At 55.9% G+C, this 83,943-nt stretch carries 101 protein-coding genes and 1 pseudogene; 17 read left to right on the top strand and 85 right to left on the bottom strand.

What is annotated here, in order from left to right; genetic code table 11:
• Positions 1–131: 131 nt before the first annotated feature.
• The 8 genes from ACN0VI_RS13660 to ACN0VI_RS13625 all read right to left on the bottom strand — a co-directional run bounded on the left by ACN0VI_RS13660 (position 132) and on the right by ACN0VI_RS13625 (position 2,716).
• Entirely contained in the window at positions 132–443 is a 312-nt protein-coding gene (locus ACN0VI_RS13660; protein ID WP_417447136.1) for a hypothetical protein, read from the bottom strand.
• A gap of 343 nt (positions 444–786) precedes the next feature.
• Complete coding sequence (locus ACN0VI_RS13655) at positions 787–963, bottom strand: hypothetical protein (RefSeq protein WP_417447135.1); 177 nt, start codon at positions 961–963, stop codon at positions 787–789.
• An 8-nt stretch (positions 964–971) separates the two neighbouring features.
• Entirely contained in the window at positions 972–1,169 is a 198-nt protein-coding gene (locus ACN0VI_RS13650) for a hypothetical protein (protein ID WP_417447134.1), read from the bottom strand.
• Between the two features lie 9 nt (positions 1,170–1,178).
• The gene (locus ACN0VI_RS13645; protein WP_417447133.1) at positions 1,179–1,349 is read right to left on the bottom strand and encodes a hypothetical protein; all 171 of its coding nucleotides are present in this window, start codon (positions 1,347–1,349) and stop codon (positions 1,179–1,181) included.
• Positions 1,350–1,359: 10 nt separating this feature from the next.
• The gene (locus ACN0VI_RS13640) at positions 1,360–1,578 is read right to left on the bottom strand and encodes a hypothetical protein (protein ID WP_417447132.1); all 219 of its coding nucleotides are present in this window, start codon (positions 1,576–1,578) and stop codon (positions 1,360–1,362) included.
• Positions 1,579–1,681: 103 nt separating this feature from the next.
• On the bottom strand, positions 1,682–2,029 hold the full coding sequence (locus tag ACN0VI_RS13635) for a type II toxin-antitoxin system ChpB family toxin (RefSeq protein WP_417447131.1): 348 nt from the start codon (positions 2,027–2,029) through the stop codon (positions 1,682–1,684).
• Complete coding sequence (locus ACN0VI_RS13630) at positions 2,026–2,280, bottom strand: AbrB/MazE/SpoVT family DNA-binding domain-containing protein (protein WP_417447130.1); 255 nt, start codon at positions 2,278–2,280, stop codon at positions 2,026–2,028. Before ACN0VI_RS13630 ends, ACN0VI_RS13635 begins: the two co-directional genes overlap by 4 nt.
• A 166-nt stretch (positions 2,281–2,446) precedes the next feature.
• On the bottom strand, positions 2,447–2,716 hold the full coding sequence (locus tag ACN0VI_RS13625) for a hypothetical protein (RefSeq protein ID WP_417447129.1): 270 nt from the start codon (positions 2,714–2,716) through the stop codon (positions 2,447–2,449).
• A 460-nt stretch (positions 2,717–3,176) separates the two neighbouring features.
• Here ACN0VI_RS13625 and ACN0VI_RS13620 point away from each other — a divergent pair, with 460 nt between their 5' ends.
• From ACN0VI_RS13620 to yejK, 5 genes are all read left to right on the top strand, one after another.
• Positions 3,177–4,979, top strand: coding sequence for a phosphoadenosine phosphosulfate reductase family protein (locus tag ACN0VI_RS13620; RefSeq protein ID WP_279648824.1), 1,803 nt, complete (start codon positions 3,177–3,179; stop codon positions 4,977–4,979).
• A 73-nt stretch (positions 4,980–5,052) separates the two neighbouring features.
• Complete coding sequence (locus ACN0VI_RS13615; protein WP_417447128.1) at positions 5,053–5,757, top strand: hypothetical protein; 705 nt, start codon at positions 5,053–5,055, stop codon at positions 5,755–5,757.
• Positions 5,754–6,266, top strand: coding sequence for a Lar family restriction alleviation protein (locus tag ACN0VI_RS13610; protein WP_155268735.1), 513 nt, complete (start codon positions 5,754–5,756; stop codon positions 6,264–6,266). Before ACN0VI_RS13615 ends, ACN0VI_RS13610 begins: the two co-directional genes overlap by 4 nt.
• Complete coding sequence (locus ACN0VI_RS13605; RefSeq protein ID WP_019407024.1) at positions 6,263–6,646, top strand: hypothetical protein; 384 nt, start codon at positions 6,263–6,265, stop codon at positions 6,644–6,646. The genes ACN0VI_RS13610 and ACN0VI_RS13605 overlap by 4 nt, the downstream gene beginning before the upstream one ends.
• 60 nt (positions 6,647–6,706) lie before the next feature.
• Positions 6,707–7,711 carry a nucleoid-associated protein YejK gene (yejK, locus tag ACN0VI_RS13600; protein ID WP_044316229.1) on the top strand — a complete coding sequence of 335 codons (1,005 nt, stop codon included), beginning with the start codon at positions 6,707–6,709 and terminating at the stop codon, positions 7,709–7,711.
• Positions 7,712–7,779: 68 nt separating this feature from the next.
• Here yejK and ACN0VI_RS13595 read toward each other — a convergent pair whose 3' ends face one another.
• From ACN0VI_RS13595 to ACN0VI_RS13520, 16 genes are all read right to left on the bottom strand, one after another.
• Positions 7,780–8,715 (bottom strand): S49 family peptidase, encoded by a 936-nt coding sequence (locus ACN0VI_RS13595; protein WP_417447127.1) that lies wholly within the window; start codon positions 8,713–8,715, stop codon positions 7,780–7,782.
• A gap of 201 nt (positions 8,716–8,916) precedes the next feature.
• Entirely contained in the window at positions 8,917–9,276 is a 360-nt protein-coding gene (locus tag ACN0VI_RS13590; RefSeq protein ID WP_044316227.1) for a hypothetical protein, read from the bottom strand.
• Positions 9,277–9,286: 10 nt separating this feature from the next.
• Positions 9,287–9,907 (bottom strand): hypothetical protein, encoded by a 621-nt coding sequence (locus ACN0VI_RS13585; protein ID WP_181087001.1) that lies wholly within the window; start codon positions 9,905–9,907, stop codon positions 9,287–9,289.
• A 190-nt stretch (positions 9,908–10,097) separates the two neighbouring features.
• Positions 10,098–10,277, bottom strand: a complete 180-nt coding sequence (locus tag ACN0VI_RS13580) for a hypothetical protein (protein WP_019407019.1) — start codon at positions 10,275–10,277, stop codon at positions 10,098–10,100.
• Positions 10,278–10,298: 21 nt separating this feature from the next.
• Positions 10,299–10,625: a hypothetical protein gene (locus ACN0VI_RS13575; protein WP_019407018.1), complete on the bottom strand. Its 327-nt coding sequence runs from the start codon at positions 10,623–10,625 to the stop codon at positions 10,299–10,301.
• Positions 10,626–10,660: 35 nt separating this feature from the next.
• On the bottom strand, positions 10,661–11,263 hold the full coding sequence (locus ACN0VI_RS13570) for a hypothetical protein (RefSeq protein WP_417447126.1): 603 nt from the start codon (positions 11,261–11,263) through the stop codon (positions 10,661–10,663).
• The gene (locus ACN0VI_RS13565) at positions 11,260–11,700 is read right to left on the bottom strand and encodes a phage protein NinX family protein (protein ID WP_417447125.1); all 441 of its coding nucleotides are present in this window, start codon (positions 11,698–11,700) and stop codon (positions 11,260–11,262) included. The genes ACN0VI_RS13570 and ACN0VI_RS13565 overlap by 4 nt, the downstream gene beginning before the upstream one ends.
• Positions 11,701–11,934: 234 nt before the next feature.
• Complete coding sequence (locus tag ACN0VI_RS13560) at positions 11,935–12,222, bottom strand: hypothetical protein (protein WP_417447124.1); 288 nt, start codon at positions 12,220–12,222, stop codon at positions 11,935–11,937.
• A gap of 267 nt (positions 12,223–12,489) precedes the next feature.
• Positions 12,490–12,846, bottom strand: coding sequence for a hypothetical protein (locus ACN0VI_RS13555; RefSeq protein ID WP_417447123.1), 357 nt, complete (start codon positions 12,844–12,846; stop codon positions 12,490–12,492).
• A gap of 58 nt (positions 12,847–12,904) precedes the next feature.
• Positions 12,905–13,285: a hypothetical protein gene (locus tag ACN0VI_RS13550; protein ID WP_019406857.1), complete on the bottom strand. Its 381-nt coding sequence runs from the start codon at positions 13,283–13,285 to the stop codon at positions 12,905–12,907.
• On the bottom strand, positions 13,278–13,511 hold the full coding sequence (locus ACN0VI_RS13545) for a hypothetical protein (protein ID WP_019406856.1): 234 nt from the start codon (positions 13,509–13,511) through the stop codon (positions 13,278–13,280). Before ACN0VI_RS13545 ends, ACN0VI_RS13550 begins: the two co-directional genes overlap by 8 nt.
• Positions 13,504–13,833 carry a hypothetical protein gene (locus tag ACN0VI_RS13540; protein ID WP_417447122.1) on the bottom strand — a complete coding sequence of 110 codons (330 nt, stop codon included), beginning with the start codon at positions 13,831–13,833 and terminating at the stop codon, positions 13,504–13,506. The genes ACN0VI_RS13545 and ACN0VI_RS13540 overlap by 8 nt, the downstream gene beginning before the upstream one ends.
• Positions 13,830–14,057, bottom strand: a complete 228-nt coding sequence (locus ACN0VI_RS13535) for a hypothetical protein (protein ID WP_019406854.1) — start codon at positions 14,055–14,057, stop codon at positions 13,830–13,832. The genes ACN0VI_RS13540 and ACN0VI_RS13535 overlap by 4 nt, the downstream gene beginning before the upstream one ends.
• Before the next feature lie 61 nt (positions 14,058–14,118).
• Positions 14,119–14,319, bottom strand: a complete 201-nt coding sequence (locus tag ACN0VI_RS13530) for a hypothetical protein (protein ID WP_230486015.1) — start codon at positions 14,317–14,319, stop codon at positions 14,119–14,121.
• On the bottom strand, positions 14,316–14,561 hold the full coding sequence (locus ACN0VI_RS13525) for a hypothetical protein (RefSeq protein WP_417447121.1): 246 nt from the start codon (positions 14,559–14,561) through the stop codon (positions 14,316–14,318). The genes ACN0VI_RS13530 and ACN0VI_RS13525 overlap by 4 nt, the downstream gene beginning before the upstream one ends.
• 83 nt (positions 14,562–14,644) lie before the next feature.
• A complete protein-coding gene (locus ACN0VI_RS13520) occupies positions 14,645–14,806 on the bottom strand; it encodes a hypothetical protein (RefSeq protein ID WP_181087009.1) in 162 nt (53 codons plus the stop codon).
• Between the two features lie 303 nt (positions 14,807–15,109).
• Here ACN0VI_RS13520 and ACN0VI_RS13515 point away from each other — a divergent pair, with 303 nt between their 5' ends.
• The gene (locus ACN0VI_RS13515) at positions 15,110–15,472 is read left to right on the top strand and encodes a hypothetical protein (RefSeq protein WP_417447120.1); all 363 of its coding nucleotides are present in this window, start codon (positions 15,110–15,112) and stop codon (positions 15,470–15,472) included.
• A 43-nt stretch (positions 15,473–15,515) separates the two neighbouring features.
• Here the strand turns inward: ACN0VI_RS13515 and ACN0VI_RS13510 are convergent, their stop codons facing one another.
• From ACN0VI_RS13510 to mobI, 11 genes are all read right to left on the bottom strand, one after another.
• Positions 15,516–16,046, bottom strand: coding sequence for a hypothetical protein (locus tag ACN0VI_RS13510; RefSeq protein WP_413970824.1), 531 nt, complete (start codon positions 16,044–16,046; stop codon positions 15,516–15,518).
• A complete protein-coding gene (gene xseA / locus ACN0VI_RS13505) occupies positions 16,043–17,449 on the bottom strand; it encodes an exodeoxyribonuclease VII large subunit (protein WP_417447138.1) in 1,407 nt (468 codons plus the stop codon). The genes ACN0VI_RS13510 and xseA overlap by 4 nt, the downstream gene beginning before the upstream one ends.
• Positions 17,442–17,654 (bottom strand): exodeoxyribonuclease VII small subunit, encoded by a 213-nt coding sequence (locus ACN0VI_RS13500; protein WP_230486012.1) that lies wholly within the window; start codon positions 17,652–17,654, stop codon positions 17,442–17,444. The genes xseA and ACN0VI_RS13500 overlap by 8 nt, the downstream gene beginning before the upstream one ends.
• A 172-nt stretch (positions 17,655–17,826) precedes the next feature.
• Positions 17,827–18,309, bottom strand: coding sequence for a hypothetical protein (locus ACN0VI_RS13495; RefSeq protein WP_230486011.1), 483 nt, complete (start codon positions 18,307–18,309; stop codon positions 17,827–17,829).
• A 242-nt stretch (positions 18,310–18,551) separates the two neighbouring features.
• Positions 18,552–19,049 carry a hypothetical protein gene (locus ACN0VI_RS13490; protein ID WP_417447119.1) on the bottom strand — a complete coding sequence of 166 codons (498 nt, stop codon included), beginning with the start codon at positions 19,047–19,049 and terminating at the stop codon, positions 18,552–18,554.
• A gap of 1 nt (position 19,050) precedes the next feature.
• A complete protein-coding gene (locus tag ACN0VI_RS13485; protein WP_019406845.1) occupies positions 19,051–19,764 on the bottom strand; it encodes a DUF2786 domain-containing protein in 714 nt (237 codons plus the stop codon).
• An 87-nt stretch (positions 19,765–19,851) separates the two neighbouring features.
• Positions 19,852–20,316 carry a hypothetical protein gene (locus tag ACN0VI_RS13480; protein WP_181087014.1) on the bottom strand — a complete coding sequence of 155 codons (465 nt, stop codon included), beginning with the start codon at positions 20,314–20,316 and terminating at the stop codon, positions 19,852–19,854.
• Entirely contained in the window at positions 20,316–20,864 is a 549-nt protein-coding gene (locus tag ACN0VI_RS13475) for a hypothetical protein (protein ID WP_417447118.1), read from the bottom strand. Before ACN0VI_RS13475 ends, ACN0VI_RS13480 begins: the two co-directional genes overlap by 1 nt.
• 77 nt (positions 20,865–20,941) lie before the next feature.
• Positions 20,942–21,292 carry a hypothetical protein gene (locus ACN0VI_RS13470; protein ID WP_019406843.1) on the bottom strand — a complete coding sequence of 117 codons (351 nt, stop codon included), beginning with the start codon at positions 21,290–21,292 and terminating at the stop codon, positions 20,942–20,944.
• A gap of 10 nt (positions 21,293–21,302) precedes the next feature.
• Positions 21,303–21,470: a hypothetical protein gene (locus ACN0VI_RS13465; RefSeq protein ID WP_417447117.1), complete on the bottom strand. Its 168-nt coding sequence runs from the start codon at positions 21,468–21,470 to the stop codon at positions 21,303–21,305.
• Positions 21,471–22,288: 818 nt separating this feature from the next.
• On the bottom strand, positions 22,289–22,855 hold the full coding sequence (mobI, locus tag ACN0VI_RS13460; protein ID WP_044316134.1) for a conjugative transfer protein MobI(A/C): 567 nt from the start codon (positions 22,853–22,855) through the stop codon (positions 22,289–22,291).
• A 278-nt stretch (positions 22,856–23,133) separates the two neighbouring features.
• On the opposite strand from mobI, the gene ACN0VI_RS13455 reads away from it, so the two are divergent.
• The gene (locus ACN0VI_RS13455) at positions 23,134–24,114 is read left to right on the top strand and encodes a ParM/StbA family protein (protein WP_181086894.1); all 981 of its coding nucleotides are present in this window, start codon (positions 23,134–23,136) and stop codon (positions 24,112–24,114) included.
• A 177-nt stretch (positions 24,115–24,291) separates the two neighbouring features.
• Here the strand turns inward: ACN0VI_RS13455 and ACN0VI_RS13450 are convergent, their stop codons facing one another.
• On the bottom strand, positions 24,292–24,450 hold the full coding sequence (locus ACN0VI_RS13450) for a hypothetical protein (RefSeq protein ID WP_417447116.1): 159 nt from the start codon (positions 24,448–24,450) through the stop codon (positions 24,292–24,294).
• Between the two features lie 29 nt (positions 24,451–24,479).
• Here ACN0VI_RS13450 and ACN0VI_RS13445 point away from each other — a divergent pair, with 29 nt between their 5' ends.
• Both ACN0VI_RS13445 and ACN0VI_RS13440 read left to right on the top strand, forming a co-directional pair.
• Positions 24,480–24,971, top strand: a complete 492-nt coding sequence (locus tag ACN0VI_RS13445; RefSeq protein WP_417447115.1) for a transglycosylase SLT domain-containing protein — start codon at positions 24,480–24,482, stop codon at positions 24,969–24,971.
• Between the two features lie 3 nt (positions 24,972–24,974).
• Complete coding sequence (locus tag ACN0VI_RS13440; RefSeq protein ID WP_417447114.1) at positions 24,975–26,012, top strand: hypothetical protein; 1,038 nt, start codon at positions 24,975–24,977, stop codon at positions 26,010–26,012.
• Positions 26,013–26,405: 393 nt separating this feature from the next.
• Here ACN0VI_RS13440 and ACN0VI_RS13435 read toward each other — a convergent pair whose 3' ends face one another.
• The 7 genes from ACN0VI_RS13435 to ACN0VI_RS13405 all read right to left on the bottom strand — a co-directional run bounded on the left by ACN0VI_RS13435 (position 26,406) and on the right by ACN0VI_RS13405 (position 34,050).
• On the bottom strand, positions 26,406–26,561 hold the full coding sequence (locus ACN0VI_RS13435) for a hypothetical protein (protein WP_417447113.1): 156 nt from the start codon (positions 26,559–26,561) through the stop codon (positions 26,406–26,408).
• A 46-nt stretch (positions 26,562–26,607) separates the two neighbouring features.
• Positions 26,608–29,433, bottom strand: a complete 2,826-nt coding sequence (locus ACN0VI_RS13430; protein ID WP_417447112.1) for a conjugal transfer protein TraG N-terminal domain-containing protein — start codon at positions 29,431–29,433, stop codon at positions 26,608–26,610.
• Positions 29,434–29,436: 3 nt separating this feature from the next.
• The gene (locus tag ACN0VI_RS13425) at positions 29,437–30,756 is read right to left on the bottom strand and encodes a conjugal transfer protein TraH (protein ID WP_268993846.1); all 1,320 of its coding nucleotides are present in this window, start codon (positions 30,754–30,756) and stop codon (positions 29,437–29,439) included.
• 86 nt (positions 30,757–30,842) lie between these two features.
• Positions 30,843–31,895 carry a conjugal transfer protein TraF gene (gene traF, locus ACN0VI_RS13420; protein ID WP_181086889.1) on the bottom strand — a complete coding sequence of 351 codons (1,053 nt, stop codon included), beginning with the start codon at positions 31,893–31,895 and terminating at the stop codon, positions 30,843–30,845.
• A gap of 72 nt (positions 31,896–31,967) precedes the next feature.
• Complete coding sequence (locus ACN0VI_RS13415; protein ID WP_181086888.1) at positions 31,968–33,086, bottom strand: DUF7146 domain-containing protein; 1,119 nt, start codon at positions 33,084–33,086, stop codon at positions 31,968–31,970.
• Positions 33,087–33,136: 50 nt separating this feature from the next.
• Positions 33,137–33,733 (bottom strand): DNA primase, encoded by a 597-nt coding sequence (locus tag ACN0VI_RS13410; RefSeq protein WP_230486006.1) that lies wholly within the window; start codon positions 33,731–33,733, stop codon positions 33,137–33,139.
• On the bottom strand, positions 33,730–34,050 hold the full coding sequence (locus ACN0VI_RS13405) for a hypothetical protein (protein ID WP_019406563.1): 321 nt from the start codon (positions 34,048–34,050) through the stop codon (positions 33,730–33,732). Before ACN0VI_RS13405 ends, ACN0VI_RS13410 begins: the two co-directional genes overlap by 4 nt.
• A gap of 455 nt (positions 34,051–34,505) precedes the next feature.
• On the opposite strand from ACN0VI_RS13405, the gene ACN0VI_RS13400 reads away from it, so the two are divergent.
• Together ACN0VI_RS13400 and ACN0VI_RS13395 are read left to right on the top strand one after the other, a co-directional pair.
• On the top strand, positions 34,506–35,180 hold the full coding sequence (locus ACN0VI_RS13400; RefSeq protein WP_125878296.1) for a DUF1845 domain-containing protein: 675 nt from the start codon (positions 34,506–34,508) through the stop codon (positions 35,178–35,180).
• Between the two features lie 71 nt (positions 35,181–35,251).
• Positions 35,252–35,539: a hypothetical protein gene (locus tag ACN0VI_RS13395; protein ID WP_213919173.1), complete on the top strand. Its 288-nt coding sequence runs from the start codon at positions 35,252–35,254 to the stop codon at positions 35,537–35,539.
• Here the strand turns inward: ACN0VI_RS13395 and ACN0VI_RS13390 are convergent.
• The 25 genes and pseudogenes from ACN0VI_RS13390 to ACN0VI_RS13270 all read right to left on the bottom strand — a co-directional run bounded on the left by ACN0VI_RS13390 (position 35,527) and on the right by ACN0VI_RS13270 (position 64,156).
• The gene (locus tag ACN0VI_RS13390; RefSeq protein ID WP_044314987.1) at positions 35,527–36,201 is read right to left on the bottom strand and encodes a nuclease-related domain-containing protein; all 675 of its coding nucleotides are present in this window, start codon (positions 36,199–36,201) and stop codon (positions 35,527–35,529) included. The two genes, ACN0VI_RS13395 and ACN0VI_RS13390, sit on opposite strands and share 13 nt — an antisense overlap.
• A 14-nt stretch (positions 36,202–36,215) precedes the next feature.
• Positions 36,216–37,214, bottom strand: a complete 999-nt coding sequence (locus tag ACN0VI_RS13385; protein WP_417447111.1) for a TraU family protein — start codon at positions 37,212–37,214, stop codon at positions 36,216–36,218.
• Between the two features lie 44 nt (positions 37,215–37,258).
• Entirely contained in the window at positions 37,259–38,464 is a 1,206-nt protein-coding gene (locus ACN0VI_RS13380; RefSeq protein WP_230486002.1) for a TrbC family F-type conjugative pilus assembly protein, read from the bottom strand.
• Positions 38,458–39,036 carry a S26 family signal peptidase gene (locus tag ACN0VI_RS13375; RefSeq protein ID WP_052816817.1) on the bottom strand — a complete coding sequence of 193 codons (579 nt, stop codon included), beginning with the start codon at positions 39,034–39,036 and terminating at the stop codon, positions 38,458–38,460. Before ACN0VI_RS13375 ends, ACN0VI_RS13380 begins: the two co-directional genes overlap by 7 nt.
• Entirely contained in the window at positions 39,036–41,540 is a 2,505-nt protein-coding gene (gene traC / locus ACN0VI_RS13370) for a type IV secretion system protein TraC (RefSeq protein ID WP_417447110.1), read from the bottom strand. The genes ACN0VI_RS13375 and traC overlap by 1 nt, the downstream gene beginning before the upstream one ends.
• On the bottom strand, positions 41,521–42,222 hold the full coding sequence (locus ACN0VI_RS13365; protein ID WP_417447109.1) for a DsbC family protein: 702 nt from the start codon (positions 42,220–42,222) through the stop codon (positions 41,521–41,523). Before ACN0VI_RS13365 ends, traC begins: the two co-directional genes overlap by 20 nt.
• A 131-nt stretch (positions 42,223–42,353) precedes the next feature.
• A complete protein-coding gene (gene traA, locus ACN0VI_RS13360; RefSeq protein WP_026012508.1) occupies positions 42,354–42,698 on the bottom strand; it encodes a TraA family conjugative transfer protein in 345 nt (114 codons plus the stop codon).
• 146 nt (positions 42,699–42,844) lie between these two features.
• Positions 42,845–47,905, bottom strand: a pseudogene (locus ACN0VI_RS13355) (tandem-95 repeat protein); the annotation flags it as partial.
• A 640-nt stretch (positions 47,906–48,545) separates the two neighbouring features.
• Positions 48,546–49,019, bottom strand: a complete 474-nt coding sequence (gene traV, locus ACN0VI_RS13350) for a type IV conjugative transfer system lipoprotein TraV (RefSeq protein WP_417447108.1) — start codon at positions 49,017–49,019, stop codon at positions 48,546–48,548.
• A gap of 10 nt (positions 49,020–49,029) precedes the next feature.
• Entirely contained in the window at positions 49,030–50,343 is a 1,314-nt protein-coding gene (locus ACN0VI_RS13345; RefSeq protein ID WP_417447107.1) for a TrbI/VirB10 family protein, read from the bottom strand.
• Between the two features lie 14 nt (positions 50,344–50,357).
• Positions 50,358–51,425, bottom strand: a complete 1,068-nt coding sequence (locus ACN0VI_RS13340) for a TraK domain-containing protein (RefSeq protein ID WP_417447106.1) — start codon at positions 51,423–51,425, stop codon at positions 50,358–50,360.
• A 130-nt stretch (positions 51,426–51,555) separates the two neighbouring features.
• A complete protein-coding gene (locus ACN0VI_RS13335; protein WP_417447105.1) occupies positions 51,556–52,191 on the bottom strand; it encodes a TraE/TraK family type IV conjugative transfer system protein in 636 nt (211 codons plus the stop codon).
• Positions 52,191–52,481 carry a type IV conjugative transfer system protein TraL gene (gene traL, locus ACN0VI_RS13330; protein WP_019406471.1) on the bottom strand — a complete coding sequence of 97 codons (291 nt, stop codon included), beginning with the start codon at positions 52,479–52,481 and terminating at the stop codon, positions 52,191–52,193. The genes ACN0VI_RS13335 and traL overlap by 1 nt, the downstream gene beginning before the upstream one ends.
• Positions 52,478–53,251 (bottom strand): DsbA family protein, encoded by a 774-nt coding sequence (locus tag ACN0VI_RS13325; protein WP_417447104.1) that lies wholly within the window; start codon positions 53,249–53,251, stop codon positions 52,478–52,480. Before ACN0VI_RS13325 ends, traL begins: the two co-directional genes overlap by 4 nt.
• 85 nt (positions 53,252–53,336) lie before the next feature.
• The gene (locus ACN0VI_RS13320) at positions 53,337–53,987 is read right to left on the bottom strand and encodes a DUF4400 domain-containing protein (RefSeq protein WP_417447103.1); all 651 of its coding nucleotides are present in this window, start codon (positions 53,985–53,987) and stop codon (positions 53,337–53,339) included.
• Positions 53,980–54,336, bottom strand: coding sequence for a hypothetical protein (locus ACN0VI_RS13315; RefSeq protein ID WP_417447102.1), 357 nt, complete (start codon positions 54,334–54,336; stop codon positions 53,980–53,982). The genes ACN0VI_RS13320 and ACN0VI_RS13315 overlap by 8 nt, the downstream gene beginning before the upstream one ends.
• 10 nt (positions 54,337–54,346) lie before the next feature.
• Positions 54,347–56,182 (bottom strand): conjugative transfer system coupling protein TraD, encoded by a 1,836-nt coding sequence (traD, locus tag ACN0VI_RS13310; RefSeq protein ID WP_044315598.1) that lies wholly within the window; start codon positions 56,180–56,182, stop codon positions 54,347–54,349.
• On the bottom strand, positions 56,182–58,581 hold the full coding sequence (gene mobH, locus ACN0VI_RS13305) for a MobH family relaxase (RefSeq protein WP_230486083.1): 2,400 nt from the start codon (positions 58,579–58,581) through the stop codon (positions 56,182–56,184). Before mobH ends, traD begins: the two co-directional genes overlap by 1 nt.
• A gap of 115 nt (positions 58,582–58,696) precedes the next feature.
• Positions 58,697–59,731: a lambda-exonuclease family protein gene (locus ACN0VI_RS13300; protein ID WP_417447101.1), complete on the bottom strand. Its 1,035-nt coding sequence runs from the start codon at positions 59,729–59,731 to the stop codon at positions 58,697–58,699.
• A 5-nt stretch (positions 59,732–59,736) separates the two neighbouring features.
• Positions 59,737–60,327: a hypothetical protein gene (locus ACN0VI_RS13295; RefSeq protein ID WP_044315601.1), complete on the bottom strand. Its 591-nt coding sequence runs from the start codon at positions 60,325–60,327 to the stop codon at positions 59,737–59,739.
• 119 nt (positions 60,328–60,446) lie between these two features.
• Positions 60,447–60,707: a hypothetical protein gene (locus ACN0VI_RS13290; RefSeq protein ID WP_125873126.1), complete on the bottom strand. Its 261-nt coding sequence runs from the start codon at positions 60,705–60,707 to the stop codon at positions 60,447–60,449.
• Positions 60,704–61,288, bottom strand: coding sequence for a hypothetical protein (locus ACN0VI_RS13285; RefSeq protein ID WP_181121887.1), 585 nt, complete (start codon positions 61,286–61,288; stop codon positions 60,704–60,706). Before ACN0VI_RS13285 ends, ACN0VI_RS13290 begins: the two co-directional genes overlap by 4 nt.
• A 189-nt stretch (positions 61,289–61,477) precedes the next feature.
• On the bottom strand, positions 61,478–62,107 hold the full coding sequence (locus ACN0VI_RS13280; RefSeq protein ID WP_019406481.1) for a hypothetical protein: 630 nt from the start codon (positions 62,105–62,107) through the stop codon (positions 61,478–61,480).
• Between the two features lie 378 nt (positions 62,108–62,485).
• Positions 62,486–63,571 (bottom strand): RecT family recombinase, encoded by a 1,086-nt coding sequence (locus tag ACN0VI_RS13275; RefSeq protein WP_125873128.1) that lies wholly within the window; start codon positions 63,569–63,571, stop codon positions 62,486–62,488.
• A 63-nt stretch (positions 63,572–63,634) separates the two neighbouring features.
• Positions 63,635–64,156, bottom strand: a complete 522-nt coding sequence (locus ACN0VI_RS13270) for a single-stranded DNA-binding protein (protein ID WP_125873130.1) — start codon at positions 64,154–64,156, stop codon at positions 63,635–63,637.
• A gap of 404 nt (positions 64,157–64,560) precedes the next feature.
• Between ACN0VI_RS13270 and ACN0VI_RS13265 the strand changes: the two genes are divergently transcribed.
• The 3 genes from ACN0VI_RS13265 to ACN0VI_RS13255 all read left to right on the top strand — a co-directional run bounded on the left by ACN0VI_RS13265 (position 64,561) and on the right by ACN0VI_RS13255 (position 66,961).
• The gene (locus ACN0VI_RS13265) at positions 64,561–65,145 is read left to right on the top strand and encodes a hypothetical protein (RefSeq protein WP_125873132.1); all 585 of its coding nucleotides are present in this window, start codon (positions 64,561–64,563) and stop codon (positions 65,143–65,145) included.
• A 5-nt stretch (positions 65,146–65,150) separates the two neighbouring features.
• Positions 65,151–65,957 (top strand): DsbA family protein, encoded by an 807-nt coding sequence (locus ACN0VI_RS13260; protein WP_044315034.1) that lies wholly within the window; start codon positions 65,151–65,153, stop codon positions 65,955–65,957.
• A gap of 146 nt (positions 65,958–66,103) precedes the next feature.
• The gene (locus ACN0VI_RS13255; RefSeq protein WP_125873133.1) at positions 66,104–66,961 is read left to right on the top strand and encodes a hypothetical protein; all 858 of its coding nucleotides are present in this window, start codon (positions 66,104–66,106) and stop codon (positions 66,959–66,961) included.
• A 28-nt stretch (positions 66,962–66,989) separates the two neighbouring features.
• Here ACN0VI_RS13255 and traN read toward each other — a convergent pair whose 3' ends face one another.
• The 11 genes from traN to ACN0VI_RS13200 form a co-directional block, all read right to left on the bottom strand.
• Entirely contained in the window at positions 66,990–70,277 is a 3,288-nt protein-coding gene (traN, locus tag ACN0VI_RS13250; protein ID WP_417447100.1) for a conjugal transfer mating pair stabilization protein TraN, read from the bottom strand.
• A gap of 137 nt (positions 70,278–70,414) precedes the next feature.
• On the bottom strand, positions 70,415–70,636 hold the full coding sequence (locus tag ACN0VI_RS13245; protein WP_114249802.1) for a hypothetical protein: 222 nt from the start codon (positions 70,634–70,636) through the stop codon (positions 70,415–70,417).
• A 151-nt stretch (positions 70,637–70,787) separates the two neighbouring features.
• Positions 70,788–70,922, bottom strand: coding sequence for a hypothetical protein (locus ACN0VI_RS13240; protein WP_019406489.1), 135 nt, complete (start codon positions 70,920–70,922; stop codon positions 70,788–70,790).
• 1 nt (position 70,923) lies between these two features.
• Positions 70,924–71,124, bottom strand: a complete 201-nt coding sequence (locus tag ACN0VI_RS13235) for a hypothetical protein (protein WP_026012503.1) — start codon at positions 71,122–71,124, stop codon at positions 70,924–70,926.
• A 267-nt stretch (positions 71,125–71,391) separates the two neighbouring features.
• Positions 71,392–71,526 (bottom strand): hypothetical protein, encoded by a 135-nt coding sequence (locus ACN0VI_RS13230; protein ID WP_019406491.1) that lies wholly within the window; start codon positions 71,524–71,526, stop codon positions 71,392–71,394.
• A gap of 354 nt (positions 71,527–71,880) precedes the next feature.
• On the bottom strand, positions 71,881–72,126 hold the full coding sequence (locus ACN0VI_RS13225) for a hypothetical protein (RefSeq protein WP_114249801.1): 246 nt from the start codon (positions 72,124–72,126) through the stop codon (positions 71,881–71,883).
• A gap of 65 nt (positions 72,127–72,191) precedes the next feature.
• The gene (locus ACN0VI_RS13220; protein ID WP_125873135.1) at positions 72,192–73,745 is read right to left on the bottom strand and encodes a DNA cytosine methyltransferase; all 1,554 of its coding nucleotides are present in this window, start codon (positions 73,743–73,745) and stop codon (positions 72,192–72,194) included.
• Between the two features lie 90 nt (positions 73,746–73,835).
• Positions 73,836–74,717 (bottom strand): DNA adenine modification methylase, encoded by an 882-nt coding sequence (locus ACN0VI_RS13215; protein ID WP_417447099.1) that lies wholly within the window; start codon positions 74,715–74,717, stop codon positions 73,836–73,838.
• Positions 74,718–74,816: 99 nt separating this feature from the next.
• The gene (locus ACN0VI_RS13210; RefSeq protein ID WP_125869341.1) at positions 74,817–75,035 is read right to left on the bottom strand and encodes a hypothetical protein; all 219 of its coding nucleotides are present in this window, start codon (positions 75,033–75,035) and stop codon (positions 74,817–74,819) included.
• Between the two features lie 69 nt (positions 75,036–75,104).
• Positions 75,105–75,530: a hypothetical protein gene (locus tag ACN0VI_RS13205; protein WP_417447098.1), complete on the bottom strand. Its 426-nt coding sequence runs from the start codon at positions 75,528–75,530 to the stop codon at positions 75,105–75,107.
• Between the two features lie 54 nt (positions 75,531–75,584).
• Entirely contained in the window at positions 75,585–77,003 is a 1,419-nt protein-coding gene (locus ACN0VI_RS13200) for a VWA domain-containing protein (RefSeq protein ID WP_417447097.1), read from the bottom strand.
• Between the two features lie 51 nt (positions 77,004–77,054).
• Here ACN0VI_RS13200 and ACN0VI_RS13195 point away from each other — a divergent pair, with 51 nt between their 5' ends.
• Positions 77,055–77,312, top strand: coding sequence for a hypothetical protein (locus ACN0VI_RS13195; protein ID WP_417447096.1), 258 nt, complete (start codon positions 77,055–77,057; stop codon positions 77,310–77,312).
• Between the two features lie 219 nt (positions 77,313–77,531).
• Here ACN0VI_RS13195 and ACN0VI_RS13190 read toward each other — a convergent pair whose 3' ends face one another.
• The 3 genes from ACN0VI_RS13190 to ACN0VI_RS13180 form a co-directional block, all read right to left on the bottom strand.
• The gene (locus ACN0VI_RS13190; protein WP_019406497.1) at positions 77,532–78,695 is read right to left on the bottom strand and encodes a DUF3150 domain-containing protein; all 1,164 of its coding nucleotides are present in this window, start codon (positions 78,693–78,695) and stop codon (positions 77,532–77,534) included.
• An 83-nt stretch (positions 78,696–78,778) separates the two neighbouring features.
• Positions 78,779–79,759, bottom strand: coding sequence for an AAA family ATPase (locus tag ACN0VI_RS13185; protein ID WP_417447095.1), 981 nt, complete (start codon positions 79,757–79,759; stop codon positions 78,779–78,781).
• A gap of 95 nt (positions 79,760–79,854) precedes the next feature.
• Positions 79,855–80,211, bottom strand: coding sequence for a hypothetical protein (locus ACN0VI_RS13180; RefSeq protein ID WP_019406499.1), 357 nt, complete (start codon positions 80,209–80,211; stop codon positions 79,855–79,857).
• Positions 80,212–80,714: 503 nt separating this feature from the next.
• On the opposite strand from ACN0VI_RS13180, the gene ACN0VI_RS13175 reads away from it, so the two are divergent.
• The gene (locus ACN0VI_RS13175) at positions 80,715–80,999 is read left to right on the top strand and encodes a DUF6283 family protein (protein WP_417447094.1); all 285 of its coding nucleotides are present in this window, start codon (positions 80,715–80,717) and stop codon (positions 80,997–80,999) included.
• A gap of 11 nt (positions 81,000–81,010) precedes the next feature.
• Entirely contained in the window at positions 81,011–81,181 is a 171-nt protein-coding gene (locus ACN0VI_RS13170; RefSeq protein ID WP_417447093.1) for a hypothetical protein, read from the top strand.
• Positions 81,182–81,206: 25 nt separating this feature from the next.
• Here the strand turns inward: ACN0VI_RS13170 and ACN0VI_RS13165 are convergent, their stop codons facing one another.
• From ACN0VI_RS13165 to ACN0VI_RS13155, 3 genes are read right to left on the bottom strand one after another with little or no spacing between them, the layout of a single operon-like run.
• Entirely contained in the window at positions 81,207–82,007 is an 801-nt protein-coding gene (locus ACN0VI_RS13165; protein ID WP_417447092.1) for a hypothetical protein, read from the bottom strand.
• Complete coding sequence (locus ACN0VI_RS13160; RefSeq protein ID WP_417447091.1) at positions 82,000–83,466, bottom strand: 3'-5' exonuclease; 1,467 nt, start codon at positions 83,464–83,466, stop codon at positions 82,000–82,002. Before ACN0VI_RS13160 ends, ACN0VI_RS13165 begins: the two co-directional genes overlap by 8 nt.
• 20 nt (positions 83,467–83,486) lie before the next feature.
• The gene (locus ACN0VI_RS13155) at positions 83,487–83,933 is read right to left on the bottom strand and encodes a hypothetical protein (RefSeq protein WP_417447090.1); all 447 of its coding nucleotides are present in this window, start codon (positions 83,931–83,933) and stop codon (positions 83,487–83,489) included.
• Between the last annotated feature and the right edge of the window lie 10 nt (positions 83,934–83,943).

Raw genomic sequence — 83,943 nt, 5'->3', positions numbered from 1 at the left:
AAAATGAGAATTCCCGCCAAGTGTTTTGTCTGATCGCTCATACCTAATCTCGATTTCGCGGACGCGAAAAACGCGCCCTGGTACTGCCAAAGCCCGCACGCAGCGGGCTGATGATCGGCGGTAGTTTTCCATTAACTGGCCGGCTGGTTGAGATAGGTAAGGATTGTCATCGCAACCGAAGCGGAAATTAGGATCGCCTTCACAATCACGACCAGTAAAGACTCTTTGTATCGTATGAAAGTGGATCTTGATTCCACGGTCATTTGCTCGCCGTCAGCACCAATAACATTATTTCTGCTAGTGCTGTGAATAACCCGAGGTGGAACAACCAGCCGCAAGACAAGCCAACCAAGCAGCACAAAAGAACCTATGGTCAAGATGGTTATGCTCCCGAGCAGAAACCCTTGAATCAGCATTGATATTCCTACAATCACCAATGTCATATGTTTTCCTCAATATTCGACTTTCGGCAGCCTGCTTTAACAAACAGGCTCTCGGGAGGCCCCGTCTAACCAGGGCTCTGAACTACCGCACCGTGATCGTGCCAACCGTGTAGCCCATGCTCTCGAAGTAAGTTCGGATTGCTTGGTAGTCGATAAGTCCTCGACTATCTTCTGCCTTCGGGCAGCGCTTAGAGCACTATCGGTATCCAATTGATCCTTGAAACAGTGCCCTGCGTACAAGAAACGAGGTGTCAGACGAACAAAATTAAGCTCGACTCCCTCATCGAAATTGGCATCGAAAATGGTCTTGTCTGTGTTAGCCATGATGTTTTGGATTGATTTCTTAGATACCGTCGGAAATCAGTTGAAGGTTGAGTAGTGTTGCTGCCGAAAGCAGGAACAAACACCCACCCCACTTTAATGCCGGCTTCCAACCGGTAGGCCCGAACAAAAATAGGGCGAGATAGCAAAGCAGCAACAACATTGAAGCCCCAAACAGCATTAATTTCTGAATAGACATAGTTTTCCTCAAACTTCGTTGTGCCCGGTGAGGGCCTGGAGCAAAGCCCGCAATTCAGGCGAAAGCTGCTTGGCAGCAACGGCATCATCGCCTTCGTCGCACGGATGCACCTCGATGCAATCCAGCGCCTCGCTCAGCACTTGCTTGGCAGCTTTCTCCAGGGGACTGGCATTCGCGCCTACAGAGGCAAGCAAGTCACGTTTCATCGGGTTTTCCTAGTTGCCGGTGTTGTTCTGGCGGGCCTGCTGTGCGAGCCACTGCTTGCGCTTGGCCAGGGCGTCACCGCCGACCACTACAGCTTCCCAGCGATAGCCTGCACGCTGCGCCCAGGCGGCGGTGCAGGAGCCTTCACAGATCATCTGCTCGATGGTGACTCGTTCGCTCATGGCGGATTTCCTATAGCACAATGCACTTTGTACGAACCCGATCGGGGAGCGAGCGCTTGCTGGCTTCAACTCCGGCCTCTGATACGAAAGGCTCAGCCAGAAGCTGACGGGTGACGGATGCTTGCGATGCTTTGCATTCTTCCAGGCTCGCATACCCAGGGATGGTGTAGGTCTTTTCGCCACCGCCGCCGTACATGACGGCGACGAACATAACCGCTGCTTTCAGCATGGGAATCTTTCTCCGAATTCGTTATTGGTTCAGCGTTCACGGGACACTTGAAACGCAAGGCCTTCTTCGACCCTGCCTGCTCGCGCCAGTACCCGTTTCCTCGCTACTCAAACAGTGCCTGGACACGGGCCAGGGCGTCTTCGATTACTACCTCAGGCGCGCCCTCGATGCGCCTAGCGCCACGGGCCTCCAGATCAACCGAGCGAATCTGGTTGCACAAGATCACGCCCTGCGTGTCAGTGCCCGCGCCGCTCAGCGCCACGGCAAAACCGGCGTAGCGGGCAAAATCACCTCCTTGCGTAATCGGAGCGATAACAGCCAGGCCGGTAGCGTTATACGCTGCCGGCGTGAGCACCAAGGCCGGGCGGAAATCGCCCTGCTGCTCACGGCCTGCCGTGGGATTCAGATTCAGGCGCACAATATCGCCACGACCGTACTTCGCTCGCTTCACGCTTCACGCCCCACCGGCTGCATTGCATTCCACTCGGCAAGCTCTGCCGGCTCCGGGGCACTCAGATCACACTGGGCCATCAGGTCAGCCAGCTTGTAGTGCGGCTTGGCCTTCGCCGGTTTCAGCGTCATCGCTTCACCCGTGAAATCGAGGCTCAGCACGTTGCCCACGTCGATGCTCATTTGCTTGAGCACGGCGGCAGGCAGGCGAATCGCCGCGCTGTTGCCCCACTGTTGAACTTTGACTTCCATAAGCACCTCGCTATGTAGATACATTGTAGATACATGCCAAGAGAAGCGCAAGGTTGATGTAGATACAATGTATCTACAATGCCAGCTCGGATTACACACGCAGAGCCAAACTGATGAATGGATCAGCACGCGCTTTGGGCCGCAAACCTCTTCCCACCTTGCCCTTCTACTTCTCTACCTTTCGGTTCGAATGGCCTCTCAGGAAGTTCGCTATCTCTTGAGTGAGCAGGTCGGATACCAGCGCCGTTTCGCCGGTTTCGTCGTTCAGTACCTGCAGTTCGGTCAACGCTTTCTCGGGATGGCCTACAACGGCTGCGGTGGCCGCCTGATGCTCACTGCTCCACTCGTGATAGTGATGCTTGCACGATCTACCCTGCAGTGCGCCGAGCACGGGCTTCCAGCGTCCGTCGAGCGTGCGCGCGTTGATGGTGAACATCAGTGGTTCCTTTCGTTGCTTGACTGTTGAAGCATCTCACCTGCAGCAACAAACCCAAGCACCGTCTCATTGTGCTTGCCTCCCCTCCTCTGCCAGGCAATGGGCTAATGGCAGTCGTCATGTTCTTCCCTTCCAGAGAAAGCGGACTGGATCACCGCCCAGCTGTTTCCCTGCGCGAACATCGAAATCGTAAGTGTCTGATTTTCCCTGTGATCTTGATCGAGGGCCTGTATCCCAGAGGTCTTTCTTATGCGGCTGCGGAGTTCAATTTCCGGCGCTGTGGTCGGGGCCTGTAGGTGCCCGGTTCGATTCGAGCGGAGAATTTCCGCGTGGGTTTCCAGCGTTGGTGGGCTTTGCGTGGCTCTTGGGCGCTCGCCGGAAGTCGCGAGCTTGGGTATTTGGCGACCGGCCGTAGTGTGGGGTTATCGCTTAACGCAGCCCCAGGCATACGGAATCCCTCATGCAGCTGATCGACGCCACTCTTTTCCAAGACCCCATCCCGGTAGCAAGCCCTATCGTTGAGCGCACCTTCGACGAGAAAGTGGCGGATGCGGTAGCTGTCATCGAGGCCAACATTCGCGCCGGCAAGCGCCTGATCGGGGCATGTTCGTTCGGGAAGGACAGTAGCGTCATGGTCGCCCTGACCCTGATGGCGATGGAGCGGCTGCAGAACGCGGGCTACGAAGTTCCCGAATTCCATGTCATGACCAGTGACACCCTGGTCGAAAACCCTGCGGTGCTGGCCTACAGCAAAGGCGAGATCCGCTCGCTCAAGGATTATGCCGCGAGCAAGAACCTTCCCGTGAGGATCTGGGTGTGCAAGCCCAACCTGACCGAAAACTGGCTTGTGTCGATCATCGGCGGACGCACCGTGGCGTCTATGCCGGGCAATAGCGCTAAGTGCCAGCAACAGATGAAGAAATCCCCACTGGACCGTACCAAGCGACAGATCAAAGCCGTGCTGAAACACCAGATGGGTAGCGCCTACCGTGATGATGATGTCGTCGTGCTGATCGGCACGCGGCGGGACGAATCCGCGGTGCGCGAGCGCAATATGGAAGCCCGAGGCGAGAGCGCCATCGTGCCGGTCAATACTGCCGGCCCAAACAAGAAGCCTGAGTGGGTGCTGAGCCCCGTGGCCGACTTCACGACCCTGGACATCTTCACCTTCCTGGGCAAGGTCACCAGCGGCCAGCTCGTCACCTACAGCGACTTCCAGGCTCTGACCGAGGTCTACCGCGATGCGGGTGGGGACTGCATGGTCAACGTCTTCATCCGTGACAGCGGCGTCGAGCGCAAGACCGGCTGCGGCGCACGTCATGGCTGCTGGATCTGCCTGCGTGTCGGTACTGACCGCAGCATGGAAAACATGCTCGCCGAGGAAACCGGCAAGCACAGCTGGATGAAGCCGCTGAGCGATTTCCGCAACTACCTGCAGGCGCGCCACTACGACCCACGGGGCCGCAACTGGCTGGCCCGGTCGATCAATGACGAAACCGGGACGATAAAAATCGCTGCGAATGCCTACTCACCCGAGCTATGCCTTGAGCTGCTGCGCTATGCGCTGAGTATCGATGCCGATGAGGCTGACCGCGCGTGGGCAGCCGGTGAGCCGCCGCGTTTCCAGCTGCTGGGCATGAAGGAAATTCTCACTATCGACCTCTACTGGGGGCGCTACGCCTACCAGCGGCCATTCACCGCGCTGAGCGAGTACCGCCAGATTTTCGAGAACGGCAAGCGCTACCGCATCCCGCATGAATACAAGGTTTACGAGCGAAAGGATCTGGATGTCACCCGTGAAGTCGAGGTGCCATTCGTGGACGAGCAATTCCACGGGATCTACCAGGGTCTGCGGTCGGCCATTGCAAGCGTGGCCAACGCTGAGTCGGTCGTGAAGAAAGGCGGGATCTACTACACCCATGTGACCGAAACCAACGAGTTCGACATCGATGCCGAGGGAGCGGAAATGTTCTTCGACTTCGAGCTGGATCACGCCCTGGAATACTACGGCCCGCACGCCGATGTTTACCCCTCGGATGTTGTGCACTACCTGGCCCGCTTCGGCACCGTGTCGTTCAAGAAGGGCGGGCATTCGTCCTGGGACCGGATGTTGCGGATCGGCAATCAGCTCCACCGCCACGGGCTGCGCGACATCCTCAACGATCCTGATGCGCTGATCGCCAAGCTCACCGGGCAAGCTGCTCAGGTGCCGTGTGCGGCCATGTCTGCGCCAGAAAGTGGGCAGCTCTCGCTGGGGTTCTAGTCTCGCTGCCGGCACCGAGCTTGGGATCTGCCGGCTTGTCGATAGCCTGAAATCAAATTCACAGGAGGTTGTCATGAGTGATTCGAGCAAAGGCGGCGCACCAGCACCAGCGAAATACAGCGACATCGTTGCCGATGGCGGCATGGACCCGCGCTCGGGGCCTGTCGAGCAGCAGCGGCGCTCTACTTCGCCGGCCGGCTGGCAGTCTGTTCCGGTAAACCCGACGATTGAGATGATCGCCGCGCTCGGCTTCAACGGCGATGTGGCCCTTGCGACGGGGCATGCGGCTGCCTGCGAAGAACTCACGGCACAGTACCGAGCCATGCTTGCCTGCGCTCCGGCCGCGCCGCTCGCCAAAACCCCGATTGCATATCTGCGAGCCTCCGATCTTGAGCGGCTGGCACCGAACAATGTTGCCGGCTGCGCAGCCTCGCTCAGCAAAGAACCCGGCAACGGACTGGTTGCGATTTACACCGAGGCCTTCTCTACGTCCGCGCTGGCGGAGGCGCTTGCTGCGTTCGTAGCGCTGGCCGAAGAGCGCGAGCGCGAGTTGGGCGATCTCTCTTCCGAGATGCGCGAGTGCCTGCAGAAGGGCCGCGCTGCCCTTTCCGTAATTCAGCCTCAGCAGCTCGGGCTGGTCGAGACGCTGCAGAACGCATTTGCCATCTCCTCTAATTCCGGTAGCGGAAAATTCGCCCTCACGCTGAGCTTCGAAAATCTGGCTGCTATGCAGGCCTGCCGCCGCGCGGTTGAGTGCGCTCTAGGCGGTGCCAAATGAGAGGCCGTAATGCATTGAAGCCACTCAAGCCCTGCCCTTTCTGCGGGAGCCCCGCCAAGGAAACTGACCGGATCAACTCCAATGTCGTGGCATGCACCGGCTGCGCGGCGCGAGTGACGCAATCAGAACCTGGCATGGGCGATGCCGATATCCGCTGGAATCAGCGCCAACAGTGCTTCAGCCCGGCGCCGGCCTGGCAGGCGTTCGACTACAACGCGCCGCCCGAATCGGGCCTGTACTGGGTCGCAGGCACCCGGCCGGTATGGGATGTGTGTGCCAGCGATGACGGGAGCCCGGTTGGCGTCCACACAGGTGAGCATGAGCAATTCGTCGCCCTAGTCTGGTTCCAGATCTGGACGGACGATGACGGTTCCCTGGTGTTGGATTTCGCCGCTGTTGACCCTTACAACCTCGGCAAATTTGCAGACGAGGATACCGTCTCGCATTTCATGCCTCACGCGATCCCGGCACATCCGGCCGTGGCTACGCCGACCAAGGAACTGACATGAGCCAACGCCTCCCGCTGCGCCCGCGCGACATCGAGCTGATCGAAATGCCCACTATCGCCAGCCAGATGCCGGTCGAGTTCGAGAACGGCCAAACGTGGCAGGACTTCGAAGGCCGCTGCGCGGGGTGCGGTGAGGACATCCCGAGCGGGTTCATGCGCGGTGCCGTCATCCGCCAGGCCCTCCGCTGCTACACCGTTGAGGCTGTCGGAGTTTGTGCCAGCTGCCGTTCCGGCACCTCATTTCTGGTGCGCCTGCATGATGACGGCAGCTTAACCACTCAGGTCGATGGAGTCTGGTGCCGAATGGCGCGCGTTCAGCTGGGCCTCTTTTCCTGGTTGGGAAGCCTTTTGCGGTCGATGTTCGGCACCAGGCAGCGCTGACCGACGCAGGCCAACCCGCCAGCACCAGAAGAAAAACACCACCACGACAAGGGATCATCCATGCCAATCAATCACATCATCGTCCACCAGATCGACAAGAAACCGGACGGAACGCCGGCAGTTCTTCATCCCCGTGACACGGAATTGCCCGTTTCCCAGGCAACGGAGAATCTGCTGGCGGATCTCAACCACGGGTACAACGCCAAGGCCGGCAAGGGCTGGGGTCTGTTCCATGAGCCATCCGGCGCCTACCCGTTCAGCGGCTGGCTGAGTCAGTACCTGGACGGCACTACCGACTTCACCGCTTTCAGCCACCAGGCCGTCGAGCATCTGCAGAAGCTGATGGAAGAATCCAACCTGTCCACCGGGGGGCATGTGCTGTTTGCCCACTACCAGCAGGGCATGACCGATTACCTGGCCATCGCGCTGCTGCACCACAGCGAGGGTTTGACCGTGACCGATGCGCTGGACGTGGCGCCTGCCCGGCATCTGGACCTTGGCCAACTGCACCTGGCTGCACGTATCAACCTCTCCGAGTGGCAGAACAACAAGCAGTCCCGGCAGTACATCTCCTTCATCAAGGGTAAGAACGGCCGGAAGGTTTCGGACTACTTCCGCGACTTCATTGGATGTCAGGAGGGAATTGACGGCCCCAGCGAAACCCGCACGCTGCTCAAGGCGTTCAGCGAATACGTGGAGAGCGAGGACTTGTCCGAGGAGCAGGCTCGCGAGAAGGTGACCACGCTGATTGGCTATGCCAGCGCCCAGAGCAACCTGGGTGAGCCGGTGTCGCTTGAAGAACTCTCTGGCCATCTCGACGAAGATCGACCGAAAGCGTTCTACGAGCACATCCGCAACAAGGACTATGGACTGTCACCCGAGATCCCAGCGGATAAGCGAACCATCAACCAGTTCCGTCGCTTTACCGGCCGCGCCGAAGGTTTGTCGATCAGCTTCGAATCGCACCTGCTGGGCTCGAAGATCGAGTACGACGAGAGTGCGGATACGCTTACGATCCGCAACGTGCCATCCCAGCTCAGGGACCAGCTCAAGCGATCCGCGTAAGGAATCGCAGAAACGAAAAGGCCCGCATGTAAGCGGGCCTTTTTTTTGAAGGTGTAGCGTCCGTCAGGCTACCGAAGGACCATGCCGCCAAAGCCCAGGTTCAGCGACAGCTGGTTGGCCACTGCCGTGCCGAGCTTGTTGGCGAACCTGTCCACCACGTTCTGTTTGCTGCTGAAGTCAACGATCCGCTCTACGCCTACCACTTCGCGGGCCACGTAATCGGAGTCACCCAGCCGGTCGATTAGGCCAAGGCCCACGGCCTGCTCTCCTGTCCACACCAAGCCGCTGAACAGCTCGGCATCAGCACTATCCTTCAGTCGCTCGCCGCGACCGGCTTCGACCGCCGCTATGAACTGCTTGTGCGTTGCCTGCAGCACGCCTTCCCAGAACTTGGTTTCCTTTTCATTCTGCGGCTGGAACTGGTCCAGAAATGCTTTGTGCTCGCCGGAGGTGTAGACACGCCGCTCGACGCCCAGCTTCTGCATCAGCTCGACATAGCCGAAGCTGGCGGCCGTCACACCGATGGAGCCGACTAGACTGGCTTTGTCGGCGAACACCTGATCGGCAGCGCTCGCGATGTAGTAGCCGCCTGAGGCGCCCAGGTCAGTGATCACCGCGTAGACCTTGATGTCCGGGTGCAGTGCACGCAGCCGCACAATCTCATCGTAGACCTGGCCGGCTTGCACCGGGCTGCCGCCAGGGCTGTTGATCTCCAGGATTACGCCCTTCGTATTCTCGTGCTCGAACGCTCGCGTCAGCCCGCGCTTGATGTTATCCGCGCTGGCTTCCTGGCCATCAGCGATGACGCCACGCACCTTCACCTTGGCCGTGAGTGGTGTATCCCCGTCGATGCCTTCCAGATCCGTGTTCCCGCCGACAGCAACGGCTGTCACCACGATGACGAGCGTGGTCAGCCGGAAGAAGTTTTTCCAGCGGCGTGCGGCGCGTTGTTCCTTGATGCTCGCCTGCAGCGTGCGCTCTATCACTTCGAGGCTTTGGTCCATGTGTGTTCCTTGTCTGTATATGTCGGGGGCATTAAACACCGTGATGGCCTTTTGCTAAACAGGCCCGGTACGAACGGTAGGAGTCCGCGCAGAATGCGTGAAGAGGATCTGGCCACGCTCAGTGAGCAGGTGCGTAGCGACAGCCGCTAGGCACCGTGAGCCCATCCAGGGAAAGCGGTGGTTCTTTGCCGAGGTGGCAGGTCAGTGGCTCGGGGTGCCACGTTCGATGACGCCCTGGCCAGCGAGCCAGTCGATGATCTTCTGAACACTCTCAGGCACACCAGAGGGCACCGCGTAGACCATTCCGCTCTGCAGGACGGCCAGAATGCTGCGATCCGAGAACGAGAAAATGGCCATGTCTGCGGCCGGCTCGATGTGCACATAGCTGGCTCTGTCCAGGGCGGTCTGGAGCAGCCATTCAAGGTCGCGGCTTGGGTTCGGCTCGGGGGTGAGCTGAAGCGCCAGTTTGAGCGCAAGTCGCTCGCGGGGAGGGATCGAGCTATCGGCTGATTTCAGGAGGAGATTGTCTCTCTCGATCAGCAATGCCTGAAGTTTGCTCACGCCATCATCCTCAATCCGGCAGTGGGTCGGCAGGGGTAACCACCCCGGCTCGGTCAATCGTCGTCGAATAGAACGCATCGACGGTTGTGCTCATTCCCGGCATCTCTATCGCGCCTATCGTGTGATAGGTGATGAGCCCGTAGAGATTGGGCTTGTCCTGGCGGGCGGTGATGCAGAAGAAGCCGCTTGGCCCTTGCGTGATCATGTCCGGCCCAGCCTCGGGCAAGAATCTCAACGCGGCGTCGCGGAAACCCTCGGCACGCTCGCGGGTGGGGAATGCAAACACCTCCAGCCAGCATTTGTCATCATCGGATAGCACCTGGAACGCCTCAATCTTCGCCTGCGGCACTCCCGGCCATGACCCGTTCGCGTACTGCTCAGCTGGCGTCAGCTGGTATTGCAGGAAAAAACTTCCATCGTGAACCGGCTCTGACCTGCCCTCGTACAGATCGAGTACCGGATAATGTGCCCGGTACAGTTTCGGGAAAACAATTCCGGTGCGGTTGCACTTGAATCCTTCGCTGAAACTCTCCAGTGGCTCCGGCTTACCACCACCCTGCTTGGCCATGCGCTTCTGCGTGAAATCTGCCATGTTGGCCACGTTCGCGGCGCCGGCCTGCAACTCGTCCATCGGGTGCTCCTGTAGCGGGGGGATCATCTAGCCTTACGTGGGCGATCAGACGACACAGATTTTTCCTTCTCGAACTGATTTGCCGCCTCAACGTGCCGCTTGTACTCAGCGTCAGTCATCAGCCCGGCGCGGCGCAACTCGCTCAACCTACCGGATCGGTAGTATGCCGCGATCATTCGAGTGCTGGGCTTCACGCGGATGCCCTGGTCATGTACTCGACGAAGAATTCCAGCCAGAGGCCGGCGTTATCGTCTCCCAGCACCAGCGGATAACGCTCCGGGTCCTTGGCGTGTTGCGCCTGATACTCGGCAACAAAGCCTTCGAGGTCCGAGCGCACCTCGGCGACGAATTCATCCAGCGTCTGGCTCATGTACTGCTACCCCTCGGCAGGTTATTCGTTGACGGCATCCCGTAGGGCGGCATTCCAACCGATCTTCGACCGGATGGCCGTGCACACCACGTCGCCCAGGGCGCCCCAGAGAGTGCCGACAATCGCGAGGCAAAGGCTCCAGACATCCAGAATCACCAGCCATACGCTCGTTGCGGGCGCATCGAGCTTGATTAGCAGGGCAAGGAGGGACAGGACAACGATGACGTTGCCCCAGCGTTGCGACCACTTCGGTGCAAGTTTGCCTCTCAGGCTTGCCAGAATGATCAGCGCGGCAAGCACGTTGCCGACCCCGAGCAGGGCGATGGAAGCGAGGGTATGTAGAGTCATGCGGGTTCCTTTGGGTAGTGTGTGCGTTTCACCGCTCAGGCCAAGAGCGCCTGCGGTAATCGGATTACTTTGCCGAGCTTGGCGGCGACCAGACAGCGCATGGCTGCGATGGCCGCTGTGTTGCCATATAGCGCGTCCGATGCGTCTATCTGGTACATGGCATCGTGTGATTGGTGTTCCGTCGAGGTGCAGATGCTGTGCTGCCCTATGACGGCGCACCAGACGGGTATCCCCACGTTGTTGCAGTATCCCTGGGCGTCTTTGCCCCAATCGTCGTCGCAACGAACGGTGCTGATGCCAAAATGCTCGACCAGTAGGCCACTCAGGTCCCGGCTGGTTGAGAAGGATGGCAGGTCGGGGTGCGCGACTCCCAAGGACACTGGCTCGCCCCCGGCCGGAAGCATCCACCCATACTCGTTGGGTTTCGTTGCATTGAGCCCGGCCTGCTGGTATTCGCTGATCAGACACAACGAGCCGATGGCCCACCGCTGAGTTGAGTTGCCCCGGTACTGAGCAAGATCATCGTCACGTTCGCGGTCGATGCAGTTCTTCGCCCAGACCCAGCCTTGCGTTAGTGCCACAGCACAATCAAGAGCGCGCCCCGACAGTTCGCCTGCTCGTACTTTGTCAAAGCTCATTGCAGCAGCTCCTTTGGAATGCTTACGCGGGCGCCCAGCTTGCTTGCCACGTAGCAGCGCATGGCGGCGATCAAGTGAGTTGGCCCTTCACCGCTGAAAACGCTGTTGCGGCTGGTGTAGTTCTGGAATTGATGAATGGGTCGGCAGGTGGCGAGCCATGACGTGACATTGCGGCCGTCCTTCTCCCGGCTGCAAACCTCGCTGAAGGAGATAAGCTCCCTGCCGATCAATGGCCCGCCGTAGTTCCAGTCAGTAGACGGACAGTAGTTCTGCGCCGCTGACCAGCCGCTGCTCAGTACCCGATCCACGCCATTGAGGGTAAACCACCAGCACGCCACCGTATCGAAGCGCAGGTTGGTGGCGCCTTCGGACATAGCCACCGCCAAGTCCAGTGCTCGCCCGGTCAGGTCGCAGGCATTCACTTCGATGCAATTCATCAGTTCCGCCCCCCATTGGTGATCTGACCTGCGGCCTCGGGCGCTTCGATGCTGCCGATCTGATCCAGGATTTCCTGGTGGGTATGGGGAAGGGTCGCGTTCATTGGTTGGGCCTCGTGCTGGACTGATTTCGAGGTTATTGCAAGGCGGAGGAAACCCAAGCGCATAGCCGCAAGGTAGTGAGAGGTGGACGAGGAGAAGCAAGGCAGATCAGGCACCGCACCGCGCCAGCACTCAGACCGGCGCCAATAAACCGAGCAGCACTTGGATGAGGACGAAGGTGATAGCCGAGACGATCAGCAGCAAAATGCACGCGCGCCAGCCATTGCTTGGATTCAGGCCGAATGAAGCCGCAATGGCGCCGATTGCTACAGGCACCAGCCCAGGAAGGTTCCGGCCAGCGTCGTCGCCCCCGGATTCCGGGACGATCAGGCAGAAGAGCGCATAGGCAAGGATCATCGCCGTGGCGATGGCGAGGTCCTTCGGTGATGGATGCTTGATGTCTACGCCCCAGATTTGCATTGCGATTACCTCAGCGAAACGATTGGCTAGAACAGGGGTTGCTGCGGGTGATTTGGATCTGGCTTTGGCGGTCTAAGTGGGTGGCCAAGCTGGCGGCGACACTCGGCAAGCCAGACCCTGTAGGGCCAGCCCTTTCGCTTGCCGAATGGATAGGCCTCGGCGAGCGCCAAGCGCAACGCCTTCAGGTCGCTGCGCCCGACTTCACGGATGGTCTGAGCAACGACAGGCGCTGCCCGATCAGCCCAGGACAACTTTCCCATCTCGGCCTTATGTCAGGGCCGGAATGCCGATGGCGTCCCAATCGGCGGGTTGTGGTTGAAAGCCGTCAGCCCATGGCCACGGGACATCGAACTGATGTTCTTCCGAGGCGAAAACAGCCGTCTCAGTGTCGAGGTAGTCAAGGAACCAATCGTGCGATTTTCCCGGCACACCAACTACCGGCGCAAGGATGGCCACCAGATTGCGGTAGCCGGCAGGCGGTGTCGGTGGCGTCCAGCCATGCAGCAGCTTGGCATGCTGAGGAGGATTGGTGGTGTTCACGCCTTTGTACAACTCGGCGTCCTTGGCTGTGAGGGCCGTGCCGTGGGTGGCGTTCTCGGGCTGCTTGTTGTCGTCGTTCATCATTCCCTTCCAGGGTTGAGGGTGGTCAGGCCGCGCACCGGCATAGCGCCAGTGCGGCGGGTCACTCTGCGGGGCCAGCTCGGTCGAGATGTGCCCTACCGGCGACCGCGTTTTTCTCTTCTCGATAACCGCCAAGCCACGCAATGCCGTGGAACGCGAAGACAGCGGCCCCCACAGCAAGCACAGCACCGCCACCGAACTGGATACTCGCAATGAACCCGAGAGCAGTGAGCTTCAACGCTCGCCCGGCGTAGTTATCCGGCCAACGCGTGGCGGCGGTCATGTCTGGGCCATAAACTTCCAGCTGCAAGCACCAATAGCCGACCACATTGAGCGCGAACAGGATCAGAGCTGCGACCGACAGCCACTTAGCCAGGCGAAAAACTCCTCTCCAGAAATACGGAAGTTCGAGGCGAAAAGCCGTGAGCCGGCGTTTACTCATTGCGGTGCACCTTGCTCAGGGTGGTCAGGTATTCGGCTACCTGATCGGCGTCAACCACGGCCAGCGTTTCTGAGCAGCCGTCGCAGCCCAGGACGAACTGGCACTGGACCTCATTGCTGCGCAGCCGTCCGTCCGGTGCACCGGAGGTGACCCTGTTGTGAGTGGCCCAGCTCAGATCGTTCCCGCCACAGGCCTTGCACGTCCGAGCAGAGAGCAAACTAGCCATGAGACGGCGCCTCCTGAGTTTTCGCAGCGGGGGTGGGCGTGACGGCATTCCAGGCGCGGCGATAGACGTGCTCAACACGAGCATCCTGCAGGTGCTGACTGGCAGTAATCACCGCCAGCAGCTCATTGCGGCTGAATTCGGCCCTGGTATCGGTGGGGTGACTGTCGAACAGCATCGTGATGGCCACGGCGGTAGTGTCGCGCAGCAACTGCTCCAACTCGCCGACACGGGCATGCAGAGCCTCGTGTTCGGAGGCCAGCACAACGTCGCGACCTTCGATGTGCGGATGGTTCGGGTGGTAGCGCGTAGCCTGATCCATCACTCCAGCTCCTCGCGCATGTAGTTGATCAGTACGCCCGCGACCGCGACGCAGCGTTCTGCGCGGGGCTCGCCTTTGCGCGCCATCGCACGCAGCGTGGTTTGCTCGTTCGCCTCTTCGGTCAGCTCGCGCCCGTAGAACTCGCTCATGAGCGTGCGGGCAATGGCTTCGACCCGGCGACCATCCTCAGCCTCGTAGGCGCTCGTTACGTTGTGCATCAGGCTCACAGGGCACCTCCCTTGATGTGCAGGACGGCTATTTCAGGAGAATTTTTTCTGCTCACAACCGTCAGCTCCTTTCTTCGATGAACGCCCATGCCTGGGCGCAATTGCGGATCTCAGCCAGCCGCCAGCCCGTGGTGACCAGCCGGGGCGAACCGACAACCACCTGCTTAATCGGATCATGGACGTTGACGACATCGCCGATGCGCTCGGTCTTGTAGCCGGCCGCGTGCAGCCGGTCTTCGATGGTGATGTTCTCGCGGCTCATTGCGCACCTCCCTGCGTGGTGGCGTGTGCGCGCAGCGCGTTGCTTAGCGATTTGAAGCTGCGGCGGCTGACCTTCCACTGCCGGTCGCTCACGCGGGTGTAGTTCGCCGTGTACTTGCGGTGCCGAATAGCCGGATTGCTGCCCGATTCGACATACGTGACAGGCCAGCCATCAACGACAGCGGTCGTACCGATCAGCTGGCTGCGCGGTGCCTCTACGGGAACGTGGTTTTCGGTATTCATCATGTCGCCTCGAACTTGCTTGACTGCGATTCCAGCCTCTCACGCCGCTGGTGAATCCCAAGGGCGCCAGGGGCATGCAGCGATCACAACCCAGGATTGAGCCCGTAGACGGCCAGACGCGCAGCCTTGTAATCAGCGAACGCAACGCCAGCTGCCTTGCAGGCGTTGTTGGCGCTCAGGTGTTCGGCCTGTGCGTGAGCGGCTTCGACGGCGCTGATGATCTGTTCGGCGGTATTGCGTTCCATGGCGGTTTGCTCGGTATCGGCTGGTGATGGATACAGGCTCGCATGGGGCTGGGGTATCCCAAGCCCTCGCCGGAGCAGCCGTTGCACCAGCTGACCGACAGGATTTCCCAGCGGATGTTTTTCTCTGGGATTTCGAGCGGGCATAGGCTATCGCGGCCGGCGTACCGGCAGGCATGCCAATGTTGCAAGGATCTGGCAGGTTTAGACGGCGAGCCGATAGAGCCGCACGGCCTTGCGCTGGGGATTTCGGGAGGGCGTGGAAGTATGGGTGCGACCTAACCGAACCTCTCAAGCAGGCCACCCATGATTCTTTCCGAAAAGTACCTCACCACGCAGGCAAAGCTTCGCGCCAGCCTCTCCCCCCTCGGCTGGCAAGTCACAGACGTAGGCCCTATTGCTCTTGGCACCAAGACCTACCAAACGGCTGTTGGCGAAAAGCAGGCCATCGCCTACCTGCCGCCGTCTGGCGATAAGGCGGCGTTCTTCCAAGCTTCATACTGGAGCGAGGGCCGCAACGTGCTGGCGACGCTGCGGGCCGGCTGGAAGCCCATCACCCACGGTGAGTCGGACGAGGAGCTTCACGAGATGGCGGTAGCGTTCAATGCCGAGGTGGATACCGAGGTGGCCAAGACCTATGCCATGCGGCTTGCTGCGCCGGAGCAGTAAGGCATCGCCTGGCTGGCACCCTGCAGACTCATGCGGGGTGCTTCTACCCGTTGGCGCCGCAGAGCGCCATGTCTGCAGGCTCAGCCGACACCGCGCCGCGCGACGCCCGAACCGTTGGCTCGACAAACTCGGCATTCAGCAGATCGGCTAGCGCGTCTGCCTCGATTTCGCTCAGGAGAAGTGGCTGAGGCAGGACAAGCACATCCGCCGATGGCCTCAGTTGAATCCAACTGCGCTGACGGTTGATCAGGTGGTCAACGACTTCGTTGACCACCAGCTGCATGCTCTCCCGGTTCTTGAAGAGATGTGCGTCGCCGGAGAACGGGATGTGCAGCTCTACCCCATCGACTGCCAGCAAGTTGGGGCGGATCTCGACGCGGACAGGCTTTGCTTTCACCTTGCGGGTCAGCCATTCGTTTAGCGCGCTCAGCCCGGCAAGCGAGAAACCCGTCACCCCAACGCCGACGAAAAATTCCAGCAAGTAGGGCGGTACCTCGGGTAGGTTCACCAATCCGACAATAGGCAAGAGGGGCATCAGGCCGGCACTGAGAAAGAGCTTGGTCTGAGGGTTCATGTCGTCTGTGCTCCATTGGTTGATTCAGTGACTGTTGCGCTCAGGTGGCCATCTGCAAAGGCCAGATCCAGCCGGCCGGCTGCCCGTGCCTGCTGTGCACTGGTAACGATTTCCCCACCAGGGGAACGGATCAGGGCAAAGCCCCGGCTCAGCAGTGCGAGCGGGTTGGTCTTGTCGTAGAGGGTGCCCGCCAGCGCCAAACGAGCATTTTCCCGTGCGATCAGGGAGAGCGACTGAGCGGAGGCCCTGGAAGCGCCCAGAAGGGCCTTCTGTCGCTCACTGGCGATCAGACCAAGGGTCAAGCGTGAAAAACGATCCTGCGCAGCCTGCTGCTCGGCCTGCTGCTGGGTAATGAGCCGGGCTCGGCCGCTGTCAAACCGCGACTGACGGTCCAGCAGGTTTCGGTGCTCGGCATGAAGCCGCTCAACCACACGCCGGCTGAAGTAGCCCCATGCACGATCCAGGTACGGCCCCTGCCCGGCCACCAGCCGCTGAATCAGGGCGCTCGCCTGCTCTGCCCGCGCCCGCGCCGCCGATGCCTCGGACATGAGCGCCGTCTTGATGAACCCGATCACCTTGGACGGTGTGTCGAAACGCCGGTGCGCAACCAGATCGAGCACACATTCGTCCACCTCGTGACCGATGCCGGTGAACACGGGCACCGGCAGCCGACATACCCACGCCGCGAGGTTCGCATCGTTGAGCCAGGCCAGATCGCTCTTCGCGCCGCCTCCGCGAATGATTGCGACCGCATCGAAGCCCTGAGCCTGGTGACGCTCATGAACCTGCCGCAGCGCATCGCGAATGCTCTCGGAGCAATCCTTGCCCTGGAAGGTCGCTGCGAAATATTCAAACTGACACACGCCGGCGCCGGCCAACTGCTCGGCGTCGCGCTTGAAGTCGGCCAGCCCCGCAGCCTCGTGCGGCGCTACAACCGCCACGCGCCAATATCCACTCGGCGCCGGCAGCCCGCGCTGCAGATCCAGCCAGCCCCGCTCACGTAGAGAGGAAATTATCTTCTGCAGTTTTGCCTGCATGTCGCCCAGGGTGTAGCTGGGGTCAATGCCGGTCACCATGAGGCTGAAGCCAAACTGAGGGGAGAAATCCGCCCTGACTTTGAGCAGTACGTTCATGCCCGCCTGCGGCAAGCCCCCGGTCGCCTCTTGCCATTGCTGCAGCACCTTGCCGGCGACATTGGCGAACATCGTGCACCGTGCCTTGGCCACCTCGGTACCGTCTCGCGATTCGAGGATATCCATGTAGCAATGCCCATTGGGGCGACGCTTGAAGTCGCTCAGCTCGGCGACAACCCAGCAGCTGTCGGGCATCGCAGCGCGAAACGCCTTCTGGATCTGGGTCAGGTAGGCACTCAGGCTCAGGTGGCCCTCGCCCTCATCAGCCACGCTCAATGCCCCGCTCCCCTTCGGTACCCAGTGTTGCCTGCACAACCTGCTCGATGCGCGACAGCCGGTCTGCGCAGAATGCACGGGCCTTAGCGAACTCCTGAGCTAGTGACTCCAGCTCGTCAATGCTGACCTCGTTGCGCTCCAGGCGCTTTACGGTCTGCTCGATGAACTGAATGTTGGATTCGTAGGTGTCTCGGGCCATGGGGGATTCCTGTGACTGTGCCGGGCTTTGTTTGAGCATTATCGCAGCGGACACGAATCTCCCAAGTTCGGTGCGACAAGTCACCTACGGCGTTGCAGGGTTCTAGTAGCTTTTCTCTGGCTATCGTTCAGGCATCCCTCTTTGGCTCGGCCTCACGAAAGCCCCGCAGCGCTTAAATTATTTCAGGAAACTCAGGCATCGCCTCTGGGGCAGCGTGAATAGCGATCCAGCCTTTGCCCGCCTGCTTTCTCAAGGACGCTGTGCACCCCACAACTTGTTCAGGTGCCAGTCGATCCAAATCCTTGGAACGGATGTAGGCCAGCGGCTTAGGCTCGACTGATAGCGCCTCATAGGCCATGCGCATTTGATGATGAAAGACTGAACCTGAGGCAATGGTGCAATCTTCGTTGTTGTCGAGATAGCTGACAATTTGCCTCAAATCCCACAGCCACCGAGTCCGCTTGTGGGCTTCAGTTTCCATTGGAGAGTCGCTGCCTTGAATGCATTCGTCGGCCTGCTGGGACAGAGCCTGCTTGATGGCTAGAAAGGTGTCTGCAAACTTCTCGCCGCGAGACTGCAGCCAGGCGCTGGCAACTGCCGGCATCGCATCCTGGAGCAACTGGCGTAGCTGCTGGTTTTGTTCTTCGTGGGTCATGCTCTTTGCCATATCTTGTCGTGCTGGCCGAGATACCTTACGGCACTGACACAGAGGTATTCACCAGTCTATCGGTGAGGTGGACGAACCCAAGCTCGGTGCGCTGGCTAATTTTTGTTCATGACTTTCAGGGCTGATTGCTCAAGCGGTACCGGAAGTTGTCCACAGGGTTGCCCACGGATTCAGGGGATAAATTGCAGGCAGATAAAATCCCGCTCAGGGCGGGCCTGTTTCTTGGATCATCAGCGCACGGGGCGAATCGCTCCAGATGTCAGAGGGCCGGTACCCGAAAATTCATAGCCAGGCTTGTGTCCGAAGAAGTCTTCGTACTCGGCGCCCTGCAAGTCCCGCGTCTCGCCCTTCAGCACGCTCACCCAGAGGGAATGATCGTCGTCGATGTGGATGAAGCTCGCCGGGCCGTAGCCGTTCTGCTCCAGCCAGTCTGTCAGCTGCACGAACCGAGCCGGCGCGTAGTTCACCTGCCCTGCTCCCTTGCTGCTCGCCTCGCACACTGGCTCGGGCTGCAGGGTGTTGTGGAAGCGGATCTGGCCTTCGCACACGATGATGTTTGCCAGTACCGGCGTGGGAGCCGCTGCCCATTGCCGGTGACCGATCCTGATATCCAGGTAGTCATCATCGGCAGCGTATGCATCCGGCAGCGTCGCCCTGCTGCATCCGCTCAAAGCGCCCGCAAGTATCAGAGGCACGACGAGCGCGTTCGTAAATCTCAGCCGTTTCATTTCAACCTCCGTTGGCCTGTTGTGCGATCTGGGCCACCTGGTCATGACCCATCGGGGTGTGCAGCGAAACCCCGGCTCCGTCCTCAAGTCCCTGCTGGTAGGCCCCGTATTCCTGCGGGCTCACTTTGCGGCGCTTCATCTTGCCCACCGGAACATCCGGGTGGTGTTTGCTCATGTAGGCACTGATCGCCCGCTCCACCTCTTCGGACACTCCGGCGAACTCCTCTACCCGGCGTGCTACCGAGGTGATCCACGACTCGGCGTACAGGTCACCGGCGCGGCGCTTGTTCGATGGGCTCGCGAACTGCAATCCAGAAAGATAATTCCTGCGTGAATCGGTCAGCTGTCGAGCCAGCACTTCGTAGGCGTAAGCCGCCATCTCGGCCGTGCCGGTATCACCGATGAAGGTCAGTGTCTGCCCGGATCGACCGTAACCGTACAGATTGATGCAGCCAAAGGCCTTCGCCACTGTCGCCGCGAGCATTCGCACCCAGCGCGCCGGCATGCTCTTGCCCTTGCCCACTTTCAGGGTGAATTCTTCTGCCCGAGATGCATGTACATCGCCAAGCTCAAACTTGAACTTGTCCATCAGCTTTTGCGCTTGGCGCATTGCCGCATCAGCTTCGTGCGCATTGCTCGACTTGGCCAGCGCAAAACACTTCTTGATCTTGTCCAGGGCGCGTTTGCGCTTCTCTGGATCGAGTTCGCTCGACATCTCTACAGCCTCCGCTTCGCGACACATGTTCGCAATCTAAGTACGCGCGTTCAGTGAAGCGCGGCTGTGAGATATCCCAAGCCCGCATCAGCCATGCCGATTACGAAGTTCCTCAAGGCCAAAAACCATATCTGCCAGCTCTGCAGGACCTGCGCTACGTGTCGAGCGGAAATATTCAGCACGGATTCCGGGCCGTCCTTCGAGCAGAAGTAAAACCGTCTCGCGCTCTACATCGCTCGCAATTCGCAATTGCTCGATCATGCTCACATACGCTTCGCGACACGCAAGCAGGAACTCGCCGCATCGGTCCTTGCGAGTTAGGCCCATGCATCCTGAATGAACTGCAAGCACTGTGTTGATTGAGCGAACAACGAGCGGAATCAGCTTGGAGCAGCGCTGAAAGCAGAACATAGCTTCGACCAGGTTCGCACCAGCCGGGTAATCGCCCTCCAGTTGAGACAGTTGCTGCCAGAAGCGGTCACTATTTGCAGGTAGCTCAAAACTTGAGAGATTCATTTTCTTTTGGTTTCTGCTGCCCTCGATCATCTTCATCAGGCCTTCGAATCGAATAGCTGGACTTCAGAAATGGCATTACGAGCATCATTTACTTGCGCTGCTATTACCGCCGCTTGCTCTTGGTCCAACCACTTCCTGATGCGTCCTGCGGAGAGACGGCCATTATTGCTGTCAGCTCTTAGTGCTTCGTGATCTTCACGATTCAGCGGTTGATAGCGATTAAAGGCATTGCGCAGAAGGTCGCCCCATGTTGGGCCTTGGAACCATCCCTTACTGTTGCATGTTTTAACGCACCAGTTTTCTATAGGCGCAGTGAAATTCGATAAATAGATCCCAGCCAATATATAACAGAACAATATCAATAGTTTAATGCCGTTCACCCATGAGGGGAGTCCCCATTGCTCGACGTTCAGAGTGATCACAAGGAAAAGCACTAGGATATAAATTCCACCGACGACGATTGATGCTTTGGAACGTATGGCCTCTTCGCGTGGACCGTTCGTGGTGGAATCATTAATCTCCCACAGATACTTTCGCATCTCGGATAGCTGCTTGCTCCGCTCGTTGGTGCTCACTTCATTCATCACCGCATCCCCAAGAAAATATGTACTGTCCTTCCATGTCCCGCATACAGCGTGCATATCCGCTACGCGACACAGTGTTAAAGCCGCTGCTGCTCGAACGTCACTCGATTCATCAGGCAATACTCGACCGGGTAGCCGTTGACGTACTGCTGAGGCGATAACCCGCTGCCAATGTAATGGCAGGTTCCAACCATGAACTTCAAACCGCCAGAGGGGTATTTCTGGCTGAGCAGCACTGCCTGATCTCCTTGGATTGCGAAGCCGGTAATGTCCCCCCAGTTAAAGCTCACACCCCCACACTCCAGCCCGGTGTCAGTTACCTCCAGGATCTGCTGTACCACCCCTGACTCAGGCGCCTGAGCGAAGAACCTCCCGTTCGGAAGGATCGGTGGCCAGAACTCGCCAGCCCTTATCTCTTTGAATTCCAATCGGCCTCCCTCACTTTCCTAGCAGCCACACCAAAGCCGTCAGCGCATACCGATACACGCGGGCCAACACGACCACACCCGTGAGCGGCGTCAGCACCATGCCAGCTGCCAGCACAAACCCATGGAGCGAATCGGTCCAAGGTCCGAAGCTCGGCAGCAGCGAAATCTCAACTCCCATCGTTGCCCCCTGGATGATCACCAAGCAGGCGGGCATGCAGCGCTCGCACCTTGGCGATGTCGCCTCTCAGTTCGGCCAGCAGATCGCACCAGATCTTCCTGGTACCGACCGCTACCCCGACACCTGCCCCCAGAGCGAAAACGCTCCCTACCAATAGCTCCAGCACCATCAAAAAACACCCGCCTCAGTCACTCCCGGTGGTACCATCTTCACACCCCTCGCGGCAGTCCCAACTGCCCACTGCCTCCCTGGCATCGGCTACATCCGCTACGCGACACAGAACCCCAACTTTTTTCAAAAATCTCATCTCGTATTAGATTTATACGGAACGAGGTCCCTTTTTTTTTCGTTGTTTAGAACGGGCGAATGTTAGAACGCGAAGCTTAGAACGGGGCTCAAACCCGCATGGTTGCTGGGTTTCGCCCGTTCTAAGCTTCGTGAAAACCGCGTCGCGTTCTAAGCTTCGCGTCGCAGCGTTCTAAACAACCCGTTCTAACACTCGCCGGGAACCTTAGAACGGGGCTCAAACCCGCATGGTTGCTGGGTTTAGCCCGTTCTAAGCTTCGTGAAAATCCCGTCGCGTTCTAAGCTTCGCGCCGCAGCGTTCTAATCAACCCGTTCTAACACTCGGCTTGAAGCTTAGAACGGGGCTCAAACCCGCATGGTTGCTGGGTTCGGCCCGTTCTAAGGTTCGTAAAAACCGTGCCGCGTTCTAAGCTTCGTGTCGCAGCGTTCTAAACAACCCGTTCTAACACTCGCCGGGAAGCTTAGAACGGGGCTCAAACCCGCATGGTTACTGGGTTCGGCCCGTTCTAAGGCTACTCAGGTAGGCTCTGAGGCGGTGCATCGGAATAAATCGCATTGCGTAGCAACCTGGATGCATCGAGGGAGGCATTGCACTGGCCGAGTATCTTGTTTGTCCTGGCGGCGTGATAGTCCAAAGACCGCCGCAGGGATCTGTTCTCCTGACCGGCTTTGCGCAGATCCGCCAGCAACCTTTCGTAAAGCAGAGCGACCTCGCGAAGCTCCCGTGGCAGCGAATTGAAGGTGCTCGCCTTATAGGAAAAACCTTCCCCCTTGGGCAGATCTACCGTTAGGACCTCTCCGGCCACTGCCTTCGACTTTGCTCGCAGTTTCTGAACAGCGACACCTGACATCTTTGTGTCCTTGACCATCACCTTCTTGGCCCAGGTTGCGGTCCAGCAGCCGGGAGTCTTGATGCGAACGGAGATGAGCATGTGGGTATGCAGCTTGCGGTCGTGGATCTGCTCAATCAGTGAGTTGGCGTGGGCCAGATAGGCTTCGGCGACGCTCAAAGCCATGTCGTATAGGGCCTGATATTGCTCATCCAGCGGGTGATCGATGCGCAGCTTCTTGGGACTCATGCCAGGTACCGTAAAATTTTCGGAAGCATGGCAGACCACTGAGCGGTTAGGCGGGCTAAACCTACAAGATTCTTGTACCTTTAGCCCGCACAGGCGGGTTTTTAGTCTCGATAATCTCTCTCCGTGGCCAATCGGCAGCCATGCCGGCAACGCTCTGTCGCTTCGACCCTTCGCAAGCGACAAATTAGTGACCTTGTTGCCATTAAGGCTCCGCTACGGCATCGCCAAGCACATAACTTCGCCCCAACGCATAGCGGGCACTACCTCTGGAGAGAGTCATGAGTACCTTCTTGGGCCTGGATATCGGTTACAGCAACACAATTGGCACCTTCGGTGACGGCGTAGGGCAACCGGAATCCTTCGTAAGGCCGTCCCAGGCTGCACCGCTGGCCTCTATCCCCGGCGATTCAGGTCTGCGAGCCGGCGAGGTACTGGTTGATGTTAATGGCGAGCCATGGGTTGCATTCGCTGCCCCTGGAAGGGTCCAGGAAGGTCGGGAGCTGCACGAGGATTACACCAGCTCGGAGGCCTATCAGGCCCTATTTAAAGCATCTCTGCTACATGCAGCAGGTAGTGGAGATGTAATCGACGTGCTTGTAACTGGATTGCCGGTCACTCAAGCACGAGATGAGAGCTATGTTAAAGCGCTCGTTGAAACAATGACTGGTACTCACCGCATCAGTTCAAAACGCGAAGTCACAGTCAAATCCGTCGTAGTTGTTGCACAGCCAATCGGCACCCTTACCGATATTTATTGCACATCAGATAGTGCGGATGTTGTAGAGGAGTCTGTTTCGCTCGTTCTTGATCCCGGATTCTTCAGTGTGGATTGGGTTCTGTTCGATCACCGTGAACTGGTTGCGCAGTCAAGCTCTAGTAGCGTTAAAGCAATGAGCGTTCTACTTCAGGCTTGCAACGAAGAGATTGGCTTGGAACAGGGTGGCATTCCGGGTGTTGAAAAGATCGAGCATGCGCTACAGTCCGGCCGGTCTTACATCCTGATGTTCGGCCGCAAGGTTGAGTTGGACGTTTATTTAAAGCGCGCAGCTGATCGTGTTATTCCTGCGGTATTAGGTGAAATCAAACAATCTCTTCGTTTTCTTCGTGGTCGCGCAATCGACTGCGTGATTTTGGGAGGCGGTGGCGCCTCGATTTACGAAGAATATGCTCGCTCTGAGTTTCCCGAATCTCTGGTAATTAAGCCTGCCAATAGTGTCAAAAGCAACGCGAACGGCTTCTACATTATCGCCATGTCTTGAGACGCCTTTCAGAAGATAAATGAGGTCTGCTATGCGTTTTCAGGTGAGGGTTGGCGAGCAATATTCGGAACTGCTCGCGCATTTGGAGTCGTTAAAACCAGAGTTGCGAGGGAAACGGCTTCTCGCTTTGGCCGCAATGCAATTAGCTCGAAGTGAAGCATCCGCTCCGTTTAAAGGTCACATTTCCGAGCCGTCCATTGCAGCTGAAACGTGTGCGGAAGTAACTGATGGCGTAGCCCCCGTTGCGCCAGCTAAACGAGCACCAGATTGGATCACGAGAACAGCAAATGGCTCCGCATAGAATTTTGCTAATGCCACTTCTTCTGATTGTGGCACTCGCAAGCCCTACAGTATGGGCGTTCACTTTGAAGGGAACTGTCTGGGAACGGGTTTCCAATGCGAGTTCTTGCAAAGCACCACCACTACTCTTGTACTCGCTCGCGATTCAGGAGTCACGGCATCCGGCAGGGAGGGGGTTAATTACTCCCCATCCGTTCGCATTACGCAATGCAATCAGCGGTTCAAAATATCCAGATAGTCAGGCCGAAGCCGCACAGCTTCTACAGCGCTACATTCAGGAAGATCCGCTTACAGATGTCGGCATGATGCAGATTAATCTTCGGTGGAACGGTGCGCGCGTAAAGTCGCCTGAGATGCTGCTTGATCCAGAAACGAATATCGCGGTGGCTGCCCAGATCCTTTGCGAGTCTCTTTCTGTTAAGCGAAACGACATCGAGCTAGGCATCGGTGGGTACCACACAATGAATCCAGAACGTGAAGCAGACGCTCGTGCATACGCCAGGAATGTCCTGATGATCTGGCGCTCACTTCAAGCTTTAGAGAAATCGGGGAGCTAAGGAATGTACTCACTCAACAGTGCGCTGATTCAGATGACAATGCGCCGCATGATCCTGGCAGGTCCACAGGGCTTCCCGGATGTACTCCAGGAACAGCGGATCAGTTCAAGGGATGTGATGTGGCTGCACCTGCTCAACCGGAGAAAACTGGAGGCTTTGGACCGGCTTCCGATCTCTCTCTTTAGGATCTCCTATGACAGGTTGGATGTTGGGCGTGGAGGGCTGGATGATGACCTTTTTGAGCGCACATGCATCCGGTTGACCATGGTCACTGAAACCATCAATTTCGCGATCACTAACAAGACGAACCCACTGATCAGCATCGGGTTCGACAATGAAGGCTTCGACCGTTTCCGGCATGAACCTTTTCTGCGACGGCTCATGATGATTCAGAAAGGAGGCTTCAAGGTTGGCCTTCGGTGCGACCTCGCCTCCCTGGAGTTGAAGCCTGACAACCCTGAGGCGCAGTTGAGTGATTGCCTGCGCATTATCCTCGGCGAGCTGAAGCACCAGCGCGCTAATGGAGGTAAGCGTATGGGCCGCGTGCGGGATTGGAACGCGGAGCTAACCAGTGGTGATGTCGTCGCAGAAAGGCTGCTGAAGGATGGTGTGACCCCCAAACTCGTTACCGCCCACGTTGGCTTGCCTGAGCGCGTTAACAGCCTTCATCGTAAGTTGCGCCGTGAGAATCGTGTTGGCCCGAAGGGAGGCGGTCGAATCGGCAGTCATTCGAGCAGTATCGAGAGAATGCCTCGCCACGCTCTGCTCTTCATGAGCATCTACCTGCTGCTGGCCAAGAACCCCGAGACTCGTATCAATGCGCTGGCCTTTTCGCTCGCGCTCAATGAGTACCGCCTGATCTGGTCGTACCTGAATTTCTCTGAGGCCGATACTCTCGACGCATCTGAATGCTGGCTTCTTGCGTCGGGTTATCGCTCTCAGGAGGTTGCCGTTGTCGAATGCTCTTCCTGCCGTCAGATCAAAATCCAAGATAGGCGAAAGGCGAGCACCTGCCATTGGTGCAACACGATAAAGGCTTGATTACTCACAGTCAGGCTGCATGTAGCTATCCGACCAGGCAATGCCTGGCGTTTTCGTTGGGCTCCCTACCAGGGAGAGCTATGGCCATTATTGACGCGATTTCCGATCAGCATTTGGGTTCCTGAGATACCGAGCGATGATGTAGTCATGACAAGGTTGAAGTGGAGAGAGGTGGCTATGCCGAGCCATGATTCAGTGAAATGCCAGTGCTGCGGAAAGATGATGGTGCCGAAGACAATCTTTAGTCGCGGCTTCTACGGCGGCTGGGGATGGTGGTTTGGTGGTGGTCGCCCCGTATCGAGCTGCTGCCCGTTCTGCCTGTCCGAAAGGTGGGATGGGAGTACGCCTGACGTCCGGGAAGCGGTCTGGTATCAGGCTTTAGGGGTCGTTCTCTCATTCTTGTTTACCTTTATGGTTCTCGTTTGCCTCATCTTTGGCATCGGACTGTTTGAAGCGGTTTTTGGTGTCAGGTCCTCGTGGCTTCCTGACCTGATCGCGGTTGTCTGTGCTATATATGCCGGACGTTGCTTCTATAAATGGTTCACACATATTCCTGCACAGAGGTAAACAAAAAGCCCGCATCGCGGGCTTTTTTTTAGTCTATGCTCGTTGGGCTTCGTGGCTTACTTGATTCCCGATATTTCTCGCCAGCTTCTTGTAGCTCTCTGTAAGTTGTCTGAGCCGCATTTTTTATGCCCTGCCCCGCATTTGAGAAATTCTGAGGCATCTCGCTGAGTTGACGTGTAAGCGGCTCAGGATTGCTCATGAACGTATCCACAACGGGAGGCTGATCCGTTGGCTGATTATTCAGACCTGTTTGATAGTGCTCCTGAACAACTGCTGCATTTGCGTCATCCTTAACGTCAATGACATCTCTACCATCGGCTTTCGTAGAATGATAGCCACTGGTATTCATGTCATTCATTTCCAGGAATGAGCCAGCTGCTCCTCTACGAGCATTCTCGAAGCGATCACCCATACCAGTGGTATCAGGCGCTGTACCTTTCAGGCCTGCCAGTTCGTTTGCATTCCCAGAGTCAACCTTGAAGTCGAACGGAGAATACTGCGAGTTTACAAGCTCGCCCAACCTTCCTGTTTGCTGCATATGAAGCATAGAGGCCGCTATGATTCTTTCATCATTATCCGTTGTAGCTTGTTGCACGCTAGCAGAATTCATCAAATTGCGAATACTTGCGTAGTCCTGTTCATTCTGTCCTGCAAGTTCTCGTATGCCCAGTGCGGCCGCGTGTTTTGTAAGGCCGCTATTTGCAATTGCCTTACCCGCAGCCTGGCCTATGTCGAGGTCTTGCTGGCTTCTCCAGCCTTGGCTAGACGCCTTGGTATCTGTATATGTAGCTTGTGCCGATTTCGCCTCCGTGAGCGTTTTGCCGATAGTATCGCTATTAGATACCTGCTCCATGGCTTGGTTGTTTTGAGTAAATGCCTCAGCTGCGGCAAAGGTAGCTGTGTCGCTCCGATTGGAGTCTACAACCTGCTGAAGCTGAAGAACGCCCTCTTTCGTTAATTGCTGCTGCTCAGAACTCATTTGCTGAAACTTTGCAGACTGTTCCAGCTTTCCGCCAGCCAGACCCATTGGAAGGGAAGCGCCCAGATGGCCAGATGCTGAGCCAGCTTTAATTTCGTCTTGGCTCCATCCCGCTGAGGAAAGTTTCCTTACAGCATCATTGTAATTTGTGCTTTCACCGAGCTTTAGATTCGTTTGCAGCTGATCGCCAATTTGCGCAAGCTGTTGTCTTCCCGCAGATGTTGAAGAGAGCTGCGATGCTCCACTTTGAAGAGTCTCTTGAAGGGTGGATATTTTTTGTTGCGCGTTTGCGTGGCTGCTTTGAACAGTTGCATCAGCTCCTGCAGCCACAGACAACTTAGGTGCTGTTGCTCGCGCGCCCGTGACGCTTGCACCTGTAGTCATCTGATCAGACGTGTAGCTGGCCGATGTGTCCATAATCGGGGCCTGATCCTTAGTACGAGGCATTACATCTTCCGTGCGGAACTTATCGCCCTGAGTCATCTGTCCCATGATGCTATTTGCAACCATGGCTGAACCGGAGACGATGAAGAGCGCGAGCGGCGGTACCGATGCTGCGAGCATGCCTCCGACGCCTAGAGCTTTAGAAATGGCATGATCTATATCGAGCAACTGAAGCATTGCAAAGCTTTGCGAGGTTGCATCGTACCCGTCAAAGATTGCTTGCATCTCCGCGCCGGCATACCAGAGGGTAAAGGCGTTAACGATGCTCAGTAAGGGCATCCAGAGGGCGACTGCCAAGGGGAGCACCATGTACTTGCCAAGTATGGACATACCCTTGTCGCCGAGTACCAGGGCGAATGCCATGAATGGGGTCATCGCATACAGTAGACCTTCAAAGAAGGCGATCATGGGACGCATATAGTGCTTGAAGGTGTCGCCCTTCCCGGCCCACTGGATCTCTTGATGGTTAAGCGATTCCCGTAGTGCCAGGGCGGCATTCTGTTCCTGCCAGTGGTTCAACGCATTGACACGGGCGTCACCGAAGATTGGTTGGATCAGCGACATCTCGGTGTAGCCCTGGGCGCTCTTGGCGCTCATGGCAAAGCTCTGGATGGACTGGTCAATTTGAGCCTGCAGTTCAAATTGCGTAGTAACCTTGCCTGCTGCTTTCTCAGCTGCAAACCCTTTATCCAGAATTTCACCCATCACATCCATCATCGCCTCTCGAATGGCAGCATTGAGGCGAGGCTGGATATTTGTGCATGAGTCCAGACGCCCATTAGGCTGTCCGTCATATATGTACGCTGACTGAGATATAAGCGGCGCAGCAAGAACGGATTCAAGTCCGGCACCACGATAAAGCTCGTCGATAGTTGTATAGTTCCTAAGGTTGATCGGGTTAAGCGTACAGAACGTCAGATATTCGTTTACGCTTTTCGGAAGATCCCATCCACCGTTTCTGCGGTAGTTAACAAATGAGTCAAGTGCTAGTGGATTTCTAAGCACGTCGCGCACTTTGGCCAGTGTATTCAAACTGCTAAACAAACCATAGTTTGTCATAGATGGAGTTGAAAAAGCCTGCTCTGAGGTCTTTGTAATATTGTAGGCCACAGTCGAAATAACGGAGCCAATGAAGGTTGGTCCGATAGGAAGGTTGTCTACGATGCGCACTTGGTTCGTCGTTGTATCTTCAATAACGGCTGTAGTTGTTGGGCCATATAGCAGCAGGTACACCACGAACAGCATACCCGCCTTATGGAATGAAATGCCTTGGCCGTTCCATATTGCTTGGAAACTGAGCAGCACCAAACCAATTAGAAAGCCGATGCGCGCCAGATCCTCACTGAATCCAGAGCCTGTAATCATGGCACTTGCGTTCAGGATTATCTCAAGGAACTCGCCGCTGCCAGTCGTATAAATGTTCATGGACATAAATTAGCTCCCTGCCCCCTGGTTCTGACGACCTTGAACTGTTTTGCCATTATCATTGTTCTCAGCCAATTGCAGAATCTCAGAAGCTCGCTTATCTGCATCACGGAAATTGGTTCCGTTCATGAGTTCTTTTGTCCACTCGCTTGTGACTCGTTGCCGAGCGGCACGCAAATCCTCTTTTATTTTTTCCGCTTCAGCGAAGTCAACGCCAGTTAGTCCCGCGTGCGCAGCGTCAATCAGCTCCATAATTGCTGCATATGCAGCGTTGATGGCGATTACATGTGCAAATTCTTCAAAGTAGATATAGCCCTCAGCTGCTCCAGCTTTCTGAATAACACGCATAAGATTGTGGCCAACAGCGCTGGACATGAAATACTGAACTTTTGCGCCATCAGCCTCAGACGCAGTACCGTTCGCCAGCCTGTCGAAAACGCCTGAGGTTCTAACGTCATCGATGATGCGTTGCTTCAAACCTTTGAATGAGCCGAGCGTTCGAACAGATGGGTTCAAACATTGCTCTTTGTCATCGGAATCACAGCTGAGTACCTTTTCGTCCGATCCCTTACTCCCATCCACAAAAAGGGAGATTGATCGGTCTGTGATAGTCGGCTGAATTGGGGACGCAGTTATCTCTTTTCCACCCTTATCATTATCTTTTAGGGTAAGGATATGTGTACCGACAATCGACATGATCAACTCGGCAAACTCGTCGTTGCCGCTAGTGAGGTGTGAAGCGATCCCCATTTTGCGCAAGCCGCACCACATGACGTTGCCAGTGTTGTAACACGGCTTCATCTTCCCTGCGCTTGCAAGCCGCTCTGACGGTGATGTAGCAGTCGCAGTTTTGGATGAAAAGAAGTCAGACGTTACGTTCTCAAGCATTCCAGTGGCAGCCGATTTCAGATCGTTATGTTCGGCAAATGCTTTCCTTCCGGCATCTATGACTCCAGTAGCCAATTGGCATGAATTCGAGAACATCTCGTTTAGGCGCTGGATGTTGTTGCGCAGCCCTCGAATGATGCTTGCAGTTGACGCATCCATATAATCCAGCGCGGCTTCAAATGCATAGCCACTCACGACTCCAGCCGCGTTTGAGGCGATGTTTCTCATCAGCCCGACAAACTCCTCGCCATTGATGAATGAGAAAGAGCCTGTGTAAAGGTTGATGCCGCCGCAGCCGCCTTTTGCAGAGGGCGGCGTGATGCTTATCAGGTTGGAAGTGGTGATGCGATTTCGCAGCACAATACCGCCACCCGATACGACACCCCGCGAAGCGGTCTTGTATGAGCCAGGACCTGTCACGTTAATGAGCTGGCCAAACATGCTGTTGACCTGCTGCTCGATGGTGGCAGAGGCCGTTAGGGGAATGGCGATTCCTACAGCAACGGCAAATGCGAGAGCGTTAATCCTCACTGGTCTTCTCCATTCTGGAAATCGAAAGCACGAACTGCGGCATCGCGCATTGCGTTCACAAAGTCTTCGGGTGATTTGGTCGGATCAGCCGGCGCATCGACGATCTGCTCTGGTGCGATCAAGCCGATCTGCGCCAGCCGAGAGGTGGCGTTCATCTCTTCCTTGGAGATCAACCCAACATCGCTTGCCGCTTGCAGGATGCGATTACTGGCAGCCTCCAGCGAAATCGTGCTGTAGCTGATGATGCGAACATCGTTTGGCGGAACCGCCATTGCGATAGCCGGTGTGGTAATGATCCCCAGGTGTTTCGCCAGGCCTGCGTCATACTGCAGATTCTGATACTCCCCCCCTGGTAGGGGCTCCCCGTCCATGGACACAGGGATGATGGTGAAGCCATATGCGTGCTCCAATCCCTGCAGTGCTGATATAGCCTGTCCGCACAGTGCACAGTCGCGGCCCTTGAAGAAGATCATCAGCGCTGCATCGTTTGCGATGATTTTCAGCAGCTCTTTCTTCTGTACTTCGGCAGCCGAGGCCAGTGCGCTCGATGCGGCGTTCGATGTCGGATATCGAAGATCCTCATCCAGCAATGGCTCGTTTTTGATCGTCTGCATCGACGCCCTGGAGAACCGCTCAGCCTTGTCCATCATCAGGCGCTGGGCGTAGTAGAAGGCCTTGACGTTCACCTCTGATGGATCGTCGATGGCGGCTTCTTTGAGCTTGGGGATCATGATCTGGAGCCAGGCGACGCTACCGACAGGGGGTAACTCCTCAGCTTTCTCGGTCGGCTGCGGAGGCGGTGTTGGAGCAGGCGGCTCCTCTTTCGGTTGCTCAGGTTCGGGCTCGGGCTCGGGCTCTTCATACCAGAACCACCCTCGTTCCTTATCGGCGTAGAACGACGAGCCGGCGATTGCAGGAGTTGACTCGGCTTTCTGCACATCCTTCGCGGAGGTGGCCGCATGGGCACTCGAAAGCATGGTGGCAATGAGCAGAACTGGGAGTTTTGAATAGGCCATCGTGAATGCCGGCAACTGAACAGTGCGGCTCATTATCCTGATGGCAATAGCGGAGAGGTGGTCTAAACCAACCACATTCTGGTCAGTTTGAAAAAGGCACGAGGCCTACCGCATAGCGCGGTGGGCCTCGTGAGTCATGAAGCCGAGCGGTCCGTGTGCAATGAGCACATCGTTCCAATCGACCGATTTTTTACCGTCTGGAATCTCCATGGGTGGCATCTTGATCTGAGCACGGATGCCCATCTCCCACAGCCGAACCTTGAGTGCTTCGGCGGCTTTCCTACCACCCCCACTCCGATCCTTGTCTGCCCAGATGCGGACAGCCTTGGTACCGGCCGGAGGAACGAACTGCTCCATCAGGTATGTGTTGACCATTGGCCAAACCGGGAGTCCCAGTGCTGTTTCAATGGCCAGAGATGTTTCCAACCCTTCAGCAACATCAATCACCTCGCTGGCTCGCGACGTGATGACTGCAGCACCTGGAAGTGTGCGGTCGCTCGGGATAGGGAACATCATTTTGCAGTCGCGCAGTGGTGCCTTCTCGCCTTTCGGTGTTAGGTACAGTCGATTGACGGTTACCCCTTCACCTGCCGGTGATATCAGCAACGTGACGATTGCCGGGTGCTGCTGCAGCTTTCCCTTTTCATCCTTGTAGGTCAGTGCCGGGTGGAAACGAACGGATCGCTCCATTCCTGCACGATCCCAACAAAGAATTGCTCGTGAGCGCAGATACAACCGAGCCGGCTCTGCTGCAGGATCTGTGAGGGGTACAGTGCCCTTCCATATCTTGCGCAGTGACTCTCGAATCCACGCATCACTCGGCCCTTTGTGGACTTTCGCTTGAACAGCAGGCTTAGGGGGAAGCGGCTCGCGGTCACCATCGGCATACCGCCCGTATGGATCTTTTACCCGCAACCGCGCACCCACCTCAGCCAGCGCCTCGCTGAAGGTCCATTTGTTTACCCACATCAGCAGCGCAATGCCATCGGCTTTGACACCACAGGTCTGGCACATGCCTCCACTGTGAGTATCAGCGGTTTTTTTGAACACTCGAAAACCATCTTCCCCGCCATGGACAGGACACGGACCATGCCAGCCCGGCCGTTTCTGGAACGGAAGAAGCTCTGCAGCGAGTGACTGAAAGATGTCGTCCCAGCGCCCTTTTGCGGCGTCGAGCACATCTTGCTTTTCCGGGGCGTAGTTGCCCGAGGATACGTTTGACATGACGACCTCCAATCGTAAGGAACCCGGCGTGTTACGGCCGGGCGCTGGGTTCAAGACAGTTTCCTGACCTCCCAAAGGTTCTTATGGGTGTTTACCCACTCGTCTTCAGGTTGTCCGTTTTTGACGTTCGCCTTCTTGAGCACCGTTACCGGCTGTTTACCCATGAAGGTGACGCTGATGGTGCTAACCCCCTTTTCCGCGCCGGAGCGACGAATTTCAGGGGCCAGCTCTACGCCCCAGATCAGGTGTTCACCGACTCGCAAGAAGAATGAGGGTCCATTTTTCTTGTTGAAGCGGTAAGGGGCATGACCGCTACCGCCATACAGGCCGGTAACTGACTTGCCCGCGATGCCACCGAAGCTCAACTCAACGCCCTTCTCAGATGACTGGATTTCCTGATCATCGGAGTCGTCGGGCTTGAAGGGGATCAACTCCCCTCGAATTTCAGATTGAGCATCGGTTTGAGCATCGGTGTTGACCTGTGCTCTTCCGTTGAAAAGACGGTTGATGACAACAGGTTCCAAGGTTGGCTCCGCAACCTCGTCATCAGCTCCCGGAAGGAGATGCTGAGAACGGGGTGACAGTATTGCGAGGCCCAGACTGGCCCGCAGGTAGGTTGGCTTATCGAAATCGACGCGAATCATCATTTCACCTCCTGGCAGCGCAGATAGGTGGGAATGATGTAGTTGTCGTAATCGATACTTGGGATGGCTGTTACGCGTGCAGGCACTGGGGTGGTGCACTTAACGCGAAACGTCTTGCTCGCCATGGTGTAGCTTCGGCGGGACTTGAGGTTGGTGGTGACGGCTCGAATTATGTCTGGTGCGTACATCGCGAACGCTGCAAGCACGACACAAAGCGCGAGAGGCATCAGCGCACGTACCACTTCCGGCTGATAGATCATTCCCAGAAAGGTAGCGAGGACGCTATATCCCAGGATGACTTTGACCTTCAGATTTTCCATTTCATTTCTCCGTTTGCTTGCTGCAGACGGAGAAACCCCCGCAGGGAGTTTTCCCCGCTGCGGGTTGTTATGGCACGCAAAAAAAGCCCCTAGTGGGACGCTCTTTCTGTTTGCCGTTGGTTAGATCGGATGAAGCCCCGATTTGGCTGTACCCAGCTCACATGATGATGCTGGGCTGCCTGGCCGAAGATCGGTTCAGGCTCTTGTCGAGTGCAACATGCACCTGACGAAGATTCATTGCGCTGAGGCGCGGGGATGAGGCTGATGTTTCGCAAGCACTACGGAGAACATGAGTGCTTGGCTGAATTTTGAAGCTGTCGGGCGCGTTTCGTCAACCAGATGCGTGCGGTATCCGACGAATCCTTTTGCTTACCACATTGTTGTCAGATTGGACGTTTTTTGTGCTGCGCGGTTTGGTGAAATGGTGTTGCCACCAACATCACGGAGTTATCCCAATGGCCCTTACCCCTATAGCCAAGCGCGCACCGTACTCGACTGCAATCATGCGGCAGACGATTACCTTCAAGACCCAGGAAGCCAAGAACTACATCGGCACCTGGCTCAACAACGTCTCCCTTGCCCTGTTCACCCTTGACGTGATTTCGCGCAAGCGTCTCGCGCGGCTGAACATGAGCACCAAGCAGCACAAGGCCGCTACCAAGGCGCTGAATAAGCTGTTTGCCGACTTCGAGAAAGAAATTAAGGACGACTCGGCCCGCCTCGAAGCAGTGCTCAAAGCCCAGCGGATCACTGATCGCGCTGAGCACAACAATCCGCGCTCGACGCAGGTCGAGATCACTACGCCTGAACTCAAGCGTGCCGTGGATCTGCTGCTGGCGTTCGACAACCTCATCATCCTGGTAGATACCGTCTGGCTGATGGGCATCATGGAAACGGACGAGGCGAATCAGTTCCGCCAGCTCAAGTCTCGCCAGCTCAAGGGCCTGTTCGTCAACATCTACAAGCTCAGCCAGGCAGCGAAAAAGAGCGCCTACGATCAGGAAGACCAGGAAGTGCTCGCTGAGATCGCCGTGGAAGAGCAGAAACACGAGATCACAGACGCACCCAGCGAACTGCCCGACACGGCGGTTGAAGAAGCGGTTGAAACCAAGGCGGAAGCCGTTGCGTAGTGCAACGCTGATTCACGCGTACCGACATCGCCCTGCTTTATGCAGGGCGAATCATTTGAGGGCTCCTAAACATGTCATCTGATGCTGGTAATTCGGTCCCGGTGAGGCGGGGGAGGACTCGGCGGGAGCGGAACGACGATCCCACCAACCCGGCAAATGAGGGGAAAGCTCTTGCGGCCCTTGGGCCGCAAGAGGTTGATGCGCTGGAGGACTTCGAGCTGGACGTGGTTGATATGGGTAACCATGCGGTACGAGTACCGCTCTGGGACAGTCAGCTCTTCGCTGCGATAGGCATTGGCATGCTGCTGGGCTCTATTGCAGGCATTCCCATCGGAATCTACCTCTACTACAACCCCTGATCCGCATCCTTCCTGCCTCCCTTCGTCTGGGCCTGTAGCCGTTCAACATGACGTTTGCCGGCCCAATACCCCCCTCTGATGCGCCTACGGCGCAATGACGCGCAGATATCGTCCGTGTGCCGCCTGGAGAAGATAGGTGTTTTGTAGCTCTGGATCTTGCGCACCGCTTCCCAGATGCCATAGACGCGCTCGGGCTTGCCATTTGGAAAGTCAGCACTTCCCGCCATGACCGCGTAGCTGTGGATCTTTTGACTGTGGACTCCTGCAACCTGCTGAACAGCTTTGACGTGGGCATAGTTCTGTAGCAAAGGGCTTTGCATCCTGTATTTGCGCCGCCCAACGATCTGCAGCCACTGGTCTGGCTGCAGAGGGTCGTAGACGATCTTGCCCTTGTAGGCCTTGGTTTCCAGAACGAAAATCCCGTAGCGGGAAACCACCACATGGTCGATCTGGGTACTTTCACCCTTAGTTTTTCCCCGGTAGATGCCGTTAGCAAACACGGTGTACTCACCGCTCAAGCACAGCCGCAGCATCAGGTTCACCTTGTATTCGCCCCACCAGCCCCGGTATGCGGGCGTCTCCATGAGACGAACGTGAAGAAAGCCTGCCAGGATGGCCATCGCGATGGTCGGCGGGAGATAGAGAGAGAGAAATTCAGTCATTTGTTAGCGCTTCACTACAGTTTTGAGCAGCAATCAGTCCATCGCCAGATCATGTACATGCTGTCATTGAGGGTGCCGGGAACGTGTCGATTCGTGCCGCCGTCCCAGTGATAGGGGTGTTCACCGATCCACATTCCCTCCTGCGTCATTGCCTTGGGCCAGAACTGTGCGAACTTGTACTGGGATTTCGGAATGGTTGGGTAAATGCCAGCCGTGCAGACGTTTTCGTCACCCATCGTTCTTCTCGCCAGTCCGCGACGGTGCTGCTGGCTCAGCAAGCGGGCACTGATCAATGCAGAGGTGCGATTGAAGTCCTGCGCTGATACATGGCCCGTCAGCGGATATATTCCGCCCCAGGTGCCGGAGCACCACCACATCGACTCCAGGGGCTCCTGGCCAGCGGCTAAGGCGCCAGACTCGACGGCGCATGCCGCGCGTGCCACCGGGTTGGCCACCGCTGCCGATTCAGGATGCTGGAAGAAAGCTAGCGTTGCGTTCCCCCAAGTTGGGTCAATTTCGGTGAAGGAAATGATGTCCACGTCCAGATAGCCATCAGGATTGCACTTGGTCGGCGTGTACAGGTCGAGGATCTGCAGCAAGGGGAAGGCGTAGTAGTGAGTCTGGTAGAAAGACCCGTCTTCCATGTCATCGCGCTTTGCATGGTCCTGTACCAGTCGGCCATAGGAACGCTTGGAGCCAAGTGGCAGGGTGACTCCACCGAGAGTGGGCGAGCAGCCGGGCTTGCGGACATTCTCAACGATGCGCGCTGGCTCCCACATTGCTGTGATGATGCCCGGCTTGTAGATGCCCGAGGTGCCTTCTTGGCAGACGCAGAACACCTGCTTCGAGGCTTTCGCCGGAGCTGTGCCGGGGGTGATCTGCACACCGGAAACCTTGATGGGAAACAGGCACGCCCAGCAAATATCAGTGAACAGCTTTGGCCCGAAAATGCCAGAGTCCTCACACATCGCATCAGCGGCTGATGCTGTCCCTGGTAGGGAGAAGATCGCCAACAAGCACGCCGCTATTGCCGGCAGGAACCGTTTGATCCGCCTCATCACTTTTCTGCTCCTTCAAGCTCATCTCGGGTGTACTCGCGCACCGCGAACATAAGTCCCTCGGCCGTCACGACCGATGGTGCTCGCAGGATTTGGAAGCGCTGCGCCATGTCACCCGGCAGCAGGTACAAGGGGCCATTGATCGCGTCCTCTACAGACTGGAAAAGATCCCAGCCAGAGGAAGGCGGTATTTGTGTCGCCATCACCGTCACAAACAGCTCATCGCCATGCGCCTCGTATTCCCGCTGGGCAAGCCGAACCTGCCAAGGTTGCGTGGGATCGATCACAACGAGTTTCTGATTGAACGGCATCATTTCCAGCGGATTTATTCGCCCCGCTTTCTGCACCACGTTGCCGTTTGCGTCCTTGAGGTCAGCAGGAATGATGACGCTGGGGTCAACGAACCGTGTTGCGGGCGCAGTAACGGGCGGGAGTGGTGTGCCGGTCTGGGTATGCCAGAAACGATCGATAGCGCGCTTCTTCATGGCCTCCATGTCCATCGCTTCGATGCGTGCCTTGGCCACCTGCAGGAAATCAGGCTCAATGATTTCGCTGGTTGGTCCATACACACCGAGGTCGCGCCCCTTCTCGCCCGATTCCGACAGCGCCTGATCGACCAGGCGAGTCGAAGATATCCCTGAGGCCTTCACCAGCAGCTCGTCGCTCTCATCTTCCAGGACGATAGCCGGCACGGTTTCGATGCCATGTCGCTGGAACGCGAGCGGGTCCAGCAGCACGCTAACCTGGCTCTGCGTTTCCTGCGTGAGCATGTGCATCTTGGTGACTGCATCGACCATCTTCATGCCTTCAGGGATACCCCGGAAGACGATGCCTGTTGCAGGGCGTCCATCGTAGCTGGTCAAGATGTCTTTGATGGCCGTGGCGCCTAGCGACCAGGAAACAAAGATCAGCGTGCGCACGCCATCACCCAGCGGATGTTTTTTGCTGGGCTGCTCGGAGTTACCGGCCCCCTGCAGCTGCTCTGGCTGCACTGGGCTTTGCGACGCAAGCCGCTCAATCCATCGCGTTTCCGTCTCGGGGATCTGCTGGCGAGCACTCTCCCCATCGCGGACAGCCTGCCGGGCCTGTTCCAGAATTTGCGGGTCCATCGTGCTGATATCGATTGGCTTGATGTCAAGTTCACCGGCCACCGCTGAGGTAGAGAGCGCAAGCGCGATGGCCACGCCAACGAGATGCTTCACCATATCGGGTATGCCCTTCCCACAATCTGTTCACCCTTGACCGATCCCCAATAGCGAGAGTCGAAAGAGTCATTGGTCTTGCCGAAGAACCAGTAACGGTCCTGGGCGATTACCCCCTCGCGCACGTATCGCTGCGGATCGATCCCCTTCTCGGTGGCTACGGCAAGGCCCTCCCCGACCACCTGGTCATTGATCGTGGTCTGCTCAAGTTCCACCTTCACGGTGTCACCGGGCATACCTTCGAGCACCTTCACGATCTTCGTTCCATCTTGAAAGATCGGACCGAGGCCTACCGAATGAAAGGCGTAAATGCCGCCCCTCACAGGCTCGCGGTCGCCTTTGTCGATGATCCAGATCCGGTATGGCGGTAGGCACAGGTATTCCTGAGGTGCGATGGCGATGCTGTAACGATGTGCGAGGCCAACGATCATTCCGGCCACAACCAAGGACAGTAAGCTTCCCTTGACCAAGAATCGTGCGCTGGGCATCGGACGTGCACCGCGAAGTTTTTTCGCCGCTGCGCGGGCCTCGGCTCGCACAACCGCCTGTTCCGGGTCAAACCGTAGAAGGCCCATCAGACCTCCTCGTAAGCGCTGGACTTGAAGGCCACACCGCGATCTCGCAGCACACGAAGAATCGCCTCGTGCTGAGGCACATTGGCCATCGTGTAGTTGCGGATCGCCTGAACATCCTCGGGAGCCGTCGAGTACAACAGCTTCGAATATTCATCCACCGTCAACCGCGCGATACCCGCTCCTCGCGGTGTGAGCATGAAAATTTCGGAGTAGTGGCCCTTGTAGGACTTCACGGTCTTGAGGATGCGGAAACCACCGTCTCCAAGCGGCAGTCGCTTGTTTTCCTGGATGGCGTCAATGGCCTCGGCTTTCTGGCCCAGCAGCAGAGTGAATGCCGAGTTTTCGGCGATAGCCTGGCCGACCTTGTTCTGATAAAGGTCGTTGACACCCTGCGTGATCACGATGGCACTGCCACCATATTTACGAAAGCGGCGATAGCCATGCTCGATGAACTCACCCACGTTGCCCTGGCTCAGCAATGACCATGCCTCATCGATGATTACCAGCTTCGGCCGGTCGCGCTCACCGAGGTACATGTCCTGCTGGATCTGGTAGATGAGCTGCAGCAGCACTACCTGCTGCAAGTGGGTGCGCCCTTTCAGTTCCTCCAGCTCAAGAACGGTGAAAGGGTTGCGGAAGTCGAGGTTGTTCTTGCCGTTGAAGAAGCGCCCGTATTGACCCTTGGAGGTAAAGGCGAAGAGTTGGTGTCCGATGTCGTTAATTCGTGGATCTTCGTCCTGCAGCAGAGCCTCGGCGATGTCATCGACGATCATCGCTTTGCCTTTGATCTCCCATACCTGAGTCAGATATTTCTTCAGGCCAGCCGTCTGCCGGTCGATCAGCGGCACGGTGGGTGCTGCCATAGCGGCGAGGAGCCCAACAAGCACGTCTTCTTCTTCGGAATAATCTTCGATCAGCTCGAAAGGATTGAGGCACAGCTTCGAATCCTGGCCGAACTCTGCAAAGTCGCCGTTATAGGCCTCGCAGGTTTTCAGGTAGGAACGGCCCACGTCGATACACCAGACCTTCGCTCCAATCGACAGGTAGGACGTGATCAGATAGTTCGTCAGGAACGATTTGCCCGAGCCTGACTGAGCAGCGATGGTTCCGTTGTAGTTGGTGTCCGAGTCAAACAGGTGGAACGATATGGGCTGCCCGTTGCGCGAGATGAATGGCGCCACGGCCGTGCCGGTACCCTTCCAGTCACCGTAAATAGGCAGTAGCGGCAGTGCCTGAGCCAGACTCATTGTCTTGTAGCGGAACATGTCCCGGATCGCGTCAGGGTCCGCACACATCGGCAGCGCGTTAATGAACACCGGCAGGACGACATAACGGTCCTCCATGAAGGTGAAGCTCTGCGTAGAGAAATGACTTTTTGCGTTGGAGGTAGCCTGCGTCAGCTCTTCCTTGTCTCGACCGAACACCACCAGTGTCATTGCGGCCTGTACGTTGGGCAGGCCCTTGTCGAGATCAGTGAAGAGTGTTTCGTATGCGTTTCGCTTCTGGACGATCTTCGGAACGAAGGTGGCCATCGGGCCTTGGGTCTGGTTGATGGCCCAGCTTCGACCGCGTGACAGCTTGTCTTTCGTTTCAAGCTGAGGGGGGAAGAAGAGCGTCATGGTAATCACGCAATTGCCGCGAATACCGCCGCGCTGGGACATGATGTCGGCCAGATATTGCGATGCCTCACCTTGCCACATGATGTCGGGAAACTTCTTGATGCTCAGCGTTTTGAGCATGCAATCGTCGCCGATCAGAATTCGGTCTGGGCGGACCTGAACCGCGCGATTGAAGTCTAGGATCTGCTCGTTGAGTGGCTTGTCTTCGTCTGCGGTGATCTGTGGATCTTCCCGCCAGCTGGCATGCTGTCCCTGGTTGAGAATTGAGGTGAAGATTTCCTTGTACAGATCGTTGGTCAGCGGCACTGGGGCCAAGCCGCAACTATCCAACGAGGTGCCCAGGCCGTCCGACAGGTCCTTTGCTCGCGTCGCTTCGGTCATAGAAGGCGTGGCATTGGATATCGGCATGGTCACCGAGATGACCAAGCTCTGCTCACGAACACGCACCCCGGAGATCTTGTCCACCGGCTCCAAGGTGCGCTCGGCAAGATAGTCAGCACGGGCATGGGTAACACGCTGCAGCAAGTCCAGAGTCTCTTTGCTCATATCGAACTTGCCGGCTTCCATGAATGCTTGACGCATGCGCGTGAAGCTCGTTTTGATGCGGTTGATGTTTTCAGTGCAGATCAGCGAAAACTGAATCGTGGTTCCTTCAGGCCAGTCCACGGTTAAGCCGGCTTTAAGGCGCGCCCCCTCGTCACCGGAGGAGCCGGCCAGCGGCTGGCAGAGGAACGCGAAACCGAGACGATTGCCTGCCAATTGAAACAGGTGCAGGTTCGGGTCATAGGCTAGACCGTTGATCAGCTTTGACAGCCGGGGGGTCTGGTTGATGAGCGCGGAGAACGACGACAGCATTTGCGATTCCTCAGATTCGGTTGTTTTCAATCCAGGCACGAAGCCCTTCAGTCGGCTTGCCCTCGCGGGTAAGGCCGTCATCACGAATCAGGAAGGGCACGTTGCGTGCCCCAAGGAACTGGGCGGTAATTCGCCGCTTGCCAATCACATCGATATCACAGGCCCCCTCCGGCTTCTGCGCCAGAGGTGTCGTCAGGTCACCCTGCACGCCAGCTTTCCAGGCAGCCGCCTTGTCTTCAGCACAATGCAACTCTTTCGTGCGGGAGGCGCTGCGGTCGCTTAGCAGGGGGAGCATCAGAACATCGAGCCGATAGCCTTCAGGTAGTGAACTGCGCGCCTCGGCGATCACTTCCTTGCAATAGCCGCAGGCCGGATCTGAGAACATCGTAATGGCCTTGTCGCCGGTACCGACAGTCATCGGAGCCAGATCTTCAAAGCCCACATTGGCCTTATCGATAGGGATGTAGTTGGCGGCGACCTTGACCTCTTGCAGGGTCTTCAGCTCCTTCTGGGTCCAGGTGTCGTACAGCACGCCCTGAATGAGGAAGCGGCCGTTGTCGCTGATCACGGCGAACTTGCCATCCTTCTCGATGGCAACCATGCCCGCCGCAGGCAGAATTACCATGTTGTCTTTTTTCGATTGCGCGAACGCGGTAGTCGTAGCTGTGGCAAGTGCCAAGGCACAAATGGAGGAGATCAGAACGCGGGGCATGAGCATTTCTCTTCGGGGAGGATGCTCACAGGATAGGGAGAGGGGAAAGAAAAAGGCCGTCTAAACTTACCAGATTCTGGTTGGTTTAGACGGCCTTTGGCGGAAGGCTCAGGAAGGGGAATATCCCGGATTCAGAGCCCTACCGGCAGGGTGTTCAGCGCTTCGATTACATCCAGGGTAGCTGGTACGGTTGCGGTCATGATCGACTCGATTACGTCCGGTGCAGCGTAGAGGCCAACGCCACCGCCGACGCCTGTGATAAACGGCATCAGAGACTGGCGCAGCGCGCCGGCACCGATACCACCCAGCACCATCAGGCCAATGATGATGCGGCCAAGGGTGCCTTGCATCCAGTCAGTGAGCTGAATCCACACACTGTCGAAGTCATCCCCGCCGGTACCGCCGAACGCAGCGGTGGCCGCGATCATTGCCCCTGCCAGGATAAGGGTTTGCATTGCCGGTTTACTCAGTTGCATCGCATGTCGCTCCTTCAAATATGCGCAGGGCCTGCGCTCGGCAACCATTGTCCATAGTCAAAACGCCTATTTGTGCCGGTATTCGACCAGATCGTTGTAAGTTTTAGGCACAAAAAAAGGGGCCATCGCGTGGCCCCTTGTTTCCATCAGTAGTTCGCGACGGTTGGTGACTCCGCGCCCGAGTCGTCGATGCCGATCAGCGTGACTATCGGCTCCCCATTTGGGTAGCGCCACATCGGTATCGAGATAGAACTGGACGATAGCGACTGCTGTACGCCGTCGATATACCAGAGATGCCGAACGATACGCCCATCTTCATCGGCACAACTCGCGCGGGCGATCCAGCTTGACCGGCCTTCGACCACTTCGATGCTGCAGCTCGGCGGGATGTTGGACTCGACCTTGATCTGCGTCTCGCCAGATGCGGTGTGGCCCATCATCGATCCAATCTCCAGCCGTACCGTATGATCGCCCTTGTCCAAGACGGCACGGCCATAGTCACCGGAGCCCTCCAGAGGATCACCATTGAGCGTGTACGTGCGTGTCTCAATTCGGTCCTTTGGGTGGCCTCCTGTAATGCTGGGTCGAATCAGAACACCCAACGGAGCACGGTTGGCCGGGTTATCGCCACTCCACGACAGGGTTACCTCGTAGGGCAGTGGTTCGCTGAACTCCAGCTCAGTTTCAGCGTAGGTATAGTTGCCGCGTGCATCACTTACGTGCACACCAAAGGTGTAAATGCCTGGCTCGGTGATCCGCAGTGAGCGGCTTGTCTGCGACGTATCCTTGATGATTTCAAGCCCTGGATATGGAGGGATATCCCAGTCCATTTCTAGACCCTCGAACTCTCTGAACAGACCGAGCGAACGCACCTGCAGGTCAAGATCGGCAGGAGCGTAAACCGCTGACATTCCGGCTTTGATCGCCCAGGTGGGCCAGTCATAAGACCAGAAAATCAACCGCTGCTGAGTTAGACCCTTACCGCCCATGTCCTCGTAACCGTTAATCCAGCCCATGAAGCCCAGAAAGCTCTGCTCCTTGTTGAAGTCATCCATGGTCGGGGTATAGGACACCTCACGTTCATGCACTTCTTCGCCTGTCGGCAAAATGAAGTACCCATCCATGGTCAGATCCATCTTCGGATAGGGCATCATCATATTGGCTCGCCAAGTCGCCTCTTTTCCGACTTCAGGTCGCCCAGGACCGATGATTTGAACTCGCGGCGGTCGGACTGCTCGGAACGCAACACCTACCCGCAGCCTCTTGTAGACGCGACTGTCATCAGGCGAATCCGCAAATTTCACCCGGCTCATCAGGTAAACCCGCTCAGCCTGGTCGCGCGTCAGCTCGTACTCGCCTGTGCCCTGAACCCATGTCTCTCCTCGATCCTCTGACCACTCGACGACCATCCCTGAAGTGTCTAGTTTTTCACCGTTAAGGTCAGTCAGCACAAACCTTCCAACGTCGCCGATGAAGACGTTGCTCGGTCCTTTTAGCCGCGCTGTCGGGATTTCGTAGGCTATGACCTCGATCTGGGGGGTCATCGACTTGGCTCCCGAGTTCCGGTTTGTCATCTCAGCGCGAAGCAGGTAAGTGCCCTTCTCAAACGTCATCGAGAGACGCTGCGGAATCTTGCCGGTGTTCTCGACTGTCTCCCAGGTGACGCCGCCGTCCGTGCTCATCTCCCAGCGAACATCACCTACGTCCTTTGCCTCGAAGCGATCCACCGTCATGGCATAAAAGGTGTTTCGCAGCGGGGCCACCCCAATAACGCGCAGAGCCTGGATCACGCCATCCAGCGGTTCGCCGTTCAATACGGTCAGAAACATCGGGTAGTTCGACTGTCGAATTGACTCATAGCCCGGCAGCGGCGAGCGCACACGCGCCTCAGCAATGACCCGAACCGCCTTGTTCGTCAGCATTGCAAGATCCAGCTCAAAGCTGGCAATCCCCTCCTCGTTTATCGGTTCCCAGTCAGTCACCGGCTCATAGTTGATGCCAGCAGTGGTCATCAGCAGGCGAATATCCCAATCCCCCATCGTCGCCAGGTTGTAACCATCCTGCGGGTACTGGGTATCGAGCATCTGCACATTGACGGGCAGCGCTACGCTATCCAGAACGCTCCGCTCGTCGTTAAGGATTACTGGCAGAATCTGCTCGTGCGGAACAGCGTAAAGCTGTACTTCCTTGACCGTCTCGACCGCTGGCAGCTTGGTAAAGCGCGCGTCTATGTTGAACGGCGTTAGGCTCCACAGAGGCTTTTCCGTGCCTTCGAGACTGCGCATCAGCCGCTGGTTACGGCCATAGCTCGGGAAAGTCCCCTTTTCAATAACGGTACTGTCACGGCTGAGCTTGAGGTCGATGCTCGCAGGCAGCGCCATTATGGAAAGGCTGCCGACATAGCCTCCTCGCTGCGACACCCAGTAGGTGTTCTCATCGATCTTCTTCTCCTGCGGCAGCTCGATCTCGATGGCAGGCGGCTCGATGACTTCTACCTCATGGGCGCCATGTGTCAGATCAACCTCCTGACCGCTAGGCGTGAATACCGATGCTTTCCATGCGATTGAATGCTGCCCCACTACCGACGCCGCCCCGACCAACTGAGGTGCATGCCAAGTGGTGCTCTGTAACAGGCCTTCCGGCAGCGCGGTCCACCGTATAAAGCACATGGAACGATTCCAGTTCTTCGCCGCGTTGCGCGCAATCGTTTCGTTTGTCGTCAGTTCGCAAACATCGTTGTTCTGGGCGCGCAGCAACAGCGATAGGTCCTGCACGGCCTGGTAGGTCTGCTCTGGCGCCGGCTTGAGTCCGAGCTGCAGCAGGCCCGTGGGCGACACCACTTTCAGGTCATGCGAAAAGTCAGCGATCCAGTGTTTGCCTCCCTTCGGATCGAACACATAGGCCTTAGCTCTGACCGGGAACTGCCCGACCTCGCCGCCAATAGCCACCATAGAAAGCAGGTTGGCATGTCCGGTGTCGCGCCATTCCTCAGGGGTGATTTCCCACTCGATCAAGCAGGTAGGCTCCTGCAGGACATTCTTCGGCTTGACCAGCTGCTCGGATGTCAGAACCGCACATGCGGAACCCTCGGATGCGAAGCTTATCTGAGCAGTTTCGAGCCCCTGTTTTACCTCCCAGCGGTCAGCCTGCAGCGAGCCTTTCGGAGTCCAGACATTCACAGGGATGGCATAGATCGGCCCGCTCATGTCAGCGCGCGAAAGGTATAGATTCGCCGTTCCATCGACACCCGCTTTGAGGCCCGCCAGCTTCGCCTCAAGATAACTGGGCTGCAGTTTAGTAGGCGTCAGCCGCATGCCTAGATCCGGCTCAAGGTCGCGATGCTCAAGCTTCACGCCCACCGCAGAATCCGGCGATACAGCCGCCACAATATCGGTACCCAGTGCAGCCAGCAGCTCGGGACTGCTCACCTGTAGGCCATAGCTACCGTTGCGATAGGTCATGAAAGTGGTGACGGCCGGCACCGTAGGTGCAGAACCACTCTGCTCGACTTCCCGGCCCTCGAACATCGCCCATGCCGACTGGAACCTGATCTTGATGTCTTTCTCGAAGATCATGCCGTCCTGGTCGGTCGTCTTCACCCGAATGACGGTCGGTTTGTCGTCATCCGTGCGCAGTGTCAGCGTGTTCCCTTCTATGCTCGCAGTGCCGGCCTCGGGTTGGCCCACAACCGAGAACGTGTGCGATCCCCAGTTATTAGGATCGGTCGCCTGAAGTTGCGTGGTGCCACCGATGCCTGCGTACAGCACCACTTCACCTGGAACGATGTCGGTCGGTGCATAGTTGAACTTCTCAACCACCACATTGGCCACGCCGTCCACGCTGGCCCCAGCCTTATCTGTCGCCCGGATTGTGAAACTATCTTCTCCGAAGAATTGCGGGTTGGGCGTGTACTCAAGCATGCCGAAAACCAACTTGGCCGAGCCATTCGCCGGTTGTGTAAGGATCTCGAACGAATGCTCGTCGCCGTAGGGCAGATCCACATCGGTTACCGATGGGCGCACATGGTCACTGGCCATCCCTTCCTTGGCAGGGATAAAGGCTTCAGTCGCTGTCGGTGCATCGTTCACATAAGTGACCTCGACCGTGATGGGTTTAGGCTCTGAGTACAGACCATGGCTGTCCCGAGCGCGGTAGCTCAGACTCAGTGTGCCGTTCCAGTCCTGTGCCGGCGCGATGGTGATGTCGGAGCCAGCAAAGCTGAACGAACCCTCTGCGGGGTTGAGCGTTCCGATGATCTCGAAAGTGTGCGAATCGCCTTCGATTCCCAGGTCTACATCGCTGACCGTCAAACGAATCGTCGTGCTCGTGTCCTCAGGAATGCTTGCCGTTTTCTCGTGCACCACGGGCTTGTCGTTCACCGGCCGCACGATGATGGTGATGGTTGCGGTGTTGGATGTGGCTGATTTGGAGTCGGTGGCTCGGTATGTCAGGGTCGTCGTGCCGTTCCAGTCTTTCACGGGCGTAAAGGTCAGCTTGTTACCCGAAATGCTGGCTGTTCCGTGCGCTATGTTTGGCGCGGTAACGATGCTCCAAGTGTGGCTGTCGCCCTCATACTGCAGATCAACATCTGCAACTTCCAACGTGAGCGTGCCAACAGTATCTTCGTCGAGAGCCAGTGTGGTGTTACTCACCGTTGGTTTGTCGTTGACGGGAGTTACCGTTACTGCAACTGTGGCCGTATTCGAATAGGCACCAGAATTATCCCGTGCTCGGTATGTGAAGCTAGTTGCTCCATTCCAATCTGCCTTTGGGGTAAAAGTGACCTTATTGCCACTGATAGTTACTATGCCATGCGAGGAACTTGGAGCCGTCACTATATGGAATGTGTGCGTATCCCCTGGGTCTACGTCAGCAACAGGCAGCGTGATACTAGCTGTAGTGTCCTCTTGCAATGTCATAGATTGATTTTGAACCATAGGAGCATCATTTACAGGAAGAACAGTGATACTAACTGTAGCCGTATTTGAGATTGCTCCCGCAGGATCTATTGCTCGATATGTTAATGATGTCGTACCAAACCAGTCTTTTGACGGAGTGAAAGTTAGGATATTGCCGCTAATAGAGGCTGTGGCATTTGCTGGCTGACCAGTCAGTTCATAGGTAATTTGTCCATGGTCGTCTGATGCTGTCAGTGAAAGCGTACCAGTTGTATCCTCATTAACACTCAGCGTTTTATTTGCTACTGCGGGAGTTTTGTTATAACAAACAGAAGTGTCAGTCCAGGCACTATGGTTCTTTTTAGAACCGTCCGACCAAGTATCGAAAGTGCGCGTCTGGCTCCATGTGCCAGATGGTGTTAGAGCCGGGCATGTAAGTGTTTGGCTTTCTGATGACGTTCCAGTTTTAACTGCAACACAGTTTCGACCTGTTTCATACCAACTTGAATAGTTACGATACGATCCATCAGACCATACTTCAAAGTCGCGACGCATGCTCACCGTCCCGCTCGGATGGGTGACAGGGCACGCATCATTCCTTGTTTCGAAGCTGTTGTGGCTAAAGGTTACAGATACAACACAGGTGTCTGACTTAAGTGTGTAGCCACTTGGGAATTTTTTCAGGTATGTAAGGCAACTTGATCCGTTAGGAATCTTCCTACCCCAGTGCTGTACTCCGGTCTGGCCAGCAGGGCAAGCTGTGGTGTGAGAACAATTTATATATTTCACACCCCCGTCAGCATACGCAGTGGCGGAATAGAGAGACAACATCGTCGAAATGATTACCAGAGTACGGAATATATGTCTGAGAAGCTTCCACTCACATATTGTATTCATTAATAAAGCCCCCAATAACCAGAAGGCCGCAAGTGAGCGGCCTGTTATAGTCTTAATTCAAAGGTCGTAGCGTATGTGATTGGCTGCTCTGCCTCGACCCTATCTCCCAGCGCCTTGGTTCAATTTCCGTGTAGATAAAGCCAGGCACATACAGATCGCCGTTCTCATCTTCCCAAGGATCTACTGCAATTCGCATAACAACAGCCTGGGTGCGAATCGGAAGCGGGTTTCGAGCGCGCATAGGGATGGGAGCGTTGTCTGCCCCTTCGGCATATAGGACGCGAGTAGATGGCTCTCCATCTACCTTATTGCTTTTATCTGAGCCATCTTTCGCAGCTTGCTGCTCTGCCTGAAGCATGGTTTTGTAGTTCTCGTTTTCCGTAGCGCTATAAACGTCCTTGGCTGACATACAAGACACCCCTTCCGGCATGCCCTTACAGCCATATTCAGTTGAGCCGATACTGAGCATGTTCGAGCATCCAGAAACAACGAAAGCTGCAGTACATATTGCGATTAGTTTATACATGTCCAATTCCTTAATTTACATCTGCAACTTTCAGGGTTGTTGAGTTGAACTTTACAGTCATCCCTTTGTTTACGATGAAATCAACATTCCGCATTGCGTCGATTTCAATAACGGGGAAGATGTTTTCAGCCATTTCGAGGTAATAATCAGCAATGCGCTCCAAAGCTGAACCAGCTCCACGGGCGCCAGCGGCTTGCAGCGCATTCGAATCAAAGGCTTGCTCGTAAACAGGCGCCTGCGTTTCCCCGCCGTCCTGGAATCCACGGGTGATGTTTATCGACGGCACCTGGCGTACATCGAATGCTGAAGCGGCCCCTTCCATGAGGCCTGCCATCAGGCTGCGTGCGATGAGCTGGCCTTGCTTGCTGACCAGTCGCCCACGAAGTCCTGTCTTCCCGTCCTCGCCAGTCGCGTAAGCTTCGATGGGGGCCTCAAGAACAGTGCCGTCATTACGCACGCAGGAAATACGCTCGGCACGCATGTACGCGCGTTCGGAGCTGAGGTCGCCCCAGCCTCCTGCGATCAGCATGCACTCTCGAAAGTCGGCCCGAAAACGGTTGGGCAGAATGGCCTCGCTCTTGATTCGAAGCAGCGATGGGAATGGGTCACGCTGAGCCTGTTTGCCGGTAGGTGCATCCATGCCGGTAACCAGTACGCCAGAAAGGATCGAGCCGGCCGGGATGGTCACCGACAACTCCTTGTCCTCCTCGTCTTCAGCCTTGGCCTTCTCGTTGCGGATGACTCGGATCTTCGGTGCCTCGACCTTCTCACTGCTGCGAGCGCGCGGATCGACTGGCGGTGGGGGTGGAAGATTCGAGTAAACGTCTCCCAGGGCATCAGCTGAGTTTGTCGCCTGTTGCACGAAGTGAGGATTGCGCTCAGGGATCAGCGCCGTCGCGGCTTCTTTCACTGCACCAGCATCATTACTGCTGCTTTCAGAGCCCTTTTCTACATTGCGCCCAACGCGTCCAATCTCTTGATGTAGCAGCTTGATCTGCTCTTCGAGGCTGGTGACCTTTTCCTGTGTTTCAACCAGCTTGCGATCCTTCTCGGCGGCGCCAAGGGTGCGCTGCAGGCGCTGTTGCTCTACCTGCATCTGCCGAAGCTGTGCAGCCATTGCATCGATACCGAGAGCACGCGGATCTTCGTCGGTAAGCACAGCTGCAACTGCTGGCCTCACGGCCTCTCTGGAGCGCGCCTCAGGCGTTGCGAGATTCATCGCGTATCCCACCAGCGTACCGACTACCAACACGGTTCCGCCGATTGCGGTGTACATCTTCGTTTTTGGCGACAAGCCTGCAATCGCGTTGCGAATGGATTCCATGGACTGTGTTCTCCTTAATCCAATAGGCTCGGGCGCACGGAAGTGTCGGCGGTGATGGCCGGGACTCGCGTTACTACAAACACTTCGGTTTTCTGGCCTGGCTCAAGCATTTCATGAGGCCAACTGCTTACAGCTGCGCGATTCGGGTGCGAGCACGCGCCATGATCGAACTCGACGGTTTTGCCAGAGATGTTTTCCGCTACAGCCACGTAAACCCGAAAGTCGTGGCCCTGGATCAGCTGAGACTTTGAGAAATCAAAGCTCAGTGCTGGCTGAGCACAGGCCGGGATGCTGTCCCCCGATCTGAGTGCTCCGAAGCTGTATCCGCGAGGCAGCTTGCCCACGGCCATTTCGCGCATGAGCGAACGCAGTGTGTCCATATAGGGTTGGCTGCGCTCCCATTTACGAGCGGTTCCGCTGTAGGCAGTCGAGCCCATCGCCGGCATACCGACAGCCCCGCCCTGGATGCTGCGCGCAAAGATGAGGTTTGCTTGGATCGGAGGAATGCTTTGCGGCAAAAGCGTGAGGGAGATGGCCACAGACTCATCATCCTCAGGTGTTACGAACATCGTGACCGGCTGATCATCCTGCGTGGTGACATAGATGACATTGCCGCTGGTAGAGATCTCGGCCTGGCTTACGGTCTGGATGTTAGGGCTGTCGAAGGGCGTAACCAGCCGATTAATCTGGGAACGGCTGATTGGGATCAGCGTGTTGGTGCCTGATGCAACGACAACATCCTGCCGAGTTTCCACCGGCTTGTGCGGGGCCTGCCGCTGCGGCACGACACTGGCTGGAACAGGGGGTAGGTCTTTGGCGCTGTTCTCAACCAGGACAAGACGTTTGGGCGCCTCTGCGGCCTCAGCGGGAGCTGCGGTTTGCCCAGGGTTTACTTGGCCCTCATGCTTGTTCTGTTTGGCCTCAGGCGCGGTCTGCGGCTCAACAGGTTGAACACTGGCAGCCACGGGCATGTTCAGCCCAGGGATCTTGATTTCTTCACTAGCGTGCACCAGCGGCGCGATGGTCATCGCTGCGACGAGCGTGCCCAGTGCGAATGGATTGTTTTGCGGTCGGGTTTTCATCGAAAGGCCTCAGATCACTGATGACCCATTTTCCCGAGTTGAGAGCGCGCTATGGGCTCTAATTCGACAACATTCTGGTAAGCAAAAAAAAACCCGGCTTCAGCCGGGTTTGTCTACGCCAAGGGTCCATTCAACCGCGCCGGCGCTCCTCGCGCTCTTTGATCTTCTGCGCCTTCTTCGCCTCGCGATCAATCACATCCTGCGTTCTGGCATCGCCGGTATTTGTGCTTATCCATGTAATGACTGGCTTGTAGTTCTTGATCTGAAGGTCCACCTCGTAGGTCCGGTTTGATCGCCGCTTTCCACCTGCTGGGCCTTCGCTGACTGAGTTGCCTGTGATGAAGAAGCGGTGCTCGTTGACGGTATCGCGCAGCACTTTTTGCGGCTCAAACGAGAGGGTCACCCTGTCCTGACGTATCTGAAATATCTGCTTGTCCAGCACTTCCATCGTGGACTGGTAAATATCAGGGTGGAGGATAGGCCCCAGGGCATCCTTGATAATGGTTGCGTTCTCAGGCGTCACGTTTCCCAGCAACATGCCTACATACATGGCCCACGCGGTCGCGTACTCGCTGCTGCTCTGGGTCTTGCTGACCCACGCCGTCTCAGTCAGCGTCGGAGGTACCACCGTGATGATCTGATCTTTCTTCATGGCAGAGCACGAGCTTGCAATCAGCGCGACAGTCATCGCAAAAAGGATCAGCCGCAGGAATTTGTTTTCTCCACGCATCCCGTCGAATGAGTTTTTCAGATTGGATAGAAGCATCAGATAAAATCTCGCTCGTATGAGTTAGGCATGCTGCGGTTGCGCTTGAAGCCAATGGCTCCCATGTACCAGTAGATTGCATGCAGCAGATAGCCATCGGGTCGGTTGTCACAGTAGCGACGATAGATGCGCGCCAGGACCAGCCCCAGGCCGAGGCAAATGGTGAGCTGTGCGAGCAGGATGCCGGCAACCAGGCCAACGCCGATGGGCAGAACCTCGTCTATACGCCAGAACAGCAGATAGGGCGGCTCGTCGATGTGCGCGGGGATTTTGGTAGGTTCGTCACTCACTGTGCAGCTCCTGTTTTGCTGACCTGTTCCATGGCATCGAGGATGCCCTTATGGGATGAGTTGTCCCCCTGCAGAACAATCGAGTTGCCGGTGAGGTTGTCGATCACCATCGTCGAGGGGGTTTGCTTGATATCCAGTCGAATCGCGTGATCCATATCGGCGATGACACGCTCTACTACCTGCGAAGAATCCATGCATTGGCTGAAGCGCTGCCGGTCGATATCCATCTCGGCTGCATAACTGCTCAATGAAGCGGCGACTCCCTGCCCATTCCCCCTCGTGGTGTCGAACACTCGCTGGGCGAACTTCCATGCCGTTTCCGAGCCCCCCTGCTCACCGGCGCATTCAATCGCCAGCGCCTGCTGCCGGGATGCCTCAGACAAGGCTGGCACATGCATCAACGCAGCGTTGATATGCCCGCCAGAAGAGTCGATGAGCGACTTGATAACGGGGAAATGCTGCTTGCAGTAGGGACATTCGGTATCCGTCATCTCAACCAGCGTGAAGCGCGCTTTGGTGTTGCCATAGATCCAGTTATCCGGTGCCGAACCGTCCTGCCCCTGGTTGGGCGCGCTCTTGCTCGTTTCACCGATGAACATGCTTTTCAGCTCGTCCATTTCATCAAAGGTCAGAGGTTTTTGAGTCGCGACCTCAAGCTCTGAAATCTGATCTTGAAGCGCCCCCACAGTCTCAAAATGCTGGTAAGCGCCTACAGCTAGCGCAGTAGCAAGGCCGGTGGAGATGATGATCAAGGGTATAGATGCGGACATGGATCAGAACCTATCTGGGCGTTATGCAAAGTGTGAATTGCTCAACGCCCAAATTGGCCTCTAATCTGACACGTTTGTTGTAGGTTTAGATTTGCTTGGGCAGGTTTCTGATCAGGACCGACAGCAGGATAGGCAGAATGATGATCAGCGCCGTGCAAACGACCATTGGCGGCAGTGGTAGCGGAGACAATAGGCTGAGCGCGAGCAGGATGCCGCCCCATCCCATCAGGCTTACGGCGTTGTTATTCCAGAACGGCGATGAGTAATCGAAGCCGTGCCTCTTCGCCTGCCAGCGCATGTACCCCGCAAAGATGGCCGGGACTGCCATAACGGCGAAGAACGGCACCCAGTACGTCATCAGCACCGCCCGATAGAGGATCTGATAGGTGATCTTCTGCAGCGCCACGCCTCGTGAATCCAGGTACTCAAACCACCAGCCCACCTTTTCTTCAAAGGCGTCAACAGTAGAGGGGCCGCTGCGCATGAACATCCCGGATATGTGGTACTTGAGTCCCGAGTCGATGACCAGAGCGGTGTAGATGCTGGCAGTGGTTTCATCTATGCGCTTCAGATCGTCCTGTGGCAGCAGCGACACGCTCCACTGCCGTTCTTTCTGCATCACGGTATCGATCAGGGGGTTGGGCGCAAAGACCGCAAGCATGAGCACCATGATGAACAGGAAGAATAGGGACGCTACGAGCCCTTTTGGCCACTTCTCTTCAATAACCTCAGCCATTGATCAGTTGCTCCCGAATCGGCTCAGGCACGACTGCAAGCTGACACAGGCTTGAGATCGTGTCGTTGGTCACCGATACCCCTTGCGACTGCAGCTTGGCGAAAAGCTGGTAGAAGAGGTGGTACAGGCGCTCGTAATCGCTGACGCCCAGCTGGCACATGATCTTGTACTCAAACAGCGCCTCGCTGAGCGCGTTCGCCACCGGCTGGCCGGTTACGCCGCTTTTGATGAGCGCCAGGATGAAACGTGTACCGCAATTCCAGTCAATGTCGAAATTGCGCAGGATAACCATGGTCTTATCGTCCAGCTGCAGGCTGCGCTGAATCTCGATGGTCCGGGTAATGGACATGATCAAGCCCTTACTTCGATTGGAAATTGAGAATTGGCAGACGGCCTTTTCGCACGTCACCGCCCGCGAAAATGGCCAGGTATTCGAGGTCAGGCAGATTGCCTAGCAGAGCCGAAGGGAATAGCTCGCCCTCTTCCTCCATCAGTCGCTCACCCTGGTTGCCCCCGGTGATGACCCCGCCCTCACCGGCGCTGTTACCCTGGGTGCGCATGACGTACTTGTAGCGGGTCATGGGCAGTTTCTTGGCGATGAATTCTTGGGTGTCGGTGTCAAGCACCCGCAGGGAAATGATGTTGTTCGCGTTCGCCAGCACCTGCATGGCTTTCGATTCATCACCCATCCGCGCCTTGAAATCCGCAATCGTCTGAGTAGCGATGAACAGGTTGATGCCGGCGCCGCGACCCTTATTGAGCAGCTGGATCAGCTGGTCGTTGATCACCTCGGCCGCTTCATCCACGAAGATGTTCACCGGCACCGGAAGCCTGTGGTTGTATATCTCTCCCGCAGTAGATGCGAGGTCTGCCAAAGCCAGCGAACCAAGTGCAGAGCCCACCATGGGGTCCGACAATGAGTCGAGCCCCATGTAGAGCACCTGCTTACCGTTGATCACGGTATTCATGTCGCTGAAGTCTTGGTACGCATCAGTGCCATCGACAGTATGCGCAGGCGAAAGGAGATCGCTCATCCTGCCGGCCGTGAGCATGACCAGGATCGGCAGCAAACCGGCGATCATCTTGCTGAAGTGAGCGCGCTCGTGTTCGAGCATCGTCAGCAGGCCTTCAAGGTCAGAGTTCGGCGCCTCGTGGATCAGATCCGCGTAGTACAGCTTTCGCAGTACCTTCGCCTTATCCTCTGGATTTTTCACCTTGGCCGTCGAGCAAGCTTGCTCAATCGCAGCATCGAAAATTTTCTCACCGCGGATCTTCCTACCGTAGGCAGTTACGACCCGGATAGTGAGGCCGGGAATATCCCCTTCAAGCGTTCGGCGTAGGCTCAAGAGGCTGGGAAGCTCTCCGATGATCAGCATGGCCTGGATGACGTTGTTGAGCGCCATCATCGCGAACGCCTGGAATGGATCGCCAGACTCCGATGCCATGAGCACCGCAACGCGCGATGCCAGTTCCGTTGCCCGGCCATAGTTGCGTGTCAATGACAGGCGTATAGAGTCGTCCGGGAATGCTGGATGAAAGTATTTGAACCGCTCACCTTCATTCATCAACTCACACGTTCGCCGGCAGGTTTCGGCGAGCCCTTTGTCCCCCTTCGGGTCTATGACGATTACTGCCTCTCCGCGCAGAATGCACTGCGCGATGGCCAAATCGTAAAGGCGGGTTTTTCCGGCACCGGTCGTGCCGGTAACCAGCGTATGGATGTCGCGCATGCCGGCTGGTCGCAAACACATCTCTTCTTCGGCCATGCCAAGCCCGTGAATCCACCTGCTGCCCTTCACATTTGGGTCACGCAGACCTTTTTTGCCTAGCACATCAGCCATGTCTCGGGACTGCAACTCAAACGCATGCTGTCCGTGTTGCTGCCTCCACTGGAACGCTTGGCCGTAGTAGAAACTGTCGGGGTTATCCTCAACGATTGCAGCGATGTCGCTGACGCTCGTGAACGTAAGCGGCGCACCCAGCAATGATTTTTTAGCCCGGTGGACGCGTATTGCCCTCGGCAGTGCAGATAGGGCGAAGCCAGCCTGAACACCCATCGTGATCAGGTACGGCATCATCGGCATGCCTGTTAGTACCTGGACCCCTGTGCTGGCTAGCATTGACGCTCCCCAGGCACCGACCTCCCTGGCTTCGTAATTCGTGCGCCAGAGGTTTGTGTAATTCCAGTCACCCATCAGCGGTTCACCTTGCTATCCAGCTGGAAGTAGTATTTTTTCTCGCGGCCGACTTTTACGGCTTCGAGGCAGTAGAAAAGGGCTTCTTCTGAAGCTTCGAGATCGGCACCCACGGCTTCGGCTGCTTTGGCCTGTGCTCGGAATGTGATCGACCAGATGTCACGACCTTTTGATGGCTCTGCCACCGCTACCGCCTTGAGTAGATCGGCAAGCTTTTCTGCGTCTTGCCAACGCTCTTTCGGGAGTGTTTCGAGGCACAGTGGGAACCAGTCGGTCTGGGCCAATCGACAATAGATCAGGGATATCTCCTTGCTCGCGAGAAACCCTTCCGTACCGCGCAAGGTGCGCGTGATCTGCTCTTCGGAACTGGTGAAGTCGCGCCATAACCACCCAGCACGGTCGATGGCCGGCAGATCGCCGAGCGTCATGTCCCCAGCCAGGGGAATGAATGCCCGATTTCGAACTTCCTTGATCGCCGTGTCGCCAGCGAACACGCTCAGAAGGCGGCTGCCAAGCTCCGGGTTGCGCTGCAATAAAGTCCGATCCTGATCTGTCAGCAGGCTCTTGAATTTGGGGGGGATATCGAGCGCATCGGTGCTTTGCTCTGGGGTTGCGGTTTCAGCCAAAGCCTTGGGCTTGCCTACGTTGCCCCTATCTACTCTGGTGGGCTTCTTGGTAATCATGTCGTTGAAGGTGAGTTTCACCTTTTGAACCGGCTCTTCCGGTTCCACCGAGTCAAGGTCTTGCTCAACCGTGGGCTCGTCATCATCGACTGTACAAAGATGCGGCGCCGGATCGGGCGTTGTGCCGTTGATTTCGTGCAACATGGCGGCAAGGGTATGGTCATCGAGAGCATTGCCCTGCTGCTGCTCGGGCGCTTGATCGGCAACATCTTCTACCGGCTGCTGTGCGCCCTGCTTGAGGAGGCGCGCACGCTCTTCCAGGTCGGGCGGCAGAGATACGCCGGTTCGCTCCGGGACTGGCTTTTTGGGGCGATTTTTTCCCTTGGGACTCTCCGTCGCTGCGGCGGTCGTCAGCTCTGTCGCACCAAAAAGGTCTTCCTGCGTGCCTTTCTTCTCCTGTTCCTTTCGCGCGATTGCGTCTTCCTTCGTCAGGTATTCCTTGGCGTTATCATCCCGGCCGATGGTCACAGAAACCGGGGCGATGTTTCCGTCCAGGAACGGGAACACGTTGTCGGGGTTCTTGAATTTGACGCAGCGGATGGATGGCGCCTTACCGTTCTTGAACAGTGGGTGTGGCGCCACGAACCAGATGGGCGAACCGTCTGCATTTTTCTCAAACAGCTCGTACTCGGACATAGCAGCCAGTAGGGTGTTTTCCGCTCGCGGAAAGCCGCCTACCTTGTCCTTGACTACCTGATGGATGATGTCCTCGGACCCAGTGCTCCAAGCGAGAAATAGCCCCTTGGTGCTCAGCCAAAGCCGCGAGCCGGGTTCGTTGAGCGTCCAGCTTCCTTCCTCGACCAACTGGCGCATCGCATCTACGCACAGACGCTGCACCGGCACGCCGGTGTTGGTATTGGCGCCGGCGACTGCACCGCGCTCGCGGTCTGCTTTTACTGAGCGCGAGTCTGCAACCCTCACCGCTTCGGTCAAGGGTCCAGGCTGGCCTGCCACAGCGTCCAATAGTGCCTGCCAAATATCTGCCCCGCCTTCGAGCAGCCACTTTCGCAGCTCAACGCTGGTGTAGATTCCGATCAGAGTGTTGGTGTGAGTGATGTGCTTGTTCTGACGCCCGCGCTCCCAGTTGATGAAGTAGCGAGTGAGGTTGTTTGCCACCGCCCACTCATGAATGGTTTCAGTGCCCATCACCCATTTCTTCGTACCGTCGAACGACATGACGGTAACGTCCGTCAGCGGCTTGCCGGCGTCATGGAACAGTGCCGCCACGATGCCAGCCACATACCAGCGGCGAAGGCGTTTGCTTGCTTCGCCTGGCGTCAATTCGTGGTCGAACTTGGTCAGAACCATCCAGTCCAGCATGAAAGCCGCGCACTCCAAGCCGTGGCGCAGAAGCCCCCCCGGAGTGTTGTGATGGTGATTTTCTGAGGCGGGTAGCAGGTGGACTAGCTCGGCATACGCGACGAACATCGGCTTCAAATAGGCCTCGTAGTCCTCAGGCGTGAGGCCTACTTGCCCCTTGAGCTTGCGCAGAAGGCGCGACTGGAACTCATACATGCAGAACTCTCCCGAGATAAGGCCGTAATAGCCTTCCTGGTAGGGAGGGTTTCTGAGGATTGACGGATCGCTCAGCACGCGTCGGATATCGTCCGGGATGTTCTTATATGCGGGGTGCTCGAAACGCGGGTCGGGCGGCGGGTTGATGAGCCGACTGGGACGGCGTTTGCCCGCAAAGAGCTGCTTGAATAACTTGAACATGAACAGGAATGCTCCGACTTTTCACCCGAGCATCATGTCTGTTTGCGAATGCGATTTGCGGCCTAAACCTACAAGATTCTGGTCATAAAAAAACCCGGCACGAGGCCGGGCTGGGTTAGAAGGTGAACACGCCTGCGGAAAGCAGTGCTTGCGTGTCTACGGGGCCTTTCGCCATGCGCGGTTGCGGCATGACTTCCGGCTTATAGGTGGTTTCGTCGAACTCGGTATCAACCGAGATTCGCGTTGCAGTGCGCGAGTCAGCACGGTGGTACTCGACAACATCCGCTGGGATTGCGGCACAGACACTCTCTGCGACGGCCTTCCAGTTGACCCTGCCTTGAACCTCATACTGAATAACACGAACGCCATACGCATCTGCGCGCTTGAAATCGCCCATCAACGCGAGGATCTGGTCATCAATGACCGTTATCTCGTTTTGAAGGTCTTCCAGCGCCTTTTTTGCAGCCAAAGCTGCGTTCTCTTTGTCTCGCCTGACCGCTGCGAGGGTTGACCAACGGTCGTGGTCGATCTTTGCGTGAGGCATCAGGTCGCGTTTCGGGTCCGCCTCGGGAGGCGTAAGCGACTCGACCATATCCCAGAAGCGCCTTTCCGCAGCAATGATCTGCTGCGCAACAGCTTCATTGAGATCAACCACCAGGCAGATAGGCTCATGCTTGGGCGACCAGCACCACAGGTAGCCCCGTGAAGCCCCGCTAACGATCATTTGGTGCAACAGCTGCCAGCGGTAGAGCCTGTACGCCTTGCTCTTCTCTCGAAGCGCCAGAACCTCCAGATGATTGTCATCGGAGAGGTTCTTGATCTCCACCGGCTCATTACCTGCCAGAAGCCCGTCGAACGAAGCCCGCATGAACGGGTAATCGCTAGACTCTGCGCAGATCGGGAGCCCCAGCTGACCGTACCGCTCTTCAAACGCCTGAAGCGCAACCGGCTCAAACTTGACGCCCCGCCTTACCTGAGGAATGCAGGCAAGATCGGGGGGGGTATCAAGTCCAACCAGCTCACGCCACAACTGAAGCTTCGTCTTGTCAGGATTCTGATCCATGATGACCGCGCAACTGGTTGCGCTGACACCACCCTTTCTCCACGCGTGCCACTCGGCAGAGCGCTGTTGGACGTCGATTACTTTCATCCTGATTACTCCTGATGAAAGCCAAGCCGTACTCTTTCCTCAGCGCTGATCCTGATTCCGCCTTCACGGATCTGGGAACAAAGCTTGAGGTCGTTGTAGAGCTTTATTTTTGTCAGCCCCGTCACCGTGAAAAAGCCCTTTGAGAAGCTGCTTTCAAGATCGAGGAGATCGACATAGCCAAACCCATCCAAGAGGGTCTTGCGAAGCAAGTCACCCTTGGTGAGCACGTCTGCGATGCGTTGATCCAGAGGCCCTGAGGTATTGAACTTGTACTCAGCACCCATTTCTTCGCCAAGCAGCCCAAGAGCATCACAAAACGCTTGATACCGAGCCTGGACCAGCATCTCGGTACGATTTTTGAAGGCTTCATACTTCTTCGTGAAGTCAGGCCCCTGCTCATCGAGTGATGCTTTCTGCGCTGCAGCAATAGCCGGCAGCGCATAGGCGTGTGGTGTGTTACTGAGGTCCAGATACAGGCTGAGATCCACATGCGGCACTTTATTGCGGATCTCAATCCCTTGCTCTGAGCCGTAGTGGGCTTCCAGTTCGCTATTGGCGGCATGGTAGGCCTTGCAGCCAGCTTCGAAGGTTTTCATCTCATTCTCCTTTCTAGGTACTTCACCACCTGGGTTGAAAATCCCAAGGGCAAATCCCGGAAAGGCAAACCCCCAAAGGGGGGTTGCCCCCCTGGGGGTTTGGTTCGTCAGCCAGTACGTCAGCCGGCGATGCCCTGGCGCAGTAAGCGCAGAGCGTTTGATTTTCTAGCACCGAACATTTCGACTCTCGTCTCCATGTGCGGGGCTGCTTGCACCACCTCAAAGAGGCGGCAGGTTTGCTCATTTACAGGCCGGTTTTCTTCGCCGTCCCAGCTCAAGAGCTGGTCGAACAGCCTTTGGCCGCAAATTTGCGGGGTTGGGCCAAACACGGCGATATTTCGACCTGAATGAACCAGCTTTAGGATCGCCATGTAGCTCATGCGGCGCTCCGGTATCGCTGGTCAATTTCGGCATAGCGGTCGTTCGCTTCCTGCCAGCTCATCCGGCCTGCATTGCAGGCCTGAATCACTGCGCAAACTTCCATCCCGCGCTGCCATTCAGTTGTGCAAGACAATCGCTCCAGCGCTCCCATGTCAGGGATCATGAAGCCATCATCGAGCATGTCGCCAATGCACAGCTCGGCGGTGTCCTGGGTGCAATGACCCGTGAAACCATCCTTACCGAACATCGTCCAGCGGTACCGTCCGGGCTCGGAAGAATCTTCGGAAAGAATCCCCCACGAGTCAGTCCGGCAGTGCTTGAGCGTCAACCCAAGCCCGTGCACCGCGTACAGTCCCAGTAGGGATTCCAGGGAAAGAATCTTCCTCTGGATCTCTCCGGCCATTTCAGTGACCAGGCTGCGCTGAGCCAGATCACCAGCTTCAAGCTCCTGCCAGATGGCAAGAGACTCTTTAAGCGATTCAACCGTTGAAGGACGCATGGCGACCTCCATTTGCAGCACCCATTGCAAACCCAGGAAAGCCCCCATTGAGAGTCTTCTGGGCCTTTTCAACTGCTTCATTGAAGCTGTTGGCTTGGCACTGAAAGCGGGTGTAACGCTTGGTACGCATATCGCACATAGCGAGTATGTAAGTACGCATTTTAATTTCTCCTTTTCATCCCTGAAACGGAGCAATCCCCTGTAGGGAAAGTCCCTACAGGGTTAGATTTATCTGATCAACTTATACGCAGTCAGATGGGTTATTTAAACTCAGGAATAGACACGCTGATAATTGCCAGCCTGTATCATTGCCTGATGCTGATTACTTAGATGATCCAGAACGCCATTTGTCATTGGATCGCTACCAAAGAATCCCCAGCAGCTATCAACAACTTCGTCATCCTCGATCACTTGATACCCCCAAACATTCCCCGTCAGGTATTGATCGTATGATTCGACCTCTCCGTCCAGATATGTTTCCAGCTTCTCAATGCGCGGCTTCGTGAGATGTTTCCAACCAAGCTCGGAGCGGGCTTTATCTTTAGACACAAAGATAAAGCCTACCTTGCCACTGTCCCATCGACAGCTAAAAGGGGAGGTTTTCATTGTGATGCCAGAGTGATCATAAAGATAAAGTGGAAGCATAATTGCTTGCCCCGTCATCTCCAGCGCACGCTCAACATCTGGGATGTGATTGGCATTGAAATCGATCTGCCCCAGCTGCTTATCAGACAGGTGCTTGTAGATCACTTCCAATGCTTTCGCAGCCCCATTCTCATCACCCAAACGATAGCGCCGATGAGCGCATACCATCGATCCTAAGTTGTCCCATTCACGCGGACTTTCTGCGTCATGGTCATGGACGAGTTTGATGATGCAGCTTGAGTTAGCAGTTGCCATTTCGTTTTCCTTTTCAGTACGACGAAGGCAACTAACCCCTGAGGGGCAGGTGCCCCGTCAGGGTTTATTGTGAGTTCGCTGTTCTTAGTTAAAGAACAGCATGATCAGGTTGATAATAATCTCAGCCATCTCAGTTTCCTCATTTATTGCCAGCAGCAGCCCTGTGCAAAGGGATGCCCTGCACAGGGTTGGTTGGAGACTCCGGGTTATCCCAAATCGCAAGACACTCGGAGCAGATTTTGTTTCTGTAGCCAGTCTTTTCCAGAAGCTGAACATTGGGGTGAAAAACCTCTTCTCCCTTTCTGAACACTTCTGATCGTGTCTGGCTACAGAACGTATTGCCTTCTAACAGGGATCTGATCGATAGATGAACCATCGTCATTCACCCTGAGCAGCTTGGTATTCCGCAGTAGACAGGAGTCGCAGAGCGTAATCACGAGCCTCAACAGGCCACGCACTTACGTAATCACGCGCTGCTTTCCAGCCTTGCGACTCACGCGCCCGCTTGACCACCTCTTGAGCCTTCTTCAGGACTTTGGGAGGTAAATCTACAGGTGCTTGGCTCTCATCATTTGAAGCCTGAAGCACTTCGCCTTCCAGCGGTGCTGCGACCTGAGCTTGAGCATCTTCAGGCTCAACTTGCGTTGTCTCAGATGCCGGCACCTGCTCTTCAACCTCATTCGAGGTGGGGAGTGGCTGGGCTTCATCGACTACTTCAGCTGCACCCATATAACGCTCTACAACAGAGATCGGGACATCATGAGATGCAAACCCCTCCCCTGCCGTTGTGTTGAGATACTGAATAACCGTGTCGAGTTTTTCGCCGACTTGGGGCCAGTATTTCTTAGCGATTTTGATGCCGGTTTTTTTGAACATGGAAGTTTCGAAGTCAACCCAAGGGCCTTTCTTCTTGCGCTTCCACAAATCACTTGCATCACGCGCTTTGTAGATCTCCTTGGCTGTTACAGCTTCCACATGGACCCGGCCATCAGGCAGGGTTACTTCCACATAGACACCACGGAATTCGCCGCGCTCTTCAGTGTCGAACGGATCGAATTCATGCACAGGGCTATGACGCTTACCCTTGTACTTAAACTGATCATTCGAGTAGACCAACTCAACAATACAGTCACGTATTGCGCCGTCATTTACAGCGGTTTTGATCATGCCTTTGTATGACACATCCAGAACCACTTGCCCGTCCCGTGGCACCAGGTAGCACAAACCCCTTGCAGGGTTCAGCGTTAGGCCACAGGCGGCCACTTGGCCAAATGCATTGCGAAGAGACAGCGGATTGTTGATAGCGACAGTGCACAGGTAGTCATTGTTCATCATGGCTTGAGCTGCATAAAGCATCTCTTGCTTGAACACGACATCTGTTTTTGCTGCCTTCACCAACTCAAGAAACTTATCCTCTTGCTTTGCAATTACGGCTACAGCGTTTTGATAGTTAGCACTAGACATTTTGAAACCCCCTGAACAAAAACGCGCCCGAAGGCGCGTATTTATTTGCAACTGATTGACCCGTTAGATGATGTTCAGAAGAACTCGGCTAATGGGCGCAAAGGGGATGTCATCGTCAAACGAATCGTAATGCGGATCAGAAGTCGGCGTTTGAGTCGGTTGACGGTTGGGTTGCTGCGGAGAACGCTGGGCTTGATTCCTCCCGCTAGAGCGAGGAGCACCATCACCACCGTTATCTGCCTGCTTACCGCCAAGGAGCTGCATGGTGCCTTGCATATCAACCACAATCTCAGTGGTATAACGCTTGACTCCATCCTTCTCCCATTCGCGGGTTTGTAGTCTGCCTTCGATATAGCACTGCGAGCCCTTACGAAGGTACTCACCGGCAATCTCAGCAACCTTCCCAAATAGCACAACACGGTGCCACTCGGTTCTTTCTTGAAGCTGACCAGACTGTTTGTCCTTCCAGCTATCGGTAGTTGCCAATGTGATATTGGTAACCGCGTTCCCGTTGGGCATGTAGCGAGTTTCAGGATCACCGCCAACATTGCCGATAAGGATTACTTTGTTTACGCCACGAGCCATGATTATTCTCCAATCAGAGTAAAACACAGGGCGACGTAAACCCCTGACGGGGAATATCGCTGCCCCGAAAGGTTTTCATTTCAATTAGTTAGGTTGTATTTGACAGACGGCCAACTTGCCGACCATGCACCGAGGTGCATGACTAAATCGATCTGCACATGCAGAACGACTTAATTTGGAGAATCTTGACAGGCTCGTGGCCCAAGGCGCGAGAGTGAAGCTGCGCTTTCTGAGGTTATCGCCATTAAGGCTTGGCGAAAGCATGCCCCCAATCGCGCTAATGCGCAAGAGGGTATGCCACGATCTTAGAATGTTTTTATCTTACAAGAATCGTGTAGGTTTAGCCGCCTCATCGCGATCTGGTTCCCACAAAATACCTCATCCCCCGGATCGAGGTTCAACCGATGCATTTCTCTCGACTGCGCATACCGCTGGCAATCACCGCAGCCCTCGGCATGCTCTCAGGCTGCTCTAGCAAAGAGCCCGCACCCGAGCCTTATACAGGCACCCCATTTGAGGTCCAGCAGTACGAGCCGGATCTACGCGGGCACCACACCAGCTGGGGGCACTCCGGCCGTGGAGGGGCAGCACTGAGAAAGCCGTCCTATCAACCCGTACTCGGCAGCCCGGATGAGCTGGATACACGCGCTGGCAAGTTGCACCCAGAGCTGCAGAACACCGCGCAAGAGGTTACAGCCAGCATCGCTGTACCACCGGCACTACGGTCTGGAACTTGCCTGGATCAACCGGAGGAGAATCAAACGCCGGATCACGTCCGCGTACTGACGCCCAGTGGTCCCGCAGACGCAACTCAGATCGTGACACTGGCGAACAGCACCGGGTCGGTCAATGACTATATCCGCGTTCGCAACAAGCTCTGCAGCGGCGCCGAACGCCTCACCTACGAAGAGTGGGAAGTTCTGGTGCATGGCACACCCAAGGACGTACCTCTTCGTCTGCAACCGACCTTCAACAGCCTCGCAAAGTGAACCCCATGCCCAGCTCAAAAAACCGACTCCCTTTGACCGTAGGTCTTTCCGCTCTTTTCGCGGTGGCCGCCCTCGGCGCCAGCGTCATGTACACCGAGCATGCGATCAATCAAGCGATAGCTGAGCAGTTGCCGGCTGGCGTCGCCGCTGCACTTGACGCGAAAGAGCAGGCCGAGGTCGCGGCTGCCAAGCTACAGATCCTTTCGCAATGGTCTGCCGCCTCAGACATCGAGGTCAAAGGCCGCAACATCTACGGTAAGGCAGACGCCGAGTTCACCCTTGTGGAGTTCAGCGATCTGGAGTGCCCCTTCTGTAAACGCTTCCATGACACACCAAAGTCACTCGTTGAGCAGGCCGGTGGCAAGATCAACTGGGAGTGGCAGCATTACCCGCTGCAGTTCCACAACCCCACGGCCGCAAAGGCTGCACACGCGGCAGAATGTGTCAGCGAAATTGCGGGCAACCAGGCTTTCTGGGCATTCACCGGGCAATGGTTCGAGCGCAGCGCTATGAACGGCCAAGGCATTGATGATATCGGTCGGCTGGCACGAGAAGTCGGCGCAGACTCGCAGACATTTGATGCGTGCATGGCCAGCGGAAAGTACAAGCAGAAGATCCAGGATCAGATGGATCGCGGTACCGCTATGGGCGTGACGGGCACGCCTGCAACTGTCGTCGTGGACAACACCAATGGCCAGAAGATCCTGGTCAAAGGCGCCCAGCCTGCGAAAGCATTGCTCCAAGCCATAGGCCAGCTGGTAGAGCAGCGAAATCAGCCAGCGTCGCCACCCATCCAGGAAAAGGCTGAATAGTCCAGCGCCGACAACAGAGCCCCGCATCAAAGCGGGGTTTTTTGTGGGCCGCTACCAGCTGCAGAGTTGACGCGCCAAAGCCAAGAATTTGGGATAACGGCTGCCACTGGTAGCCTTGAATAACTTAACCAAGAAGGACAGCGGACATGATTCACTGCAGCAAAATCAAACTGACACTCGCGCTGACAGCGGCCCTCACCGCCTTGGTAGGGTGCTCATCACCAGGCAATACCGTTACCTTCGATCAGCTGCCGGACCCGGCTGCTACACCCAAAGCGAAGTGGTCCGACGCTATGGTCTACATGAATGCCATGCAGATTTCGGGCATGCGTGACGTACCACGCGAAATGATGGGCGATGCGTCCTCACAACCGGCCCAAGGTGGAAACAGCACTGGAGTGCTCGATGCTGCAACCTATGGGGTAGGTGCCGTGGCGCCGCCATCGGGAATGAGCGGAGGCGCTGTAGCCGGGGTCGGCCTTGGTCTTTTGCTTCTTGGGGGCGGACCTACACAGCCAGCTCAATTGCCGCAGGTCGTTGCATGGGTCCCATCAGATCTGGCCTCCTCGCCGGAGGAAGCTGTGCAGGTTGCCTTGAATGAGTTCAATAAATCGAGAGCCGCCGTTTTTCAAAAGCAGCTCCCTCAAGAACTTATCGCTACTGCATATCCCGAGTCGGATAGCCGATCATTTGGTGGCAAGATGCCAAAGGCTTCGAATTTAGTGCTGTTCTCGGAGGAGGCGAAAGAGAGTCCAGCATTCATTTCCGCACCGAAATCATATGGCCCTATCCATATCGTCGGTCACAAAGTTACTGAGGAATCCATTATCAATGCTTCTGGGTTTCGGAATATCCACGGAAGTAGGGCTAACACCGTCGCGCTATCCGCATCTCTGCCTGATTGGTTCTTGATCTATGTCACATCGGCCACACGGTCAAAGTCCGATAAATTGCCGCCTGCAGTGCTGAGAAGCGGAATGTCAAACTACTTCATTGGCAAATAAACGAAAGGCCCCTAACGGGGCCTTTTGCTTAGTCAGGGACAGCACCCCTAGCTATGTCTTCCTCCATTTTCTTGACCGCTTCAGGATCAAATCCGTCCAGCCGCTTTTCGTTTCGACTAAGCGAGTTTTGCCTGACGTTACCTTCAGATATTGTAAGGCTGCTGCCGCTCCCTGTAACTTGCTCAAGAGAAACCGTATTCACTGTTGGAAGGTGGCCCGCAATGTTCAGCATGCCTATCCATTCCGACATATCTACTTTACTCCAGTCCATTTGCGCCATTTGGTTTGGAGTGATGCCCTCACAACTTGGATTCTCAACATCACCGTACTCAATACCCAGCTGCTCATGTGCGGCCTCTTGAACAATCCGACCAACAACCGAACCATAGCAACAGTAGCTTTCTCGTTTCTCAACACAAGAGCCAAGAGCTTCTGAGGCACAATAACTTCCTACAAACGTGCACTGCCTTGTTTCTTTTTTTGCTCCAAGCTCGAACTCTTTTTCTTCGCATTCCCAGATAATGTTAATTAGAAGATCGACAATCACATAAACCATGTATACCCAGCCAATGATGTTGACGACCATCGTAGCCTGAGGGCCAAGCATCATCCCGCCGCCTTCTGCTGGAACAAACACAGCATTCGCAGCTACCTCGGCGCCCATGTTAACCATGGCGTCATAGGCTTTTTGCATTAGCCATTCTTGGACCTTAGATACAAGCGTATCCTGGACTGTTCCCTGAAGCGTTTTGTTGAAGGCTCCAGTTGCGTTGTCAACTATTGTTGACCACTGCCCCTTAATGACAGAACTACCAGCGGACGTGATGGCATTCGTGCCCGCTTGCCAGTAACCGTACTTCAGGCTCCCCCCAAGCCCGTGCGTGGATAGCGCTTCCATTGCACTAGCCATTTTCATAGTGTTCATTGTCAGATTCACATAATCGTAAATACTGACGCTTTCGGGAGCCTCACAACAATCGACATAGCCACCGAGCGCTTTCTTGCACTCCATTGCTTCGCCTTTGAATATCTTGCACTCGTTGGCAACCTCGATATCCGATCCGTCGCCACCGCAATCAAGATCATGCTCAGCGAACTGGGCAACTTGGAGCATTGCGACGGCGTATGCAAAGTCACCGCTTTTCTGGTTCGAGGTGTCGAAGCACTCGCTTCCCATGCACCTAGCGCCGCCAGGACATTCGATCTGAGTGCCGGTATTGACTACCGTGGGATAGCTGGTGTCATAGCCGCAGTCCCATATCTCCTCGTAGGCGTAGCATCCTCCCGACTCCCCAGAAGCCCCCTTAATACAGCTCTGGGAGATGAAACCGCAGTTGGGGTCTTTCTCGTACTGCTCACAGGTGTCCAGGTTATCTTCGATTACACCGCAACCCTGCACACGGACCTGCTCTGCAAGTCTTGACGTACCCAATGGGCTCGCCGAGATTTGTTCATAAAGTGGATTACCAGGACAAATATTTATGCCTGAAATGGTTGCGCACTCTCCTTCATGCTGAACACCTTTGGTGACTGTAATCTGCCCCGAACTGCACTTACCTTCAAGTACAGCTTTACCCTGATCTATGCAACTTTGTGGTGACCATACATCTTTAACAAGCTTTGAGTGCCTGAAACTAAAGGCACCAGTCAAAGCATTTACTAAATCATCGTCAGATTTTGTATCCCGTAATTCTACGACAGCTTTCAGACCATTACCGCAGGATGGCTGGCTTATTACGTTCATCACTATTGATGTATCTAGCTGACCACCAAGTCCGTATTCAGGCCAAAGCTCTGTACCGGAAGATTGTATGTATCCATCTTGTCCATCACAGATTTCGTTGTAGTTAACCTTGGTCACACTGCCATTGAATCTGGTTCCATCCGACCCTGGAAGAGTTGTCCAGGTTCCAGCAACAAAATCAAACTCGGCCCTGGCCACGTTCCGACCATTAGCAGCGAATTTTCCAACCATTCCAGTTGAGCGCAGTTCGATCTCATGATTTACAACGCAGGAATCACCGCCGTTTTCAGGACATTGTTCTTTCCCATTGGCATCTATGTAGCAGGCAAGATCCCCTTTGAAGAACGAACAGTCAGCCGTTACTTCCGCTTCCTTACAGAAGGGATCTAAGTCAGGATGAGGGGATGGCTGCATATCAGATTGGCATGCGACAACACCATTCTCGCTAATACAGCCAGAAGCATCTACTGCCGGCGTTTTAGTGCAAACAACACTGCTTTCTTTGCAGAAACCATCGTTGATCATCTTAAGAAGCGGAAGGCGCTCTTCAGGTCCCCAACCATTATCGGTAATCGCTTTTGCTGGATCATAGTTAATGCGAATGCGTGCATAGCCTTCGCCCCGACCTGTGACTGACGTGCGTGTTTTGAATGTAATTACGTCCGCGTCTTGCTTTAGTTCGTTCGTGACATCCTTGTTGGGACTTACTTTCCAACTGGTACTTCTCTCGCACGCGCCCGCCGTCTCGGGAGGGAATACGCCCGGCGTGTGGGTCCATAGAAGAGAGTCATTGAAGTAGATCTGAAAGTAGTCATCGAACGTAGCTTGTTCAACAACCGCAGACAGGATGGCATCTTTATTGATAACCCTGAAGCGTGTGTATTCCTCGTAGATCGCGCATTTACCGCCCCAGTAATCGTTACCAACGGTGCCCACCCATACATATAGGCAACCTCTGCCGCATGACTGGTAGTTTGGCTGGCCTGAAACATACTCGACAACTCCTAGCGTATAGTCATGCTTGAAGGTCACATTGCCGCCTTCGTTTGCTACGCGCTCACAAGTGCGGTAATCCGCGATGTGAGATGTAGCTTGGCGTTCTTCAAACACATCTTTTCTGGAGCAGTCTGCAAAGTTCTCTTTGAATCCTTGCATGAAATCATTAGATCGAATCTCGTCCGTCTGCTTAAACATTGGATCATTCGAAAGATCCACCGCAGGCCGTTTGCCGCTATCAACCAGAATCCTGTATGCCTCGCCATCCATCGACGACTCACTTCTCAGTCGTGTGTTGGCCTGGATGCCAGCGTCAAGAGTGCCCGAGTCGTCTCCATACACTTCTTCCAAGGACGCGGTACCGCCGCCCTGGAGGTCCGGGAATAGATCTTGAAGCGTTTTCTGCGCCGCAGATGGATCGAGCATCTGAATGCCCATTTGAGCGGTCTGATTGCCTAGCGTGGCGCTGGCAGCAATGGAATCGGCCCACGCCTTGAAGGCAACCGTATTGAGCTGAACCATGATGATGCCGCCAACAGCCAAGCGTCGGAGGGCATGTTTGAAGCTGGGACGCATAGGTGCTACCTGGTGAAGGTGAGTACCAAGATGCTAGAGATACGCGAGAGGAAAAGGCGGTGGAATCTGACCAGATTCTGGCAGGCAAAAAAATAACCCCGGCTGGAAACAGCCGGGGTTTGGGGTTTTGTTGGCACTCATGCCGCCGCTGACTGAGGCGCTTCGAGAACCGATACTGCACCTGATGCGGGTATCAGGCGGTGCAGCACAGCCCATGCTTTTACGAAGCGGGTGTCAGGGTTGGCCTTCTTCACTGTTGCTGCGATCTGATCAGGGACGAGGAACACTCGGCCGGAGTCGATCATCAGCTCTTTGAGTTCGGGGCAGTACAGTGCTATTGGCTCTTCGCGTTGTGGCATTTGATGTTCTCCAGGTGGGTGATCCCCAGAACCCTCACGCGGAGGGCTCTGGTGGATCACCCACAAGGGATGACCACGTTACGCGACTAGCTGATTACCTACTCAAGACATTGCCTTGAGCAGAAGGGTATTGACGCAAATATCTCGTGGATCAGGGCACCTTGGACGCATGCGCAGCATGCTTCTTGTCCAAGTGCTTCGCTAGCATCATGCCGACGCACGCTGCCACAGTGATCGTGAACAGCACGCCGGATATAGCCAAAACGAGCGTTTGTGTCGTGTCCATTTCATTCACCTGCGTTGTCTTTCTGGAAAAAGGATACCACCAGACCGCCGACAATCAAGACCAGGCCGCTTACCACGCTGACCGCAATGGCTTGCGGATGCGAACCTGGAGTGATGATGCCGACGAACCCCGCAGCCAGCAAGCTACAGCCAATGCCGACGACAGTCTCCCTTAACCAACTAAGAACTTTATTAAAAAACATATTACACCTCGCAAATTAATGACGAGGCGCCCCCATAACGGGATTGCTCCCGTCAGGGTTTGATTATTTCCAACTCCAAGCTGTTAGCCCGAGTCAGTTTTCTTACGATGTAGCCCTCCTTATGTCCATAAAGGGCATAAGGGCGTTGTGTGCTTTCTGCAAATACCTGACCGATCCATAGGGCAGTCATTAAGTTGCGGAAGTACATACGCAGATCCTCAATGATTGAGAACAACCCATGGGATTGTTCCCAAAGGGTTGCTTCAATCAGAGCACCTGACGGGCTTTGATCGTTTTGGCGGTTTCAGTTTTTTCAACCGAAGCAACGCCGTAATCGAACGCTTTAAAGCCGACTTGGATGCCACCAACAATCAGCACTACTGCGATGATCAGAACTTTCATTGTGTTTCTCCATTAGCTTAATGCAGACGGAGAAACGCCCGGCAGGGAGTTATCCCCGCGTGGGTTTTGTTGTGCAAACGAAAACGCAACGGACCTGAAGAGGAACGTTGATTCTGAATGCTTTAGATTAGGCCGGTTGAAGCTCCGACTTAGCTTTCCCAGGCCACAAAGTGACTCTGGATTTTGCCTGACCGAAGATCGGTACAGGCTCTTGCCGAGTGCAACATGCACTTGACGAAGATTAGTGCGCTGAGGCGCGAAGGGATGAAACATGAAGCGATGTGTCGATTATACCGATCCACCTGCCAGCCTCAAGCATGCAGGCAAAAAAAAACGCCCCGAAGGGCGTTGAATTCAGATTGCATGGGGAGAGATCACCTGATGACCGTTTTTCTCGCGAAATCGGTTAACGATTACCTCCATTGGCTCATGCAGCTTTACCGGCTGCTTGAACCCTTCCCCCTCCATGTGGCGCAGAAGAATTACCCCCCCTGTTGACAGCTCCCAGAGGTGAACCTTCTGCTTGCCCCTTTTTGCCCAGGCCCTGCGGATGATGCTCGCGTTGCCTTGCAACTGTGCTGCCTCAAGGATTGCACTCATGATCCTCTCCTTCCATCCATGCAAGGAGAAGCCCCGCCAGGGATTTCTCCCTGGCTGGGGTTGTTTTACGCCACCATCAGACTGAGCTGGAACTGACCCTGGTTGGGTTCACTTTCCGGCAGGCCTGGCATCTGGCTTTCCGAGTTGATACCGAAGCTGCACAACTGGCCAGCACCGCAATCATCACCGCCGCAGATCTGCCCACAGTAGGAGGAAATTCCCTCCTGCCGCAGACTCACCACGCTGGCGTTTACAGCAGCAGTAATCGACACCCCTATTTCGAGCCCAACGGACTCAATCAACGGATAGATCACTGACTGCCCAAGCACCTCATGCGCAGTCGTGTCAGGAAGCCCAGCGATTACCACCTCTGGGATGCCTTTCACTCGTGCGTGCTCGACAGGCGTGAGTAGCCGAGACAGTTGCGGGTTGGTCGGATGTACCAGGAAGGGCTCCGTGCTTCTGCACTTCGCATAACCACGTCCGATTGTTCCGCAGAAGTCTTCAGCCCCACTTAGCAGTTGGCGTGAGAATCCTTTGCCGTCTGCCTTGTCGCGTACTTCTTTATTTGCGAGATAGTCAAAAGATTTGAACCGCGCAGAATCATGCGGAACATCTTCTAACACCTCATTTAGACTTCCCTCTTTCTCTTTCAGCTTGCACAGCTCACCGAAATCGAAAACGTCTGGAAGCCCCTTACTTATCGCGACCACAACCAATCGGCTTCTACGCTCAAGAGCGCCAAAGTCGTTGCCATTCAGCACAGCTTCCTTCAGCACATAGCCTTGAGAATTCAGCTTTGAGCGAACAACAACCATAGAGGCTGATGATTGATATTCCGGTACGTTCTCGATCAGGCAAATGCTTGGGTTCAGCGCCTTAACCGCATCGAGAAAATCAACAAACAGATCACCGGCTTTGGAGTGTTCCTCTGCCATGCTCAGTTTGTTCTTGCTGCGACCTGACTTCGATGCACCTAAGCAGGGAATCCCCGCACAGATAACATCGCACTGGGGAGGGTTATGTCCCCAGTTGACCTCTCTTACGTCAGAGCAGATCGCAACACTCTTTTCATTCCACAGCTCGGGATTGTTGTCTAACGACGAATCCAAGTATTCCGGTTCAATCTCGACACCGACTTGGATAAACGACTTGATCCCAGCACGTCTAAGGCCACTATGAAGTGCCTTATCCGCAACACCACCACCATGGAACAGGCTGGCTACTGCCAACGGCTCTCCGGTACGCAGCTTTTCCGTCAAACGCTTAACTCGTTCCCGGATCTTGGTTTCGATGTGCAGCGCTGTGATCACGATCCGACCTCGCCGGATTGCAACCCGCACCCGCTCGATGTTCGCGAACACCTCGCTGAGTATCCTTGATCGAACCTCAATCAAGGGCACCACCACACCACGTCGCTCGCGCTTGGAGACAGTGAAAGTCTGGTCGTTCGCTGCGGCCGGGGCCTCGCGAAGCTCCAAACGCTCCATCGCCTTGTTCTGCACGAGCTGGTAGCGCGCACCGATCTTCACGCCTGCCCTTTCGAGCTTTCGACCCTCAAGCCAAAGGCGCGCTACGTTTTTCGACTCACCGATCTTCGTGTTGATGATCGTGGACATGATTTTCTCCTTTCCTGGTTGGGTGCCCCAGGCAAAGAGAAACCCCGTGCGGGATTTCTCCCGCAGGGGCTATTTTGTTTGTGTATCGGTTTATGCAGCTAGCTGGTAAACGCCGGGTTTCAAACGAACAAAGAATCGCTCGTCTTGTAGAACCTGCCGCACCTTTGCTTGCCAGTGCTGGTTATCACGCGATTTAGCATAGGGCTCCAATGCATCATTGATATCCTTCAGATGAAGAATCTTGTTGCCTTGAAGCACACGCCGAACCGCTGCTTTCCACGTAATACCAGTCATCGCAGCAGCGCGCTTTTCCATTGAACCAATAAGGAACAACGAAGATTCACGCTTAGCGAAAACAAGTAACTTTTCGTGGGCAATCCTGACAAAGTTTCCTTTGTAGGAGCTTGAGTCACTTTTTACATTGTGCTGGACCTTGATGACCTCATCGATCAGCCGGCCCGGCGCAATTCGTTCCACGAGTGAACTAAGGTTATAGTATGTACCTTTGGCGCGCATGTTGCCCATCAGGATTCCATACACACCACCACGTTCAACCGCGTCATGAATGTTCATCACGGCAAGTTCCAGTGCTTCAGTGAAGTCCTGAAGATTCATCCGTGACATATCCCACTTGTTTGGCTCCCCCCACTCTACCCCGCTATACTTGAGCATTCCCGCATATGGGGGATGCCACCAGCAAACGTGAGCCATCTCACCGATGTACGACGCAAGGTCGTCCGTAAGCAAGTTGAAGCCCTGATGTAGGTCAGTGCCAACAAATCGCAGTCCCATCTCCCTAGCAACATCGACGCTAGTACCGCCACCGATGCTCGGATCTACGACCAGGCCATCTTTTCTTTTCATGTAACTTTCCAGAAAGTCTTTGATAATTCTTCCTGTGCAGTTACCGCGATAGGATGACTTGCCCCAGTGACCACGATCCGGGTAAGAAACAACTGAGCCTGCAAACATGTCTATTCTCCATTCATTTTTGATGCTGGAGAACCCCGACTGGAGTTTCCCAGCCGGGTTTTAGGCGCTCGCCGTGTTAACCACGACGAGTAGCATTAGTTAGACAAACTCACCCTCTTCGCCGTTTGAGTAAACACGACAAGATGATGCGTAGTTCAACCAGCAAGCAGGATACTTATCCCGAGCTTGCTCAATTGCATGTAGCGAATCTTCTGCATCGCACTCGAACGTTGTTTCAGGGAGCAAAGCTCCGTTCACACGTTCGCGCAAGTAGATCCGATAGCGCAGATACAGCCGTGGTATCACCATGACTGACATGTTTCTCTCCTTTCATTTTCCAGAAGGGAGAAAGCCCGGTAAGGGGCTTCCCCCCTACCGGGCTCATATTTACTTGCGCCGCATCATGCTCAGGAAATTCTCACGAACCTCCTCATGATCAGCGCCAGCTGCGTTACAGCAGGTTTTGAAGCTGAACGGTTCATCTTCGTCCGCCAGCACCCACAACATGCCATCCCACCAGTTTTCAATACTCACCTGAGGGTGAAGAATCTGGCGAAGTGTCATCTTGATCATGTAACTGCGCATCCAGTCGATGTAATCGTCAGTGATTTCATCCTCTGCGCGCAGCAACTCCAACTCCGCATCTGACATCTCAAGGATGTCGAGAAACCCAAGCTGAACCTGTACCTGGATGGGAACAGTTTTTCGCCGGGGGCGGCGCTCAAGAGAGCGGCGTTGAATAATTACTTCATCCCCGAACAAGTCGAGTAATGGAGCTACAGCTACATTTTCCATTCTGGCCTCCCTTTCCAAGCGAAGGCCTCCCCCAGCAGGGTTGGCCCCTGCTGGGAATGGTTTGTTGTCTAGTTAAGCGGTTAGTACGTCTCGAACAACCTCAAACAGCGCTGTCTTCAATCTACTTACCGTCCCAACTGCAACGTATTTGGTGAAAAGCTTGCTGAGAACATAGCTATTAGCCGAGCCGAAGCCGAGTCCAATAACCTGTATCCCTGAAGCCTCACACCGCTCGAACATCTCTTTGCAATATCCGTCAGTACCGGAGTTTGGCTCGCCATCGGTTATCACGAAAAGAATCTTCCGCTCTCCCTTTGCGCGTAAAACCTCAATCGCGGCAGGCCATATAGCCTGTGCCAATGGAGTTCCACCATGCGGCAGAGCACCAAATCCACCCGCTTCCACTGCAGCGCCAAGACGCTCGGTTGAACGCTTGATCAGATCGCAGCATTGACCGGCCCCAGCTGTGGTTGTGCCTGGAAAAGACATCGCCCCAGTTGTTACCAGTGGCAGCCCTTCAAGCCCCCTGAGAACGGCATACAGCGCCGCCTCAGCTTGTTCCATTGCCGCATCCATACTTACTGACTTGTCGAACAGGAACTGGATAGCAGCTGACTGACGCTCGGCCCGCGCTTTGCTTCGGAACACCCGCGTTTCGCCAGCTGGAAGCATGGCAATGCGCGAGGTATCGATCCGACGCCCTTGGCGCTTGAGTCTTACCCGACAGTCCACCTGTGCCTGCAGCAGTCCATTGAGGATCTGACGCAGACCAGCAGAGTGCGTTTCACCGGAAATACGACGCCTGCATGAGGCTTCGGCTGACCGGCGTACCGCTCTCCCTCCCAGGGGGAATGGCTTGATCGGAGTGAAGTGTGCCGCTGCCTTTCGGCCCAGCAACTCAGCTGCCGCATCGCCAACCTCCGAAATCAACCCTTGCAGGTCTTTTTCAGTGGCTTGCATTACGCGCTCACGCAATCCCAGTGGGGCACCTTGGCCATCACCGGGCTGTAGCGTTGCATCGCGCTGGCCTGAATCCTTCTGGTCGGAACTTCCGCCCTGACCTTCAGGAGATGATTTCTGCTCGGAATTTGGTTGCCCGCCTCCCGTGCCATCCTCACCGCCATTGGCTGGTTGATCACCGCCCGCTTCGTCACCCTGCGAAGAGTTCTGCTCTCCCGAAGGATCGCTTCCTTTTTCGCCGGTACCGTCACTGTCGGTGTTGCCGGTTTCGCCTTCGCCCTCCCCTTGCGGGTCGGCCTCCGACTCACCGTTTTCACCACTTTCGTCAGAACCTTCGTCATTGCCCTTTTCAGGCTCCGGCTCAGGCTTATCTTCGCTTGACGGAAGCAGCTCGATTATCGAATCCACCAGCGCCAGAACCTCTTTCGTGCTGTCGCACTTCAGAGTTTTCAGCACCTCGGCCATGATCTTGTCGGCTAACTCTTGGCCCAGTCGGGCTTCAAGCGCTTCGAGATAGGCCCGCGCGGGCACCTCCAGTTGCGGCTCCTGCAGTTTCCAGTAGCCGCCCATGAGGATTGCGTTGTGGATGATCTGTACGTCTGTGGCCTGCGCAACTTGCTCAGGCTGAAACGGATCAAGCAGAACCTTGCGGTTCAGGTACCGAATGTCATCCTCGGTGCCAGGGTACTGATCCATCGACAGACGCTCGATGCGGATGTCCTCCAGGATGTTCAGCAAGTTTTTGCGGAACGGAACCGGGGCATCCGCGCCGAATACCGCCATGTCAGTGTTACGGACATGGGAGCACTCATGCGCGATGAAGCCGAAGGACAGCGGTAAATCATCCTCACTGAATGGGACAGTTACCGTTTTTCCATCTGTGAAGGCTCGGGTTCCTTGCACCACCACCTTGACGCCGGTTTGTTCGGCCAGGTGTTGTGCGTAGTACGGGAGCGATCCAATCAGGGATTTAGCCATTTCGTTTCTCCATTCTCGCCACCGCCAGACGGAGAAACCCCCGCTGGGAGGTTTGCTCCCAGGCGGGGTTTAGTGTTGGTGTCAGAAGCTGAATACGCCGTGAGAGACGACGCTACTGACAGATACGGGTGGAACAACCAGCGGTTGAGGCTCTGGAAGCACGTCCTCGTCCTCTGCTTGCTCGGTTGAAGCAGCATCCTCGGCTCCGACCAGATCAAAGGGGTTGAACGAATCAGCCATGCCGGCCTGCTCGATCTCTTCCTCTGCCTGGATCTGCTGGGATACCAGTTCGTTTTCTAGCTGCACCTTCGGCTCAGTCGCTTCAGCAGGTTGCGTCGTGACTGTTTCCGCAGGCTGCACAGCAGCTGGTACCGCAACATCATCCTGCTCGGGCGAGCCATTGGCGATGTTGAGGTTCTTGATCAGCCGGCGTATCGAGTCCTCATCCGAGAGCCCCGATACCAACGTCACAATGTTGCTGTACTGCGTGCCATTGACCACCCCTGAGGCCGGCAAAACCGCAAGGGTTTCGTCGATGTAGGTGGACAGGGCTTGGACATCGCTCGACAGGAACATCAGGCCCTTGAGCTTGGTGTTCATCTTGCGAATCGTGTTGAGGGTCGTCTGGGTGACATGGCCACGAGTGGCCAGGCCGTTTTCCATCAAACGTTCGGCTGTCTCTGCCGTCTCAGCGTAGAGCTGATCCGACAGGCCGCGCACTTGACTCCCAAGCGTTGCAGATAGGTGCTTGTCGCCGTCCGGCGCCACACGGCAAGCCGCGTAACCGAACTGAAGACCGGCCTCTACCTGATGTTTCGGCGTGATGCTTTGCATAATGGCTTCTCGCCATTCGGCACGCTCCCACTCCTGCTGCACCCATTCATTGACCCAACGGTCATAGTTAGGAATGAAGTTTTTCTTCAGGTCATAGAACTGGTTCTTCAGAGCTTCAAGCTCGTCTACAACCCTCTGGATCTTCTCCTGCGGTATGGCATAGCCGCCGAGGAATTTGATTCCATAGTCTTCCAGGACCTTGATCGCACGCCGTTTGACTTTCTCGAACGGCTTGAGCTTTTCGGGATCGATTACTCGCATCGAACCCAATGAGGCCAGCCGTGCCGGTGGAATTTTACCCTCCAGCATTTCAGGCTTCAGTTTCTTCCGAGCAGTCCACAGGTGGATGCCCGAGAGGTCTACCAGCAGGATCTGGTCCAGAATCTGGATTTCGTTCTGTTGGATAGTCATTGCGAAGTTCTCCTTTTCTCTAAAGCAAAAAAAGGGGGAACTTCGCCCCTAAGGGGAAAGTTCCCCCTCAGGGCTGTTTACGATTAGAACGGTTTATCTACTTCAACCGGCCAGTCGTTACCAAACACGCTGCTTGCCATCTTATCGATTGCAAGCTTCTGCACTTTGTCGCAGCGATTAAGCAGCGACTCTTGCAGAGCGAGTTTCAACGGGTTTTTCTTCTTGGCCAATGTATATCCATTGCCAATCCGAGCCCAACGCAACAAAGTCCGAGTGGACATTGTAACGCTGAGATAGTTACCGCCTTTACCTTGGTGTTGATCACGAACACTATTTGCAATCTTCACCATGTTCTCGACGATTTCCTTTGTTATCCCTGGTACGGCTTTAACGACCAGATCAACTTCATCCTTCGGCTCAAGGTATTCCACCTCGAACACTCGGAATCGGTCGAGCGATGCCAGGTTCTGCTGCATCGTAGCGGCATAAACCCCCATCTCATCCGACTGCCCTGCCGTGTTGCCGCAAGCGACGAAACGGAAATTGGCATGTGGCCGAATGACCTCGCCGTTGTTTTCAGCGATCACCAGTGGACGCCCCTCCATTACCGCGTGGAGGCCCACCGTTACCGAAGGATCGAGGGTGTCGTACTCGTCCAGGACGAACACGAGCCCATGTCGCATAGCCTTGGTGAGCGGCCCGTCCACGAATTTCGTGTTCAGATCGCCCGACACAGGGTCCGTTACTGGCAGGTTGTAGCCTGTCAACTCCGGCATCTCCATGCGGCTATGTGCTGAGACGGTAATGCTTGGCCAGTTGAGTCGCGCGCACGTTTGTTCGACGAGCGAAGACTTACCGGCACCCGTTGGGCCGACGAGCAAACAGCTGTCACCTGCCGGGGCGTAAAGCCAACTCATAAACTGAGAAAGCAGTTCCTTCCTGAAGAAGTACGGCTTTGTTGGCTCAACGTGTTGCGAAAGATTGTGGTTTGGCGAAAAAGCCGGCGCAGTTGCATCGGATTGGAAGCCAAACTCTTTCATTCCAACTTGGATATTCAGTTGCATTTTATTTCTCCATTCTCAAAAGCAAGTTGCCCAAAGACGGAGAACTCCCATAGGGGATATCTCCCCCGATGGGTAGGTTGGTTATTTGTTGCGGCTTATGCAGCTGCTACAAGAGAAACAAGGACATGTCCCTGTTCAAGGTTTTTCTTGGTGAAAGACACCACTGGCTTGAGGCCGTGATACAGAAGCTCACGGCAAAGCGTAGCGTTCATCCAAGGCGGGCAGGCGACCAGAACGTCAACCGCACCCGTTTTCTTAGCCTCCTGCAGGGCGATCTCACCCAGGCGCTCAACGCGACTGGTGATAATCTCCGGCGAGGGAGGGGTCGGGAAATACAGAAGATCTCGGATTTCCTGAAACTGTTTCCAATCCGACAAATCGTGAACGCCGAAACGTTCCATCTCGGCAGTAGCCTTGAACTTCGTCAGATTGATTACGTGCTGCTTTTCCATTTCTCTACTCCAGATTTGAGCGGAGAAATCCCCCTTACGGAGATTCCCCGCAAGGGCTATTGGGCTGAATGAGTCGTCAGCTTCGACCCGTGCTAGGCACGGAACAAACACCAACGCGCATGCGTGGGTGATTGATTTCTGGAGCGGCACCTTTCGGTACACTTGGAGTGCGAGACGTTTGCACGTCTGCAAGAGATCTTTAGCTGTTCAGCGCACAGCTTGCGCCAGAGCATCATGCCATCGCCTGGATGGGTTTCACAAGGGGGGCACACAAGATCCTGACCCACTCAGGGAGTATGGGGCTCGGCTTCAGCGCAACCAATTACTCGACCCACGGGACTGAAGGTCTTGGGACGCGCTTCCCTAGTTATCTGACCAAAAGGTGGTGACCTTTCAGGCCTTCCATGTGTGCGGGCTATGGGAGAATGCCAGCATGGAGTTGGGATTACGCAAAGTGCCGTTACGCTCGACTTATCTCAACATTTCGTGGAAACCGCCGAGCCATGTCCAAGCTGCCACACATCAAGAAGCCGTGCCGGGATTGCCCGTTTCGCAAGGACACCTTGCAGGGCTGGCTGGGCAAAGATCGGATGACCGAGATACTGGCCGCTGACTCGTTTGTTTGCCACAAGAAGACGGACATGCAGTGCGCCGGGCACATGCTCATCAACGGCCAGGACAATGCATTTGTGCGCCTCGCGGATCGGCTTCGCATCCCCCTAGACTTAACCGGCAGCGAGCTGGTTTTCGAGAGCAAAACGGCCTGTATCGAACACCATTCCAGTTAAGGGTATTTCACATGGCAGAGCTGCAGAAGGTACTCGGTTGGCGAGTCGAGTTTGAAGATGGTTCGGTTGAGATGTGGCCGGCAGAGGACATCCAAGGTACCCCTGCTTTTGGGCGTTGGGTGACCCCGCTCGGGGCGTGTGGACCTACTGTTGACCAAGCTCCTGAACAAGGTGGCGAGTAGATCCAGGACAACCTTCGTTGGTCACTCAGATATCGCCGCGCGCCCCTCTGATGAACTGAACTACTTGCAGGCACAGAGAGGGGATCACGATGAGTGCCAGCCCGCCGAGGATCGTCAAGGTGACCAAGCTCACGGCCCCGTAAAGGGCTCCCCACATGCCCCTTTCTATTTGGAGCGTCACCACTCGAACGATGCTGTCGAGATCATTGCCTACGTCTGGCCCGTACACCCAGAACAGATCGATGGCCACAGCTACAGCTGCTGCAAACCCCACCAATACGATCAAGCCCCGCAAGCCGGATTTGATATCTGCCAGGCTCGGAATTGCGTGCATGCTGATGATTGTCGCCAATAGCACAGCACCTAACCCCACCGGGCCGGTCATGGCCTGAGCCCAGGCTGCGAGAGCGGTACCTACGACTACTCCGCCAAGCCACCCCACGATATGTCCTACGCCACTATCCGGCAGCTCAGCTGGCCCACGGTTGGCCAGCAGAAGCCCCACGATGACGGCTCCGGCGAGAAGCGGCGCAATGCCCTGCAAGGCCATCCCGAGCGCATGCTTCATTGAGTACGGCGAATAGCGGTACTCGACGAACCCTAGCGTGCCGGTGGCACTGTTCGGCTGATAGAACGCCATCTTCGTTATCCGCATACCAAACAGCACGCAGACCAATGCGTGAGACAGTTCGTGTACTGGCACCCCGATATAGCCCGTCAGCCGCGTCAGTTTGCGCGCACTGGGTGCAAGCCTGTGCATCATCAGGTCCCAGATGGTTATGACCGATGCAGGCACCAGCAGCAGGGCAACAAATAGCTCAATCATGGAGGGATTCTCTACTTGCAGGCAGCCCTCTCTTCGCCGCTCTGTGTGCTCGAACGATGATTGTTTGAACGATGGAATTGATGACAAGGGTTCGTCGCGCGCGCGTCACGGCCACATACAGAAGGTTCAGCTCATCACCTACTTGCGAGGGGTCTACTCGTTCCTCATCGAAAATGTCCGGGAAATCTTCCTCCAGCAGCACTACATCCCATTCCAGGCCCTTGGCTCGATGCGCAGTGCTCAGCACCACGTCAGCTTCGGTGATGTCATCGACCGTGCATTGACGCAGCGATGAGATCAGTCGGGGGATGTCACCGTAGGTTTTCAGAATCCGCATGGTGCGAAGCATCTCGGGATCTTCACTCGCCTCAGCAGCGTCGGTGTATGCCTCGTATGACTTGAAGTGCTTGAGCCGATAGTCCTGGATCTGGCTGTGCTTGTTGGTCTTCAGGTAGTAGACATCTTCGAGCTGTGACAGATTGTAGGCCTCGATTCCGCCGTTCCAGAACACAGTGAGTCCGTTGGCTACGGAGTCGATGGCAGACATCAGCACACCTGTCACGGTGCGGTTCAGGATGGTGTACTGGCCGCGTATCCCGGACATTGAGGTCTGCACTCTGTCAGCCGGCCCTAGCCCAACCAGTGGGCGTGTCTCGCCCTGGAGCCGCAGAATGGCATTGGCAACGCCAGCGATCATCGGCCCGAAGCGGAACGAGTTGGTCAGGTACATCGCTTCGGCGCCCTGCTCGATCTGCTTATCCAGGGCGTTTTCCGCGCCGCGCCACCTGTAGATCTGCTGCCATTTATCCCCTACAAAAATCTTCTGCCCACGCTGGCCGGCGACTATGGCTCCAAGGACGGGGTTTGTATCTTGTGCCTCATCGAGCAGGATGCAGTCGTAGTCGAGCTGCGGATCGCTAAGCTGGTACAGCTTCAGGTATGCGTCATGCGCGCAGACAAAAGCGCTCTTCTCGTCGGTCATGGCCTCCCAGACTGCCCCCGCCCCGTTGAGTAGTTTTTCGATGCGTGAATCTCCGTATGCGTCTCGCTCTTCGTCCGAGAGAGCCGCGATGAAATGGCACATGCCAATTTCCGGTTCTGCACTGCTGGTGAAGTTGTTGAAGACGGCCATGACGTGCCGCACGAACCCCCAATCGCGTGTCGCAAGTAGCTTGGAGACATCGGTGAGCTTCGGATTGCCCAGCTTATGGGCGTACCGGGTGCCAAAGCCCGGCCATGCCAACTGATGGCCTGTCTTGCAGATCACGTTGTCAGGGAATCGGGCCATGGCCTCATCCTTGATGGCCTTGTTGTAAGCCAGGTACAGAATCTTGATCGACGTGTTGGCGTGGGCGAAGGCTTCGAGCGTTGCCGTTTTTCCGCAGCCTGCATACGCCTTCACAACGAGATATGGCCCGCGATAGTCGATGATCGGTTGTTGTTCGTGGGTCGGATTCACAGAGAAAAATTCGCCTGGGATTACTGGCAGCTGACCGCGACACGATCAGCACGGAGGACAAAGACGGCTTGAGCGCTGATGAACCAGAGCTTGCTCACCAGGATGAACAGATGGGGGCTCTCGAAGAGCAGCAGCAGGGCGAATTCCACCGTCGCACTGAACAGGATGAGAACGATCATGGCTGCCGAGCTTCGCCGGCCGAGCACAACGTAAAGCACACAGATCGCTATGCCGGTTACCAGAGCGGCTTCCCAGAACGCCAAGAACTCAACTTGATCGATGGCGACCGGAAGCAGCGCAGTTACTCCGGCGACAAGGCTCGCGACGATGCCGAGTAGCAGCATGTGCGCGCCCCCCAGATCAAGCCCCGCGCCCCGATGGCGGAAAGTCAGAATCATCCAGGCGTGGCTCGCTAAGTCTGTGAAATGACCGGCGCCGGTGGTCTTGCCGCAAGGAATCATGGACATGAAAAAGCCC

Origin of the sequence: Kangiella sp., assembly GCF_048265365.1 — a bacterium.
GTDB lineage: Bacteria > Pseudomonadota > Gammaproteobacteria > Enterobacterales > Kangiellaceae > Kangiella.
Note: the sequence above shows the minus strand (reverse complement) of the source record. Positions and strands in the feature narration are given on the sequence as shown.

Coding starts and splice junctions, on each gene's coding strand:
- ACN0VI_RS13280 (WP_019406481.1), bottom strand. CDS start 62,107: ATGGCAACTGCTAACTCAAGCTGCATCATCAAACTCGTCCATGACCAT.
- ACN0VI_RS13480 (WP_181087014.1), bottom strand. CDS start 20,316: ATGAAGATGATCGAGGGCAGCAGAAACCAAAAGAAAATGAATCTCTCA.
- ACN0VI_RS13650 (WP_417447134.1), bottom strand. CDS start 1,169: ATGAAACGTGACTTGCTTGCCTCTGTAGGCGCGAATGCCAGTCCCCTG.
- ACN0VI_RS13410 (WP_230486006.1), bottom strand. CDS start 33,733: ATGATGATTCGCGTCGATTTCGATAAGCCAACCTACCTGCGGGCCAGT.
- ACN0VI_RS13530 (WP_230486015.1), bottom strand. CDS start 14,319: ATGAGCCGCGAGAACATCACCATCGAAGACCGGCTGCACGCGGCCGGC.
- ACN0VI_RS13400 (WP_125878296.1), top strand. CDS start 34,506: ATGGCCCTTACCCCTATAGCCAAGCGCGCACCGTACTCGACTGCAATC.
- ACN0VI_RS13655 (WP_417447135.1), bottom strand. CDS start 963: ATGTCTATTCAGAAATTAATGCTGTTTGGGGCTTCAATGTTGTTGCTG.
- ACN0VI_RS13640 (WP_417447132.1), bottom strand. CDS start 1,578: ATGCTGAAAGCAGCGGTTATGTTCGTCGCCGTCATGTACGGCGGCGGT.
- ACN0VI_RS13485 (WP_019406845.1), bottom strand. CDS start 19,764: ATGTCGAGCGAACTCGATCCAGAGAAGCGCAAACGCGCCCTGGACAAG.
- ACN0VI_RS13545 (WP_019406856.1), bottom strand. CDS start 13,511: ATGGCTAGTTTGCTCTCTGCTCGGACGTGCAAGGCCTGTGGCGGGAAC.
- ACN0VI_RS13320 (WP_417447103.1), bottom strand. CDS start 53,987: ATGGCTGAGGTTATTGAAGAGAAGTGGCCAAAAGGGCTCGTAGCGTCC.
- traA (WP_026012508.1), bottom strand. CDS start 42,698: ATGCAACTGAGTAAACCGGCAATGCAAACCCTTATCCTGGCAGGGGCA.
- ACN0VI_RS13620 (WP_279648824.1), top strand. CDS start 3,177: ATGCAGCTGATCGACGCCACTCTTTTCCAAGACCCCATCCCGGTAGCA.
- ACN0VI_RS13565 (WP_417447125.1), bottom strand. CDS start 11,700: ATGAATTGCATCGAAGTGAATGCCTGCGACCTGACCGGGCGAGCACTG.
- ACN0VI_RS13430 (WP_417447112.1), bottom strand. CDS start 29,433: ATGTCCATGAACATTTATACGACTGGCAGCGGCGAGTTCCTTGAGATA.
- ACN0VI_RS13435 (WP_417447113.1), bottom strand. CDS start 26,561: ATGTGTGAACCATTTATAGAAGCAACGTCCGGCATATATAGCACAGAC.
- ACN0VI_RS13170 (WP_417447093.1), top strand. CDS start 81,011: ATGGCAGAGCTGCAGAAGGTACTCGGTTGGCGAGTCGAGTTTGAAGAT.
- ACN0VI_RS13375 (WP_052816817.1), bottom strand. CDS start 39,036: ATGGGCCTTCTACGGTTTGACCCGGAACAGGCGGTTGTGCGAGCCGAG.
- ACN0VI_RS13285 (WP_181121887.1), bottom strand. CDS start 61,288: ATGAAGCAGTTGAAAAGGCCCAGAAGACTCTCAATGGGGGCTTTCCTG.
- ACN0VI_RS13340 (WP_417447106.1), bottom strand. CDS start 51,425: ATGAAAACCCGACCGCAAAACAATCCATTCGCACTGGGCACGCTCGTC.
- ACN0VI_RS13455 (WP_181086894.1), top strand. CDS start 23,134: ATGAGTACCTTCTTGGGCCTGGATATCGGTTACAGCAACACAATTGGC.
- ACN0VI_RS13255 (WP_125873133.1), top strand. CDS start 66,104: ATGATTCACTGCAGCAAAATCAAACTGACACTCGCGCTGACAGCGGCC.
- ACN0VI_RS13495 (WP_230486011.1), bottom strand. CDS start 18,309: ATGACCCACGAAGAACAAAACCAGCAGCTACGCCAGTTGCTCCAGGAT.
- ACN0VI_RS13490 (WP_417447119.1), bottom strand. CDS start 19,049: ATGAAACGGCTGAGATTTACGAACGCGCTCGTCGTGCCTCTGATACTT.
- ACN0VI_RS13275 (WP_125873128.1), bottom strand. CDS start 63,571: ATGTCTAGTGCTAACTATCAAAACGCTGTAGCCGTAATTGCAAAGCAA.
- ACN0VI_RS13550 (WP_019406857.1), bottom strand. CDS start 13,285: ATGAGTAAACGCCGGCTCACGGCTTTTCGCCTCGAACTTCCGTATTTC.
- ACN0VI_RS13660 (WP_417447136.1), bottom strand. CDS start 443: ATGACATTGGTGATTGTAGGAATATCAATGCTGATTCAAGGGTTTCTG.
- traF (WP_181086889.1), bottom strand. CDS start 31,895: ATGAGCCGCACTGTTCAGTTGCCGGCATTCACGATGGCCTATTCAAAA.
- ACN0VI_RS13425 (WP_268993846.1), bottom strand. CDS start 30,756: ATGTTTGGCCAGCTCATTAACGTGACAGGTCCTGGCTCATACAAGACC.
- ACN0VI_RS13215 (WP_417447099.1), bottom strand. CDS start 74,717: ATGTTTGCAGGCTCAGTTGTTTCTTACCCGGATCGTGGTCACTGGGGC.
- ACN0VI_RS13265 (WP_125873132.1), top strand. CDS start 64,561: ATGCATTTCTCTCGACTGCGCATACCGCTGGCAATCACCGCAGCCCTC.
- ACN0VI_RS13560 (WP_417447124.1), bottom strand. CDS start 12,222: ATGCAAATCTGGGGCGTAGACATCAAGCATCCATCACCGAAGGACCTC.
- ACN0VI_RS13645 (WP_417447133.1), bottom strand. CDS start 1,349: ATGAGCGAACGAGTCACCATCGAGCAGATGATCTGTGAAGGCTCCTGC.
- ACN0VI_RS13625 (WP_417447129.1), bottom strand. CDS start 2,716: ATGTTCACCATCAACGCGCGCACGCTCGACGGACGCTGGAAGCCCGTG.
- ACN0VI_RS13580 (WP_019407019.1), bottom strand. CDS start 10,277: ATGAGCCAGACGCTGGATGAATTCGTCGCCGAGGTGCGCTCGGACCTC.
- ACN0VI_RS13510 (WP_413970824.1), bottom strand. CDS start 16,046: ATGAACCCTCAGACCAAGCTCTTTCTCAGTGCCGGCCTGATGCCCCTC.
- ACN0VI_RS13335 (WP_417447105.1), bottom strand. CDS start 52,191: ATGCTTCTATCCAATCTGAAAAACTCATTCGACGGGATGCGTGGAGAA.
- ACN0VI_RS13225 (WP_114249801.1), bottom strand. CDS start 72,126: ATGAGTGCAATCCTTGAGGCAGCACAGTTGCAAGGCAACGCGAGCATC.
- ACN0VI_RS13515 (WP_417447120.1), top strand. CDS start 15,110: ATGATTCTTTCCGAAAAGTACCTCACCACGCAGGCAAAGCTTCGCGCC.
- ACN0VI_RS13615 (WP_417447128.1), top strand. CDS start 5,053: ATGAGTGATTCGAGCAAAGGCGGCGCACCAGCACCAGCGAAATACAGC.
- ACN0VI_RS13220 (WP_125873135.1), bottom strand. CDS start 73,745: ATGTCCACGATCATCAACACGAAGATCGGTGAGTCGAAAAACGTAGCG.
- ACN0VI_RS13270 (WP_125873130.1), bottom strand. CDS start 64,156: ATGGCTCGTGGCGTAAACAAAGTAATCCTTATCGGCAATGTTGGCGGT.
- ACN0VI_RS13415 (WP_181086888.1), bottom strand. CDS start 33,086: ATGTCAAACGTATCCTCGGGCAACTACGCCCCGGAAAAGCAAGATGTG.
- ACN0VI_RS13295 (WP_044315601.1), bottom strand. CDS start 60,327: ATGAAAACCTTCGAAGCTGGCTGCAAGGCCTACCATGCCGCCAATAGC.
- ACN0VI_RS13575 (WP_019407018.1), bottom strand. CDS start 10,625: ATGACTCTACATACCCTCGCTTCCATCGCCCTGCTCGGGGTCGGCAAC.
- ACN0VI_RS13230 (WP_019406491.1), bottom strand. CDS start 71,526: ATGAAAGTTCTGATCATCGCAGTAGTGCTGATTGTTGGTGGCATCCAA.
- ACN0VI_RS13180 (WP_019406499.1), bottom strand. CDS start 80,211: ATGGAAAAGCAGCACGTAATCAATCTGACGAAGTTCAAGGCTACTGCC.
- ACN0VI_RS13300 (WP_417447101.1), bottom strand. CDS start 59,731: ATGAAAGTAATCGACGTCCAACAGCGCTCTGCCGAGTGGCACGCGTGG.
- traV (WP_417447108.1), bottom strand. CDS start 49,019: ATGTATAAACTAATCGCAATATGTACTGCAGCTTTCGTTGTTTCTGGA.
- ACN0VI_RS13465 (WP_417447117.1), bottom strand. CDS start 21,470: ATGGGAGTTGAGATTTCGCTGCTGCCGAGCTTCGGACCTTGGACCGAT.
- ACN0VI_RS13325 (WP_417447104.1), bottom strand. CDS start 53,251: ATGTCCGCATCTATACCCTTGATCATCATCTCCACCGGCCTTGCTACT.
- ACN0VI_RS13185 (WP_417447095.1), bottom strand. CDS start 79,759: ATGCAACTGAATATCCAAGTTGGAATGAAAGAGTTTGGCTTCCAATCC.
- ACN0VI_RS13520 (WP_181087009.1), bottom strand. CDS start 14,806: ATGGAACGCAATACCGCCGAACAGATCATCAGCGCCGTCGAAGCCGCT.
- ACN0VI_RS13235 (WP_026012503.1), bottom strand. CDS start 71,124: ATGTTTTTTAATAAAGTTCTTAGTTGGTTAAGGGAGACTGTCGTCGGC.
- ACN0VI_RS13595 (WP_417447127.1), bottom strand. CDS start 8,715: ATGGACCAAAGCCTCGAAGTGATAGAGCGCACGCTGCAGGCGAGCATC.
- ACN0VI_RS13555 (WP_417447123.1), bottom strand. CDS start 12,846: ATGATGAACGACGACAACAAGCAGCCCGAGAACGCCACCCACGGCACG.
- ACN0VI_RS13365 (WP_417447109.1), bottom strand. CDS start 42,222: ATGCCCCGCGTTCTGATCTCCTCCATTTGTGCCTTGGCACTTGCCACA.
- ACN0VI_RS13315 (WP_417447102.1), bottom strand. CDS start 54,336: ATGTCCATTACCCGGACCATCGAGATTCAGCGCAGCCTGCAGCTGGAC.
- traN (WP_417447100.1), bottom strand. CDS start 70,277: ATGCGTCCCAGCTTCAAACATGCCCTCCGACGCTTGGCTGTTGGCGGC.
- ACN0VI_RS13440 (WP_417447114.1), top strand. CDS start 24,975: ATGTACTCACTCAACAGTGCGCTGATTCAGATGACAATGCGCCGCATG.
- ACN0VI_RS13405 (WP_019406563.1), bottom strand. CDS start 34,050: ATGGAAAATCTGAAGGTCAAAGTCATCCTGGGATATAGCGTCCTCGCT.
- ACN0VI_RS13390 (WP_044314987.1), bottom strand. CDS start 36,201: ATGACTGAATTTCTCTCTCTCTATCTCCCGCCGACCATCGCGATGGCC.
- ACN0VI_RS13240 (WP_019406489.1), bottom strand. CDS start 70,922: ATGGACACGACACAAACGCTCGTTTTGGCTATATCCGGCGTGCTGTTC.
- ACN0VI_RS13155 (WP_417447090.1), bottom strand. CDS start 83,933: ATGTCCATGATTCCTTGCGGCAAGACCACCGGCGCCGGTCATTTCACA.
- ACN0VI_RS13165 (WP_417447092.1), bottom strand. CDS start 82,007: ATGATTGAGCTATTTGTTGCCCTGCTGCTGGTGCCTGCATCGGTCATA.
- ACN0VI_RS13175 (WP_417447094.1), top strand. CDS start 80,715: ATGTCCAAGCTGCCACACATCAAGAAGCCGTGCCGGGATTGCCCGTTT.
- mobI (WP_044316134.1), bottom strand. CDS start 22,855: ATGAGTCCCAAGAAGCTGCGCATCGATCACCCGCTGGATGAGCAATAT.
- ACN0VI_RS13605 (WP_019407024.1), top strand. CDS start 6,263: ATGAGCCAACGCCTCCCGCTGCGCCCGCGCGACATCGAGCTGATCGAA.
- mobH (WP_230486083.1), bottom strand. CDS start 58,581: ATGTTCAAGTTATTCAAGCAGCTCTTTGCGGGCAAACGCCGTCCCAGT.
- ACN0VI_RS13260 (WP_044315034.1), top strand. CDS start 65,151: ATGCCCAGCTCAAAAAACCGACTCCCTTTGACCGTAGGTCTTTCCGCT.
- ACN0VI_RS13245 (WP_114249802.1), bottom strand. CDS start 70,636: ATGCCACAACGCGAAGAGCCAATAGCACTGTACTGCCCCGAACTCAAA.
- ACN0VI_RS13525 (WP_417447121.1), bottom strand. CDS start 14,561: ATGAATACCGAAAACCACGTTCCCGTAGAGGCACCGCGCAGCCAGCTG.
- ACN0VI_RS13380 (WP_230486002.1), bottom strand. CDS start 38,464: ATGGTGAAGCATCTCGTTGGCGTGGCCATCGCGCTTGCGCTCTCTACC.
- ACN0VI_RS13395 (WP_213919173.1), top strand. CDS start 35,252: ATGTCATCTGATGCTGGTAATTCGGTCCCGGTGAGGCGGGGGAGGACT.
- traD (WP_044315598.1), bottom strand. CDS start 56,182: ATGGGTGACTGGAATTACACAAACCTCTGGCGCACGAATTACGAAGCC.
- ACN0VI_RS13190 (WP_019406497.1), bottom strand. CDS start 78,695: ATGACTATCCAACAGAACGAAATCCAGATTCTGGACCAGATCCTGCTG.
- ACN0VI_RS13570 (WP_417447126.1), bottom strand. CDS start 11,263: ATGAGCTTTGACAAAGTACGAGCAGGCGAACTGTCGGGGCGCGCTCTT.
- ACN0VI_RS13345 (WP_417447107.1), bottom strand. CDS start 50,343: ATGGAATCCATTCGCAACGCGATTGCAGGCTTGTCGCCAAAAACGAAG.
- ACN0VI_RS13610 (WP_155268735.1), top strand. CDS start 5,754: ATGAGAGGCCGTAATGCATTGAAGCCACTCAAGCCCTGCCCTTTCTGC.
- yejK (WP_044316229.1), top strand. CDS start 6,707: ATGCCAATCAATCACATCATCGTCCACCAGATCGACAAGAAACCGGAC.
- ACN0VI_RS13290 (WP_125873126.1), bottom strand. CDS start 60,707: ATGAGCTACATGGCGATCCTAAAGCTGGTTCATTCAGGTCGAAATATC.
- ACN0VI_RS13500 (WP_230486012.1), bottom strand. CDS start 17,654: ATGGCCCGAGACACCTACGAATCCAACATTCAGTTCATCGAGCAGACC.
- ACN0VI_RS13630 (WP_417447130.1), bottom strand. CDS start 2,280: ATGGAAGTCAAAGTTCAACAGTGGGGCAACAGCGCGGCGATTCGCCTG.
- ACN0VI_RS13210 (WP_125869341.1), bottom strand. CDS start 75,035: ATGTCAGTCATGGTGATACCACGGCTGTATCTGCGCTATCGGATCTAC.
- ACN0VI_RS13585 (WP_181087001.1), bottom strand. CDS start 9,907: ATGGACGAGTTGCAGGCCGGCGCCGCGAACGTGGCCAACATGGCAGAT.
- ACN0VI_RS13475 (WP_417447118.1), bottom strand. CDS start 20,864: ATGAATGAAGTGAGCACCAACGAGCGGAGCAAGCAGCTATCCGAGATG.